The organism is Ruminococcus sp. OM06-36AC (assembly GCF_003438725.1).
GTDB classification, from domain to species: Bacteria; Bacillota; Clostridia; order Oscillospirales; family Ruminococcaceae; genus Ruminococcus_C; species Ruminococcus_C callidus.
Genome location: NZ_QSTT01000009.1, coordinates 1 through 88,160, shown reverse-complemented (window position 1 = coordinate 88,160; position 88,160 = coordinate 1). Strand labels below are relative to the sequence as shown.

Sequence of the window (88,160 nt, the reverse complement as noted above, 5' to 3'; positions counted from 1 at the left end):
CAGTTCTCGTTGCACTTTATTCTCTTGACTTTCGCTCTCGTGCGACAGCTTTACTATTATATCACACTTCTTCTGCTGTGTCAAGTAGAGAATTGCAAAGAATACAAGCCTGATTTTATTTATTTTGCACATATGTATTCCGTATACAGCAAAACAGGCTCTAGCGACACACCGCCAAAGCCTGTTTTCCCGTTGTTTGCATTCTATCGGTTCAATTCTTTTGTTTCCGTTCCAGCAATAAAAGATCATAGTCTTTTCGAATAGAAAGCCCCATAAAAAGAAGCATGACAGAATTTATGCCAGTGAGAAATAGTGCGAGGATACAAGATACAATCAGAAGTGCTGTATATACTTTTTTATCTACAGTAAAAAGTATTGCCGCAGATAACACAATCGATGGAACTGCCGTTGCAAAAATAAACGCTGTATAGGCAGCACGCAAGCAATCCGCAATAATTTCTTGCATTAGAACTTCTTCCTGATAGTCTTTATCTGCTTCGGATTGAATTGCATTATAAATCTGTCCCCATACATCATCACTTGATGAAGTTTGGGTATCTAACGTATCAAAAAATTGATTCACATAATCTTGATTTGTCAAATAGAATGTTCCAATGTATATCACAGCACCCACTAACAGAAATAAGGCACACCATCTCAATTTTTTTCGCTGCAACAAAAAATAAGCCGGTGCGTACATCACTATTCCATACAATAAATACCAGATACTTCCGCCCTTTGCTTCAAGCCCTATTGTTTCTGCACTTAGACCGTTTCCCCAGTTCGAGATTAAAAGCAAAATCGTTATCAGTCCAACCACTATGATGTACACAATCGGAAGAGTATTCTTCCTTTTCGGAATTTGTCTTGTCTGTACAGCACTATATCGCCAACCACAATTTGTACAAATCCCGTACTCATTCATTTCTTTCCCGCAATTCTTACAATACATAACACATTCCTCCTTTTTTCCAGTGCGATCTGCACTGTTGTCCAATATCAGTATACCACAGTATTTCAATATTGTCAAGCAGCTTTTATATAATAGTATTTAGAAATTTTACTAGGAGGTATTGTCATGTTTGACGAACGCATCAGAGAGCTCCGTCATTCGCTGGGCATCAACCAAGTGGAATTCGGCAAACGCCTGAATGTCACGAAGCAATGCATCAGCAACTGGGAAAACAACAACATCATGCCGTCGATCGACATGCTGATTCGGATTTCCAAGACGTTTTCGGTCAGTGCCGATTATCTGCTCGGGCTGGAAAGCCGACAGACGCTGGACGTAAGCGGTCTGTCTGCCGAACAGATCCTGCACCTGCAAGCCCTCATCAACGATTTGAAACGCAACTAAAAACGCCCGCGAAACGCAATGGTTCCGCAGGCGTTTTGCCTTATTTGGTTTCCGGCTGTTCTTCCGCCGTTTGCTCCGGCAGAATCTCCGCCTTGATTCGCGAGATCCAGTTTTCTTCCATGTTCAGCACCGTAAACCGGATATTTTCCCACTGCACCGATGGGTTTTCCCGTGCCTCCGGAATATATCCCAGCAGATCCACCACAAAACCGCTCATGGTGTCGAATTCCATATCCTCCGGCAGCTCGTGCCCCAACAGCGGCAGCGTTTCCTCCGGATCAGCATGTCCGTTGATGAGGTACAGTGAATCCGTCACCCGATGCACCTCGGCTTCCTCCTCGTCGTATTCGTCCTGAATATTGCCGACGATTTCTTCCAGAATATCCTCCATGCAGACCACACCCGCGGTGCCGCCGTACTCGTCCACAACGATCGCCATTTGTGCCTTTTGGCGGGACATTTCCGAAAGCACGTCATCGCACTTCGCCGTTTCCGGCACGAAAAGAGCCTCCCGCATGAAATATCTCACGCCGTATCCGGAAATATCCTGCCGCCCGATCAGCCCCAGCAGGTCTTTCGCGTTCAGCACTCCAATGATATTGTCGATGTTGTCCTGATACACCGGCATGCGGGAATATTTCTCGTCCTGTGCCAGCTTCACCACGTCGGCAATCGCCATTTCCACATCAATGGCAACCAGTTCCTTCCGGTGCGTCATGACATCAGAAATGGGAATATCGTCAAATTCAAAGATGTTGTTGATCATTTCCCGCTGCTGCTCCTCGATCACGCCGTTTTCGTTGCCGGCATTGACCAGATGCAGAATATCTTCTTCTGTCACGCGTTCCTTTGCCGGACGTTTTCCGCCGGCAAGGCAGTCCATACCCTCATAGATACCGTAGACCGGCAGCGACAGCACTGCCACCAGCTTCACCAATCCCAGTGACTTTCCCGCCACCAGTTCCGCCTGCTTTCGCCCCAGTCCTCTCGCACAGCCGTCCAGCAGCAGTGCCGCCGTCAGCGAAACCCCAGCCGGCAGCAGCAGCGTCAGCCAGATGTTCCAGTGATGTGCCCAGCCCTTTGCAAAAATCAGCAGGTACGCCGCCAGTGTCAGCAGTGCCGTGAACGAGATCACCTCCGCCACTGCCGTGATCCGCAGCCGGTTCTTTTGTTTCAGATAGTACTGCATGGGCGGGTGTTCTTCCGCCAGCGTGCTCATCTGTCCGCCCAGCTTCTGCACCGATGCCATTGCCGCCGAAAACCACAGGTGCAGTCCGCACAGCAACGCCGCCGCCAGAATCAGCACAGAGTCCAACGCTGTGCCGAACGTATCATAGTCCATAATCCACTCCTAAAATTATCCTGAATTTATCATCAGGCAGCACTGCACAAAGCTTGTGTCATGCCGCCTTAAGGCAATACCGCACAAAGATTGTGCGACAGATGCGTCGTCAAATTTTTCGTCAGATGAAACAAAAAGCGGAGTGAATACTTGATGTATTCACGAGCATTTTTGTGAAATATGAGAGTCTGTTTCGTATCTGACGTATGCAGATTGCGTCGTCAGATTTTTTGAGAGATGAAGGGAAAACGGAGAAAATCCTTTGTGGATTTTCGAGTATTTTCCCGAAATATCTCGGAAAATATGCACGCAAGATGCGTGCGGGAAGATACGAAACAGGCTCTGAAGGGAAATTTGCAAGCAGATGGCGTGCAAAGTCGCCAGACGCTCTTTGTGCGGTATTGCCTTAACAACTATAAAAAAACGCCGCCAGATCTGTTGCACTGGCAGCGTTCTGTTCGTATCACGAATTTACCGTTCTTCGCAAATCAGCTTGATTGCAGTGCGGTCTTCGCCATCAATCTGAATATTGGCAAACGCCGGAATGCAGATCAGATCCACACCGATCGGAGCAAGATAGCCGCGGGCAATGGCAATTGCTTTTACTGCCTGATTTGCCGCACCAGCACCGACTGCCTGTACCTCTACCATCTTTTTTTCACGAATCACGCCGGCAATTGCACCGGCAACCGAATTCGGAGATGAGTGCGATGATACTTTCAATACTTCCATGATAAAAGCCTCCCTTAGTACAACCAATGATTCCATGTTGTATTCGATATTCCGCCTGTAAAAAAACGACGGCAAATCTGTGTAAAACCGATCAGTTCTGCTCCGGCTTCCGGCACTCGGTTTAGGCAGCACCGCACAAAATTTATACCGTGCTGCCCTTACACACCCTCATTATACAACAAAGCCTTTGAAATTGCAAGTACTTCCCGAAAAATTTGTGCATTATCGAACAATCAGCCGTTCGATTTTCGTGCATTTGCCACACTTTTCATCAAATGTGACGATTACGCCGTTCAAAAAGCAGGGATCGCTGCCTTCTGTAAAGCGTGTAGGATAGTGGAAACGGAACCGATCCATTGCCGGCTGTACCGCAACGCCCAGAATCGATTCCTCCGGTCCGGTCATGCCCACGTCGGTGATATAGCCGGTATGTTCGGACAAAATGGTTTCGTCGGCAGTCTGCACATGAGTATGCGTCCCTACCACTGCCGTTACACGGCCTGCCAGAAAATAGCCCATTGCCTTTTTCTCTGCCGTCGCCTCGGCATGGAAATCCACCAGAATATTCGGAGTGTCGATCTCCTCCAGAAGCTGTTCCGCAATGGTAAACGGATTATCCAGCGGATCCAGATACGCCGTACCGGACAGGTTCAGCACCGCCACCTGACAGGGACCGAAATCAATGGTGCATACCCCGTGACCCGGGCAGCCCTCCGGATAGTTCGCCGGACGAAGCACCACCGGATTTTCGTAGATCGCCATTGCCTCCCGCCGCTTGAAGCAGTGATTGCCTGTGGTGATGACATCTGCCCCCGCAGAAAAGATCTGTTCCATGGAGTGCTTGGTGATGCCGTTCCCCTGTGCGGAATTTTCGCCGTTGACAACAATCATATCGATTTTGTGTGTGCGTTTGATTGCCGGAAGATGTTCCTGCAAAAAGCGGCTGCCCGCTGCACCGACAACATCTCCGATGTGTAATAGTTTCATGTATGGGTTCCCTTTCTAAGAGCGTGCTGGCATGAAGGAAACACTGCATAAAGCTTGTGCAGATGCGTCGTCAGATTTTTTCGGCAGATTGCGTGCAAAGCCGTCAGGCGGGCTTTATGCAGTGTTTCCTGAATTATAGCATGTATTCCGCGGCTGTGTCAAGCAGTTTTTGTCGAACGCCCTGACCAGACACAAAAAATAAAGCACACAAGAGCGTTCCTTGTGTGCTTTACAATGGAAGAGATAATACAATGCAAATGGAGCGGATTACGAGGCTCGAACTCGCTACCTCCACCTTGGCAAGGTGGCGCTCTACCAGATGAGCTAAATCCGCATCCGAAACGTGTTAGTCAACACGTTCCATGGTGCCTCCGATCGGAATCGAACCAATGACACGGGGATTTTCAGTCCCCTGCTCTACCGACTGAGCTACAGAGGCATCACAGCAAGGCTGCATTGCTGGCGATCTGGATGGGATTCGAACCCACGACCTCTGCCGTGACAGGGCAGCGTTCTAACCAACTGAACTACCAGACCATGTGGTGGAAACTATAGGGCTCGAACCTATGACCCTCTGCTTGTAAGGCAGATGCTCTCCCAGCTGAGCTAAGCTTCCACTTGCTTGTCTTTCCGGTGTTTTTTGTGTTTTCCTCACCGGCGACTATTACAGTATATCACATTGCAAGGGGTTTGTCAAGCGTTTTTTTCAAAAAAATCGAAAAAACGCACACTTTGTTATGTCTGTACAGTTTCAACATTGTTCTATTGTGTGATATGCACATGAAAACCGTCTAATTTCTGCCATTTTCGCCGCTGCGACGGAACAGCCGCAGTACTTCCAGCCGCAACGCCCCATGTTCGGGAGCCGACAGATCCGCATCTTTTTCCAGAATTTTTTTTGCCGTTTCCTGCACTTCATGGAGCAGCTGGGTGTCATGGGACAGGTCGGCGATCTGTAACGGCGGCAGACCGTGCTGCCGCTGCCCGAAAAAGTCCCCCGGCCCCCGCAGCTGTAAATCCGCCTCCGCGATCTGAAAGCCGTCGTTGGTACGGCTCATGATCTGCATGCGGGTGCGGCAGTCCTCCGTCACGTGGTCGGTCATGAGGATACAGTAACTCTGTGCACTGCCCCGTCCCACGCGGCCCCGCAGCTGGTGCAGCTGGGACAAGCCGAACCGTTCAGCGTTTTCGATCAGCAAAATGGTAGCGTTTGGCACATCAACGCCGACTTCAATCACGGTAGTGCTGACCAGCAGATCCAGTTCATGGTTCCGGAACGCCGTCATCACGCTGTCCTTCTCTGCCGGCTTCATTCTGCCGTGAAGCAGTCCCACCCGATAGGCAGAGAATGCTCCCGCCTGTATGGACTCTGCATAGCTGGAAACTGCTTGTAATTCGCTCTCGTCCCGATCGTCGATCATGGGGCAAACAATATAGCCCTGATGCCCCTGTTCCAGCTGCTGCCGGATAAAGCTGTACGCCCGCTGCCGCAGCTTTCCGGTGACTGCAAAAGTCTGCACCGGCAGCCGTCCGCGGGGCAGTTCTTTCAGGACAGAAATGTCCAGATCGCCGTAGATCATCAGAGCCAGTGTGCGGGGAATCGGCGTCGCCGACATGACCAGCTTGTGAGGAAAGCCGCCCTTGTCCGCCAGCAGCGTCCGCTGTGCCACGCCGAAGCGGTGCTGCTCGTCCGTAATTACCAGCCCCAGCCGTGCAAAGGAAACCTCTTTCTGAAAAATCGCATGGGTGCCCACCACCAGCGTCATGCTGCCGTCCGCCAGTGCTTCGTAAATCTCCCGCCGTTCCTTGGCACGGACAGAGCCGGTGAGCAGCCCCACAGACACGCCAAGCGGCTCCAGAAACTGCTGCATGGTGTGATAGTGCTGCACCGCCAGAATTTCCGTCGGAGCCATCAGAGCACACTGCATGCCGTTCCGGGCAGCAAAATAGCACGCCGCCGCCGCAACCGCAGTTTTCCCGCTGCCCACATCGCCCTGTAACAGGCGGTTCATGGGAGCATCGCCGCACAGGTCGGCTGTAATTTCCTCCACTGCATGCTTCTGTCCTGCCGTCATGGTAAACGGCAACGCCCCGTAAAACGGCTCCAGATCGGTATCCTGCCGCATGGGATAGGCAGACCGCCGCCGGTTGTCCGCACGGCGTATCAGCATGCCCAGCTGCAATTGCAGCAGTTCGTCAAAGGCAAGCCGCCGGCGAGCCGTTTCCATCAGTGCCGGATTGGCAGGAAAATGCACCTGTTCCAGTGCCGCCGTCAGGGGCAGCAGTCCGTGTTCCAGACGCATCTCCTCCGGCATCCAGTCGAAAGGCTGCTGCCGCATCAGTTCGATCGCCTGCTTGACTGCCCGCACCAGAATCGGCATGGTAATGCCGCTGGTCAGAGGATAGGACGGGTAGATCAGTTCCTTGCTGTCGTCCGCCAGTACGTGAGGTGCAGAAATTTCCCGCCGCAGCAGTCCGCCCTGCAATTTGCCGGACATGCGGTACCAGCTTCCCGTGTGCAGAGCCTGAAAGCCGTAGGGGTTGTTGTATAAGATCACTGTCACATCATTCAGCCCGTCCGTGGCAACCGCCTTGAAAATGGTCATGCCCTTGCGGATAAACTGCGGGGCAAGCTTGTGCACGATCTGCACCCGAATCACACAGGGTTCTCCTGTAGGTGCCGCCGCAACGGGGACAGGGTGGCTGTAGTCCAGATACCCCCGCGGCACATGGTACAGCAAATCATATGGAGTACGGATCCCCAGCTTTTCCAGAGCCTCCGCTCGCTTGGTGCCAATGCCTTTCAGGTTGGCAACCGGCTGAAACAATGCGTCCATGAAACAATTCCTCCTTTCTGAAAAAATGTTGTTCGAGGGAACACTGCCTCTTTCGCTCTATTATAGCACAGTTTCCTGCAAAAGGCAACAAAAAGCTTCTCCGCCAACGCGAAGAAGCTTTTTTCAAAAAATCTCAAAGAGGGATATTTGTCTTATTTGTTGTTGTAGCCGTCAATGACTTCATCGATCACAGAGGACCACTCGTCACGCAGTACAGCCCAGGAGTCCTTGTCGCCGTTCAGCAGTGCAGAGGTCAGGTTGTTCATGACACCTCTGGTTTCGTAGGTGTATTCGCCGTCGCCGTACATTCTGCTGCCCATGCCGTAGCCGAAGTCGAATACCGGTGTGATGTTCTTCGGATCCTTGTAATCCTGCAACGCATCATACTGTTCCTCAGTCACATAGGACTTCAGCTTGCCCTGTGCGTTGACTTCCGGAATGATCGCCTTTTCCTTGGCAGCGTCCTTGTATTCGTCGATCATAGCCGCCAGACGCTCACACTTGATATACGCAGCAACTGCATCGCCCTTGTCAGAATTCTTGACCAGCATCTTTGCACCGAAGTTGCAGTTCAGATAGTATTCATCGCTGCCCGGCTGCTTCGGGAACGGTACGATCATCAGATCGTTTTCTTCCACAAAGCCGTCATCTTCATAGTCCGGATTCGGATCCGCCTTGACATTCGATGCACCCAGTGCCCAGTCTGCCATGCCGAAGAACAGCGTGGAGCCGTCGTCCGGCAGATAGCCGTACCATGTGGGATCATACAGACCAAGGCTCATGATTTCTTCCATTACACCCTCGGCTTCTTCAATTGCCGGATTGCTGATGTTGTTGGAGAACTTAGAGCCGTCATACTTGACAAATGTTTCACCGGTAGACTGCACCATTGCCTGACCAAACCAGCCGTTGATGCCGTAGCGGGTTTCGCCGTCCTTGGCATTGGAAACGAACGTTTTCATCATGTCCATGAAAGCGTCCCAGTCCCACTTGTCCTTCTTGTACAGCTCGTATGGATCGTCCAGACCGTTCTCCTCACACAGGGAACGGTTATAGGTGATCAGCAGCGGATCAGACAGGCAGTACGGTACTACATAATGCTTGTCCTTATACTTGAACATTTCAATAACGTCTGACATATCCGACCAGATATCGTCGCTCAGATCCAGATAGTCGTCCAGCGGCTGATACTGTTCCTTGGTCACGCCGTTGGGCACAGCGTCCCATTCATAGGGGAACATGTCCACCGGATCACCGCCCAGAATACGGCTTGCCAGTGTGTCAAACTTGGTGTCAGAGGTACAGGAAACATACTCCACCTTTGCACCATATTTGTCCTCGAACAGCGACAGGGCAACGCTTCTGTCCTGATTGTTCTTCGGGTTGATGTCATAGTCTGCCAGCCAGTAAATGGTCTGTCCCTTGATGTCCGGATCATTCTTGACCATATCGTCTACCAGAGAAGCATCAATGGAAACATCGTCCTTTTCCTTATAGGCAGATTCCGCCTCGGAGGAAGAAGCACTCTTGGAATCGTCCGAACCGCCGCCGCAGGCACCCAGTGCTCCCACCATTGTCAAAGCCATCAGTGCCGCCAGCATACGTTTTAAAGTTCTCATTCTTGTAAAAAACTCCCTTCCAAATTATATCGCACCAAAAACGATTCGTGTCACGAATCTAGCACTTGTATTATAGCATAAAATTCGAGAAAGGTCAAGCATTTCAGACGGTCAACTTGCACAAATTGTGGGAAATATTTTTGGAAATCTCACAGAACATGCCCGCACAAACTGCCGGTTGCAGAATCTTCAAATATATAGTATAATAGAACCTATGCAGAAAATACAAGGAGGCAACATATGAAAACAGTACAGATCTTCACAGACGGAGCATGCAGCGGCAACCCCGGACCGGGCGGCTGGGGAGCGATCCTGCGGTACGGCACCGCGGAAAAGGAACTCTCCGGCGGCGAACACGAAACCACCAACAATCGCATGGAACTGACCGGTGTCATTGAAGCCCTGTCCGCCCTGAAAGAGCCGTGCAACGTTCTGCTGACTACGGACAGCAAATACGTGGTGGACAGCATCACCAAGGGCTGGGTCTACGGCTGGCAGAAACGGGGCTGGGTCAAGTCGGACAAGAAGCCTGCACTGAATGTGGACTTGTGGAAACAGCTGCTCCCGCTGCTGGAAAAGCATCAGGTCACATTCCACTGGGTCAAGGGACACGCCGGTCACCCCGAAAACGAACGCTGCGACCAGCTGGCAGTGATACAGCGTGACCGGAATGCGTGAAGTGGAATAAGCCTCCCTTGAAAAGGGAGACGGACCAGCAAAGCTGGTGGAGGGATTCTGATGAAATTTTCCTAAGGCAATACCGCACAAACGGAAAAGTCCCCACTCTTTCGAGTGAGGACTTTTCCTGTATTATAGGGGTAAAAATTTATAGGGGTAAAAATGAAAAAATGAGATTGTCAAAAATAAGATTTGCCAGAAGCAGAATTACTTCTTCTTTCTGGTGATTGTGTATGCACCAACGCCCAAAGCTGCGGTTGCTACTGCACCCAGTGCAACTGCGGCAATGCCAAAGTCACCAGTCTGAGAAGTCTTTGCATTGTTGGTACCGCTCTTGGAGCTGTTGGAACTGGAAGAACCACCGGAACTGCTGTTATTGCCGCTGTTGGAAGAACCACCATTGCTGCCGTTGGAAGAACCGCCGTTGCTGCCTGCTGCGGTAGTTGTTGCCGGAGTACCATCAGCGTTTGTTGCTGCTGTGGTAGTACCGTCTGTGCCGTTACCGCCGTTTGCAGCGGTAGTGGTAGTAGTAGTGTTATTGCCGCTGTTGTCAGACGGAGCAGTTGTGCCCTCGCCGTTACCGCCGTTGGAGATACCGCTGACTTTGAAGTTTACAACGATCTTATCACCGGCAGCCAAACCGCCGTCCGGAGAAACATGCTCACCGGTACCAATGTCATTTACCTGCGGCTTTGTCCATACATTCATAATATTTACACGAATGCTGGTGCCGTCATCTGCGGTACGCAGTGCACCCTCAGACGGACCCGCATATGCCAACGGTGTAGAACCGCCGCCAACATGCTGAATTTCAATAGAATCGATTTCCACCTTTGCGGTGCAGCCCTCCGGCAGACCGCCGGTCGGGGTAGACGCTCCCTCCGGAGCAAAAGAAAATGCATTAATATTGGTAGAAAGAATCATAGCTTCAATGGTTTCCGAACCGTTCACCATGGTAACATCTACAGAATAGCTGCCGTCGCCGGTAATTGTTGCTTCCGTTGCTTCGGTAATAGAATTCTTCTTTGCAACTACAGCCGGATCATCTGTGGAAGAAACCCACTTGGAATCCCCGCCTGCCTGAATTGCCAGAAAAGCATTATACGGTGCTTCATCCTTTGCCTTCAGATCAGCAGATGCTGTCAGAGATGCAAAAGACAATACCGCAACCGCAGATGCTGCAACAGCTGCCATGATCTTCTTCATAAACTTCATTGTAAGCTCCTCCTTATTCACGCACTGCCACGCAATGCGTCTCACATTCTTTCAGTATTATAGCACATTTCAAAAAAACTGTCTATGCACATTTTGACTAAATTTCAAGAGGAAATCCGTCAACTTCGACAAAAACCGCACAAAATTGCACTGCGGCAGTATTATTTCGCACCGCTTTTCCCAGCTTTTTCTAAAACGTCCAAGACTTCGCGGAACAATTCCAGCGGCGGTTCTCCCGCCAGTTCCACGCCGAGATAGGGCTTCCCCACGCTGCCGAACTGCACCCGTCCCCGATACTTCCGGGACAGTGCCCCGATCATTTCCGCCGTGGGGTGCTCCATGTAGAACAGCATGCTGCCGCCACGCTGGTTGATCTCTGTGATTCCCAGCTGTGCCGCCGTATTCCGCAGACGGGACACAGTAATCAGCCCCTGCACCGATTTCGGCGGTTCGCCGTACCGGTCGATCAGTTCGTCCAGCAGGTCCATTTCGTCCTCCTGATTCCGCACGCCGGCGATCTTCCGGTACATATCCAGCCGCTGGCTCAGGCTCTCCATGTAGCTTTCCGGAATATGGGCATCGATCTGAATATCCACGGTGCACTCTGCCGTTTCCTGTATCGGCTCGCCCCTGGCTTCCGCCACAGCTTCGCCCAGCAGCCGCAGGTACATGTCATAGCCCACGGATTCCATGTGTCCGTGCTGTCTGCCGCCCAGCAGACTGCCTGCTCCGCGAATTTCCAAGTCCCGCAGGGCAATGTGAAAACCGCTGCCGAACTGGGTAAATTCCCGCATTGCCGCCAGCCGCCGCGTGGATTCCTCCCGCAGCACCTTGTCCCGCTGAAACGTGAAATAGGCATAGGCACGGCGGTTGGAACGTCCGACACGTCCCCGCAGCTGATACAGCTGGGACAGTCCGAAGCAGTCGGCATTTTCAATAATGAGAGTGTTCACATTCGGCACGTCCACGCCGGTTTCGATAATGGTCGTGCAGACCAGAATATCCGCCTCATGTTCCACCAGCTTCCGCCAGATCTCCGACATTTCCGCCTCGCCCATTCGCCCGTGTGCCACCAGAATCCGTGCGTCCGGCAGATACCGCTGCAGCTTCGCCGCGGTGAACTCAATGGTGTCAATGCGGTTGTGGATATAGTACACCTGTCCGCCCCGTTTCAGTTCCCGCTGAATCGCCTGTACCAGCACCGGCTCGCTGTACTCCATGACATAGGTCTGCACCGGATAGCGATCCTGCGGCGGCTGGGAGATGACGGACATATCCCGTATGCCGCTCATTGCCATATTTAATGTGCGGGGAATGGGCGTTGCCGACAAGGTCAGCATATCCACGCCGGCAAACATGTGCTTGAACTTTTCCTTGTGTGCCACGCCGAACCGCTGTTCCTCGTCCACGATCGCCAGCCCCAGCGAACGGAATTCCACGTCTTTCTGCACAATGCGGTGGGTGCCGATGATGACATCCGCCTTGCCGCTTCTGATCTCTTTCAGAATTTCCTTCTGCCGCTTCTGAGGAACGAAGCGGGACAGCATCACCACGTTCACCGGAAAATGTTCAAACCGGCGGACTGCCGTCTGATAATGCTGCATGGCGAGCACAGTAGTCGGCACCAGAATGGCACACTGTTTCCCGCTCATGACGCATTTCATTGCCGCACGGAGAGCCACCTCTGTTTTTCCGAAGCCCACGTCGCCGCAGAGCAGCCGTTCCATGGGGCGTTCCTGCTCCATGTCGTGCTTGATCTCGTCGATGCATGCCAGCTGATCTTCCGTTTCCACATAGGGGAACCGAGCCTCAAAGTCATGCTGTTCCGGACTGTCCGGCTCAAAGGCAAAGCCCCTGGTCTTTTCCCGCTTGGCATACAGTGCCAGCAGTTCGTCCGCCATATCTTTCACCGCACGGCGGACGTTGCTGCGTGTCTTTTGCCACTCCGGCGAGGACAGCCGGCTGAGTTTTACGTTGGAATCTTCCCGCGGACCGATGTATTTCGTCACCATGTCCAGCTGTGTGACCGGCACATACAAGTTTTCCTTGCCGGCATACTGAATGGTGATGTAGTCCTTGGTCACGCCCTCCAATTCCAGTTTGCGGATTCCCAGAAACCGGCCGATACCGTGCAGGGCATGCACCACCAGATCGCCGGGGACAATGTCCGCCAGTGTCCGGATCTCCTCACCGCGGCGGTGCTGTTTCCGCCGCCGTGTGCCGGCGTGGAGTGCTCTGCCCTGTGTGATGAGAGCCGTTTTGGTTTCCGGATAGGCGAAGCCGCCGGACAGGCTGCCGGTGCGGAGATAGACCACGCCCGCACGCCACACGCTGTCCGGTTCCGCCAGTTCGCAGCGGATCCCGCTTTCCTGCAAGTCCTGCTGCAAGATCGGCAGCGTTTTTTCACTGCCGGCACAGAGCATGGTGCAGTAGCCCTGACTGCTGTACTCCTGCAAGTCCTCAGTCAGCTGCCGCAGTTCCCCGCCCCACGGGGCGTTCTGGACTGCCTGCACACTGAGCAGCTTCTGAAATTCCACATGTTCGCCGCCCTGTAAGAAATTACTGCAATACACCTGAAAGCGTTTGTCCAGCTTCGCCGCCGTTTCCGCAGGGTCCTGATAATAGCCCTCCAGACCGCGGCAAAGGCTACCCTCCTCCAGCAGCAGCTTGCAGTCCTCCTGATACTGTGCCATCAGCCCACGCTGGCTCTCCACAATGGCACCGTATTCGCTCCAGCAGACGATCTCCATGCCGTAATCATACAGCATCGGCGGCTGCTCCCACAGCAGCGGGGCGTACTTATCCAGATGCACCGGAATCATGCCGGCTTCCAGATGATCGGCATCGGCATAAAGCTTTTCCCGCACCAGATCGGCACGGCGAATGCGGAGCGACTTTCCCAGCATACGAATTTTCTTCGCCAGTTCCGCAGGGTCGCAGAGGGTTTCCCGTGCCGGCGGCACCAGTACCTCGTCCAGCGGGTCTGTCCGCCGCTGGGTTTCCGGATCGAAATAGTGCATGGTGTCAATGGTATCGTCCCAGAATTCCAGCCGCACCGGAGCCGAAAGCTGCACCGGAAAGATGTCCACAATATCGCCGCGGACGGAGAACTGTCCCTGACCGGAAACGCTGTCCCCGCGGACATAGCCGCAGTCCGTCAGCTTTCTGGTCAGTTCCGACAGGTCTGCCGTGCCGTCCCGCTGTAACAATATGGTGTGTTCCCGCAGCTGTTCCGGCGAAAGGGTGGGCTGGAGCAGAGCCTCGATGCTGGCGGCAACCACCTTGCACTGCCCGTTCTGCAACGCAGCCAGTGCTCCGATCCTGGCGTGTTCATAGGCAGTGGTGATGCCCTCTACCGGTGTCAGAATCACTTCTTTCGCCGGAAATACCCATGCCGCAGTTTCTTCCAGCATGGTGTTGACATCATCACAGAGCCGGCGTGCCTCTGCTTCGTCGGCAGTGATGACCAGAACCGGTGCCGAGGTCTGGCTCAATGCCGCCAGCAGGTGTGCCTTGTGAATCTGGGAAACGCCGGTAAAGGACACCGGTGTCACACCCTCCTGCCTTGCCCGCATCAGTTCCTGATATGCCGACAGCTGTTCCATTGTTGCGGTAAAAAACTGCATGGCTGATTCCCCTGCCTTTCGTTTCTAAGAAAACACGGATTAGTGACTGTACAGAGATTAGTGACTGTACAGATTCATTGCGGTGTTCATGTCGCCGCCCACGATCTTCACGGCAGCATCTGCGGCGTGTTCCAGTGCCGGCTGCAGGGCAGTCATATCCTCCTCGCTGAACTTGGACAGCACCCAGTCCGCCAGATCATACTGGGGATTCGGCTTCGCCCCCACGCCTACGCGGATACGGGGAAATTCCTCCGTGCCCAGCTGTGCGATAATGCTCTTGATGCCGTTGTGTCCGCCGGCACTGCCCTTTCGCCGCAACCGCAGCTTTCCCGGCGGCAGGGAGATGTCATCATAAATGACCAGCACCTGCTCCGGCGGGATCTTGTAGAAGTTCGCCGCCGCCGCAATGGCATCGCCGCTGAGGTTCATGTATGTCGTCGGCTGCATCAGCAGGCAGCGTACTTCCCCCAGCATCGCCTCGCAGCAGTTGGACTGAAACTTCATCTGGTTCAGTTTTACGCCGCCGCACTGTTTCGCCAGTTCTTCCACCGCCAGAAAGCCGGCATTGTGGCGGGTGTGTTCGTATTCCAGCCCGGGGTTTCCCAGACCGGCAACGATCCAAGTCAGCTTGCCGTGCACTCTGCCGGCGGAACCTGACTCAATCTGCTGAAATAAATCAAAAATGCCCATTTTTCCTATAACCTGCTTCATGCGGCACCAGAGCCTTCCGATGCCGCATGAATCCTTTCGCTAATACTGCTTTCCGTTTTTTGTCAGCAGGCACAGCATGCTGTGCCCTGTCCTCTAGGCAATACCACACAAAAATTTGCAAGCAGATGGCGTGCAAAGTCGCCAGACGCTCTTTGTGCGGTATTGCCTCTATTATAACGGATCAAAGCGTTCTTTTTCAAGGGGGATTTTATGAAAATTACTTCTTGCCGCCGTCCTCGGGGAACAGCTTGCTTTTCAGCTTCTTCAGGCTGTAGCCTTCCTTGACTTTGAGATCTGCACGTTCTACCGCCAATGCGTAATCCGGCACGTCCTTTGTGACCGTAGAACCTGCGGCAGTATAAGCACCCTTACCCAGTTCTACCGGTGCGATCAGGTTGGTGTTGCAGCCGATAAAGCAGTTGTCGCCGATCACACAACGCTGCTTCTTCAAGCCGTCATAGTTGACGGTGACAGTACCGCAGCCGAAGTTGACTTTCTTGCCCACGTCGCTGTCGCCTACGTATGTCAGGTGAGCAATGGCAGTCTGCTCGCCCACGGTGGAGTTCTTGACTTCCACGAAATCGCCGATCTTGACACCGTTTTTCAGGTGTGAATTCGGACGGATATGGACAAACGGACCTGCCTTTACAGCATCTTCGATCTCGGACTCGAATGCCTGCACATAGTTCAGTGTCACGTGGTCACCGATGTTGCAGTTTTCGATGAGGCAGTTCGGACCAATGGTACACTTAGCACCGATCTTGGTCTTGCCTCTTAAAATGGTACCCGGCAGAATGGTGGTTTCTGCACCGATCTCCACATCGTTGCCGATGATGATGCCGTCGGTGTTGACAAAGTTGACACCGTTTTCCATGTGCTTCTCCAGAACCCGTTCCTGTGCCACTTTGTTCAGATGCAGCAGGTCTTTTCTGGTGTTGGCACCCAGGATCACGTCCGGATTCTCGCTGCGGTATGCACTGGCTTTCCAGCCCCGTTCCAGTGCCAGTCCCACGGTATCGGTGAGGTAATACTCGCCCTGTGCGTTGGACTGAGACAGATTCCCCAGCAGTTCCAGCAGAGCCTTGGTCTTGAACCAGTACGCACCGGAGTTCACCTCGTGGATCTCCCGCTGTGCATCTGTGGCATCTTTTTCCTCTACGATCGCCGCAATGCCGGTTTCGCTGCGGAGAATTCTGCCGTAGCCGGTGGGCTGTTCCAAAGTGGCAGTGATGACTGTCACAGCATTTTCCTGTGCCTCGTGCAGCTTCAGGGCGTTGGCAATGGTTTCGCTGTCCATAAACGGGGCATCACCGCAGAGCACCAGTGTGTTGCCGTCGGTGAATTCCTGCATGAATTTTTCTGCCTGCATCACTGCATGACCGGTGCCCAGCTGTTCCGCCTGCAAAGCCGTCCGATAGCGGTTGCCCAGATACAGTTCCACGTACTGTGCCTTATAGCCGGTTACCACGCAGATGCGGCTCAAGCCTGCACCCTCGCATGCACGGATCACCCAGCCCAGCATCGGCACGTCCAGTACCTGCAGCATCGGCTTCGGGATCGCAGCTTTCATACGTTTGCCGTGTCCGCCGGCAAGAATAACAACCTGATTCATGTTTTATGTCCTCCTGTAATACCCCGCTCCGGAAATTTCCGGAGCAGAGCGATTTTGCATCATTGCATGGATTGGGTGCTCCTCCGGACAGCCGTCCGAAAAAACCCCTTTTTACATTATGACAAAATCTTGAAAGGATTGCAAGTCTTTTTTCAAAAAAAATTCGTGTATTGTGATTTTTGTATAACTTGCCACAAAAATGGGCGTAATTTTTTCTTGAAAAGTGTATAGTATTTTCATGAGAAGTATGCTATAATAATAATGAGCCGGTTGAGAAAGGGAAATTTGCCAGATTTCCCCGAATGCAATCACGTAGCCGGACATTCAATCGAAATCAAAAATTGGAGGTATTTACCAATGGCAAACAAATGGGTTTATATGTTTAGCGAAGGCGACATGACCATGCGGAATCTCCTCGGCGGTAAGGGTGCAAACCTGGCTGAGATGACCAGCATCGGTCTGCCGGTACCGCAGGGTTTCACCATCACAACTGAGGCCTGCACACAGTACTATGAGGACGGCCGCAAGATCAACGACGAGATCATGGCTCAGGTCATGGACGGCGTTAAGAAGATGGAAGAGATCAACGGCAAGAAGTTCGGCGATCTGAACAATCCGCTGCTGGTTTCCGTTCGTTCCGGTGCACGTGCTTCTATGCCGGGTATGATGGACACCATCCTGAACCTCGGTCTGAACGACGACGTTGTTGCTGCAATGATCAAGGGCAATCCGGATCCGGCTTTCGAACGTTTCGTATATGACTCCTACAGACGTTTCATTCAGATGTTCTCTGACGTTGTTATGGAAGTCGGCAAGAAGTACTTCGAACAGCTCATCGACAAGATGAAGGAAGAAAAGGGTGTAAAGTTCGACGTAGAGCTGACCGCTGCTGATCTGAAGACTCTGGCTGAACAGTTCAAGGCTGAGTACAAGAACCAGCTGGGCACAGACTTCCCGTCTGATCCGGTAGAACAGCTGAAGCTGGCTATCGAAGCTGTATTCCGCAGCTGGGACAACCCGCGTGCAAACGTATATCGCCGTGACAACGATATTCCGTACAGCTGGGGTACCGCAGTTAACGTAATGCCGATGGTATTCGGTAACCTGAACAACGAGTCTGGTACTGGTGTAGCATTCACCCGTGACCCGGCTACCGGTGAAAAGAAGCTGATGGGCGAATTCCTGATCAACGCACAGGGCGAAGACGTTGTTGCCGGCGTTCGTACTCCGATGCCGATCGCTCAGATGGCACAGGAATTCCCGGAAGCTTACGATGAATTCATCAAGGTTTGTGATACCCTGGAAAACCACTATCACGACATGCAGGATATGGAATTCACTGTCGAGAACAAGAAGCTGTACATGCTGCAGTGCCGTAACGGTAAGAGAACCGCACAGGCTGCTCTGCAGATCGCTTGCGACCTCGTAGATGAAGGACATAAGACAGAAGAAGAAGCAGTTCTGATGATCGATCCGAGAAACCTGGACACCCTGCTGCACCCGCAGTTCGATGCCAAGGCTCTGAAGGCTGCTACTCCGATGGGCAAGGGTCTGGGTGCTTCCCCGGGTGCTGCCTGCGGTAAGGTCGTATTCACTGCTGACGATGCAGAAACCTGGAACGCAAAGGGCGAAAAGGTTATTCTGGTTCGTCTGGAAACCTCTCCGGAAGACATCACCGGCATGAAGGCATCTCAGGGTATCCTGACTGTCCGCGGCGGTATGACTTCTCACGCTGCCGTTGTTGCTCGTGGTATGGGTACCTGCTGTGTATCCGGCTGCGGCGACATCAAGATGAACGAAGAAGACAAGCAGTTCGAACTGGCTGGAAAGACCTTCCACGAGGGCGACTACATTTCTATCGACGGTTCTACCGGTAACATCTATGACGGCATTATCCCGACTGTTGACGCTTCCATCGCCGGCACATTCGGCCGCGTTATGGGCTGGGCAGACAAGTACAGAACTCTGAAGGTTCGTACCAACGCTGATACTCCGGCTGACGCAAAGAAGGCTCGCGAACTGGGTGCAGAAGGTATCGGTCTGTGCCGTACCGAGCACATGTTCTTCGAAGCTGACAGAATCGCAGCATTCCGTGAAATGATCTGCTCTGACACTGTTGAAGAAAGAAAGGCTGCTCTGGCAAAGATCGAACCGATGCAGCAGGGCGACTTCGAGGCTCTGTACGAAGCTCTGGAAGGCAATCCGGTTACCATCCGTTTCCTGGATCCGCCGCTCCACGAATTCGTTCCGACCGAAGAAGAAGACATCAAGAAGCTGGCTGATGCTCAGGGCAAGACTGTAGATCAGATCAAGGCTATCATTGCTTCTCTGCACGAATTCAACCCGATGATGGGTCACCGTGGCTGCCGTCTGGCTGTTACTTATCCGGAAATCGCTGAAATGCAGACCAAGGCAATCATCAAGGCTGCTATCAACGTAAAGAAGAATCATCCGGATTGGACCGTTAAGCCGGAGATCATGATCCCGCTGGTCGGCGATGTGAAGGAACTGAAGTTCGTAAAGAAGGTCGTTGTAGAAACTGCTGACGCTGAAATCGCTGCTGCTGGTTCTGACCTGTCTTATGAAGTTGGTACCATGATCGAGATCCCGAGAGCTGCTCTGACTGCTGACGACATCGCAAAGGAAGCTGACTTCTTCTGCTTCGGTACAAACGACCTGACTCAGATGACTTACGGCTTCTCTCGTGACGATGCTGGTAAGTTCCTCGGTGCATACTATGATGCAAAGATCTTCGAGAGCGATCCGTTCGCTAAGCTGGACCAGACTGGTGTTGGTAAGCTGATGAAGATGGCTATCGATCTGGGTAAGCCGGTCAACAGCAAGCTGCACTGCGGTATCTGCGGTGAGCACGGCGGCGACCCGACATCTGTTGAGTTCTGCCACGAAATCGGTCTGGACTATGTTTCCTGCTCTCCGTTCCGTGTGCCGATCGCAAGACTGGCTGCTGCACAGGCTGCAATCAAGAACAAGTAAGTTTGATTCGTTCGTTTATCCACGCAGTCGCCTGACTGCCTGACTCCGGACATGTGCAGGACCTGACGGACAAGTTATGGACAAGTCACTGTCGAAAATGATTCCCGAACAATTTTGATATATCGAAAAGAATCCCTGTACATCGGACGTGATGTACAGGGATTTTTGGCAATACCGCACAAAGATTGTGCGACAGATGCGTCGTCAAATTTTTCGTCAGATGAAACAAAAAGCGGAATGAATACTGGATGTATTCACGAGCATTTTTGCGAAATATGACGGTAAATTTGCAAGCAGATGGCGTGCAAAGTCGCCAGACGCTCTTTGTGCGGTATTGCCTTTTGTATCTGAGAGCCGCACAGTGCCTACAGACAAAAAAACGCCCGACTCCAACCGGAATCGGGCTAAACAAAATCAAGAACAAAAGAAAGGAGACAACAAAACGAGTGATAAAATCAATGGAGAACTGATAAAAACAAAATAGGAGGGTTTTCACCAATCATAAGACCTCCATCTTTGCGGTTTTATCACCGTATCTATTATACACAATTCGCGGTCACCCGTCAAGGGAAAATACACAAAAAGTGCCTGTTCTCTGTGGATTTTGTAGAATTGCACAAAAAGTATGGTACGCCATTTGTGGTTGTTATCAAAATACATGCCGTCAGAAAACAGGTGTTTTCCACAGAATATTCCACACGGTTTGCGGGCATACTATAAGAGCAAAACTGTGAGAAGCGGATATGTATTCTCACAGAAATTGCAGAAAAGAGGTGTAGCTGCATGTGGGATAAACTTGCACTGATCCTGCTGATTATCGGCGGTGTCAACTGGGGACTGGTCGGCGTGTTTGAATTTGATCTGGTGGCATGGATCTTCGGCGGTTCGGCATCGTTCATCAGCCGTGCCGTTTATATTCTGGTGGCGATCGCAGCCCTTTGGTGTATGACATTCCTGTTCCGACGGGAAGCACTGACCGAGCCCGCGACGGTTTCCCAGCGGAGATAGGGAAACACTGCATCAAGCCTGCACGCAGATTGCGTGCAAAGCCGTCAGGCGGGCTTTATGCAGGGTTTCCATGTGCTTTCCACATTCCACTGTGGAAAACAGAAAAGTCTGTCCGGACAAGGGCAGACTTTTTTGTGCGGTGTTGTCCATGCACATATTTCCCCAGACAATCGCATAGATTGTGGAAACGCGGAACGTGTTCACATCAACGCTTTGACAGGAGGCTAACTGCTATGGAAAAAACACCGGAAGAATATCAGGCAGAGCTGCTGCGGCTCTATCACACGGCACAGGCATCGGCACCGGCACCCGTTCCGGAACCGAAAGAAGCTCCGCCGCAGGAGCCACAGCCGGAACCCACGCCCCCAGAACCGGAGCCTGCTCCCCCGATGCCGGAACCGCTTCCTACCGAAACCGTTCCTCCGCCAAAGCTGGAAGTGGAGGAAACTCCACAGGAACAGCCGGCGATCGGCTGGATTCAGGTCATCACCCGCAGTGCCGGCAATGCCCGTGCCCTTGCCGGTGTGTCCGTACTGGTGACCAACGGCACGGAGGAACAGGTACATCTGAAACACACTGCCGTCACCAACGAAAGCGGCGAAACCGGAAAAATTCCGCTGCCGGTGCCGGCGGCTTCTCTCTCACTGAACTGCGACGAAACCCGAAAGCCATATAGCACCTATGATGTCAGCGTCTATGCGGACGGTTTTTACCGGCAGGTCAGCGAAGCTGTACCAGTATTCGCCGGCACGACCTCCCGACAGATCTTCCACATGATTCCCCTGCCCAGCTACTTGCAGGAGCCGCCGAAAACCATTGTCTACCAAAACACCGAACCCAATCTGTAAGGAGGGCTGCCAGATATGCCAGTCGGAGAACCCTTTATCCCCAGAGATATTACCGTGCATCTGGGGCGGCCGGAGGAAACGGCGAACAATGTCACCATTTCCTTTCCTGATTACATCAAAAACGTGGTATCCAGCGAAATTTACCCCACGTGGCCGGAAAATGCCATTCGTGCCAACATCTACGTCATTGTCAGCTTTGCCCTCAACCGTGTCTATACCGAGTGGTATCGCTCCCGCGGGTATCCCTTTGACATCACCAACTCCACCCAGTTTGACCAGAAGTACATCTACGGCAGAGAAATTTTCGAAAACGTGGGGCAGCTGGTTGACGAACTGTTCAACTCTTACGTCCGGCGGCAGGGCAATGTGGAGCCGTTGTTCACAGCGTTCTGCAACGGCACAACAGTAACCTGTGACGGGCTTTCCCAGTGGGGCACCGTGCCGCTGGCACAACAGGGCATGACTCCTTATGAGATCCTTACCACATTTTACGGCAGCGACATCGACATTGTCACCAACGTTCCCGTAATGACCAACACGCCCTCCTATCCGGGATTTGATTTGCGGCTGGGACTTTCCGATGATCCGGTCCGCACCATTCAGGTACAGCTGAACCGCATTTCCAGAAACTACCCTGCCATTCCCAAAATCGGCGAAGCTGCCGGCGATTTTGATTATATCACACAAGATGCCGTCATTGCCTTTCAGGAAATCTTCGGGCTGCCGGCAACCGGCATTGTCAACGAAGCCACATGGTACCGGATCTCCTATATTTTTACCAGCGTGAAAAACCTGGCAGAACTGAACTCCGAGGGGCTGACCCAGCAGGACATCGAGCTTACGCACACCGAGGATCTGCACTTCGGCATGCAGGGAAAAAACATCCGTGCCCTCCAGTATCATCTTGCAGTGGTGGGAGCCTACTATGCCGCCATACAGCCGGTGGAAATTACCGGCTACTTCGGAGAACAGACAGAAACTTCCGTCAAATCCCTCCAGCAGGCGTTCGGGCTTCCGGTGACGGGCGTGGTGGATTTTTCCACATGGAACGCCCTCTATGATGCCTACACCGGCATTGTGGAATCGATACCGCTGGACACCTCGGTCAATGACGTGGTGCTCTACCCCGGCGTGGTTCTGCGGGAGGGCACTACCAGCGAGTACGTCCGTCTGATGCAGCAGTATCTCACCTATATCCACGGCACCTATCCGGAAATTCCCACCGTCAACGCCACCGGCTATTTCGGCCCCATGACCAAGGCTTCTGTCATGGCGTTTCAGGAACTGTTCGGCTACCCGAAAACCGGCGTAGTGGGTACCGCGGTATGGAACGCGATCACCAGCCTGTACTCCGATTTGAAATACGGCTACGACAAACAACCCTATCAGGCTCCGGGATATACGATCACCTGAGGAAACACTGCATAAAGCCCGCCTGACGGCTTTGCACGCAATCTGCTTGCAGATTTTCCGTCATATTGCCCAGAAATCCCTTGCCATACATGAAGTATGCCTGCGGAATTTCTATGCAATCTGCCGAAAAATCTGACTACGCATCTTACGCACAAACTTTATTCAGTGTTTCCTTAAGGAGGGTGACACATGGCGTACACAGAGTTACAGAAGCAACAACACATTCGGGAATTACAGGGGTATCTCCACGGCATTTCCCACATACAGCAGCTGCCACATATAATACCGGACGGCATCTATGGAGAGAAAACCATTGAGGCAATACGGCAGTTCCAGCAGCAGAACCACATGCCGGCAACCGGTGAAACTGACACTGCCACATGGAACGCTGTTGCACAGGCATATTTGCAGGAGGTTCGTCCACCGGTACTGCATCTGGCACTGTTTCCCACCGGCATCACCGCCTACACGCTGGGCGATACGGGCGGTGCTGTTTTCGTGATACAAGGCATTTTGCAGGCAATTCAGAACAATTTTCCGAAGATCCCGCCGATCAGCAACAGCGGTGTATTTGACACTGCCACCCAGAATGCCGTGAAGCAGTTCCAAAGCTACACGCCGCTGCCGGCAGACGGTGTGGTAGATGCTGCCACATGGAATCATCTGCTGGCGGCACTGGACGCGGAGATCCGGAATTCTGCCGGCGTAGTATAAGACAGAAAAAAGGAGTTACCTTGCTTGAGAGCAAAGTAACTCCTTTTGTTTTACACGTTCAGAAAACGATATTCTTTGGAATAGGGCTTCACATGTGCAGGGTGCTCTGCGGCATATGCCAGCAGCAGCTTGCCCAAGCCTTCTTCCGCCAGAAATGTTTCCAGCTGCTCATCGGTATAGCGTTCCATGCCGGGACAATATCCCGCCACAGCGACACGCACATTGCCAGCCAAATCCCGCATCATGCGGAACGGCCAGACCTTGCAGTCAAAGGGCTTTTCCGACCCCATGGTGCAGCCGGTTTCGCAGAGCATGGGGCAGAAGAACAATTCCTCGCCCCGCAGCGGCGGTGCCGCAAATGTCTGCTCCTTTCCTGCCGGAACCAGCTCCGGCGAAACACCCATACGGTGCATGGCTTCCACCGTTTCCTGCGGCAGTACTGGAAATTCCCACGTGTCTGTACAGTCGAATCCGCAGCAGAGCCGACAGGCTGCACAGGTTTCGGGAGAAAGAATCTTTCGCAGCATGCTTAGTCGATCGGTACGATCCAGCCGAATTCGTCCGGAATCTTGCCCCACTGAATGCCAGTCAGGGTATCATAGATCATCTGGGAAACCGGTCCGATCTTGTTGTTGTTGATCGTCATGACCTTGTCGCCCCACTTCAGGTGACCTACCGGAGAGATGACCGCAGCAGTACCGGTACCGAATACTTCGGACAGCTTGCCTGCGTCATATGCATCGGCAATTTCCTGAATGGTGATGCGGCGTTCCGAAACCGGAATGCCCTTGGAGCGACACAGTTCCAGAGCAGACTTTCTGGTGATGCCGGACAGAATGGAGCCGGTTTCCAAAGACGGTGTTACCACTTCGCCGTCAATGACGAAAGCGATGTTCATGGCACCAACTTCTTCGATGTACTTCTGCTCTACGCCGTCCAGCCACAGAACCTGCGAATAGCCCTGCTCATAGGCATCAGCCTGACTGTGCAGAGAAGCCGCATAGTTACCGCCGGTCTTGGCATAACCCATACCGCCGCGGACAGTACGAACATACTTGTTTTCTACGTAGATATTGACCGGATCCAGACCGGAAGCATAGTACGGACCGGACGGAGAAAGAATGATCATGAACAGGTAGTGTTCACCCGGATGTACGCCGAGGAACGGATCTACTGCAAAAATAAACGGACGAATGTACAGGGAAGCACCTTCTGTGTGCGGAACCCAGTCCTTTTCCACAGAGATGAGTTCTTTCAGACACTGCAGTCCCAGTTCCTCCGGCAGTTCCGGAATGACCAGACGCTCGTTGGAACGGTTCAGACGCTTGAAGTTTTCGTCCGGACGGAACAGCTGTACGCCGCCGTCGGCACGGCGATATGCCTTCAGACCTTCGAACACGGTCTGACCATAGTGCAGGCACATTGCAGACGGGCTGAGGGTAATATCACCATAGGGCATGATCACCGGATCGTGCCAGCCCTGCCCCTCATCATAGGGCATTACCAGCATGTGGTCGGTAAAGATATGACCGAATCCAAGCTTGCTCTCGTCCTTGGGTTTTTCTTTCGGACAAGTCGTCAGTTGTTTTTTGATTTCCATGTCAAAAACCTCTTTTTTGATAGTTTTGCCGCAAATCGCTGTGCGGTTGGACGGCTCTGATACTATTATAGCACACTTTTCTGTATTTTGGAATAGTTTTTTGAAATTTTTTTTGGATTTTCGGATTCTTTTTTATGGTGCGGGGCAAAAGTCATTCTGCAAGTGGCGTTTTCTCCCTGCTCTTGTCCCTGAAATACGGTTCCAGTTCCACTTCCGAGTCAATATAAACGGAACGAATGTCATTGCTGTTATAAACCCGAATCATTTTTCCGTCCAGCCAATACCGCTGCATCAGCGAGCCGTCTACATCTTCCAGCAGTTCGTCCTTGACCAGATGCGGGAGATGCGTTTCCAGTGCCCTGCACTGTTTCTGAAAGATCACTTCGTCTGCAATCGTGCAGATACTATAATGGTACATTGCATCTGACCTCCATGCTATTATAATGTATCACGGCACTTCAGGAGCATTCCGCCGTATAATACCCGATTCCGAACAAGCCGGCATGAGTTTTCAAAATCACGGTATCCCCTGTTTCCACTGCGGCATAGATTGTACTGTCTGACAGGGTTTCCTTTGTGCCGTCCTCCCGCCGCACGGTCAGTTCCGTCCAACCGGAACTGCGGACACCGCCGAAATGGTATTCCGTTCCTACCACAACCGCCCGTTCCTCCAAGGGCAGCCGGAAATCATAGACACGGTTTCCCACACCAACAAACAGGCAGGAAAACAACAGCGAGAACCCGATCATGCACCCGATCTCCCTGCCGGTTCGTCTGCGGCAGGAAAGGAAAAACAGTAAGAACAGCACCACACTACACAGCCCGAAAATCAGAAAGAATTGTCTTGTTCCCGCCGCAGTCAGATTGCTATGGTGCAGTCCATGAAAAAACAACGGCACCAGCGGGGCAAACAGTCCATACTGCACACGGGGCGAATCTGCAAACAGCCCCAGCCATTCCCCGTCGCCCGCTTTTTTCCACGAAAACAGCCTGCCATGTGTCCAGCAGAGCAGAAACGTCAAGCCGGAACAGAGCAGCCAGAACGTCACCGGAAAAATTTGATACGCCGCAGGCAGACGCAAAAAGGCAGTGCTCCATGCCGCCGAAAGCCACAGGCATACTTGCAGCAGCAAGTTCCAGAGCCGCGGTCTGCCCAGCGTTTTCAAAATACTCCAAGGCGTATCACAGCAGGGTGCTGTTTCTGCGGTAAAAGGAACCGGAGAAACCATTTCCTCCAGATCTTCCGCAGAAACATTCGACAGCACATAATTGCACGAACTCTTGTGAGCAGCATCTTCTTTCAATTGCAGATGCAAAACGCCAAACGCCGCGTACTTCGTATTTGCCACAGACTTTTTCGTATAGGAAACCGACTGTATCTGACAAACCGGCAGCCAGAAATCTTTTTTGCCCAATTTCTTCCCCGTGTCCAAATCGGCACCGTTTTGTATCAAATGCTGCTGTATCTCCGAATCTTCCTGATTGCCGGAACAGAGATACCGGAAATACAGCCGCTGTTTCCAGCGAATCACCTGAAACAGGGTGCTGTCATCACGCTGTACCAATACCGACCGTTCCGGAACTGCCAGCGATGCCAAAGACGGCACTGCTTTTCGGCAGAACAGACGGCGATACCCGTTGTGCTCCGCCGCCGAATTTCCCCGAATCCGGTCTGCATAAGGATAATACTCCTGTAGAAAGCCCCAGAAAATCACCTGCACCGCCCATATCAAAAACAGCAGAACTCCCCAGACGGCGGGCAGAAACAGCAGTCCCAGCAGAGCCGCAAGCCCCGCCAGAATTTGCAAAAAGAACATGTATTTTCTCCTCCATATCAAAAAATCTCCGCACCTCAAGGGCACGGAGATCTCTCACATATCTGTTATTAACCTTCCCAAGGTCCTGCATATTCCGACTGCACGCCCAGATATTCCTCCAGCGTCAAACCCTGCGACATGATCTCCTTTGCGGTATCCACGCCCACATAGCGGATATGCCACGGTTCGTACTGATAGCCGGTGATGTTTTCCTTGCCGTCCGGAAAACGGATAATGAAGCCGTAGTCTGCACAATGCTCTGCCAGCCATACCGCTTCTGCGGTTTCGCCAAAGGCATCATCAATGGTGTTGCAGTCAATGGTCAGTCCGGTCTGGTGCTCGGAATATCCCGGGCGTGCCGAAAAGGTATCTGCCATTTCCCAGCCGTACAGATCGTTATAGTTGTTGTAGATCTTCACCTGATATGCATAATCGCGGAAGTCCGAACCGATGTACAGGTTCAGGTCCTCCTTGGCAGCGTCGGCTTTCATCTGTTCAAAGGCAGCCTTTGTGGTGGAATCCAGCCCCGGATCATAGCTTTCCGGCAAGCCGTAGCTCTTGTTTACGATCAGGATCCCGTCTACGTAAGTGCAGCCGTCTTTCTGTTCCAGATGCCGGACTGTCACCGGAACGGTCTGGGCAATGGCATCGTTTCCTTTCACAGAAACGGTGATGTCACACTTGCCCGCCTTGACACCGGTCACAGTGCCTGCATTGTCTACGGTTGCAACCGTTTCATCGCTGCTGCTCCAAAGGAGATCGCCGGCACTTGCCGCACCGGTGGTGGACATGTTCACCGCAATGCCGGCGGTACCACCCTCCAGCACTGCCAGATAAGTCTTGTCCACAGACAGATCCAGAATGTTCTCATTGGTGGTGGCAGTTTCCGATGCGGCAGTGCTCTGTGCAGAGGTGCCCTCCGCAGAAGCCACAACACCATTGCCCTCCGGAATGATGCTGGTGCCCCGTTCATCGGAGAAGAACAGCAGCCGGACTGCAAATCCCAGAATGATAAACATCACGTATAATAACACTAAAATGACACCGATTCTGGAAAACTTGTCCCAGACGTTGTCTTTGGTTCGCCTTGCCATAACGACTTCCCTTTCTCTTTCTCATTTCTTTTCTCCGGTTTTCCTGCTTTTTCTCCAAATTGTAATAATTGCAACAAAAGCCGGTTCAAATCTTACAAAGTGGTTACATCTCTTGTATTATACCACACTTTCCCGCTTCTGTCATTTGACAAATTCCACAAATATCATATTTCTAAATTGCGTATTTTCAGCAATTTGTGCATTTTGTCAGAAAATTGCTCTTGTAAACTGCCAACCTGCACAAATTTTACGGTACATGTGATTTCATTCTTGAAAACCTGCACAAAGCATGCTATAATAAATAGGAACGTGGACAGAAGGCGTGCCAGACTGTCTGCAACAAAGGAACCGTGCGAGCCGAACTGCACGAACGGTTCGGGAATTTTTGAAAGGGGAAACTCCATGACCAAACAGAAAAAAATCATTTCCGTGCTCACCGCAGCCGCATTGCTGTGCACGGGAATCGGCACTGCCGGCATCAGCCAGCCGCTGACGGCATCTGCTGCGGACTCGATCGAATCCTCTATGGATTGGGATACGCTGAACATTGCCGGCGGCGGCTTTGTTTCCGGTATCATCACCGGTGACGATCAGATGTATGCCCGTACCGACGTAGGCGGTGCATACCGCTATGACTACGAACAGAAAAAATGGGTTCAGCTGCTGGACTTCTTGAACGAAGCTGACCGTGGCTTCCTGAGCGTTGATGCCATGTGCGTTGACCCCAACGATGACGACACCCTGTATCTGCTGTGCGGCTGTGCATATTTCAGTGATGCACGGACAGCCATTTTCCGTTCCCGCGATGCCGGTGAAACCTTTGAAGAAATCGACGTTACCGATCTGATTCAGGTACACGGCAACGGCTACGGCAGACAGTGCGGTGAAGCCATCGCAGTGGATCCGGACAATCCGGACATCATCTACTGCGGCGGCGATGCCACTGCCGGCACCTCCGGTCTGATCATGAGTGAAGACGGCGGTGACACATGGAAAGCAGTTGACGGCTACGGCAAGCTGGACTTGTTCGAATATGAGATCAACTGGCCGACATGGACAGAACACAAGGTCAAGACGACCGCAGAAAAGTATGACGGCGGAGCAAACGGCGTTTCCACGATCACGATCACAGACGGCAAGGTCTTTGTGGGTACTTCTATCAAGGGGAAGGCAAATCTCCACGTGGCAGAAGTCGGCAGCGACGATTTCAAGCCCCTGAGCGAGGAACTGCCTACCGAGCAGATGCCTTCCCGTATCAATCTGGATCCGGACGGCAACCTGCTGATCACCTACATCAATGGCCTGATGTTCGACAGCGGCACTGGTTATGCTTATAAGTATAACCCCAAGACCGACGAACTGAAAGATATTACACCGACTACAACTTCCAACGGTACTGCCAAAAAGCTGAATGTTGGCTACGGCGGTGTCTTTAGCGACCGGCACGACTCCAACAAGCTGGTGGCAACTACCTGTGCACAGTGGTACTCCCAGTCCTGGACTGCTGATGCCTGGGACAGAGATGCCATTGCATGGGGCGACCGCTTCTTCAAGTCGGAAGACGGCGGCGAAACATGGACAGAAATGACTCCCGGCAACTCCACCTCCTGGGGCGGTCCGCTGGAAGCAAACTATCTGGAGGACGGCGGTCACAGCTGGATCCGGGACAAGGCGATCCACTGGTCCGGTTCTATTGCCATCGACCCCCGCAACAGCGACCAGTTCTGGGTGGTTTCCGGTAACGGCGTTTTCACCTGTGAGGATACCTGGGCAGAATGCCCCACCATTCGCTTTGCCGCAGACGGCATTGAAGAAGTGGTATCTCTGGACTTCATCAGCCGTCCGGGCAAGGATCCGGTTTCAGTTATCGGTGACTATGACGGCTTCTATCACAATGCAGACGGCACAGCGACCCAGCTGTCCCCCAGCATGAACAAGCTGACTACCACCACCGCTTCTACCGGCGGCATCGCATACTGCCCGGCAAATCCGGACGTGATGGTTCGTCTGTCAGAAGGTTCTGCAATGGGCTATTACACCACAGACGGCACTACATGGCAGGAACTGCCGAACGTACCGCTTTCCGGTGCAAAGGCTGCCATCAACCAGCTGGAGGACGGCACCTACCGCATTCTGGTCAGCAGCAGCGGCAAGATCTCCTATACCGATGACTACGGCAAGACCTGGAGCACCGCTTCCACCAGCGACAGCCTGTCCAGCACCATCTGGATGTGCGTGGACGAAAAGAACCCGCAGTACGTCTATGCATACGGCTACTACTACAACCAGTACTATTTCTACAGCAAGCCGAAGGCCGATATCACCGATGCCCGCTACATCCTGATGGTCAGCGATGACTACGGCAAGACCTTTAAGAACAACCAGACCGTTTGCCAGTACGACCAGTGCGACGGAGCATACCGCATTGCTTATCTGGACGAGGGCACATTCGCCATTGCAGCCGGCTACTACGGCGCATATCTGGTAACCGACTACGGCAAGACCATTACCAAGATGGACAACGTCAGCTACTGCAAGACCATGGGCTATGGTGCAGCAGCAAAGGACGGCGATCCCTACACCCTTTATATGTACGGCAAGCCGGCAGATTCTGATCCGGAAGGCATCTATCGTTCTACCGACTGCGGCAAGAGCTGGGTACTCATCAACCAGAACCACCTGTACGGCGGTACCGGCAACGGTAACTATCTGGTCGGCGACATGAACACCTTTGGCACCGTTTATATGTCCACTGTCGGCTGCGGCATCGTAGTCGGCAAAGTCAACGGTTCTGAAGACCCGAAGCCGGTCACCACAGATACCACACAGACAACCAAAACAACCACAACAACAACCGTTTCCACAGCGGCTTCTACTAAGGATTCTGCTGCATCTACTACAATTGCTACCACGATCGTAACCACACTCCCCCAGACCACTGACTCCACCGGCGTTTCTACAACGGCTTCCGGCAAGAACACCGCCACAGTGCCGGCAGGAGCAACACTCTATGGCGACACCAATCTGGACGGCAGAGTGGACATCACCGATGCAGTACTTCTGAACAAGGCAGCTGCCGGAGCAGTATCTCTGGCCGCACAGGCTGCAAAGAATGCAGACTGCAATGCAAACGGTGAAGTCGGTTCTGACGATGCGGTTTCCCTGCTGAAGTTCTTGGTACAGATCATCAAGAACCTGCCGGAAGTTGCAGAGTAATCCGAACAAATTTGCAATCGCGATCATAAAAAGCACTGCCCCTGTAAGCGTAATGGCTTACAGGGGCAGTTTGTTTTGGGGCATCATGTGTTGAAAAAAACGTTTGACAGCCACCTAATGTTTATTCAGAAACAACCGTTCTGGTTTGCAGCTTCGGGCAGTTATTTCCCGTTTGCATTAACTGTCCAATTGGTTTCTCAACGAAATTCATACCATAATCAAAAGAGCAGATACCGCAAAGTATCTGCTCTTTTTTATCTTAGGGAAACACTGCATAAAGCCCGCCTGACGGCTTTGCACGCAATCTGCTTGCAGATTTTCCGTCATATTGCCTAGAAATCCCTTGCCATACATACAGTATGCCTGCGGAATTTCTAGGCAATCTGCCGAAAAATCTGACTACGCATCTTACGCACAAGCTTTATGCAGTGTTTCCCTTATACAGTTTTTCGCGTGTCGTTCAGACATCACCGGAATCATTCTGCACTGGGCAGAGAATTGATGATGTGTACCAAGAACCGCAGCAGTACAACTGCATCATTGGAATCGATCTCGCTGCTGCCGTCACAGTCTGCATTCTGCTTGGCATCGCCCTCCAGAACTACAGCTCCGGCAACCGACTTATTCAGAAGCACGGCATCGGTGATGTCCACTCTGCCGTCCAGACTGGTGTCACCATAGAGGACTGCTCCTGACGGTGTAGGCTGTCCGGAAGCGGTTGTTGTGGTGGTAGTTGTGGTAACAGGTGAAGTTTCTGTTGTACTCTCATGATCTTCAACAGTAACCTTGAAAGAAACCTCGGCAAAGGACAACCGGTAGTTCAAGATCAAATCCGAGCTTGCTTTCACACGAATGGTATATGTGCCCGACTTGGAACTGTCAAATTCCGAAGTGTCTATGGTGAATTTATCCGGATAATCGGCAGGCGATACCTTGTCATAGATCACATCACAGCTGTCTTTTCCGTAATAGTACTTCAGGGAAATTTGCAGTCCGGTGAGATCCAGATCTTCCCCAACACGATAAATCAGCTTCTCCGGCTCGTTGTCCAGCAGAAGTGCACCCGCGGATTCATAGATAATCTCGTTCGAAGTGGTCGCCATTGTAGCTCTTGTTGTCGTTGTGGTGGTCTGTTCCGTAGTCGTCGTTGTTGTTGTTGTTGTTGTAACTGCCGGATCCGGCTTGGTGCCGTCCGGCTCTACGCCCCAGATCAGAGTGTCGCCGTCATACATGGTGATGTGGTCGGTTGCCACCATAGCATCTTCGCCGCCCTGTTCCAGACCGGCATAGGAATAGTCGTTTGTCGGATCCCAGACACCCTGAATGTTGTCCGGAATCGAAATACGGAACTGGCACTCGCTGCGGTGTTCCGACTGACCGGTAGGCATTACCACGCTGCCGTCTGCAAAGGACAGCTTGACATAATAGATATTGCCGCTGTACTGGATCGGATCAGAAATGGAGATCTTGCCCTTGTCGCTGCTGTGCTGGTCGTAGCCGATCTTGACAGAAACGTCGTTGATCGAATAGCCTGCATCGACCAGTTCGCTGATGTCGAAGTAATAGTTATAGGACAGGTTCTTGATGGTTCTTGCCGGCCATGCACTGTGGTTCATGGCAAAGACTTTCAGTTCAGTATAGCTGGAAGCCGACTGGTTCACAGAAGCCTTCATAAAGAATTCGTCCCACTTCGGAGTTTCTGTCGGCGGGAAGTCGGGGTCAGATGTGCCGCCGTACTTTTCTACCATTGCACAAAGTGCTGCGGTATAGCCGGCGTTATAATCGATGGCAACTTCAGTATACTGATAGTCGCCGATCTTGTCGGAATAGCCGTCCTTCTGATCCGGACCGCCGACCAGTGCACCGTACAGAATGTGTGCGTGGGGCTTGGCATCTTCGCCCTCGGTCTGTCCGATGTTGCTCCACTTGTCATTCCATGCACCGCTGGAAGTTCTGTGGTGCCATGCCTGCGGGTAATCATCGCCCATGCCGACCACATAGCTGTAGTTCTTGGAGTTGTCGCCGAAGCAGTAGTTCATGACATTGTCGGCAAACTTGGTATACTTTTCAGCCTTGGCGGTATCGTCCTGATACAGCTGATCGACTGCCACATATGCCAGAAATGCAGTCGTGGTAGCGTGGCGGAGAGAACCCCACTGGAACAGCCACGGCAGACCGTCCGGTGTATAGGTGATCTGCTTGCCGCCGTAACCAGTCGTCCAGTATTCCAGATGCTTGGTGAACTGGTCTTTCCACTGGGATTCGCCGGTGTTGATCGCATACAGCAGCACGCCGCCCTGCATCACATCGTCCCAGCACATGCCCCATGTGTACTTCATTTCGCTGGACTGTTCTTCCTTGCCCAGATTCGGGATATAGTCAGTCTTGCACAGATCCAGATACTTCTGCTCGCCGGTTGCCATGTACAGCCAGTTTGCAGCATAGAACAGATCATCATAGAATGTGGTGATCTTGTAGTACGGCTGTTCTGCGGCATCATCGCCGATCGCACGCAACTTGTCGGCACGGTCGAACAGGTCAATGGCGTGTTCCAGATATTCCTTTGCCTTTTCCGGCTTGGAGTCCTTGAAGTTCAGATAGCCGGTGCAGAGTGCCGCCGCCATGTCGGCCTGAATGCAGCTGTCCTCACAGGTATAGTACGGACGCTCAGTTTCGCCTTTCATCAGTTCGTACTTGTCCATATACACTTCGGCAGAGCCCCACCATACGTGGTCGAACGAGCCGTCGCCGATCATATAGACAATGTTGTCACCCTGATCGCAGCCCACCAGATAATCCAGTGCAAACTGGAGGTTGTTCTCATACATAGTACGCTGACCAGCCTTTTCCACACCGTCGCCGTAGTTCAGCAGACCCCAGCCCAGCAGTGCTGCGGAGTACGCATTGGTCAGTGTGAATTTCAGGTGATCTCCGGCATCAAACCAGCCGCCTGTCACATAGTCGTTGGTCATGCAGTCCGAACGCCAGCTGACTTCGTTCCAGTCCGGCTTTTTGCCGCTCTGCTGTACCTCGTAGAAAAACATCGACTTCTGGAGAGCCTCTCCATAGTTGTACTTGCTGTCAGCAGCGGTCACCGTTGCCGCGGGAATTGCCGAAGCCATTCCAGTCACTGCCAGCACTGCGGCAGAAATCGCCGCGATCCACTTCTTCATAGACAATCAATCCTTCCTTTCCAAAAAACGCTCCTGCTCTTACAGGCAAAAAATTGTCCAATTATTTTTATTGTATCATATCTTGCGTGAGATGTCAAGATTTTTTGTGCAGCCTGTCAAAATCAACGTCGAAAAAGCTACCGCAAAATCGGATTGCACATCTTATGCAATGTCGTATCACCCTGTGCAGCTAAAAATTTCTGAGGATAGAATACTATGAAAATGAGCATCACTGCCATTTTTGATCTGCTTATAATCTTCATCATCATAGACATACATACGCAATGTTATTTCGCCGTCAATTTGCTCCAAATGATCTTTCAAGCCGTCAAATTCTCTGGATAGATCCTCATGCTGCATATACTCTGATTCTGAAATCATCAACTGAAAACAGGCGGCTAAGCTTCTGTCTTTTGAAGTGAATGAAACAAATGTATCCGCCGTGAGATCGGCAGAATATTCTGACGGAAAGCATAGCTCTGTACAACTGTACTCTATGATATGATCCTGAAAACCGGCTTGCAGGATATATGGTTCTATCCACTGTATCATTTTATCTTTCATGAATTTCCCATAATAGGATTCGTTTTTTACGTATAATTCTATTTCCTTGTCCGCCCGTTTTCCGTACACTTCGGCATTGCACACCGTATAATCCTCGTCATCTGTAATGCTGACAGTGCAATTATAATAGGGTTCTGCCGACGGATCCGGTCCTAAAAAAACGCCCCCGGCAATAGACCGGTCTGTAACAGCAGCTTGTACATCATACTTTTCTTTAAAATATGCTTCGACAACAGCATCTGCATCGTCCGCAAGCTGCTCCAATTCCGTTTCAGAAACATGCGATGCATCTTTTTTGTTTTCATAGAAACAGCCTGTAAAACCAGTGATGCTAATTGCGATAAGTCCAGAAAGCAGCAATACATGGAATAAAAAATTTCGTTTCATATTACACCCTCTATTTTACACCATACGATATTTTAAGGCAATACCGCACAAAGATTGTGCGGCAGATGCGTCGTCAAATTTTTCGTCAGATGAAACAAAAAGCGGAGTGAATACTGGATGTATTCACGAGCATTTTTGTGAAATATGACGGAAAATTTGCAAGCAGATGGCGTGCAAAGTCGCCAGACGCTCTTTGTGCGGTATTGCCTTAAGGAAACACCGTGCAAAGCCTGCCGGCTTCGTACAGCGTTGCCTGTATTGTATCATGCCTTGTATCAGATGTCAAGGACAACACCGAAAAAAGCTGCCGCAAAAACGCGGCAGCTTTTTTGTGTCTGCGTCAGCCCTGCATCGACTGGAACTTCTTCTTGACCGCCTGTACCTTTGTCATCTCGGCACGGTCGGTGGGATACCAGCCCTTTGCCGCCATTTTGTCGTACAGGGTATCCTGCATGGCGAGGGAATCGCTCAGTGCATGACTGAACGTCTGGTGCACGTTGCTGGTGCTGGACTCGATCACGCCGTGTACATACAGGTCGCAAACGCCCTTTTCCAGCAGCAGGATATTTTCCATTACATTTTTATCGTCCATGGAAGTAACCTCCTTTTCCATTGCGAATTAAGGAAACACTGCATAAAGCCCGCCTGACGGCTTTGCACGCAATCTGCTTGCAGATTTTCCGTCATATTGCCCAGAAATCCCTTGCCATACGACAGTATGCCTGCGGAATTTCTATGCAATCTGCCGAAAAATCTGACTACGCATCTTACGCACAAGCTTTATTCAGTGTTTCCTTAAAGCAGTCCGTAAAAATTTCGGAACAGCTGGCGGTGCTTCTCCGCCATTTGCGTCACACACTGTTTCAGGTCTTCGTCCTGCATCTGTGCGGCAGCCTCCATGCACTTGGTCTGAAAATACTTCTCATGTCCCAGTGCGTCCTCTACATACAGCAATTCTTTACTGGTCATCTGATCTTCACCTCCGCATTTTTCACCGCAGGATCGCTTCGTGCGGTGTTGTCTTTACGATTCCACATCTGCGGCAGATTATACACCGGATTTTCCACAGCATACGCGGAATTCTGCCGAAAAGATCTGCGTTTCCTTGGAATCGCCACACCCTCTACAGCAATTCCACAATCTCGTGAAAAACCGCCCATAGAATTCGATTGCATTCCCAAAAAAAGTATGCTATAATGAAAACAGTCATTACAGGACAGCTTTCCACAAAAATCAAACAGCCTGTGGAAAAGCTGATTGAAAAAGAAAGGAATCCTATCATGCACATTTTACATACGACACCCCGCACAGACGGGTTCTGCATGCCGGCGGAGTTCGACCGGCACGCCGGCTGTCTGCTGATCTGGCCTACACGGGGAGATTCCTGGCGAAGCGGCGGCTGGCCGGCACGAAAAGCCTTTGCGGCAGTTGCCGCAGCCATTGCCCGTTCCGAAGAAGTCACCATGCTGGTGGCTCCGGAACAGTACGAAACCGCACGGGCAATGCTGCCGCCGGAAGTCCGCCTTGTGGAAATGGAAACCGACGACTCCTGGGCAAGAGATGTCTGCCCCACTTTCGTCCGCAATGCCGAGGGCACTGTCCGCGGCATCGACTGGGGCTTCAACGCGTGGGGCGGTCTGGTGGACGGGCTGTATTTTCCGTGGGACAAGGACAACCATGCGGCAAGAAAAGTCTGCGACCTGTACCGTGCCGACTGCTATGACAGCCGTGATTTCATTCTGGAAGGCGGCAGCATTCACAGCGACGGCGAGGGAACGATTCTCACCACAGAAAGCTGCCTGTGCAGTGCCGGCAGAAATCCGGACATGACCAAGGCGGAGATCGAGGAAAAGCTCTGCTCCATGCTGGGTGCCCAAAAAGTCCTGTGGCTGCCCCGCGGCATTTACGGCGACGAAACCAACGAGCATGTGGACAACGTCTGTGCGTTCACTGCCGCCGGAAAAGTAGTGCTTGCGTGGACGGACAACCAGAACGACCCTCAGTATGCCCTTTCAAAAGCCTGTGCCGACTATCTGGCACAGCAGACCGATGCCAAGGGCAGAAAGCTGGAAGTGACACTGCTGCCCATTCCGCAGGAGCCGGTCTGCATTACACAGGAGGAATGCAGCGAGTTAGACCTCTGGGACGGCGAACCCACCAGAACCGCAGGCGAACGGCTGGCTGCCTCCTATGTCAACTTTTACATTGCCAACGACAGCGTTCTGGTTCCGCAGTTCGGCGACCCCATGGACAAGACCGCCTGTGAAATTTTGTCTGCCCAGTTCCCGAACCGGACGATCGTTCCCATTGCCGCCAGAGAAATTTTGCTGGGCGGCGGCAATATCCACTGTATCACACAGCAGATTCCCTTAGGAAGGAGTTCTATTTATGCGTAAAGTCACTGTTGCAGCCATTCAAATGGCATGCTCTCCCGATGCCGCCGAAAACCGCCGCACTGCCGAAGCGATGGTACGGCAGGCAGCCGGAAACGGGGCACAGATCATTCTGCTGCCGGAACTGTTCGAAACCCCTTACTTCTGTCAGGAACGGCGGTACGCCTCCTATGAACTGGCAACCACGCCGGCGGAAAATCCTGCCATTGCACAGCTGCGAAAAGTCGCTGCGGAATTGCAGGTAGTTCTCCCCGTCAGCTTCTACGAAAAAGCCGGCACTGCCCTGTACAATTCCATTGCGATCATTGACGCTGACGGCTCGGTGCTGGGCATCTACCGGAAGACACACATTCCGGACGACCATTTCTATCAGGAAAAGTTCTACTTCACCCCCGGCGACACCGGCTTCAAAGTCTGGAACACCCGCTATGCCAGAATCGGCGTGGGCATCTGCTGGGATCAGTGGTTTCCGGAGGCTGCCCGCTGCATGGCTCTCGCCGGTGCAGAACTGCTGTTCTACCCCACGGCAATCGGCTCGGAGCCGATTCTGGAGGTGGACAGTGCTCCCCACTGGCAGCGTTGCATGCAGGGACATGCCGCCGCAAACCTGATGCCGGTGATCGCTGCCAACCGCATCGGCACGGAGCACATCACCCCCGATGAGGAGAACCAGCAGCAGACCTCCTCTCTGTCGTTCTACGGCACCTCGTTCCTGACCGACGGCACCGGTGCAGTTTTACAGCAGCTGGGACGGGACGAAGCCGGCATTGCTATGCAGACATACGACTTGGACGAGCTGGAAGAAATGCGTATGAGCTGGGGCGTATTCCGCGACAGAAGGCCGGAATATTACCGTGCGATCAGCACGCCGCCCACCGTCGTTCTCCCCCGCTGAACGCCGCCGGCAGGCTCCTGATTCCGTTTTGTTACCAACATTTCATTTTGTAATTGCCAATATCAGGAATAAAATCATCGAAAAAATTGTGCAGAATGGGCGAGTGCAGCAGAAACTTTTTGTACAGTGTGCCGAAAATTCGACAGTTTTTTCGAACAAGACGGCAAATCGATTGACAGCACCCCAAAACATCGGTATAATAAATAGTGGATTCATGACAAATCGATTACAATCGGCAGAAAAATTTTGTCGATTGCATACGAACGCAGACGACAGCGATTGCAAAATGGAAACAGCGATCGCCCAAAAGGAAACACCGCCTTACAGGCGGCAGTTCCCTGACACGAAAGGACGTGAAACCAATGGCGCAACCGATGCGCAAACTTCTCTTTGCTGCAGCCGGCGGACTGCTCGCTTCTCTGATGATCGGCACAATTTCCGCAGCAGCAGAAGAGTATGATATACAGGACAGCATCCGGCATCTGAACAGCTTTATTGTAACAGACAGCGGCAACCGTGTCCTGACAGGAAGCTGTGAAGCAGATCAGATCACTGAAAGCGGCTGGTATGTATCTGACGATGACAGCCTTTATTATTACTACAGCGACGGCAGCTGTGCACAGGACGAAACCACACTGAACGACGGCTATACTTATTTATTTGCTTCTGACGGTGCACTCCGAACTGGCTGGCAGACCGTAGACGGCAAGCGGTATTATTATAGTGCAGAGGTCGGACAGCCGGTATTCGGCTGGATGGATTATCAGAATGCGATGTACTATATCGATAAAACTGCCGGCAAGCTGACTGGTGTCCAGACCATTGACGGTATCCCGTACACCTTTGACGAATACGGCTGTGCAGTCACCGGCTGGGTTTCTTATGCAGACGGTTCGCTGTACTTCTACAACACAGATGCTTCAACGGCAACCGGCTGGGCAGTCACCGAAAACGGTACCTACTACCTGACAGCAGACAAGGGAGCCGTAACCGGAAGATATACGATCGACGGCAAGGAGTATTACTTCGGTGACGACAAGAAGCTGAAGACCGGCTGGATCGATACGGATTCCGGCAAGATGTGGGCAGATGCCGACGGCGTACTCGCCAAGGGAATGGTCAGCATCGACGGCAAGAATCATTGCTTCGATGCACAAGGCTACGCTTTGACTGGTGTTTGTGCCATAGACGGCATCACCTACTATACCGATGCCAATGGTGCTGTACAGACCGGCATTCAGCAGATCAACGATAAGTATTACTACTTCAACGAACAGACCGGTGCTTTGCAGACCGGCTGGATCACCGTCAACGGTGTACAGTATTACTTCGATCCGGATGAAGCGTATCTCCGCACAGGCTGGCTGGAAACAGAAAACGGTACCATGTACCTCACCACCTCCGGTGCAGCAACCGGAATCCAGACCATTGACGGCGGGATCTACGGATTCAATGCAAAGGGCATTCTGCTGACAGACTGGCAGACTGTAAATGGCAAGCTGTATTGCTTCAATCCGACAAACGGCAAGGCACTGACTGGCTGGACTACCAAGGACAGTTCCAAGATTTATCTGAACGCTGACGGTACAGCGGCTTCCGGTGTGACCGTTATCGGCGACAAAACCTATTATTTTGATCCGTCCACCTTTGCAATGCGAACCGGCTGGATCACCATTGGAGATTCCTCCAGCTATTTTGATCCGACGACCGGTGTTCTCACCGAAACCGGACATGCACCGGTACAGCTGAATGTGGTAGACTACAAGCAGTTCGACTCCAAATGGAGCAACAAGGTCATCAATTATTCCACGATTGGCAAGGTCGGCTGTGTGACAACAGCTCTGGCAATGAAGTATTCTTACCAGACCAACACCAACACCACACCGGACAAAATGGTATCCAAGTTGACTTACAGCAGTGACAACCTGATCTGGTCATCCTGCACAAAGCTGGGCTACACCGTAGACAATGCCAGCGGCACCATTTCACAGAGCGTAATGCAGAAGATCTATGACAAGCTGTTGAGCAACAAACCGGTTGTCATCGGTGCAAAAAAATCCGACGGCAGCCAGCACTACGTATTGGTTACCGGCTATACCGGTTCCAAGGGCACCACATTCTCCGCAGAAAACTTTATCATCAACGATCCGGGTTCCAGCAAGCGTACCAAGCTGAGCGAATACCTTGCACTTTTCCCCAACCTGTATAAACTGATTTACTAGAACTTATTTTTTCGATTTCACAATACATCTTCTTGAGATCAGCCGTCACCACAGGGGTGACGTGCTCCTGTTTCAGGAGTAGCTACAAATCTTCGTATGTATAACAATGAAATAATCGCATTGTTCCTCGCAGTCCATTGTCTGCGGGGATTTTTGTTTGTCTGAAAACGGCTGTTCCCCGTAAGCAGTCAGACTTCCACCAACACACCGACCGTTCAGAAGCCGCAGAAAGCCTGTCAGAACCGATTTTACGGAACACCAGTACCCTTTCCCTGCGAGATAGAGAAACGCCCGATACAAGCCACAACGTGCCTGTATCGGGCGTTTGTTATATACGATATGAGATGTGAAACTTACTTGAATACAGCAAGCAGGAAACCGGCTGCAATTGCAGAGCCGATAACGCCGGCTACGTTCGGACCCATGGCGTGCATCAGCAGGAAGTTGGACGGGTTTGCCTTCTGACCAACCTTCTGGGAAACACGGGCAGCCATCGGCACTGCGGATACACCGGCAGAACCGATCAGCGGATTGACCTTACCGCCGCTGACGATATACATCACCTTGCCGCCCAGCAGACCGCCGACTGTAGAGAAGCAGAATGCCAGCAGACCCAGAACCACGATCTTCAGGGTATCCAGGGTCAGGAAGGAAGAAGCAACCGTAGTTGCACCAACGGAGATACCGAGGAATACGGTAACGATGTTCATCAGGGCGTTCTGTACGGTATCAGACAGACGCTCTGTCACGCCGCATTCCCGCCACAGGTTCCCCAGCATCAGGCAGCCGATCAGCGGAGCGGTGGACGGCAGCAGCAGGATAACCACCAGAGCAACGACGATCGGGAAAATGATCTTCTCGGTCTTGGAAACCTGACGAGTCATTTCCATCTTGACTTTCCGTTCCTTTTCAGTGGTCAGCAGCTTCATCAGAGGCGGCTGGATCATCGGGATCAGTGCCATATAAGAGTATGCAGCGATAGCGATCGGTCCCAGGAGTTCCGGAGCCAGCTTACTGGTCAGGAAGATTGCTGTCGGGCCGTCTGCACCGCCGATGATACCGATGGATGCTGCCTGATTGCCGTCAAAGCCCAGGCAAACTGCACCAAAGAACGCCAGGAAAACACCCATCTGTGCAGCTGCACCCAGCAGCAGGTTCTTCGGGCTGGACAGCAGCGGGCCAAAGTCAGTCATAGCACCGATGCCCAGGAAGATCAGGGACGGATACAGACCGGACTTGACGCCGATATACAAAATATCCAGCAGTCCGCCGTTCGCCATGATGTGCCCATAGCTGTGGTAGTATTCTCCGCCTTCTTCCAGAAACGCACTCCACAATTCGGGGTGGTACAGGGCGTTGGACGAGCTTGCACCGTCTATGAAGAAGTTGGATACATTGACCAGCAGGCAGCCGAATGCGATACCTACCAGCAGAAGCGGTTCGAACTGCTTTTTGATGCCCAGATACAGCAGCAGGCAGGATACCGCGATCATCACAAGGTTTTTCCAGCCGCCGTCAGCAAAGAAGCTGACGAAACCGGAATCGTTCAGAAGATTCTGAAGGGTTTCAAGCATGTTCATGAATACCCCTCCTTTACGCCAGCACGATCAGCGGAGAATCGGTTTCTACCGTAGAGCCCTTAGAAACAATGACCTGTGCAACCGTACCATCGTGAGGTGCCAGAATCTCGTTTTCCATTTTCATGGCTTCCAGAACGACCAGCAGCTGTCCAGCCTTGATCTGATCGCCCTCCTTGACCTCGACACGGATAATGTTGCCGGGCATCGGAGATTTTACCGGTTCGCCAGCCTTCAGGTCTACCTTTGCCGCCGGAGCCGGTGCAGGAGCAGCAGCGGCAGCCGGAGCAGCTTCTGCGGCAGGAGCAGCAGCCGGAGCCGGTGCACAAGCCTCATATTCGTCCAGCAGCACAGCCTTTCCTGCTTCTACTTCTACTTCATAAACTTTCTGGTTCAGTGTAACTTTATACTTCATCCTCTTTGACCTCCTTAATGGAAACGAAGTGCAGTTCATTCAAGGGCTTTTTCAGCTGATCGGCAACAATTGCCATGATCATAGCGGCTTCCTTATCCGGAACGTCAAACCGCTTGACGTGACCGGCAGAACCGGGAGCAAGGGGCTTTTCCGGCTCAGCTGCCGGTGCTTCTGCCGGAGCAGCAGCCTGTTCCGCAGCCTTCAGTGCTTCCGCTTTCTTTGCCTTCGACTTGAACACAGCACCCATGATATACAGTACGACCATCAACAGGAGCAGTCCGACGAATACCACAACATAACCGAAAATCGCGGTCAGACCTGCTTCGCCAATGCCCATATCTGATGCACTCATCACATTTAATGGCATAGCTGTTCCTCCTTACATCGCCTCAATGGTATAAACGGCTTCGTTTTCCTCCTGTGCCTTGCGGGCTTCCAGGAATTTCATGGTCTGATCCGGATAGCAGATATAGCTCATAATATCTTCTTCCGAACGTGCCAGATCGCCCAGTGCCTTCTTGGCATCTTCGAATTCCTGTCCGGTACGCTTCTGGTCCTCGATACGGCAGTCAACCGGCTTGCCGCCCTCGCCCAGTACCTTTTTCTGGAGTTCTTCGCTGATCGGAGCCGGAGCGATACCATATTCGCCCTTGATATAGTTCTGGATCTCCTTGGAGATCTGGCGATAGCGTTCGCCTACCAGAACGTTGGTCACTGCCTGATTGCCCACCATCTGGGACAGCGGTGTTACCAGCGGCGGATAACCCATATCAGCACGAACCTGCGGGATCTCTGCCAGTGCAGCATCAAACTTGTCCATTGCCTTCATATCGGTGAGGTTTGCGATCATGTTGGACAGCATGCCGCCTGGTACCTTGTATACCAGAGCCTGTGCATCGGTGCCGAGGCTCTTGGGGTTGATCTGACCGTTGTCGATATACTTCTGCTTGATCGGCTTGAAGTAGTCGTTGACTTCGTTCAGGATCTTTTCGTCCAGACCGGTTTCAATGCCGTACTGCTGGCAGGCATAGAACATGGTTTCTGTAGACGGCTGCGAAGTACCGCCGGAGAAGCAGGAAGTCGCGGTGTCGATCACATCGATGCCGGACTCGATTGCCTTGGTCAAAGTCATATATGCCATACCGGTGGTGCTGTGGGTGTGGAGGATCAGCGGCATGTCGCCGACTGCGTCCTTGATACCCTTGATGAGGTGTTCTGCTTCATACGGAGTCATGGTGCCAGCCATATCCTTCAGGCAGATGGTCTGGAATCCCATACGCTTGAGCTCCTTGCACATTTCCACATACTTTTCGACGGTGTGCACCGGACTCTGGGTATAGCAGATACAGCCAGAGGCAATGGTGTTCTTGGTGGCATACTTCATGGTCGCATTCAACGCGGTTTCGCAGTTGCGGAAGTCATTGAGTGCATCGAAGATCCGGATAATGTCGATACCGTTCTTGATGGACAGTTCGATGAACTTTTCCACAACGTCATCATGATAGTGCTTATATCCCAACAGGTTCTGTCCACGCAGCAGCATCTGCAGCTTGTTGTTGGGCAGGTTCTTCCGGAGATTCCGCAGCCGTTCCCACGGGTCTTCGTTCAGATACCGCAAACAAGAGTCAAAGGTCGCACCGCCCCAGCACTCAATGGAATAATACCCTGCCTTGTCCATTGCAGGCAGAATGTCTGCATAGTCTGCATAAGGCAGACGGGTTGCCATGAGAGATTGGTTTGCATCACGCAAAACGGTTTCCGTAAACTGTACTTTTCTCATATAGAGCCTCCTCGTCTTTCGACAGTTTTGTGCTTGTAAATAAGCCCGAACGTTTTTAGTATACCACAAAGTGATTTCTTTTTCTATAATTTTTCCAAAACTCTTTTTATTCTTTTGTGTAAACGCTTTTTGGCTTATGCTTTTTATGGGAATATGCTCTGGTACGCTGTGCCCTCTCCGGTTTTCCGGAATAATCATTATCGGAATCCGCTCTCCGTCCCTGCGATCAGCAGAGAACGTATCCGACACATTATCGATAGTATATGTCAATTTCAGAGAAACATCAGCGATTTCCCATTGCGGCGGCTGTGACGTTTGACTTTTCCGATAAAATATGGTATATTGAAAGTAATACAGCCGTATCAAGAAAGGGCGAAACTGCATGGCAAATCTGGAAGATGTACAAGATTTGATTCAGGAAATTTTAGACAATCCCAAGCTGAAGTATGTTGCAGACCGGCTCCGGCAGGAGTATCACGACGAGCCGATCCTACAGACGGCATCACAAATGCAGCGGCTTCTGCCCAGACCGCTGGTGGAAGCCAAGCGACTGATGCGGAATCCGGCAGAATACCATTATAGTTACAGACAGCTGTTCTATCAGCAGGCAAAGCTGCTGGAGGATTTCACCGACGATTTTTCTGAACAGGCTTCTTTTTCCTCCTGCTATCCCTGTTATCGGGACATGAACGACCGACAGCTTCGCACCTATTTCACATGGCGAACCAAAGTGCGGCAGGGCATTGTGGAAAGCACTTCTCCCAGCTACGCGGAACTCTACTGCTATGAGCTGCTGCACCAGATCGGCGTACCAGATCCGGAAACCGGATTCCGCATGTTACAGCAGTTCCGGCAGGACTATACCGCAGTTTCGCCGGAATGCCGCTTCCCCTATTTCTCGATATGGCTCCATGACTACATCATTTACTACGGACTGAATCAGGCTCTTTTGCCGGAACTCTCTGAGGACTACGCCGCGGAAGCACGGTTCGACAAAAGCTTTCAGACGGTGCAGGAGGCAGAAACACACACAGATGCAGAACTGTTTCAGGCGATTTCCGACTTGTCCGGCTACGGGCTCCAGCGTTCCAAGTTTTACAGAGAGCAGACGGAACTGATCGAACAGGCAGTGCCCTACTGTTTCCGCCAGATGTGCGACTACTTCCGGAACCGGAAAAAGAGCGACTATCTGGAATACCTGTTCGGAAAAAAGGGGCTGCTCCCCTACCACATGTTCAACTATGCCACGTTTTTTGAAACCGATCCGGAGAGAAACTGCGACTATGTTTTATCGCCGTATCATATTTACCGCTGCCGCAGCGGCAAGTGGACATGCGAAGCCTATTTCGATGCGGAAAAGGGAAAGAAACGGCTGGGCTGTTTTGTCAAGACCATTGACCAGAAACTGCGGCAGCTGGTGCAGTATCCCCACCCCATAAAAGAAACGGAACTGCCGAAATATCTCCAGCAGGTGCTGGACAAAACTCTGGCGGCATTTCTGGACGAACGGAAAAAGAACGCCGTTCCGAAAGTGGAATTCGACCTGTCCCGTCTGGCAGGGATCCGGCAGGCGGCAGAGGTCACACGGAACAAGCTGCTGGTGGACACCGAGGAAGAACCGGAACTGCAAGCTGCTCCAAAGCCTGCTCCGGAACTGCCGGTTCCGGAAACAACACCGGCAGAACCGGCTGCACCAGAAACACCTGCCGCAGATACACGGCTCAGCGAAACCGAACGGGCGTTCCTGCACTGTCTGCTGGAACACCAGCCCTATGCAGACCTGCTCCGGCAAGGCGGCGTGATGCTCTCGGTGCTGGTAGACCACATCAACGAAACGTTATTCGATGACTTCGGCGACACGGTCATTTTATTCGACGACGACCAGCCGGAACTGATCGAGGATTATGTGGAGGAGCTGCGGGCGTTGCTGGGGTGAGAGAGGTTCTTTCCGTAGAACTAAGGAAACCCCTCCACCAGCTTCGCTGGTCCCCCTCGTACTGAGCGGTCCCCTCTGCCCTGCGGGCATCTCCCCACCCCGTGGGGAGTCACCCCTTTCAGGGGAGGCTCATGGGGAGGCTTGTTTCATTGTCAATATGCCCATACAGTCCGTTTCAGAAAGGATCGTTATCATGAAAATACCCAAGCGAATCGCTTCGGCGATCATCAATTCCCTGAAAGGCGGCGTTGTGCCGCGAATCGGTCTGCCCTACATCACCGTAGGCAGAGAACAGGAGATCAACGCCCTGCTCCACGATGTGGACATTATCGCAGACGGCGGAGCATCGTTCCGGTTTATCGTAGGCAAGTACGGCAGCGGCAAAAGCTTTCTGCTCCAGACCATTCGCAGCTATGTCATGGACAGGAATTTCGTTGTCGTAGATGCCGACCTCTCCCCCGAGCGACGGTTACAGGGCACCAAGGGGCAGGGGCTGGCAACCTATAAAGAGTTGATTCGGAACATGTCCACCAAGACACGTCCTGACGGCGGTGCACTGACGCTGATTCTGGATCGCTGGATCAGCAACGTCCAGAGCGAAACTGCCGCGGAATCCGGTCTGGACACCAACGCCCCCCAGTTTCGGAAAGCCGTGGAACGAAAAATTTACGAAGTCATCGGAGCACTGCATGAAATGGTGCACGGGTTCGACTTTGCCAGACTGCTGACGCTGTACTACAACGCCTACCGGGAGGGCGACGATGAATGCAAGGCAAAGGTGGTCAAGTGGTTCCGCGGGGAATACAATACCAAGACCGAAGCCAGGGCAGAACTGGGCGTGAACATCATTATCACCGACGACGACTGGTACGAGTATATCAAGCTGTTCGCCATGTTCCTGAAAAAAGCCGGCTACAGCGGCATGCTGGTGCTGATCGACGAACTGGTGAACATCTACAAAGTTCCCCACAGCATTACCCGCCAGTACAACTATGAAAAGATCCTCACCATGTACAATGATACCATGCAGGGCAAGGCACAGTATCTGGGCATCATCATGGGCGGTACACCCCAGTGCATCGAGGACACACGCCGCGGCGTGTACAGCTATGAGGCTCTCCGTTCCCGTCTGGCAGAGGGACGTTTTGCACAGGAAGGCATGCGGGATATGCTGGCTCCGGTGATCCATCTGAACGCCCTGACCAATGAGGAATTGCTAGTGCTGACAGAAAAGCTGACGGAAATTCATGCCCAGCTGTTCGGGTATACGCCTACGCTGACACAGGAAGATCGTATCCTGTTTTTGCAGATCGAATTCGGCAGGATCGGGGCAGATTCCCACATCACGCCCCGCGAGGTGATTCGGGACTTTATCGAACTGCTGGACATCATTTTCCAGAACCCGCAGATGCATGTGGCAGAACTCTTACAGTCCGACCAGTTCTCCTACGCCGCGGCACAGCCGGAGGGCGATCAGAGCGTTGCACCGGAATTTGCAGAGTTTGACATTTAAGGCAATACCGCACAAGCTTTATTCCGTGGTTCCCCAAGAGGTTTTTCCATGTCTATTTTTGAACGCTATGCTCCGTTTATTCAGGATTTCATCTACCAGAACGACTGGGAATCGCTCCGTGCCATTCAGGTGGCTGCGGGCGATGCCATTTTCCACACAGACGAAAATGTCCTGCTGTCCGCCTCCACTGCCTCCGGCAAGACTGAGGCGGCATTTTTTCCCATTCTCACCCTGTTTTCCGAGAACCCGCCCACTTCGGTAGGGGCAATTTACATTGGCCCGCTAAAAGCCCTCATCAACGACCAGTTTCTCCGGCTGAACGACCTCTGTGCCGAAGCAGACATTCCCGTCTGGCACTGGCACGGTGACGTTTCCCAGTCCCACAAAGCCAAGATGATGAAGCACCCCTCCGGCATCTTACAAATTACGCCGGAGTCGCTGGAGGCAATGCTGCTGCACAAGCACGCTGCCATTACCAAGCTGTTCCACGATCTGCGGTTTATCGTCATTGATGAGGTGCACTCCCTGATGCGTGGCGACCGCGGCGGGCAGACCATCTGCCTGATTGAACGGCTCTGCCGCATGGCTGGTGTCAATCCCCGCCGCATCGGGCTTTCTGCCACCATTGGCGATCTGGAAGCTACCGGCAAATTCCTCGCCGCCGGCACCGGCAGAGGAACGGTGATTCCCCGTATCCAGTCCAAGGGCGTTCGCTGGCGGCTGTCTATGGAACATTTCTATGTGCAGGATCGACAGGCTGCCGAGGACAATCCGCCGGCACAGGCATTGCCGGAACTCGCCCCGAAAACCGACACGGCTCCGGACTATGCAGACCCCGGCATGGGGTATATTTTCGAGCACACCCGCGGAAAGAAGTGTCTGATCTTCGTCAACTCCCGCGAGGAGTGCGAAGCCGTCACCACTACGCTCCGGCAATACTGCGAGGTCAAACACGAGCCGGATCGCTTTCTCATTCACCACGGGAATCTGTCCTCTGCCTATCGGGAAACAGCAGAGGAGGCAATGAAAGACGAGGATTCCTTCCTGACGACCGTCACCACTGCCACGCTGGAACTGGGCATTGACATCGGCAGGCTGGAACGGGCGTTCCAGATCGATGCTCCTTTTACGGTGTCCTCTTTTTTGCAGCGTATGGGACGTACCGGACGGCGTGACCTGCCGCCGGAGATGTGGTTCGTCATGCGGGAGGAACCGCCGGAGCCACGTGCCCTGCTGCCCACCACGATCCCATGGAAGCTGTTACAGGGCATCGCTTTGGTACAGGTCTATCTGGAGGAACGCTGGGTAGAGCCGCCCCGACTGGATCGGCTGCCCTACAGCCTGCTGTATCACCAGACCATGTGCACGCTCGCCTCCTGCGGTGAGCTGACACCGGCGGCTCTGGCTTCCCGCGTGCTGACACTCAGCTATTTCCACCGCGTTTCACAGGAGGACTTCAAGCTGCTGCTGCGGCACCTGCTGGAAATCGACCACATAGAACGCACGGAAACCGGCGGCCTGATCGTGGGCATTGCCGGCGAACGGCTCACCAGTTCCTACAAGTTCTACGCCGTCTTTCAGGAAAACGAGGAATACACTGTCCGCTGGAACTCGCAGGAACTGGGCACCATTGTACAGCCCCCGCCGGCTGGGGAAAAGATCGCCATTGCCGGTCACGTCTGGGTGGTGGAAGAAGTGGATCACCAGCGGCACACGGTGTACTGCGAACAGGTCAAGGGAAAAGTTCCCGCCTACTTCGGCGAATGCCCCGGCGATATTCACACGAAGATACTGGAACGCATGCGGCTGGTATTGCAGGAACAGAAATCCTATCCCTATCTGATGAAAAATGCCGTATCCCGCCTACAGCTGGCACGGCATGTGGCTCGGAACTCCGGTGTCACAGAGGAGCCGCTGATCTGTCTGGGCGGTGACATGTGGTGCCTGTTTCCGTGGCTGGGATCGTATGCCTTTCTGGCAATGGAACGGTTTCTCAAGTGCCGCTGTGCCGGTGCTCTGAAGCTGACCGGACTGGCACCCTCCCGTCCCTATTTTATCCAGTTCAAAATGCAGGCGGACAAGCGGACTTTTTTCCGCGTGCTGCTGGAACAGGAACGCAAGCCGCTGGATCCGATGGAACTGGTCTACCCCAACGAAGTACCTGTCTTTGAAAAGTACGACGAGTACCTGCCGGAAGAACTGGTGAAAAAGGGGTTCGCCTGCGGGGTGCTGGGCATTGACGAGATGCGGGAACGGATTCGCGGCTGGGAGATGTTTGCATGATGTTAAGGCAATACCGCACAAAGATTGTGCGGTATTACCCTAAAATTTTCAGAAAATACACATTCGAGGCAGTTTTGTATGCTATAATTTTTTCATAGAAACAAAACAATTCCATAGTGCTGCTTATGCGGTGCTGCCGAACAGGAGGAATGGACATGGCAAAAGAAAGATCCAACACGACTGCCGAAGCCGAGGCAGTTCCCAAAAAGGAAAAGAAACAGAAGCAGCCCACACGGGCCGGAGCCGTTTTCGGTTCGATCCTGCTGTTTCTGCTGACGCTGCTCTTCGGCATCTGCTTTTTGTGCAGTTCGATCTTAAACAGCGTACTGCCCCAGAAAACACTGTCCGCGGCAATAGCGAAAATGGACTTGTCCCAGATACAGCTTTCCGACCACGGAAAGGAGCAGCCCATTGGCAAGTGCCTGTATGACTGGTACTTCTGGGACACTCCCAATCTGACAGAGGAATATGCCGAAAAGCTGGTGACCATGCCGGAGTGCAATCAGTTCCTCTGTGACTATCTGGACGACCTGAGTACATACATGACCGGCGACAACTCCGAACTGCCGCAGTTACAGCCGGACGATGTGGCGGACTTGTTGCAGGAGGAACTGGGCAGCAAGCTGACAAAGGAAACCCATGTGGTCTTTGCGGAAGCTGACCGGAAATCCCTGAACTGGACCATGGGCGACGACCTCAACGGCTGGAACAGCATGCTGCAGCACACGATCGGTTCCGGCTTCGGCAAATTCCTGACACGGCAGCTGTGCAATCTGTCCGGCATGATCGCCTTTGGTGTGCTGACAGTGGCATGCTTCGTGCTGTGGCTGGTGCTGGCAGTGAAAAAGCACTGGCACAAGGGCAGAATGTTCACCGCCTACGGTCTGGCAGTGGCAATTCCCGGTCTGCTGGTACTGGCGGCAAGTGGTGTCACCCTGCTGCTGGTGGAGGCGTTCCACATACCAGATGCACTGATCTTCTCCAAGGCAGGGCTGCCGATACTGCTGAAACCGGTCGCTCTGGCAACGCTGATTCCGGCGGCATATGGCGTACTCTTTACGGTGATCGGCATCTGCACCAACGCGGCAGTCAAGTCCAAAAAGAAAAAGGCTGCTGCCGTCAGTGCACCTGTCCCCGATGCTCCCGCACCGGAAGCACCTGCTCCGCAGGCTCCGGACAATGCACCGGCTGAACCGGAACTCCGCTACACCGAAATGTCCGGCGAAAGCCATGCTCCCAAGACCGATGATTCTTCTACCGTGAAGTTCTGCCCGCACTGCGGTGCCATGAACCCGCTGGACAGCCAGTTCTGCGGCTCCTGCGGCAAGAAAATGGATTGAGTTTACTTTAGCCTAAGGCAACACCGCACAAAGCCCGCCTGACGGCTTTGCACGCAATCTGCGTGCAGATTTTTGTGCGGTATTGCCCTAAAACAAAAACGCTATGGTACTTTGCGTACCATAGCGTTTTTTGTTTTTTGATGTGATTTTACTCTGACAGTTTTTCCGTCTGCGGCTGCACCTGACAAGAGCTGTCCAAATACGCCAGCAGACCGAATGCTGTCATTGTCAGCACTGCCCCGTGGATATACAGCATGCCTGCCATCAGTGCATTGGGCATCACGCACAGAATCTGTGTCAGCAGAACAAACAGTGCCGTCATGTAGAAGACACCGGCATAAATGGCACAGAGCATGCCCGCCGCCCGCTGAAAGCATTCCATATCATACAGCCGCGTGCCGTCCGGAAGCCGCGGGTTTCCCGCCAGCAGGAACTTCCACGGCGACAGATTCAGCTTCACTGCAAAAACGGTATCCAGAATGCCCAGCAGGAGAAAAATGAAAAATGAGATCACGCCGCCCATTTACAGCACCTCCCAGAATGCCGTACCGATCAGTCTACTGTGACTGCCTGAATGTTCCAGATGTTTTCTGCATAGTCTGCAATGGTGCGGTCGGAACTGAACTTGCCGGCGTTGCAGATATTCAGCCACTGCTTCTTGGCAAATGCCATACGATCTGTATAGTCGCCGTTGCAGCGAAGCTTTGCAGCCACATAGGATTCCAGATCGCCCAGCAGATAGTAGTTATCCGGTGCATGCCAGCTGGCACCGTCCAGCAGAGAATAGTACAGTTCGCGGAAATCGCCGCTGCCGCCGTCGCAGCAGGTGCCGTCGATCAGGGTTTCTACCACGCGGCGAATCTTTTCGTTCTCGGAGAACAGCTTCCGGCTGTCGTAGGTCGGCATGATCTGTTCCAGTTCCTCTACCTTTGCACCAAAGATGTAGTTGTTTTCCTCGCCGGCTTCTTCCACGATCTCGATGTTGGCACCGTCATAGGTACCCAGTGTCACTGCACCGTTGAGCATCAGCTTCATGTTGCCGGTGCCGGAAGCCTCTGTGCCGGCGGTGGAGATCTGCTCAGAAACGTCTGCCGCAGCTACCAGCTTTTCCGCATAGGAAACGTTGTAGTTGGAAACGAATACCACCTTGATCTTCTGCGAAACCAGCGGATCTGCTTCCACCAGCTTTGCCACTTCGTGGATAAACTTGATGATCGCCTTGGCACGGCGATAGCCCGGAGCAGACTTCGCACCGAACAGGAATGTCACCGGTGTAATGTCCGCAATGCTGCCGTCTTTCAGTCCGAAGTACAGATACAGAATGGAGAACGCATTCAGCAGCTGACGCTTATATTCATGCAGCCGCTTGATCTGAATGTCGAAAATCGACTGCGGGTTGATCTGTACGCCCTCTTTTTCTGCGATATATGCAGCAAGCTGTTCCTTCTTGGTCTGCTTGATTGCCAGAAAACGCTCCAGTACAGCGGTATCGTCGGCGTAGCGTTCCAGCTGCTTCAGGTCGTCCAGATGAATCTTCCAGTTATCAGAACCCAGCAGTTCGGTCAGCAGACCGGACAGTTCCGGATTGCACAGAGCCAGCCAGCGACGCTGGGTGATGCCGTTGGTCTTGTTCTGGAACCGTTCCGGATAAACCTGATACCAGTCTTTCAGCACGGAATCCTTCAGAATTTCGGTATGGATTGCCGCAACGCCGTTGGTGTGTGCCGAAGCGTACACTGCTATCCGTGCCATGTGCACCATGCCGTCCTGCACCAGCTTCATGCGGTTTGCCTGTGCCTTGTCCACACCCTTCTGGTACATCTCGGTCATGAACTGTTCCTCGATTCGCAGAATGATGTCATAGACTGCCGGCAGCAGCTGCTGCACCAGATTGCAGTCCCATTTTTCCAGTGCTTCCGGCATAACGGTATGATTGGTGTAGTGGAAGATCTGCCGTGCCATGCCGAACGCCTGCTCGAATGTATAGCCGTTTTCCGGCAGCATCAGCTGACGCACCAGTTCCGGTACAGAGATGACCGGATGGGTATCGTTCAGCTGGATCGCCAGCTTGTCTGCCAGATTGTCCAGCGTGCCATAGGCAGCCTTATGCTTTTTCAGAATGTCCTGCAAAGATGCGGCACAGAAGAAATACTGCTGTTTCAGACGCAGCTTCTTACCCTCCCATGTGTCATCGTTGGGGTACAGCACCCGTGAAATGTCCTCTGCATACACGGTTTCTGCCGCAGCTTCCAGATACTTCTGCTGGTTGAACAGGTCGAAGTCAAAGGTGTGCACCGGCTCTGCCTGCCACAGCCGCAGATTGCCGATGTGCTTGGTCTTGCAGCCGATGACCGGCATGTCATAGGGCACGGCACGAACGGTCTGTCCTGCAAATTCTACCAGCACGGCATCTTCTTCCCGACGGACAGACCACGCATCACCGTAACGCATCCAATCATCCGGCACTTCCTTCTGGCAGCCGTCCTCGAAGTACTGCTTGAACAGACCGTACTTATAGCGAATGCCATAGCCATCCAGCGGCAGATCCAGTGTTGCCGCACTGTCCAAAAAGCATGCAGCCAGTCTGCCCAGACCGCCGTTGCCCAGTGCTGCATCTTCGATCACTTCCAGATCAGACAGGGAAACGCCCAGTTCTGCAAAGGCTTCCTCTGCCTCCTGCATCACGTCCAGCACCAGCAGGTTGTTGTACACGGCACGTCCCACCAGAAATTCCATAGAGAAATAGCAGGCACGGCGGCTGTGTTCGTGAGCGTCCATGCTCTTTTTCCAATCCGGTGCAATGGCTTCCATGACAGTTTCGCCCAGTGCCTGATGCAGCTGCTGCGGGGTGGCGGTTTTCGGGTCTACGCCGTGGAGGGCGTTCAGGATACCGGTTTTCAACGCTTCTTTCTTCATCATGACTTCTTCTCCTTTTTCTCCATAGGTTTCGTTCCGGCAGCCGCCTTAGCTGCTGCTTTTGCCGCTGCTTTCTGCCGCTTTTTGGACACCGGCTTTTGCAGGGATTCTTCCGGCAGACGGTTGAACAGTTCATTCAGCTGGTAGATCCGCTTTGCCAGTCTGGGGTTGAAATCGCTGGTCAGTGTCCGATACTGCCAGTTGCCGCCGGTCGTGGACGGCGTATTCATGCGGCCCTCCGGACCTGCGTCCAGAAAGTCCTGCATCTGTGCCACGGCGAGGTTTGCCGTGCTGCTCCATGTCAGCCGCAGAATGGCAGCCGGCAGGTCGTTGGAACTCCGGCAGTGGAGATACCGCTTCGCAAAGGCAATGGTCTTTGCCGGCGAGCCGTGGATCCAGCCGCGGAGCGTCATATTATCATGCGTGCCCGTATAGGCAACGCAGTTGGTCGTGGTGTAGTTCTGGGGCAGATAGGTGCTCTTGGGATCATCGTCAAAGGCAAACTGTAATACTTTCATGCCCGGATAGCCGGAATCCTCCAGCAGCTTCCGCACTTCCGGTGTCACAAAGCCCAGATCTTCCGCAATGATCGACAGGTCGCCCAGTGCTTCCCTGACAGCTTGGAACAGAGCCATACCCGGGCCCTTACGCCACTCGCCCACCTCGGCAGTTTTTTTGCCGTAGGGGATCGCATAAAAGCTTTCGAAGCCGCGGAAGTGGTCGATACGCACGGTGTTGTACAGTGTGGATGCACTTTTCAGCCGCTGGATCCACCATGCAAAACCGGTTTTCTGATGATACTTCCAGTCATACAGCGGGTTGCCCCACAGCTGACCGGTAGGCGAGAACACGTCCGGCGGACAGCCTGCCACATCGATGGGCGTTCTGGTCTTGTCCAGCAGGAACAGTTCCGGATTCACCCACACATCAACGCTGTCATATGCCACGTAAATGGGAATATCGCCGACAATGGAAATGCCATTCTGGTTGCAGTACGCTTTCAGCTGACCCCACTGCTGATAGAACCAGAATTGCAGCACAGTGTAGAAGCTGATCTGTTCCGCATAGGTTTCCTTTGCCTTTTCCAGTGCCTTCGGTTCCCGCATTGCCAGCGGCTTTTCCCACTGATACCACGGCTTGCCGTCATGGGCATCTTTCAACGCCATAAACAGGGCATAGTCCGGCAGCCAGTACTTCTGGGCTTCGCAGAATTCCAGATAGGCTTTATCCTCTTTCCGGAAGCGGGAAAACGCCGTCCGCAGCACGTGGAAACAATAATTATACACGCGGGCATAGTCTACCCGACGCGGGTCTTCGCCCCAGACAATGTCCTCGTAATCCGGCGGTGCCAGATAGCCCTGCTTTTCCAGCCGCTGGAAATCAATGAAATAAGGATTTCCGGCGTGGACGGAAAAAGACTGGTACGGGGAATCGCCGTAGCTGGTCGGCGACAGCGGCAGGATCTGCCACACCTGCACCCCGCAGTCCCGCAGGAAATTGGCAAACATATAGGCGGAATCGCCCAGCTTTCCGATGCCGAATTCTGACGGCAAACTGGAAATGTGCATCAAAATACCACTTTTTCGCATATTGATACCTCCAAAAAATAAAACTTGAATGGATCGCTTTGAACTGGAAACTCCAGCCGCATATTTTCTCCCATTCTGCACAGACTACGTTTATGCATACACACGAAACAGGAAGTGATTTTTTGAAGCTGCATATCCGATTCTACGAACTCTGCTGGTTCTTCCTGCTGGGGGCGTTTGTCTACAGTCTGCTGGAGATCGTCTGCCGCGGGTACACCCACTGGACCATGACGCTCACCGGCGGTACGGCTGCGGTGGGGCTGTATCTGCTTCACGCGGCAGCACCGCCGAAAACGCTGCTGCTGCAATGCCTTTGCGGAGCACTGCTGATCACGGCACTGGAATTCACCGTTGGGGTGGCGGACAATCTGGTCATGGGCTGGAACGTCTGGGACTACAGCAGCATGCCGCTGAACCTCTACGGACAGATCTGCCTGCCCTTTTCGGGACTGTGGTTTTTGCTGTGCATTCCCGCATTCGGCATTTGCAGCATCGCCGCAAAACGGTTCCGCCTGCCGGCATAAGTCTGCCGCCATCGATTTTCCAAAGCTTAGGGCAATACCGCACAAAGATTGTGCGGTATTGCCTTAGGGAAACGCTGCATAAAGTTTGCATGGAATTGCTGACGGCGTTCCCTTTTCTTCCCCTTTAGTATAGCACAAACCGATTTTCTTGGCAAGGGGATTTATAAAAGATTAACCGGATTCGTGAAAAACTTGTATAGATTCATCTTTTTTCATCTATATTTTTGTGCAAAAAAAGCACGGTTTCCGCGGTGGGAAATCGTGCTTTTTGGAAATGACAGGAAAAATGTTGTTCCGATCAGTGTTCCATCAACAGCCGTTCATTGCAGAACTCACACTCCAACAGAGAATTTCCGAGGGAAATAAAGCTCTTAGGCAGATAGGTTTCAGTGTGGGTAATACAGTTGGGATTCTTGCAGACTGCACCGGGGAACGTCTTGCCGCGGAGCAGTGTGGTGTGGGTGTCCAGATTCAGCATGGTGATGATTAGTGCCATGCGGACGTACATGCCATACTTTGCCTGCTTGAAGTACATCGCACGGGGGTCTTCGTCCAGAGCCACTTCGATTTCGTCCACGCGGGGCAGCGGGTGCAGCACGATCAGGTCTTTCTTGGCTGCCTGCATCTTCTTGGTGGTAAGGATATAGGTATCCTTCTGTGCCAGATATTCCTCGCGGCTGGCAAAACGCTCCTGCTGGATCCGTGTCATGTACAGAACGTCCAGCTTCGGAAGAACTTCTTCCAGAGAAGAAACTTCCTCAAAGTCACAGTTGCTGGCGTTCAGAATATCCTTGACATAGGACGGCAGTCCCAGTTCCGGTGTGGAGATCAGAATGAAGTGGTTGCCCTCGAAGCAGGACATTGCTTTCAACAGAGAGTGCACAGTTCTGCCGTTGATCAGGTCGCCGCACAGACCAATGGTCAGGTGATCCAGTCTGCCCTTTTCACACTGGAGGGTCAGCAGGTCGGTCAAGGTCTGGGTGGGGTGCAGGTGTCCGCTGTCGCCGGCATTGATGACCGGACAGTCTGCGGACAGGGCAGCTGCCTTTGCCGCACCGGCTACCGGGTGACGCATCACCAGAATATCTGCGTAGCCGCTGACGATCTTTGTGGTATCTTTCAGAGTTTCGCCCTTGGACACCGAGGAGTTTGCCGGATTGTCGAACCCGATCAGTCTGCCGCCCAGACGCAGCATTGCGGTCTGGAAAGACATCTGGGTACGGGTGGACGGCTCATAGAACAAGGTCGCCATGATCTTGTTGCTGCATGCACCGGCGTAAATTTCGGGGTGATTTTTGATCTGTTCCCCCAGATCCACCACCTGTTTCCACCACGAAACAGGATAGTCGTTCAAATCAATCAGATGCGGATACGGTGAAATCATGATATTGTACCTCCGTTGTTTTCTCCGAAGTCGTGCATCGGCTTCGGGAATCTATGGCAATGCCGCTGGGAGCCAGCGGAGTTGTCTTTACAAAATACTGCTGCCGTTGATGTACATCTTGAACTTTTTATCAAAGGACAGGGCAGCACGCTTGGAAAGCAGCATGCGTTCCATGAAAATTTCGAAATATTCCAGCACAGAGGAGATCTCCGTGTCAATGGTCAGATCCAGAACGAGTGACTTTTTGTCCTCGCTGAAATGCAGGTTGGAATATTCTACCGCATAGTTCACGCGGTCGTGAATATCGAAAGTCATAAAGTCGGTGTTCCGCACGCGGCTGCGGCGAACGTCCGTCTTGTCTGCAATGATCAGGGCAGCGGAAATGGCATCTACCGGCTGGGCAGTGCCCTCGTCGTGGTTGCCGATCGCCGAGATGATAGAACAGATCTCGTCTACCGGCATTTCCAGCCGGTCCAGCAGACGAAATGCCATGACTGCACCGCTTTGGGCGTGGTCGTTCCGGTTGATGACGTTTCCGATGTCGTGGAGAAAGCCGGCGATTTTCGCCAGTTCCACCTGCCGCGGCGGATAGTTCAGGGTTTCCAGAATCATTGCCGCATTGTGTGCCGCCTTTTCCACATGAGCAAAGGAATGCTCGGTATAGCCGATCGCCGCAAGGGACATATCGGCACGGCGGATATATTCCCGAATATCGGGATTCTGCCGGATATAGGCATAGGTTACATGACTTGCCATTTTTGTTCTGCCGCTCCTTTACGCTCCGCATGCCTCCGGAAAATAGATCTGGTACCATACCAGGAACATATACAGTGTCCAGATCTTCCGGCTGTTGTCTGCCTTGCCTGCACGGTGATCGTCCAGCAGATGCACCAGCTTTTCGGTGTGGAAAAACCGGTTTGCCTCGTCGCTCTCAAAGCGTTCCCGCACAATGCTGTAGTATTTGTCTTCTTTCAGCCAAACCCGAATCGGTACCGGAAAGCCCAGCTTCTTCTTGGCTGCGGTCTTTGCAGTCTGGGGCGGAGTGTCCTTTTTGGCAGCCAGACGCATGGCGTACTTGGTGATATACGGCGTCTTTTCGTCGGTAACGGCTTCGCGGGTGACGCGGTACCGTGTGGGGATCTGCTCTGCCAGTTCCATGACCTTTTTATCCAAAAACGGCACACGCAGTTCCAGCGAATTCGCCATGCTCATCTTGTCGGCTTTCAGCAGAATATCCCCTGCCATCCACATGTGCAGATCCAGATACTGCATCTTTGTCACATCGTCCTGATCCTGCACCTTGTCATAGAACGGCTTGGTGATCGCCATGGGATCGGGAGCGTTGGTGCGGATCTTCAGCAGTGCCTTACGTTCCTCCGGTGTGAACATATAGGCGTTGCCGATAAAGCGTTCTTCCAGATCCTTGCCCTTGCGGACGAGGAAGTTTCTGCCGCGGTGTGCCGGCATTTTCTCTGCGATGTGTCCGATGCCGCGACGCAGTCCGCGGGGCAGCTTATCATAGGCAGACCCGCCCGGTTCGCTGTAGACGTTGTAGCCGCCGAAGATCTCGTCGGCACCCTCGCCGGAGAGCACGACTTTCAGGGACTGGGAAGCCAGATTGCACACGAAGTACAGGGCGATCGCTGCCGGATCCGCCAGCGGTTCGTCCATGTGGTACTGGATCATGGGCAGCTTTTCCCAGTATTCTTCCGGTGTGATGACCTTGTTGTAGTTCTTCTTGCCGATTGCCTCGGAGAAGCCCTTTGCCCAGCCGATCTCGTTATAGCGTTCTTCTGTACCGAAGCCGACCGTGAATGTCTTATCCACATTGGCAATAGCTGCCACATAGCTGGAATCCACGCCGCTGGACAGGAACGAGCCAACTTCTACATCGGCGATCTTGTGAGCCTCTACGCTGTCGTGGAACGTATCCGAAATGCGGTTCACCCATGTGTCCAGATCCGGCTTCTGGTCTGCCTTGAAGTGAACGTCCCAGTACCGCTTCATGGTAAATTTGCCGTCCTGATAGGTGAAATAGTGTGCCGGCGGCAGCTTATACACCCCTTGGAAAAAGGTTTCGTCACAGGGCGAGTACTGGAACGTCAGATAGTTTTCCAGTGCGGCGGTGTTCAGTACCTTTTTAAAATGCGGGTGGCACAGAAAGCTCTTGATCTCCGAGCCGAACAGGAACGTTTCTCCCATCTGGGCATAGTACATAGGCTTGATGCCGAAAAAGTCCCGTGCTCCAAAGAGTTTTTTCTCCCGCTTATCCCAGATGACAAAAGAGAACATGCCCCGCAGCTGTTGCAGCAGGTCTGCACCGTATTCCTGATAGCCATAGATCAGTACCTCGGAGTCTGTCTGTGTGGCGAAGTGATAGCCGGCTTCGATCAGACGGGCACGAATCTCCTGATAGTTATAGATCTCGCCGTTGAACAGCAGTGCCAGATTGCCGTCCTCGCTGTACAGCGGCTGTGTGCCTGCCTCGGAAACATCGATGATGCTCAGGCGGCGGTGTCCCAGTGCAATGTCTTCGTCAATATAAGTACCCTCTGCGTCCGGTCCGCGGTGCTTGATCTTATCCAGCATCTCTCCGAGAACCACGTTCGAGTTGTCAATATGATTGGTGAATCCTACAAAACCACACATAGAAGTAACTCCTTCCCATCTCTACTTTTTAGATGTGTCTACGGTTATATTTTGAATATATCGGCACTTCGGATAATTTTCACAACCATAAAACGAATTGCCGATATACATACCTTTCTTTGCTTTACGAACCACTAGCTTTCCACCACAACGTGGACAAATTTTTATATCTTGTTCAGTACTCTGTGTTTCTTCTTTATCATTTTCGCTTTCTGGAACACTTTTCTCAAAAGCAGTTTGCCACGCATCTGCTTTTTCCACATTCCATTCCATAAAGTTTTCCGCAATTTTTAAGCAATCCTTCTGATTGCTAGAATCAATCTTTGCATTACGATTCATTTTCTTAATTGTAGAAATTAACTGGTCTGCACGAATAACTTGCTGCGAAATCTGCTTATCCTTGCTGTAATTTCGAATACAGTTTTTAGGGTTTGCTAAAACAACAAGAGATTGATAATAATCCGAAAACCAATGGTCAAATGCAAGCCGCATAATAGCATTTTTCTTATGATTCATGACAACATCGTGAATCAACTGCAAGTGTCGCTGATTTTGTGTGACTGGGGAATAAAAGCCTTCTCTTACTTTCTTTCCATAGTATTCATAACTTCTAATGAAGCCATTATTCTCGTCAATTTCAATATCTCCAATCAAATGTTTACTTTCAATGACAAAAATCAATTTTCTCGTCACTACAAGAAAGTCAATTTGAGCAGATCGGTCGCCATCTTCTAAACGAATGTCATGCAGAATATACATATCAATTCCGCTGTTTTTCAACTCAAACAGAATATTTTTCTCGCCAGTTTCCCCTTCCTGCAACAATTTTAACTGGCTTTTCAATTTTATTTTTTCTGGTTCAGATGCCATATCGATTTGCTGTTTTACTGCATCAATTTGCTTTGAAAGTTCTCCGTCTTCTTTTAAAACAATTGGACCGAAATTTTTTTGAAATAGCATTTCTTAATTCCCTTCACTAAATTATCCCTATATACTGATTAGCACTTGCAAAATTTCACTTTATCATTTATAATAGTAGCATAAGTTTCAAACCTACTGGTTGAAAGGAGTCCTGTATCATGCGTAAAAGACAAAAGCAGCTGCACCGTGTTGATGATATTCACAAGCCGAAACCGTTTCTGCGTTTCCGACTGCGTGTTGTTGTCGCTTTTTTCATTATATGTATGCTTGCGTGTCTGGTGTACTATATGATCCTTGCCAACGCAGACCCAAGTCATATTATTACCGGAGCACTGCCGGCAATTCTGTAAATCGCTTTATTCTTAAGGAAACACCGTGCAAAGCCGGCAGGCGAGCCTTGTGCGGTGTTGCCTTAAAATTCGGTGGGAATGTCCGCGGGATACGCCGTGGGGACAAACCCGCCGTTTTTTTCGTCATAGGCATATGCCGCCCTGCACGGGGCAGAAGATACCCCCAGAAGCGGTGTCAGCTTCGGTTCCAGTTCCAGTGCTCTGGCGACGGATACCAGCAGCCCGTTTTCCGGATTGGACAGTTCCAGTCCGGTTTCGCTGCCCTGTAACAGCTGCCAGCCGGTATCCCGTTCTGCACAGACAGCATCTGTCCGCAGCAGCAGGCGGATCTCACCGCTTTCATAGGCACGGCGTGTCAGGTAAACGATCCCCTCGCCGCCGGTCGTCTTGGATTGTGCCATTTTCTGATACCTCCGTTCCGGCAGAGATCTGCCGAGCATGTCCCCAGTTTGGCGGGGCATGTTCTGATATACTATTATATCGCAGTTCCTGAAAAATTGCAAGCCGGCAGTCCGGTTTCGGCGGCAAAATGGCAATATGCACAAAATCCACAGCGGATTTCCTCTGAAAATCGAAAAAAAACTGCGGATTTCCGCTTGACATTTCCGCTGAATCTATGGTATAATAGTTTTTGTACTGTCAGAGAGACCGGTTATAATCTTGCGAAATGCCGGCAGTGCAGTCTAACCCAACTGCCCTCTGCCTGATCCTGCTTTTTGGCTGGATCGAGATTATTTTTGATAGAAGTTTCAATGGAGGAATTGACTATGGCAACAACTATGCCGAAGGCTGGCGAAGTAGATCGCAAGTGGTATGTGCTGGACGCTGCCGGCAAGCCGCTGGGCCGTGTCGCTGCAAAGGCTGCACACCTGCTGCGTGGTAAGCACAAGCCCACATTCGCACCGCACGTTGACTGCGGTGATAACGTAATCATCATCAACTGTGACAAGGCAGTTCTGACCGGCAACAAGCTGGAAAAGAAGTTCTATTACTGGCACACCGGTTGGATCGGTGGTCTGAAGAAGACACAGTATAAGGTTATGATGGAAGAAAAAGCAGATGAAGCAATGACGATCGCTGTTAAGGGCATGCTCCCGCACAACACTCAGGGTGCAAACCAGCTGAAGCGTCTGCACGCTTACAAGGGTGCAGAGCACAAGCAGGCGGCTCAGAAGCCGGAAGTTTGCGAGTTCTAAGAGAAGGGAGCAGAAAAGATGTACGAATCTAAGGTAAAATACTATTATGGTACCGGCAGACGTAAGCACTCTGTTGCAAGAGTTCGTCTGTATCCGGGCAACGGCAGCATCACGATCAACGGCAGAAGCATTGACGAATACTTCGGTCTGGATACTCTGAAGCTGATCGTTCGTCAGCCGCTGAATCTGACTGACAACATGGACAAGCTGGACGTTATCTGCACAGTTACCGGCGGCGGTGTCACCGGTCAGGCTGGTGCGATCCGTCACGGCATCTCCCGTGCTCTGCTGGTATTCAGTCCGGAACTGCGTCCGGTTCTGAAGAAGGCTGGCTTCCTCACTCGTGACCCGAGAATGAAGGAACGTAAGAAGTACGGTCTGAAGGCTGCACGTCGTGCACCGCAGTTCTCAAAGAGATAAGGAAACATCGATTTTTTGTCGATATTGCGTTATTTCTTTTGTTTCAGAAATCCATTTGGACAACTTCTGGACAACTAAAAAGTATTTTAAAATCGCTCTGTGTTTTACAGAGCGATTTTTTTATGTTGCTGTAATTTCTGTTCTTTATTCAGTCAGCTTTTTCTCAATAGAATCCGCCAACACTTTTCGTGTACTGCTAAGCACATCTGCATAAATATCAGCTGTGACATTGATGTCACAATGTCCTAAATGGTCACTGATGATTTTGAGATCTACGCCCATATTCAAAAGCATAGTAGCATTGCAATGTCTTAACTTGTGTAACGTCATATGCTCGAATTCTGTGCCTTTGGTAAAGCGTTTCAGCGAAGTCAAAACAGAACTTCTGTCACGATAATTGCCGTTTGCTGATGGAAATACCATTTCTGGATGTGCATAACTATCACCAAGAGCAATTTTCAAATCATCGGTGTACTTTTTCTGTTCTTGAAATATATCAGCAACAGTTTTACTCATACCGATTGTTCGGATACTCTTTTTCGTTTTTGGCGGTGTCAATTCATGCTTTCCGCCTATGTCATTCAGTGTATGCTTGATTGAAATTGACATATTCTCAAAGTCAACATCTTCCCAGCGTAGTGCAAAGCACTCTCCCGAACGCATTCCCGTATAAAGCAGCACTCTGATGATACGCTTAACATCTTCATCACATGACTTTTCATTAAGCATTTTCACAAAGCGTTTTAATTCATCTTCTGTAAGAGCCATAACTTTGTGCTGTTCCTTATTCTTTGGAAGAATAACATTATGGCAAGGGTTATCACGCAGAAATCCTTGTTCCATACCACGTTTGAAAATAGACTGAATAATGACATACAATTTTCTGACAGTCGCAGGATTTAAATTGTATGACTGCATTACCTGTGTCAGTTTTGGCGTTGTAATATTTTTTAATTTCATGTTGCCAAGAACAGGTTTGATATGCTTCTTATACTGTCCGGTATAGGTGTAAACGGTCGATGCTTTTAATTCTACCGGTGCAAAGTTAGTGAAATACCAATCTGCAAGCTCTGAAAATCTCATATTTTCATTGAAACTGATATATCCTTTGCATTGACGTTCAAATTCAAAGGCGAACTCCTGAGCAAGTTTCTCAGCCCTTTTCGGTGTTGTGTCTGTCGGCGGAGTGAATGTTGTGGACTTCATAATCTTCTTGCCATTCGCATCAGTACCAACGAAAACTCTGATTCTGAATGTGTTTCCACGTTTATCGATTGCAGCCATAGTGCTGTCTATTACCTCCTAAAATGTTATAGTTTTGTCCTTGGACTTTGTGGGTTTCCTGTACTTTCTTGTGATTATCACCAATTAACAGGAATACTGTCTGGTGATTTTGTCCTTGAAACCTTAATATATGTCTCTAGACTTTCTGTACTTTGTGGCTTTTCTTTCTCTTTATGTTCATCAAGAAATCTTCTCATCTTATCAACTATCCACTTCCATTCAATCTTTTCTTCATTTGAAAACTGCTGAATCCAGTCAAGTGAAAATTCTTCCGCATGATAATATTCCACATTTGCAATATGGAAACGTTCATCAATATCGGTATCTTCAGGCAAAGGTTTGTACCGTTCCAGCCAATCACGCATAAACCACAGATAATCACGTATAGTCTGCCATGCCTCTTTTTCCCATTTTTCAAAGCGTTCACGCTTTTTCCTGCGTATTTCAAGAAGTTCGGCACTTTCGTTGTAAGCCAGTTTATAGGGAGTTTTCTGTCTGCCGAACGCAATACCCAGCTGAAAATCATCGTTCAGCTTTCTTGCAGCATCAAGAGCTGACAGATTAAAAAGTGCCATAGCAAAACCCAAAACATCATAATGCACATTGCAGGTAAAGCAATGAAATGCGTTGGGATAGATGCGTACTGACGGGTGATGATCGTCATGGAACGGACAGAGGCAGGTGTTGTTTCGCTTGATCTCAATGCCATAATACTCCACCACTGTCCGTATATCCAGACGATTTCTGATTTCCTCAAAGCAGTTCATCATGCAAAGAGATGAACCAAATCTTCTTTATTTACGAGAATTTTTCCATGTTTGCCCTGTCCTGTGCGGATATACTTCACTTTTCCCTGTGCCACAAGTTGACGGACTGTGTGTTCGCTAAGCCCCTTGATGAGCTCTGTACACTCTTTGATCGTGAGCATTTCAACGGGTTTTGCCTTGGTTTCTGTCACCGCTTCTTCATCGGTAAGCTGAATGAGAAGTGCCATAATGTCATCAACGATTGCATTTTTTCTTTCCTGTGTCATGGTAATAATCTCCTTTACTCTAATTCGTGATTTTTTGTATTTGATCTGTATCTGCGGAACGCTTCTGTAAGCCCATTGTCTGCAATGAATGATCTTGCTTTCTGTAAATCAGATGCTAATCGTTCCTTTTCAGAGGTTTCCTTTGCACCTTTTTTCAGTGTTTTGACGGATAGTGTTGCAGGCTTCTTGTATTCGGCAAGTTCAGCAGCCTGTTGATCTACAGTACTTTTCAGTGCTGCATTTTCTTCGCTGAGCCTTTTGTTTTCAGCGGACAGTTTTCTGGTCTGCTTTACGCTGACTACCTCTTTTTCAGCAAGAGTGTGAAGTTTGTCGTAATCGTCTTTATCAACTGTGACTTTATTTCCGAAAATGGTAGGTTTCACTTCGATCTTTCCGATGTCAACGAGCTGTATCTTTTTCTTGCTTGCCTTTTCCAGCATTGCTTTTGTTTCGGCAAGTTCATGAGTAATATTTTCATTTTCGTTTTTTAGTTGGACATTTTCAACTTTAAGTCTATCTGCTTCTCGCCTTGCTTCTTTGTACTCTTTCACCGACATAGAACCCCTTGACTTTTCAGGCTCTAACGGTTTTATGCCGTATGCAATGCATATCTGATTCAACACTTCAATTTCCGATGCTCTCCACCTTGCAATTGCACCCTTGCCCTCACCGAATCCCATTTCTTTGAGAGCCTGGGCAATGCCATTCTGCGTATCTTGTCCACGTCTGTAATGTCCGACAGGAATATAGTCAATATGCAGATGCGGTGTGGCTTCGTCCATGTGCAGGACAGCGTTGAATACCACAAAGTTTGGATTACGTTTCTGATACCCTGCCATGTACTCTTTCAGGCAATCTGCCACAAGCTGTGCGTCTTCTGTATCCACTCCGGAATCTTCTTTTCTGCCGATCTGCACGACATCTTCATAGAAGCTTTTGCGTTTGTCGGCAGCTGTTACAACGGAATTAGTGGGTTTCCGATGGAACAGAGATTCATAGTAACTGCAATGGATTTTTCTGTCGTTTCGTTTTTGTCGGGCGTTGTATCGTCTGGTTGACTCCGCAAACAGATGTTCATACACATAGCCGATGTCTTCCCTGATAAATGTAATATTATCTTTTATGTGGCTGCGGTCTACATTATCTGCAATAAATAAGCGGTTATTATGCGTTAGCGATCCTTTGCCCTGACAAAATGAAATGCGTTTTTCTTTCATCTATATCTGGTGGGAAACTCTTTTGAAAAAGCGTTATCCCTCCATGCCTCCTTTCTCAAAACCGACGTTGCCGAACAATCTGAGGATTGCGGCAACCGGTTTCAGACTATCGCTGAAACCACGGTGCGAAGCACCGATTTACAACAGGCTATGCCTATTGTAACGCCATAGTATATATGACAGCCCTTGAACAGTCTATCACATATACAGACGCTCTGCCGAGGGCTTTCGCTGACAAGGTCAGCGATCATCAGACGGTTTTTCAAATACTTTCGGATTGACATAAACATAAACCGCTGATTTGTGGTTACCGGTTTCTCTCTCATCAAGAGCAACGTAACCGTATTCTTCAAGCAGTTTCAGTGCCTTATAGAAATCATCAGATTCTGCAAAAATTTTATTTCGGCACTTCTTCAACAATGCTGATTGAAAACCTTCCCTAATCTGTTTTGCCCTGATGATTTCCAGAGCCTTTTCTGCTTTCAGAATTTCCTGATCTACTCCACCGATGCTGAATGCGTAGATTGCCTGTTCTTTGTAGTAATCCGCAATATCGATTGCATTGCAAAGCGTATCTGCACTGACAAGGACATTTTCAGGACTTTCATTTTTCAATACACACTTTACACAATGGATAACACAGCACAGGCGAAGTATCTGCCCGTGGTATTTACCACCCCAGTCCTTGCAGTTTGCAAACTCTGTCAGTTGAATTTTCTCGATATATTGGTTGTAGTAATCAATGAAATTTTGCTGTGCAGTTTCACCAAATTTCAGAAATTTTTCTTCTGTATCTCCTGCATTGAATTTTCTTGTGAGAAGAACATTGATCAGCTTGTTGTAACTGTCAACTACGGCAGCGGCAATTGCTTTGGAATCATATCGTCTTGTACCGACTTTGCTTTTGGGAAAACAGTAGAAAAATCTTGCAAGAAGTCCACTGTTTCGGAATACAGGATTGGAAACCATGTTGTCCCACAAATATGGCTGTCCAGCCAGACTGATCGACAGACATGGAGTAGGTATCTGTATGGTTTCTTTTGTTGCTCTGTCACAGAAAAAACTTTCACCGCTCCACGCTTTCAGAATCATATCCATATTCGGCATACTATTGTTGGAGTATCGCCCTGCGAAGTTCCCAAGCATCCCAGCCTCATCTGAGATCATCAGCAACGAGCGGTTTCTTCCCATAAGCTGAATCAACGATTCAGGAGTAATATCATCTACAGCAATTCGTCTTCTGCCCACAGTTTCCATTTGCTCTGCCTGTGTTCTAAGCTTTGCAATCTGGTCAACGTCCTTGCTACCCTCTTTTTCAAGCTTATCAGCTTCAAGAAGCAGTTTCTTTTTCACAGCTTCCGCTTTGTGGAATGCTTCAGCGTGTTCCAGATTATATTGCATCTCAAAATCAACAAACGGCTTTTTGATGAACTTTACCACAGGTGATTTACGCTCTGAAGGTTCAGCAATAATGAAACTATAAATCATGGGTGGTTCTGAATGGTCGGCTTTACCCTGCATTCTATACTTGCCTGTAAAGCAATAGCTAATTGCTGATAAGATCGAAGTTGCTGCCATTGCTGGATCTGTGCCTGTAGTTTCAGCAATGCCTATTACCATTTCATGAATAATTGGAGGTAATGCCTTAATTGGAAATTCTCTTTGTGGTGACTCGTCACGAAGTGGAATTATGGGGTTAAATTCAGGCGGAAGATTTGGAACATCACCTTTTTCTTTCATTTTTGACTCCTTTCCATATGTGAATTTTAGAGAAAAGTATTGCATTTTAAACTTGAATGTGATATAATATTGTTAAAGATAATTAGAATACAATTAGAAATTGCATTTATCTTTCTCTATTTATGATTATATTGCATTTAAACGCAATTGTCAAGAAGCTATTTTAAATTAGTTGCATTAAAATGCGATTTTTGTCGTATCTTACAAAAATCAAGGAGAATATTTGTCTATGTTTTGGGAGAAGTTTCAATATCTATCAGAAATAAAAGGAATGAAACCTCATGCTGTTCTTAAAGAACTTGAAATATCATCTGGTTCAGCGAACAACTGGAAGAAAGGTACAATTCCGAATGGTGAAATATTAAAAAAAATCGCAGATTATTTTGAGGTATCAATAGATTCACTTCTTGATTTTGATGAAAATGTGTCTGTAAGACTTAGCAGTAAAAAATCTGTTCTAAAAAAACTTAATGCTATTCCTCAAAGATTCAACAGTCTTAAAGCAGTTGTGGAAACTTCTGATGAACAAAAGCTTGCCATTGCAAAATATGTAGGTTGTCCTATCTGGTGGCTTGTGAATGAGCAGAACATAAAATTTGAGCCAAAAGATATTTCTTCTGAAACAGATAGTAGCATTTTATTTATGATTCTGGATATTATGGACGGTTGTGCTGATAATGATATTGACAAGGCGATGCAGATTCAGCTTTCAAGAGTTGTGTTGTATCATCTAAATGAAAAAGGATTCGGAGCTGAAAAACTGTCTGAGTTCACAGGCATTGATCAGAAGAAATTACATTTCATTACTACTGGAGAAGAAAATAAGGATTCTTCTCTTAATTATGGTTTCAACTTTTCAGACCTCGTTTATCTGAAAAGTGTTACGGGGAGCGATTATTCGTGTTTATTTGTTGGTGAATAAGAAAATACACAAAACCCACGAAGTACAGGGACTAGAATTATTCTTTCTGATGCAAATGTTACAAATATGATTCAACTTATTTGTTCGTATTTACAAAAAAATGAAAAATAGAAAATCTAGGGTAAACAATTACTAATCAAATCTAATGTACATATTTTGAAAGGTTATTAAATGGATAAGGTAGAGCTTTTAAAACAGCTCGTCAATCGATTTGACAGCAATATTAAAGAATATAAATCTAATACTTATAACGAGCATTCCTGTCGAGATGAGTTCATAAACCCTTTTCTCGAAATTCTCGGTTGGGACGTTGCCAACAAAAAAGGTTTAGCTCCGCAGTATAGAGAAGTAATAGCAGAGTACCACGCAAGTTCAAGCGACCGTCCTGACTACTCTCTTACACTGAGAGGCGTATCCAAGTTCTTTGTTGAAGCCAAGAAACCTCATGTTGACATCAGCAAAGACCCGTCTCCTGCTGTTCAGGCAAGAAAATACGGTTGGAACGCAAAGCACAAGATAGCTGTTCTCACGAACTTTGAGTATTTCATTATCTACGATACTACTACTGTACCGCATGATAATGATAAATGCTCTGTTTCACGCTACCGCATCTATAAGTACACCGAATATGTTGAGAAACTCGATGAGATAACCAAACTTGTATCGAGAGATTCTGTTTACAGTGGTGAGTTTGACAAGTATTTTAGTGAGACATTTGCAGGTGCAGGCAGTCAGAAGCAGCAGGTCGATGTTCTTTTCTTAAAGCAGATCAATGATTGGCGAATCGCATTAAGTAATGAACTGTATGCTAAAGGCGGACGATATACCTCTCTTGATGTGTTGAATGATGTCGTTCAGGAATTTATCAACCAGATCGTTTTTATCAGAATATGTGAGGACAAGAACCTTCCTCTCTATCACAAACTCAAAGATACAATTACTGATTCTGCAACGCTTCAAAAAGAACTGGAAGCCCTCTTCCGTGATGCTGACAAGAGATATAACTCCGGTATGTTCTCAGGAGATTATATCATTTTCGACCTCAACAACAGCGTTATCGCAGATATGATAAAAGGCTTGTACTACCCACAAAGCCCGTATCTGTTCAGCATCATAGAGCCGAATATGCTCGGCAAAATCTATGAGATGTTCCTTACAGAGCAGCTCACCATACTCGATAATGGTAAAATAGGACTGGCGCAGAAAAAAGATTGCCTTAACCGTTCTGTTGTTACCACTCCTACGGAGATCGTGAAGTATATGGTAGAGAAAACGCTCTCTCGCCTTTGTGACGGAAAAACACCTGATGAAATATGTGAGCTTAATGTTGCTGACATTGCTTGCGGTTCAGGAGTATTTCTTGAAGAAGTATTTCAGTATTTGCAGTCTTATTGTGTAGAGTGGTACCTTGAAAATGATAAGTCTCACCTGATAGAGATAGACAACGGAGGATACAAGCTTCCTCTTGAAGAAAAGAAAAAGCTCCTCTGCTCCTGCATCTACGGTGTTGATATTGATATTCACGCTGTTGAAGTTGCTAAGTTCTCTCTGCTTATAAAGCTGATAGAGAATGAAACCGCTCCTTCCGTTAAGGCAGTAACTCCTATATTGCCTGACCTCAGCACTAATATCCTTCATGGTAATTCATTGGTCAGTGATGCTGAACTGAAAGGAATAAAATGCACAGATGAACAGCTTGTTGAAATCGTACCGCTTAATTGGGACGAACTTGCTGTAAATAGTTTTGATGCAATTGTGGGTAATCCACCTTATGTCACCACAGAAGATATTCATTCTCTCATTCCCGCACCTGAATTTGATATTTACAAAAAGAAGTACAAGACAGCACATAAGCAGTTTGATAAATACTTTATATTCCTTGAAAGAGCTTTACAGAAAGTCAAAGAAAACGGCTTTGTTTGCTACATAGTGCCAAACAAGTTCTTCAAGATAGGCGCAGGTGCAAAACTCCGTGATTATATTGCTAAGGCAAAATATCTTGTCAGCTTGGACGATTTTGGTGCAGCACAGTTGTTTGAGGATAAGACAATATACAGTTCTATTATACTGATGCAGAAAAAGGCTCAGGATAGCTTCAAGTATACAAATGTTGATTCTGCCAATAATCTGTGGCTCGGCAAACCTACTGACAGCATAGAACTGAACAGCTCTCTACTTGATGAACTACCGTGGAAGCTCACATCTGACTTTGAGTTTCTGGAGATACTTAAAAAGATTGAGCCTGTATCCGCTCCGCTTGACCGCTTTGCAGAAATTTTCAATGGTATCCAAACAAGTGCCGAAAGGCCCCAGCCCATCTATTGGTTTGCAGGCGAAGATATAATCAGTGAAGATGATGATACGATTACTGTCAAGAAAGACGGAAAGGTTTATTCTATTGAAAAGAAGATACTAAAGCCGTATTTTAAACCTACCAAGAAAGCGGAAAAAGGGCTAACAACTTATAATAGCTTAACAACGGATAAGAAGATCATCTTCCCTTATGACAGCGAAGGTCACCTGATTCCTATTGAAACGATGAAGGCTGATTATCCTGGAACATACACTTATCTCTTAAATTATTATGATAGGTTAGTGCCTAAGTGCGTATCAAAAGAAGGAATAAGAGATGTTCCCAATGCCACAGCCGATACTTGGTATCAGTACGGCAGAACACAGGCATTAACAGCGTTTATTGATACTCCCAAGCTCATCGTTAAGGTCATGGCAAAAGATAATCCTATGTATGCTATAGATAAAGCGGATATGCTTATTGCTTCCGGCGGAACGGCAGGATACTGTGCTGTTGCCAAGAAAGCTGATAGCTGTTATGATCTTGAATATATACAGGCTTGGCTTGCCAATTCCTACACCGAAAAGATTTTTAATATCGTCGGCAGTGACTTTGAAGGCGGCTTCATTTCGAGAGGTACATTTGTACTGTCATCACTACCGTTCGTAATGCTAAACTTTGATGATCCGAAACAAAAGTCCCTATACGACCGAGTAGTTGAAGCTACTCGTAAAGTGTATACTATCAACGATAAGCTCGCAGAAAAGCCAGCAAAGCAAGTTGAAACCACTCTTATACGCAAGAAAACTGCTCTGATCAAGGAGATAGATGAATTTATTTCCCGTGTTTACAGATTAGAGTTTTAAAGAAGGTAATGATTATGAGACTCAAAAAGGATAGTTCCGAACAGAAATTAAGAGGAGCATACTATACACCATTGCAGCTTGCCAATGCAATGGTGAGCCTTGTTGCGTCCCAAGACATCACCAGTGTATTAGAGCCGAGCTGTGGAGACGGTGTATTCCTCGATAGCCTTGCGTCATTGAACCTCATCAACGATATTCCAAACATTACTGCCGTTGAGATAGAACCCGACGAAGCAGAGAAAGTCAGTAATAACTATAAGGACAACACTAATGTCCACGTTCTAAATGAGGATTTCTTGGACTTTTATCAGCGAGTATACGGAAAAGAGACATATGACCTAATTTTGGGCAATCCCCCATATATTCGTTACCAGTATCTCACCGAGGAACAACGTGAAATACAGTCGAGCATACTCACTTCTCACGGAATGAAGTCCAATAAACTGATAAATGCGTGGGTAGCTTTCCTTGTTGCTTGTGTTCAGTTGCTTTCTGAGAACGGAAAAATCGCATTTGTTATTCCTGCGGAGATACTGCAAGTAGTTTATGCCGAAGATTTGCGGCTTTTCCTCTCCAATCAGCTCTCAAAAATAACATTGCTGACATTTGAACAGCTCGTATTCCCTGATATAGAACAGGAGATACTTGTTTTCATCGGAGAGAAGGGCAAAGAGGAAAAAGGTATCAGGATCATAGAACTGAGCAACCTCGAAGATTTTAAGAAACTCGACCTTAATTCAAATGGCTTCCAGAAGCTAAAGCATGTTAAGGAAAAGTGGACAAAGTATTTTGTATCAGCAGAAGAAATAAAAGTGATCCAGTCCATTCGTGATGATAAGCGATTCACGAAATTCGCTGATTTAGCGCTTATTAACGTGGGTATTACCACAGGAAACAATACTTATTTTTCTGTTGACAAAACAACAAATGAACGATATGACCTCACTTCTGTAACGCTTCCGCTTATTGGCAGAAGCTCTCACGCACATGGTATATATTTTACTGATAAAGATTGGCAGGAGAATATAAAAGCAGATAAAAGAGCTATGCTCATAAGTTTCCCTGATACACCGTATGAAGAATATCCTGCAAAACACAAAGAATACATTGAACTTGGCGAGAGGAACGAAGAAAACAAAGGATATAAGTGTTCTATCCGTGACAGGTGGTATATCGTCCCGTCGGTATGGATACCTGATGCTTTCTTTCTCAGAAGAAATAATCTCTACCCTAAGTTTGTACTGAACCGATGCAATGCAGTATCAACGGATACAATGCACCGTATCAAGTTCAATGAGGGAGTAAACGCTGAAAATGCTCTGCTTTCGTATTATAACAGCATTTCCTTTGCATTCACAGAAATATGTGGAAGAAGCTATGGTGGCGGTGTGCTTGAAATTCTCCCTGGAGAAGTCGGCAATATAATGTTGCCAGTGGTTAAGGATATTGATGAAGCCTTAAAAAACGAGCTTTTAGAGGTGATAGATTCTATCGTTCGTAACGATGAAGATATTGAAAAGGCTCTTGACCTTGTGGATCAGAAGCTGCTTGTTGAAGTATTAGGTATTGATAAAAATACCTGCATTTCCTGCCGACAAATCTGGAAGAGAATGCAGAAGCGGAGATTGGGAAGAGGGTAGTAAAAATTCACATGCAAAAGATATGTGAGGCAAAGACAATTTACTACTTTATAAATTAAGAAAATCGGGTAAAATCAATTAAGATATTATTGTAAATAAAAATGAAATACATAACAGGAGGATATTGCTTTATGGAATCAAAAGGATTACATTCAATTGCAGATGATATAAACCGAAAATATCGAGGTTCACTAAACTATGATTGTATGTCAAACCGCCAATATGAAGAAAAATTAAGAAATAGAGTTGAAGGCCCTTTTCAAAGGGATTATTCACGGATAATGTATTCTTCATCATTTAGAAGATTACAAGGAAAAATGCAGTTGCTTGGTATACAAAATGATCAGTTTTTTAGAAATAGACTTACCCATAGTTTAGAAGTTGCTCAGATTGCACGTTCAATTGCTGCGGAATTAAAGTATACCTCGAGTGAAATATTCGTTGTTGAAGCCGGTGCATTAGCTCATGATATAGGCAATCCTCCTTTTGGACATGCAGGAGAAAGAGAGCTAAACAAGATATATAAAGATATAGGCGGATTTGAAGGAAATGCTCAAACATTAAGAATATTAACAAGCATCGAAAAAAAGAAACCTGATTTTGTTGGATTAAATCTTACATATAGAACGATGCTAAGCGTTGTCAAATATTTTAATAGATATGATAACGGAAATAATAATAAATTTATTTATGATGATGATTATGATATGTTAGATTTATTTATAAAAGAAAATGACATAAAAATTAGAACCACTGATGTTCAGATTGTTGACTTAGCAGATGAAATTGCGTATGCTGCACATGATTTGGAAGATGGATTGCGTGTTAAGGCGTATGTCATTGATGAGATTTTGCATGAATATCATTCATTGTATGGCGATTCGGAATCGTATAAGAAACTATGTGAATTGGTAAATAACGCAAAGGACAAATCCGGATTTGGCAATAGGAAAATTGACTCTACAGAGTATTGCAAATTATTTAGACAGGAATTATCATCTAGCATTATTTATACTCTAATATCTGATATTGGACTTATCAAAATTGATGAAAATTTCAAGAAGAAAACGGGCTCAATAAATGATGAGGAATTAGGTTTCAGTTCATATGGGGAATTAGCAGATGGATTAAAAGAAATAACATTTAAGTGTATAAATCACAATAATGATGTGTATTACTATGAACAAAGAGGACTGTCTATTTTAAAATATTTGTGTAATTTTTACAGAGATCATACACGATTTTTACCGCCCGAATATAGAGCAAACGAAATGATGTCAAAATATGGCTTTTCCAATAAGGATGAAAAGACATATCAAGAGAGATTGATTTGTGATTATATTTCTGGAATGATGGATTCATACGCAATAAGTATATATGAAGACATAACTGGAAAATCATTTAAAAATATTCTAGGAGAATAATGTTATGAATAAACTAATGGGATTTTATGAGCTTCGAGAATTGTCAATACCCACAATACCTTGGAAAGAATATTTTCCAGGTGTAGAGCTATCTGATGAGTTTCTCTGGACTATTCGATCTGCTGTAAATCATGGAGATGATCTGAATCTCCCAAGACTGGTTGGAAAAACAGCTGGCGAAGCAACAACGTTTGCAGATAATTTATATAAACAATTATATAAAAAAGGAATGGTCGTTTATTACCCATACTTTGTTGCTCAGAAAAGTGGAACACTTAATATACATCTTGATAAAATTATTATAGAAGCTGTAAAAGATGATTTATGGAATCTTGTTACAGATCAAAAGCTTGATGTTTCACTGACCATAACAAAAGACAATGATATTACTTCGAGTTATGGGGAAAAAAATTTTTTTAATACAGAGGAAATAAGTCAATTGATACAATACGCTCAAAAAATTTCCAGAATATATAGAGATGAAATAATTGATGGAAATTCAATCTTGCTTGAATGGAGCTTTGCTTTATCATGTAATAAAAATAAACAGCCTACTGGAAAACCTTATTTGGTGTTTTATGAAGTTAGAACTATTAAATAAATTACTGTGATTTTTTGATATTTATACCATTCAGACATAATCGCTTTGCCTTAAACATAAACCATACACTTGAGCACATCATATAATAAAATCAATTCTCAAGCCTTTTTATTAGCATCGCCAAGCAAAACAACACTCTGATACTCCATATCAAGTTTTTTCAAAACTGAACCTGACAATTTAAAGTATTGTTTACACTTGTTTCAAATTCATCATACTACCGTCATTCAAGAGCCTACATACCCTGTCAGAACAATAGCCTTTTGAATAATGAACATGGTATTTGACAAAGTCAGTGCATTAGGATTAAAGCACGTCACAATCATTTTATCGGCATCAAGTTTCTATATTGTGTTTGACTTTCTCTTGAAAATATTGTATAATATCAAATGGATGAATGTCATATTAGAATAATTCTCATAGGTTCTCTCTACAGTTATCATATCGCTCAGGTACGCAAAACCATGCCATTTTAGTTGTACAACTCTGGACAACTTTTGGACAACTAAGTTATGGCAACATATAATAAAACGAAGAAAGTTGCAAAAGCTACTTTCTAGTATCTTAGCGAAAATACTTTGCTTTTAGTGTGTTTTTGATTTGCAACAAGAAAGCCAAACTGGAATGTTTAAACTCCAAGAGATAATTTTATCCCGTTTGGGAGTACTGAAAACCACCTGTTTTGCGTTGTTTTTGTCGTTTCGATTTTGCCTAAAATAGGGTGTTATTTAGGCGGTAACTAACACGTAACTAACAGGTAACTAACAAAAAAAGAAAGGCATTCACCCTCTGTGGTGAGTGCTTTTTTGGTTTATACGAGTATTTACAGCATATCTGCTCATAATATTATATAGCGGTATTTTTTGATGCAGCATGATATGTTGTATGATTCGCTTTTTAGTAAGAAGAGGAGGAGTGATTGTATGGATTTCAAGTTGAAGGATCTCGGTAAAATCAAAAAAGCGGATATAAAACTTGATGGGATCACTGTCATTTGCGGTGACAATAACACTGGTAAGAGTACGATTGGCAAGTCGCTTTTTTCCTTTTATAATGCTCTATATGATTATAAGACAAAAATCAGTATGCAGAAAGATTCAAGGTTTAAGAATTTTATCTTGTCAAATATAAACTCCATGGATGTGCCGGTTAGACTCCTTGACAATGATAGCACAATGTCCTTTATCACTTCTCAGGCTGAAGATTTTTCTGTTGAAGATGTAAAAAAATATCTTGAGGAAAATTACCCCATAAAAGTTACAAAGAACAAGGTAGCTTCTCTGGTTGAATACTTAAACCTACCGGAAAAAGATATTTTGAACGAATATGTATTCCGCTACTTTAATCTTGTTATGAATGGGCAGATCAAGAATTTGAATTCAACAGGCAAAAGTTCTGTTACTGCAGAAATAAAGGGAAAAAGCGATACAATTCTATTAAATAAAAAATCCTGCTCCTGTGAGTTAGATGAACCCATTGAGCATTCTGCATACTATATCAATAACCCATTTGTACTGGATTGGCTTAACCTAACGAATGTATCATGGTTCTTATCTGCCCTAAATCCTATGGACAGAAACGTGATTAGTGCAATAATAAAAGCACAGGCAGACATAAATGAAGACTCAATGTCCAACATTCTTGAAACCGTTATAAACAAAAAAGAACTCGATGAGATCAGAAAGGTTTTGAAAAGAGCCTATGCCGGTGATACTGTAATCAGTCATGGTAAGTATTATTACAGTGAAAATGGTGTGGATTTCGACTTCAGAAACATTTCAGCTGGTCTTAAATCTTTTGCTCTCATCGAAAGAATGCTTGAAACAGGTGTACTGAAGAAAAAAGATATTCTTATTCTTGACGAGCCTGAAATCCATCTCCATTCTGAATGGCAAATTATCTACGCCGAACTTATTGTTGCTCTTCAAAAATATTTTGATTTGACCATTCTCATTGTCACACACAGTTTCCAGTTCCTCGAATCCTTGAATTTCTTCATGAAAAAGTACGTGATTTCTGAAAAAGGAAATTATTATATCCCAAAGCAAACCGAAAAAGGAGTCATTATTGAAGACAATGACAGTAATCTGAGTGATATGAGAAAAAGTCTAAAAAGTGGAATGTTTACTTTAGCTGATATGCAGCTCGACGAACTTAGCAGTGGTGATTCTGATGAAGAAGATGACGAATGACTATTTTCTAAAGTTTTGTGACATCGTGGAACGCTCCATGCCCGATCCTTCCCAATTTGACAATTGTCGTAAGGATATGATAGACGCTTCTTTTGATGATCGCAACGAGGTGTTTGTATATACTGATACTTCTCATAATATGGAAGTCTTAAAACTTGATGAATATACGAAAGAGTTTGAAAAAAGACGGCGCAATGAAATCCCAAATCTAAAAGAACATCAACCAAGTGCTGTTGATGCCGTTTGCGTCAGCAAAGACAATGAGTGGTTCTTAATAGAATTCAAAAATGAACCTATAAAGAATATTTTGAAGTCTACTCCCAAGAAGATGTTAAGCTCTGTTTGGCTAATCGCTTATTTGTATTCCACCTTATCTGAGCAGATATCAGATGAAAAAGACATCTTGAAATTTGCAAGAGAAAACATAACGTTTATCACCGTTGTAAGCTCTGAAAAGAATGAAAACCTTGAAGAGACTATCGGTGCAACATGGGAAAAAGACGGTCCATTTTATACTCCACTGAAATTTATGAAGTATAAAGGGTATTATTTTAAGGATGTGTACGTGTTAACCGAAAAAGGACTGAGATTTTTTATAGAGAGCTTTGAATAACAACTACATTACAAAAAAAGCTGAGACCGAAGTCCCAGCTTTTTCTTATATCTTATTGATCGCCTCCAAAAGCTCTTCCACATTTACGTGTGTATAGACCTTTTCAGTAACCGACATTGCGCCTGAATGTCCTACAATCTTCTTTATCAGTGTAGGATTGACATTCTTTGCTGCCATCATAGAAATACAAGTATGACGTGTATCGTGGGGCTTGTGCGTGCATCCGATGCGTTTCATGATAGGAGTCCAATAGGAATCATAGTAGTTACGATATGTAAAGTGACCTCCATCGGGTGTGTGCAGCAAATACTCACAGCCCTCTTCATACCACTTTTGGAATATGGGATAGGTCTTGTCATGTATCGGAACCATTCTGATGCCACTACTGGTCTTGCTACGCACAACGTTGAAACAATGCTCGTCTATATGAACATCCTCACGTTTCAAGTCGAGCAGTTCTGACACACGCACACCGCTGTAGATCAGCATCAGTACGATCTGCGCATAGATATCGTCCTTCTGCATCCAAAGAGCCTGGATCTCGCCTTCTGTGAACGGCGTGCGATCCATTTTGTTTGGATTCTTGTTCTTGAATTTCTGGATATTCACGTACTGTGAATAGTCCTTGCTGCAAAGCTCGTACTTCATGGCATAGTCGTACATCTGGTTCAGCAGCACCTTCAATTTACGAAGTGTGGGATAATTCTTTCCGCAGGTGTCTACAACGCTCTGCAGATCCATCAGTTTCAGATCCTTGAACACTCGGTTATGCAGCGGCTGACAAGCCTTATAGGATGCCTGATAGCCCTTTACATTCGATTCCGAGATCGTCGGAAATTTCTCAGATGCCCATTTGTCGAACACCTCAGAAAAAGTGATCTTTGATACCGCAATGTCATATGGATTTTTGTTGTACTCCATAAGCATCTCAAGACCTTTTGCTCTTGTCGGAGCATAACCGATGGTAACGCAGACTTGTTTGCACTTGCCGGTTTCCACATCGATCTCCCAACCGACTGTTTTGCGTACGATGTACGGATTACGTCTTTTGCCGGACAGCTTATAAACTGTACCAACGCCGTTTCCCAGTTTCATTGGCATCATCTCCCTTCTTTGCCTTAAACAACTTTATACTACGTCGTTATTGCTCATATCCTTAAAATAGCCGGTCTCCTCCCATACCTTTTTGTCTGGGCAGAAGTAATTGTATTCGCTGGATCCTTCTTGTTTGAGGGCATATCCAAATTGAAGGATACGTTTCTGAATGCCAATGCGTATAAACTGCTGGCTCTTGCCGGTTGCTTTTGCGATTTCGGTAATAGGGACGTTTCGTCCAGTAAATTTAGGTGTTTCCATGTTAAAGTCCTCCTTTTAGACACAGCCAGATTGTTCTATCATGGCTATAGTATACAACTGAAATAATAGCGCCTGTCAATAGAAAAATCATTCTCCCCTATTGACAAGTGCTTATAGGTAATGGTATAATTAGACAGAGGCTATGTTGAAAACTTCAACTTTTGCCTTTATTTCGTACGCAATTCCTGCTGCCTTCAGTATGTCATTAACCGTACTGATTTGAATGTTGCTGGTGAGCTGTTTGCCATCATTGTAAACCTTGGTGCTGTTGCAGGCAACCTTCAGCTTTGCTTTGAGGCTGTCAAGGCACTCGGCGTTCTTCTCAGAGTTCTTGTATGTATCAAAAGCCTCCGCAGCCTTTGTCTTGAAGTCAAGGATTCTGTCATAGTACAGGAACATATCGTCTGAGATGACTGGCTTTTTACCATAGAGTTCAAGGACAGCCTGGGCAAAGGCATGAGGCTTTTCGGGGTCTTTTCGCAAGCCTCTGAGAAAGTCGATCTGATACGCAAGTGCCTTTTCTGCCATTGTATTTACAACAGGGTGCTTTACTTTGCTGTCGTAATATACGAGTGCAGGATAATTCGCTGCATACTCCAATGCCAGATCTGGATCTGCTTTGACCTCTTTGACCATTCTCATTTGCTGCTCTGCACTTGCGATCGCATTGCCGATGTCGGTCATAGAGTAGTCAGGAATAAGAACCGTGATCTCTCTGGGATTCTTGCGGTTGACTCTCGCTCTGCCAATCACCTGCTTTAGTGTGATTGGATCCAGTGTTTCGACAACAATCAGATTCAATTCATCGTCGTGCAAGGACACTCCGTTCTCAGCCACCTTGGTGGTGATCAGGTTTCGATCTGAAAATCTCTCATTTTGAGCGATCTCTGCAATTTCTGCACGTTTGTCTTCATCTGAGTAGATGTGCTGGGTATTGCCTAACACTTCTTGAAGCACTTTTCCCTTGCTGATATCATTTACATAGATCAGGCTTTTGGTGCCCTGCTCATTTTCTCGTTTGATATAATCAGCAAGTTCCTTTGTGTCGTCTGGGATGTATAGCTTGAAGTTGATATAGTTCCAATTGCTTTCCATCGAGTAAACCATCTTCAATCTTGTTTTGTACGAAGCATACGCATGGAAAACAGATTTTACATTGGTATCCCAGTCCATTGCAAAAAGCGCTTGCTCTTGTCCTGATTCACATTCTATTTCCGCTATCACAGGAGTAACTGCATCTGGTGTTGCCGTGAGGTAAATTCTTGCGGTATTGTCACGATTTGCTTTCAGATACCGAATAATTTTCTCTGCGTACACCGAGAAATTTGCATCTTCCAGCAGACAATGGACTTCGTCAAGTATGAGAAGGTATTTTTTGCTTTTATACTTATACGTTGTCTCAGCAAGTTCTTGATAGGTAATGGCGATGATGTTCTCTCCCAAGGAAATGCTGTCAAGCAACTCTGCAGGAACATCGAGTCCTTTCGATGCCTTGATATAGTCCTTTTTGAACTGACAAAGCGTCATCTTTCTGTTGGTCACATAGATGACCGGCATTGAAGTGTGCTTGATCATCTTGATTACTGCGCTTGTCTTGCCAGAACCAGTTGGAGAGGCGATAAGCATTGACTCTCCCAAGCTTGGAATATCGTTCGAGTCAATGATCTGACTGATATACTGCTTTGAGGTGCCAACTTTATAATCGCCAATCAAACATAAGAACCGAAGAGCAACGCTCGGTTGCTCCTCTACTACTTTCAGCATTCTTTCTTCAAGTTCATCTTTTTCATACTTAGGATTGAACGGCATGATATACACACCGTCGGACTCCGTTGAAGATGCTTTTGATTTCAAGTCTTTAATCGTTATCATAACATTTTACTCCTTTCGGTTTAGGGATTAGAAATGGCTATGCCCTCATATCCGTTTCCCTGATGCTTTTTGACTTTTTTTACAACGTATCCATTCGAGAGAAGGTAATTGTTTAATGCCTGTGAAAAGCCCGTCACATCTTTGAATACATCACAGTTAAAGTCGAGACAATTCTGGAAAACATCGTACAAGTCTTTTGTCAGCACGAAATTACCGGGCATAGATCTCACATGACACTGCACAAAACGTTCTATGTTGTGATATTGCGCATTGATCGGCGTAAATTGCAGTGCGTAGTCATCCAGCCCGGCATCGTCACCGGCAAAGTGATAGCCATTTGCTTTCAGTCTGAAAAACGCATTCAAAGCCTCTGTTGTGACTGCATTCAATTCAGACCCCAGTATCTCTGAAACAATGTTCGGATTTTGCTGACTTTTCGGGATTTTCACATCAAATGGCAGTGTGCAGATTCTGCGAACAATGGCGCTGTCACTGCTGCTGTACGCCATACCAATATTGTGATTACTTGCGATAATGACCTTACAAGTAGACGTAAAGCTGACCTGATTCGAATTTTTCTTGTCAACCGTAAGCCGGTCATGTCCAGAGATGCTCTTTAGCTTAGCCAGCTGATCTGTATTGAGTTCCAAGGCGCCTTCATCAGAGCTAACGTTGATCCGTGCCTCCTGAATCTCTGACATTGCAAAATTGCCGCCAAGCAGATTTTTCATGGATAAGCCTTTGACTGCAGAAGGACTTAGCAAGCTGCGTATCAGGTGGATAAAGGTAGATTTACCGTTATCTCCAGAAGCACCAGGGAAAACAAAAAAGCGTTTCGCATGAGCGTCACTGCTGATGCAGTAGCCAATGATCTGGTATGCTCTCTCTTCAAGCATCTTATCTCCAGCAAACAGAATTGACATGAAACGGTCCATGTTAGGATGATACTGCGGGCCAGATCCCAGATACGCCCCGGTAAGCTGAATGGTCGGAAAGTAATCAGAAACAATATCAAACAATCCTGTACGGTTATTCAGAAAGCCGTTCGAACAATAGGTATAGCGTTCGTCATTTGGCTCTCCTTGATACAGATCAGCTCGCATTTCCAACTCATTTGTAATACTGCAAATGGCAGGCTGTGTGAACTCATAGCCAAGCGCTGTAACATCAGAATACACTCTGCATATGAATTCCTTCTTATTGTAAGGAACATATACATTGTTCTCCTTCATGTAAAAGTGGTTTTGGTACCGCCATAAAGGCTTTTGCTGATTGAGTATGTTTACCACCAGATAAAATATCTCACTAGCATTTGCACAATTCAGTCTCTGGACTTTCGGCTCAGTCACAGCGTTTTGCTGTTCTTGAGGAACGACAGGTGGAGTTCCTGCCACTTCTGAATACGCTGCACCTGCTCTTCCAAAAATTTCAGAACTTTTTGCCATCTCTTCAAGTGTGATTGGCACAAACAATCCGTTTCCACCCTGCACAGGGGGTAAATGAGAATTTGTTTCATTCATCTTGATTTCCTCCTTTATTCAATTTTAAAGATGCCAGCTGCTTGAGCTGTAAGTGTATTATAACAGAACTCAATTATTCTTGCAACACTTTTACACAAACAATGATAAATCTCTGGTTTTTTATTGTGCATTTTGTACAATGAGAATCACTTTTTTATCTAAACCATAAAAATATACGGTTAGAAAGGATTAAACATGAGACAATTTGATGTAGTTAATACAATCGTTGATATTGTATTTTCAGGTAAAACGACAGGTAACTATGTAGAATCTCAAACAGAAACGACACTTGACTGCAAACCGAAAATTTATATTGTTCATGGAGGTACACTACGTGATCACCTAAAAAATAAAAAGGAGACAGCAAGATTAACCGCAAGAGTAATAAATGCAATACTGTGCCGTGTAAAATTTTACCTCTACCCTGACTTACAAACTATTGACCCAGGTGAAACTAAAAAAACCACCTGAAAAGTTACCCATTGAACCACATGACTTTGCAAATAGATGCGTAGCCGCTTTGATGACTTTATTTGATTATAATCTGTCAATGCTGAAAGTAAAAAAAGATGACAAAAACGCTGGTGAAAAGATAGATAAAATATATGATATAATCGAAAAATTGCTGCACATATTCGAAGGTGAAAGTGAAATAGGAGATGCAATTGTAAATAAAGTCTTTATGAAAATAATCATATCTTCTGTTGATAATATAACAAATGACACATTACTAATTTACTATTTTGATTTTATCTGGGAATTCAACAGATATACAGCCAAATTATTTCAATATTATAATGAACTAAAATGTCAAAATTCTTACTTTTCAAAAGAAGATGTAGAAATTAGTGAAACAACAGAGAAATACGCAGAAGAAAGTTGCGAAAACTTGCGTAAAATTGTAGAATTATTAGATCATGCAGAACAAGTAGACCTCGTACATGAAAGAGAAGACTTAATAAATAAAAATTACATATCATCTGATGATATTGTTACAGATATATATGACGCTATAAACATTCGTATTAAAAAAGGCTCCCAAACTTTCTCTGATAATCTTAAAATGACTATGGCAGATCTAATTGCCGCAAATATAATCTATAAGTGGAGATATAGGAAGACAGTAAAATGTAACAATGACAATAAGACAAAATATGAGCTTCTCGTCAAGACCCTTGAAATGGTCTCTAAGACAATTGAAAAAACGCATGAGTTCCAAGAGTATTCTGCTATTCACCTCGACTTATTCACTGATTTTTTTGAAAATTTAAAATCATGTATAGATTACCTAGAATTTTATTCAGCCGTCTTGCATCAGTTTGGTTTGTGTGTTTTAAATGAAAATACACGTCTCGATATAAATAAACAGTATGTAACCATGCTTACTAAAGATGAAATTGATAAAAAAAGGCAAAAAATTTATTTGCTTTGTAAAAAAATAGGAGTAGAGATTTCCCCTTTCCACACGGAATCAGAGAAAGATCTCTGATTCCACCAAGCAAGCCTGCGGTTCTTTGAACCTTGCTTGCTTTCAACACGGAAATTGTCTCCGATCTCATTGAAATTATTTTTTGTAAAAGTACTTTTTCATTCGGCTTATATATAGAGAAAGCAGAAAATATAGTATTTGAAAATAAAATTTAGGGTATGATGGTATAACTGTTCCAGGTTCCAAGTCTTAATCAAGTTTGATCGTAGAATTGGGACAGGACACAGCAATAAGACAGTCTGCAAGAGGAAAACCTGTTTTGTCTTCAAATGCAAAAAACACCTGGAACGTGGAACGAAAATATAATGTATCCCACTCAATTGTATTATGGCAGGTTTATCATCGCAGCCAATTCTTTCTGTAGAGGAATTGACAAGGCTTGCAAAGCCGCAGTCAAGGGCGTGGTGAGGTTTAAGGGGAGGGCAGACGCCAAGCCCTCCCCTTATCATCAAATAATCTTTTGAAAAAATAATTGTCAGAGGTACACAAGGAGCCTCTGACAATAAATGTTACACCAGATCATTTTATTGATGTTGCTTTAGCCGATAGTAGGATGAACGGGAGATGTGCAGTTGACCAATGGCTTGGGACACGGTGATTTGCTTTGCCTCAACAGCCTGCATCACGATTTCCCAGTTTTCGGGCAGTTCCAGCGTTGGCCGCCCAAACTTGATGTCTTTCTTTTTCGCCGCATCAATCCCCTCACGCTGTCTGCGTCTGATTTTTAGGCGTTCATTCTCTGCAATACTTCCAAGCACCTCAATCAGAATTGCATTGATCATATCCATGACCCACATCTGCTCCGGTGGAAAATCGGTCAATGTAGTTGGAATATCCAGAATGCGTATATGCACACCATGATTTTTGAAATACTCCAACTCTTGCTTGATGTCAGATTTACTTCTGCTGAGTCTGTCCAGTTCCTTAATCACCAACGTATCGCCGCTCCTGAGAATCTGCTTTTTCAGATATTGGTAACCCTCACGTTCGGTATCTTTGCCGGAACATTTGTCCACAATGATATTATCTCTGCTGACACCATAATTTGTGAGAGCCTCGATCTGCCTGTCCTCATGCTGTTCCCTGCTGGAAACACGGGCATAGCCGAATGTTCTGTTGTCCATAAAAACACCTCCAATTGTCTCAAAAAGTCCTGCCACTTTTGGAACGTCCCAAAAGTCAAAAACGGACCTTTTGGCACAGGTTTTTGAGAAAAAAGGAACCGTCCCAGAAAGTACACTTTTTGGAACGGTTCTTCTTGTAATTACTGCTGTGCAAAAATCTCTTCACTTTGAATGGCGTTGATCGTCTCCAAAAGCAAGTTGCTGTCACACAGCATCTCTTCGATCTCATCAGTGGAATAGCCATAGTCCAACAGCAGGAGAATATCCTCCTCTGTCACACCATAGCAACTACACATCTCCAACAGCAATTCCTCCTGCTGCGAGTAATACTCTTCCTCCAACTCGTCGTACCAGTTGTACCATTTGCCGAACCGGAAACTTTCCTTCACCTCAAAGGTAGAGCCGCTTAAAAACCCATAGCGGTCAATCTTCAAGATCGTCCCCTCTTCCATATGCAACACTTCAAACGGATACTTGTGGAAACCGGCTTTCTGCAATGCCTTTTTCAGAATGCTTTCGGTTGAGGCATAGATGTAAAGCCCCAGCTGTGCAAAGTGGAGCAGGCACATGGGATTGCTGCCCTTGACGATGTAGAGCGTGTTGTTTTCGTCCAAGGCGGTAAAGCAAAAACTACCCTGCACAGATTCTGCCATGCTCTTGAGCGAGCCGAAATCCAACTTGCCCTGCTGCTCCAACAGCTGCACTGCAACATAACTATCAGTTTCGATCTGCGTTTGCGGCAGATGCTTTTCTGTTCTGAGTTCCTTGTCGTTGTACAGCACACCGTTATGGGCAAAGGCAAAGTTGACATCGGCATGACCATAAAAGGGGTGATTGTTGTAGTTGAACTTCTCGTTGCCCTGGGTAGTCATGCGAGTGTGTCCCATAATAGCTCTTGTGCCGTTAGGTGCATTGAATCGCAGTTTGTGGGCAGGCTTTGGTCTCTTGTAGATGGTGATCTTACCGCTTTTCACATAGGCAATACCAGATGCATCTGTCCCTCGTTCTTCTGCCGCATTTGCCAGAACCTGTGTCAGCTTTTTCAGCAACTTGTCTGACACGATGCCTTTGTAATCCAGCCAACCAAATAATGCACACATTTTACATCTCCTCCTCTGCACAAACTT

General features: G+C 48.6%; 70 protein-coding genes and 4 tRNA genes. 28 read left to right on the top strand and 46 right to left on the bottom strand.

The features are described 5' to 3' along the window. Positions 1-211 precede the first annotated feature (211 nt). The gene (locus DXB92_RS08070) at positions 212-952 is read right to left on the bottom strand and encodes a hypothetical protein (RefSeq protein ID WP_117733469.1); all 741 of its coding nucleotides are present in this window, start codon (positions 950-952) and stop codon (positions 212-214) included. A gap of 126 nt (positions 953-1,078) precedes the next feature. Here DXB92_RS08070 and DXB92_RS08065 point away from each other — a divergent pair, with 126 nt between their 5' ends. Continuing rightward, on the top strand, positions 1,079-1,357 hold the full coding sequence (locus tag DXB92_RS08065; protein ID WP_117733468.1) for a helix-turn-helix transcriptional regulator: 279 nt from the start codon (positions 1,079-1,081) through the stop codon (positions 1,355-1,357). A gap of 40 nt (positions 1,358-1,397) precedes the next feature. On the opposite strand, the gene DXB92_RS08060 is transcribed toward DXB92_RS08065, so the two are convergent. The 9 genes from DXB92_RS08060 to DXB92_RS08020 all read right to left on the bottom strand — a co-directional run bounded on the left by DXB92_RS08060 (position 1,398) and on the right by DXB92_RS08020 (position 8,874). Next, positions 1,398-2,699 carry a CBS domain-containing protein gene (locus DXB92_RS08060; protein WP_117733467.1) on the bottom strand — a complete coding sequence of 434 codons (1,302 nt, stop codon included), beginning with the start codon at positions 2,697-2,699 and terminating at the stop codon, positions 1,398-1,400. A 471-nt stretch (positions 2,700-3,170) separates the two neighbouring features. Further along, positions 3,171-3,431: a stage V sporulation protein S gene (locus DXB92_RS08055; RefSeq protein WP_040647925.1), complete on the bottom strand. Its 261-nt coding sequence runs from the start codon at positions 3,429-3,431 to the stop codon at positions 3,171-3,173. A 222-nt stretch (positions 3,432-3,653) separates the two neighbouring features. Then, on the bottom strand, positions 3,654-4,418 hold the full coding sequence (locus tag DXB92_RS08050) for a TIGR00282 family metallophosphoesterase (RefSeq protein ID WP_021682799.1): 765 nt from the start codon (positions 4,416-4,418) through the stop codon (positions 3,654-3,656). Between the two features lie 258 nt (positions 4,419-4,676). Then, positions 4,677-4,752, bottom strand: a tRNA-Gly gene (locus tag DXB92_RS08045). A gap of 29 nt (positions 4,753-4,781) precedes the next feature. Beyond that, positions 4,782-4,857: transfer RNA gene (locus tag DXB92_RS08040), tRNA-Phe, on the bottom strand. 21 nt (positions 4,858-4,878) lie between these two features. Next, positions 4,879-4,955, bottom strand: a tRNA-Asp gene (locus DXB92_RS08035). Positions 4,956-4,958: 3 nt separating this feature from the next. After that, positions 4,959-5,034, bottom strand: a tRNA-Val gene (locus DXB92_RS08030). Between the two features lie 175 nt (positions 5,035-5,209). Beyond that, complete coding sequence (gene recG, locus DXB92_RS08025; RefSeq protein WP_117733466.1) at positions 5,210-7,255, bottom strand: ATP-dependent DNA helicase RecG; 2,046 nt, start codon at positions 7,253-7,255, stop codon at positions 5,210-5,212. 152 nt (positions 7,256-7,407) lie between these two features. Continuing rightward, positions 7,408-8,874 (bottom strand): ABC transporter substrate-binding protein, encoded by a 1,467-nt coding sequence (locus tag DXB92_RS08020; RefSeq protein ID WP_117733465.1) that lies wholly within the window; start codon positions 8,872-8,874, stop codon positions 7,408-7,410. Positions 8,875-9,114: 240 nt separating this feature from the next. On the opposite strand from DXB92_RS08020, the gene rnhA reads away from it, so the two are divergent. Continuing rightward, a complete protein-coding gene (rnhA, locus tag DXB92_RS08015) occupies positions 9,115-9,552 on the top strand; it encodes a ribonuclease HI (RefSeq protein WP_021682810.1) in 438 nt (145 codons plus the stop codon). Positions 9,553-9,759: 207 nt separating this feature from the next. Here the strand turns inward: rnhA and DXB92_RS08010 are convergent, their stop codons facing one another. The 4 genes from DXB92_RS08010 to glmU form a co-directional block, all read right to left on the bottom strand. Continuing rightward, complete coding sequence (locus DXB92_RS08010; protein WP_117733464.1) at positions 9,760-10,767, bottom strand: hypothetical protein; 1,008 nt, start codon at positions 10,765-10,767, stop codon at positions 9,760-9,762. Positions 10,768-10,928: 161 nt separating this feature from the next. Further along, entirely contained in the window at positions 10,929-14,393 is a 3,465-nt protein-coding gene (gene mfd / locus DXB92_RS08005) for a transcription-repair coupling factor (protein ID WP_117733463.1), read from the bottom strand. Positions 14,394-14,450: 57 nt separating this feature from the next. Beyond that, complete coding sequence (pth, locus tag DXB92_RS08000) at positions 14,451-15,104, bottom strand: aminoacyl-tRNA hydrolase (RefSeq protein ID WP_242986626.1); 654 nt, start codon at positions 15,102-15,104, stop codon at positions 14,451-14,453. 217 nt (positions 15,105-15,321) lie between these two features. Further along, complete coding sequence (gene glmU / locus DXB92_RS07995) at positions 15,322-16,716, bottom strand: bifunctional UDP-N-acetylglucosamine diphosphorylase/glucosamine-1-phosphate N-acetyltransferase GlmU (protein WP_117733462.1); 1,395 nt, start codon at positions 16,714-16,716, stop codon at positions 15,322-15,324. A gap of 357 nt (positions 16,717-17,073) precedes the next feature. On the opposite strand from glmU, the gene ppdK reads away from it, so the two are divergent. The 5 genes from ppdK to DXB92_RS07965 all read left to right on the top strand — a co-directional run bounded on the left by ppdK (position 17,074) and on the right by DXB92_RS07965 (position 23,693). Then, complete coding sequence (gene ppdK / locus DXB92_RS07990) at positions 17,074-19,710, top strand: pyruvate, phosphate dikinase (protein WP_021682802.1); 2,637 nt, start codon at positions 17,074-17,076, stop codon at positions 19,708-19,710. Positions 19,711-20,493: 783 nt separating this feature from the next. Further along, entirely contained in the window at positions 20,494-20,718 is a 225-nt protein-coding gene (locus DXB92_RS07980) for a DUF378 domain-containing protein (protein ID WP_117733460.1), read from the top strand. Between the two features lie 233 nt (positions 20,719-20,951). After that, positions 20,952-21,566 (top strand): carboxypeptidase-like regulatory domain-containing protein, encoded by a 615-nt coding sequence (locus tag DXB92_RS13660; protein ID WP_181976976.1) that lies wholly within the window; start codon positions 20,952-20,954, stop codon positions 21,564-21,566. Positions 21,567-21,581: 15 nt separating this feature from the next. Then, positions 21,582-22,979: a peptidoglycan-binding protein gene (locus DXB92_RS07970; protein WP_117733459.1), complete on the top strand. Its 1,398-nt coding sequence runs from the start codon at positions 21,582-21,584 to the stop codon at positions 22,977-22,979. Positions 22,980-23,168: 189 nt separating this feature from the next. Next, a complete protein-coding gene (locus tag DXB92_RS07965; RefSeq protein ID WP_021683020.1) occupies positions 23,169-23,693 on the top strand; it encodes a peptidoglycan-binding protein in 525 nt (174 codons plus the stop codon). Positions 23,694-23,743: 50 nt separating this feature from the next. Here the strand turns inward: DXB92_RS07965 and DXB92_RS07960 are convergent, their stop codons facing one another. The 5 genes from DXB92_RS07960 to DXB92_RS07940 all read right to left on the bottom strand — a co-directional run bounded on the left by DXB92_RS07960 (position 23,744) and on the right by DXB92_RS07940 (position 28,204). Next, on the bottom strand, positions 23,744-24,220 hold the full coding sequence (locus DXB92_RS07960) for a hypothetical protein (protein ID WP_117733458.1): 477 nt from the start codon (positions 24,218-24,220) through the stop codon (positions 23,744-23,746). Between the two features lie 2 nt (positions 24,221-24,222). Beyond that, on the bottom strand, positions 24,223-25,293 hold the full coding sequence (locus DXB92_RS07955; protein ID WP_021683018.1) for a branched-chain amino acid aminotransferase: 1,071 nt from the start codon (positions 25,291-25,293) through the stop codon (positions 24,223-24,225). A gap of 151 nt (positions 25,294-25,444) precedes the next feature. After that, positions 25,445-25,711: a hypothetical protein gene (locus tag DXB92_RS07950; RefSeq protein ID WP_117733457.1), complete on the bottom strand. Its 267-nt coding sequence runs from the start codon at positions 25,709-25,711 to the stop codon at positions 25,445-25,447. A gap of 40 nt (positions 25,712-25,751) precedes the next feature. Then, positions 25,752-27,110 carry a hypothetical protein gene (locus DXB92_RS07945; RefSeq protein ID WP_117733456.1) on the bottom strand — a complete coding sequence of 453 codons (1,359 nt, stop codon included), beginning with the start codon at positions 27,108-27,110 and terminating at the stop codon, positions 25,752-25,754. A gap of 68 nt (positions 27,111-27,178) precedes the next feature. Then, on the bottom strand, positions 27,179-28,204 hold the full coding sequence (locus DXB92_RS07940) for a D-alanyl-D-alanine carboxypeptidase family protein (protein ID WP_117733455.1): 1,026 nt from the start codon (positions 28,202-28,204) through the stop codon (positions 27,179-27,181). Between the two features lie 402 nt (positions 28,205-28,606). On the opposite strand from DXB92_RS07940, the gene DXB92_RS07930 reads away from it, so the two are divergent. Beyond that, positions 28,607-31,420 carry a dockerin type I domain-containing protein gene (locus tag DXB92_RS07930; RefSeq protein ID WP_117733453.1) on the top strand — a complete coding sequence of 938 codons (2,814 nt, stop codon included), beginning with the start codon at positions 28,607-28,609 and terminating at the stop codon, positions 31,418-31,420. Positions 31,421-31,896: 476 nt separating this feature from the next. Here the strand turns inward: DXB92_RS07930 and DXB92_RS07925 are convergent, their stop codons facing one another. The 4 genes from DXB92_RS07925 to DXB92_RS13655 all read right to left on the bottom strand — a co-directional run bounded on the left by DXB92_RS07925 (position 31,897) and on the right by DXB92_RS13655 (position 36,513). Beyond that, positions 31,897-34,593: a glycoside hydrolase family 9 protein gene (locus DXB92_RS07925; protein WP_117733452.1), complete on the bottom strand. Its 2,697-nt coding sequence runs from the start codon at positions 34,591-34,593 to the stop codon at positions 31,897-31,899. 177 nt (positions 34,594-34,770) lie between these two features. Beyond that, positions 34,771-35,544 (bottom strand): hypothetical protein, encoded by a 774-nt coding sequence (locus DXB92_RS07920; protein WP_117733451.1) that lies wholly within the window; start codon positions 35,542-35,544, stop codon positions 34,771-34,773. A 340-nt stretch (positions 35,545-35,884) separates the two neighbouring features. Further along, positions 35,885-36,136, bottom strand: coding sequence for a spore coat protein (locus DXB92_RS07915; protein WP_117733450.1), 252 nt, complete (start codon positions 36,134-36,136; stop codon positions 35,885-35,887). Between the two features lie 203 nt (positions 36,137-36,339). Continuing rightward, positions 36,340-36,513: a hypothetical protein gene (locus tag DXB92_RS13655; RefSeq protein WP_021683007.1), complete on the bottom strand. Its 174-nt coding sequence runs from the start codon at positions 36,511-36,513 to the stop codon at positions 36,340-36,342. Positions 36,514-36,824: 311 nt separating this feature from the next. On the opposite strand from DXB92_RS13655, the gene aguA reads away from it, so the two are divergent. The 3 genes from aguA (at position 36,825) to DXB92_RS07895 (ending at position 41,054) form a co-directional block, all read left to right on the top strand. Further along, positions 36,825-37,940 (top strand): agmatine deiminase, encoded by a 1,116-nt coding sequence (aguA, locus tag DXB92_RS07905; protein WP_117733474.1) that lies wholly within the window; start codon positions 36,825-36,827, stop codon positions 37,938-37,940. Then, on the top strand, positions 37,933-38,832 hold the full coding sequence (gene aguB, locus DXB92_RS07900; RefSeq protein ID WP_021683004.1) for an N-carbamoylputrescine amidase: 900 nt from the start codon (positions 37,933-37,935) through the stop codon (positions 38,830-38,832). Before aguA ends, aguB begins: the two co-directional genes overlap by 8 nt. A gap of 362 nt (positions 38,833-39,194) precedes the next feature. Further along, a complete protein-coding gene (locus DXB92_RS07895) occupies positions 39,195-41,054 on the top strand; it encodes a C39 family peptidase (protein ID WP_117733448.1) in 1,860 nt (619 codons plus the stop codon). A gap of 353 nt (positions 41,055-41,407) precedes the next feature. On the opposite strand, the gene DXB92_RS07890 is transcribed toward DXB92_RS07895, so the two are convergent. From DXB92_RS07890 to DXB92_RS07875, 4 genes are read right to left on the bottom strand one after another with little or no spacing between them, the layout of a single operon-like run. After that, entirely contained in the window at positions 41,408-42,634 is a 1,227-nt protein-coding gene (locus DXB92_RS07890) for a sodium ion-translocating decarboxylase subunit beta (RefSeq protein ID WP_117733447.1), read from the bottom strand. A gap of 13 nt (positions 42,635-42,647) precedes the next feature. Continuing rightward, complete coding sequence (locus tag DXB92_RS07885) at positions 42,648-43,046, bottom strand: biotin/lipoyl-containing protein (protein ID WP_021682999.1); 399 nt, start codon at positions 43,044-43,046, stop codon at positions 42,648-42,650. Then, positions 43,036-43,413 carry an OadG family transporter subunit gene (locus DXB92_RS07880; protein ID WP_021682998.1) on the bottom strand — a complete coding sequence of 126 codons (378 nt, stop codon included), beginning with the start codon at positions 43,411-43,413 and terminating at the stop codon, positions 43,036-43,038. The genes DXB92_RS07885 and DXB92_RS07880 overlap by 11 nt, the downstream gene beginning before the upstream one ends. Positions 43,414-43,425: 12 nt before the next feature. Continuing rightward, entirely contained in the window at positions 43,426-44,826 is a 1,401-nt protein-coding gene (locus tag DXB92_RS07875) for a pyruvate carboxylase subunit B (protein WP_021682997.1), read from the bottom strand. Positions 44,827-45,208: 382 nt separating this feature from the next. Between DXB92_RS07875 and DXB92_RS07870 the strand changes: the two genes are divergently transcribed. The 4 genes from DXB92_RS07870 to DXB92_RS07855 all read left to right on the top strand — a co-directional run bounded on the left by DXB92_RS07870 (position 45,209) and on the right by DXB92_RS07855 (position 51,898). After that, the gene (locus tag DXB92_RS07870; protein ID WP_117733446.1) at positions 45,209-46,762 is read left to right on the top strand and encodes a TerB N-terminal domain-containing protein; all 1,554 of its coding nucleotides are present in this window, start codon (positions 45,209-45,211) and stop codon (positions 46,760-46,762) included. A 193-nt stretch (positions 46,763-46,955) separates the two neighbouring features. Further along, entirely contained in the window at positions 46,956-48,275 is a 1,320-nt protein-coding gene (locus DXB92_RS07865) for an ATP-binding protein (RefSeq protein WP_117733445.1), read from the top strand. 48 nt (positions 48,276-48,323) lie between these two features. After that, positions 48,324-50,558, top strand: coding sequence for a DEAD/DEAH box helicase (locus DXB92_RS07860; RefSeq protein WP_117733444.1), 2,235 nt, complete (start codon positions 48,324-48,326; stop codon positions 50,556-50,558). Positions 50,559-50,713: 155 nt separating this feature from the next. Further along, a complete protein-coding gene (locus DXB92_RS07855) occupies positions 50,714-51,898 on the top strand; it encodes a zinc ribbon domain-containing protein (protein ID WP_181976975.1) in 1,185 nt (394 codons plus the stop codon). Between the two features lie 148 nt (positions 51,899-52,046). On the opposite strand, the gene DXB92_RS07850 is transcribed toward DXB92_RS07855, so the two are convergent. From DXB92_RS07850 to malQ, 3 genes are read right to left on the bottom strand one after another with little or no spacing between them, the layout of a single operon-like run. Then, positions 52,047-52,421: a hypothetical protein gene (locus DXB92_RS07850; RefSeq protein ID WP_117733442.1), complete on the bottom strand. Its 375-nt coding sequence runs from the start codon at positions 52,419-52,421 to the stop codon at positions 52,047-52,049. A 29-nt stretch (positions 52,422-52,450) separates the two neighbouring features. Beyond that, positions 52,451-54,814: a glycogen/starch/alpha-glucan phosphorylase gene (locus tag DXB92_RS07845; RefSeq protein WP_117733473.1), complete on the bottom strand. Its 2,364-nt coding sequence runs from the start codon at positions 54,812-54,814 to the stop codon at positions 52,451-52,453. Then, a complete protein-coding gene (gene malQ / locus DXB92_RS07840) occupies positions 54,814-56,403 on the bottom strand; it encodes a 4-alpha-glucanotransferase (protein WP_117733441.1) in 1,590 nt (529 codons plus the stop codon). The genes DXB92_RS07845 and malQ overlap by 1 nt, the downstream gene beginning before the upstream one ends. Positions 56,404-56,525: 122 nt before the next feature. Between malQ and DXB92_RS07835 the strand changes: the two genes are divergently transcribed. Next, positions 56,526-56,927: a putative ABC transporter permease gene (locus DXB92_RS07835; protein WP_242986625.1), complete on the top strand. Its 402-nt coding sequence runs from the start codon at positions 56,526-56,528 to the stop codon at positions 56,925-56,927. A 298-nt stretch (positions 56,928-57,225) separates the two neighbouring features. On the opposite strand, the gene pyrB is transcribed toward DXB92_RS07835, so the two are convergent. The 4 genes from pyrB to DXB92_RS14130 form a co-directional block, all read right to left on the bottom strand. Then, the gene (gene pyrB, locus DXB92_RS07830; RefSeq protein WP_181976974.1) at positions 57,226-58,311 is read right to left on the bottom strand and encodes an aspartate carbamoyltransferase; all 1,086 of its coding nucleotides are present in this window, start codon (positions 58,309-58,311) and stop codon (positions 57,226-57,228) included. 87 nt (positions 58,312-58,398) lie between these two features. Beyond that, a complete protein-coding gene (locus DXB92_RS07825) occupies positions 58,399-59,067 on the bottom strand; it encodes an HD domain-containing protein (protein ID WP_117733440.1) in 669 nt (222 codons plus the stop codon). An 18-nt stretch (positions 59,068-59,085) separates the two neighbouring features. Next, positions 59,086-60,960 carry an asparagine synthase (glutamine-hydrolyzing) gene (gene asnB / locus DXB92_RS07820; protein ID WP_021682985.1) on the bottom strand — a complete coding sequence of 625 codons (1,875 nt, stop codon included), beginning with the start codon at positions 60,958-60,960 and terminating at the stop codon, positions 59,086-59,088. Positions 60,961-60,981: 21 nt separating this feature from the next. Continuing rightward, positions 60,982-61,920 (bottom strand): NERD domain-containing protein, encoded by a 939-nt coding sequence (locus tag DXB92_RS14130; protein WP_117733439.1) that lies wholly within the window; start codon positions 61,918-61,920, stop codon positions 60,982-60,984. 119 nt (positions 61,921-62,039) lie between these two features. Between DXB92_RS14130 and DXB92_RS07810 the strand changes: the two genes are divergently transcribed. Continuing rightward, a complete protein-coding gene (locus tag DXB92_RS07810; RefSeq protein ID WP_040648058.1) occupies positions 62,040-62,231 on the top strand; it encodes a hypothetical protein in 192 nt (63 codons plus the stop codon). Positions 62,232-62,293: 62 nt separating this feature from the next. Here DXB92_RS07810 and DXB92_RS07805 read toward each other — a convergent pair whose 3' ends face one another. Next, positions 62,294-62,632 carry a DUF2185 domain-containing protein gene (locus tag DXB92_RS07805; protein WP_040648057.1) on the bottom strand — a complete coding sequence of 113 codons (339 nt, stop codon included), beginning with the start codon at positions 62,630-62,632 and terminating at the stop codon, positions 62,294-62,296. Positions 62,633-62,998: 366 nt separating this feature from the next. Between DXB92_RS07805 and rplM the strand changes: the two genes are divergently transcribed. Both rplM and rpsI read left to right on the top strand, forming a co-directional pair. Beyond that, complete coding sequence (rplM, locus tag DXB92_RS07800) at positions 62,999-63,427, top strand: 50S ribosomal protein L13 (protein WP_040648056.1); 429 nt, start codon at positions 62,999-63,001, stop codon at positions 63,425-63,427. A gap of 18 nt (positions 63,428-63,445) precedes the next feature. Then, positions 63,446-63,847, top strand: coding sequence for a 30S ribosomal protein S9 (gene rpsI, locus DXB92_RS07795; RefSeq protein WP_021682980.1), 402 nt, complete (start codon positions 63,446-63,448; stop codon positions 63,845-63,847). 144 nt (positions 63,848-63,991) lie between these two features. Here rpsI and DXB92_RS07790 read toward each other — a convergent pair whose 3' ends face one another. From DXB92_RS07790 to DXB92_RS07770, 5 genes are all read right to left on the bottom strand, one after another. Next, positions 63,992-65,131 carry a site-specific integrase gene (locus DXB92_RS07790; protein WP_117733438.1) on the bottom strand — a complete coding sequence of 380 codons (1,140 nt, stop codon included), beginning with the start codon at positions 65,129-65,131 and terminating at the stop codon, positions 63,992-63,994. A 77-nt stretch (positions 65,132-65,208) separates the two neighbouring features. Next, a complete protein-coding gene (locus DXB92_RS07785; RefSeq protein WP_278277770.1) occupies positions 65,209-65,898 on the bottom strand; it encodes a CHC2 zinc finger domain-containing protein in 690 nt (229 codons plus the stop codon). Continuing rightward, a complete protein-coding gene (locus tag DXB92_RS07780) occupies positions 65,898-66,164 on the bottom strand; it encodes a helix-turn-helix domain-containing protein (protein ID WP_117733436.1) in 267 nt (88 codons plus the stop codon). Before DXB92_RS07780 ends, DXB92_RS07785 begins: the two co-directional genes overlap by 1 nt. A 14-nt stretch (positions 66,165-66,178) precedes the next feature. Then, positions 66,179-67,381, bottom strand: a complete 1,203-nt coding sequence (locus DXB92_RS07775) for a plasmid recombination protein (RefSeq protein WP_117733435.1) — start codon at positions 67,379-67,381, stop codon at positions 66,179-66,181. 240 nt (positions 67,382-67,621) lie between these two features. Further along, positions 67,622-69,121, bottom strand: coding sequence for a YfjI family protein (locus DXB92_RS07770; protein WP_181976973.1), 1,500 nt, complete (start codon positions 69,119-69,121; stop codon positions 67,622-67,624). A gap of 229 nt (positions 69,122-69,350) precedes the next feature. Between DXB92_RS07770 and DXB92_RS07765 the strand changes: the two genes are divergently transcribed. The 7 genes from DXB92_RS07765 (at position 69,351) to DXB92_RS07735 (ending at position 79,672) form a co-directional block, all read left to right on the top strand. Further along, on the top strand, positions 69,351-70,043 hold the full coding sequence (locus DXB92_RS07765) for a helix-turn-helix transcriptional regulator (RefSeq protein ID WP_117733433.1): 693 nt from the start codon (positions 69,351-69,353) through the stop codon (positions 70,041-70,043). A gap of 171 nt (positions 70,044-70,214) precedes the next feature. Continuing rightward, positions 70,215-73,202 carry an N-6 DNA methylase gene (locus DXB92_RS07760; RefSeq protein WP_117733432.1) on the top strand — a complete coding sequence of 996 codons (2,988 nt, stop codon included), beginning with the start codon at positions 70,215-70,217 and terminating at the stop codon, positions 73,200-73,202. Positions 73,203-73,216: 14 nt separating this feature from the next. Then, the gene (locus tag DXB92_RS07755) at positions 73,217-74,842 is read left to right on the top strand and encodes a class I SAM-dependent methyltransferase (protein ID WP_117733431.1); all 1,626 of its coding nucleotides are present in this window, start codon (positions 73,217-73,219) and stop codon (positions 74,840-74,842) included. Between the two features lie 131 nt (positions 74,843-74,973). Then, complete coding sequence (gene dgt / locus DXB92_RS07750; protein WP_117733430.1) at positions 74,974-76,266, top strand: dGTP triphosphohydrolase; 1,293 nt, start codon at positions 74,974-74,976, stop codon at positions 76,264-76,266. A 4-nt stretch (positions 76,267-76,270) separates the two neighbouring features. Next, positions 76,271-76,867, top strand: coding sequence for a hypothetical protein (locus tag DXB92_RS07745; RefSeq protein ID WP_242986624.1), 597 nt, complete (start codon positions 76,271-76,273; stop codon positions 76,865-76,867). Positions 76,868-77,790: 923 nt separating this feature from the next. Next, positions 77,791-79,059: an AAA family ATPase gene (locus DXB92_RS07740; RefSeq protein WP_040648055.1), complete on the top strand. Its 1,269-nt coding sequence runs from the start codon at positions 77,791-77,793 to the stop codon at positions 79,057-79,059. After that, entirely contained in the window at positions 79,040-79,672 is a 633-nt protein-coding gene (locus tag DXB92_RS07735) for a hypothetical protein (protein ID WP_021682978.1), read from the top strand. The genes DXB92_RS07740 and DXB92_RS07735 overlap by 20 nt, the downstream gene beginning before the upstream one ends. Before the next feature lie 45 nt (positions 79,673-79,717). Here the strand turns inward: DXB92_RS07735 and DXB92_RS07730 are convergent, their stop codons facing one another. The 4 genes from DXB92_RS07730 to DXB92_RS07715 all read right to left on the bottom strand — a co-directional run bounded on the left by DXB92_RS07730 (position 79,718) and on the right by DXB92_RS07715 (position 84,420). Further along, complete coding sequence (locus DXB92_RS07730) at positions 79,718-80,767, bottom strand: tyrosine-type recombinase/integrase (protein WP_040648054.1); 1,050 nt, start codon at positions 80,765-80,767, stop codon at positions 79,718-79,720. 33 nt (positions 80,768-80,800) lie between these two features. Beyond that, positions 80,801-81,028 carry a hypothetical protein gene (locus DXB92_RS07725; protein WP_021682976.1) on the bottom strand — a complete coding sequence of 76 codons (228 nt, stop codon included), beginning with the start codon at positions 81,026-81,028 and terminating at the stop codon, positions 80,801-80,803. Between the two features lie 129 nt (positions 81,029-81,157). Beyond that, entirely contained in the window at positions 81,158-82,900 is a 1,743-nt protein-coding gene (locus DXB92_RS07720; RefSeq protein ID WP_117733429.1) for a DEAD/DEAH box helicase family protein, read from the bottom strand. 20 nt (positions 82,901-82,920) lie between these two features. Beyond that, positions 82,921-84,420, bottom strand: a complete 1,500-nt coding sequence (locus DXB92_RS07715) for a DUF5906 domain-containing protein (protein WP_117733428.1) — start codon at positions 84,418-84,420, stop codon at positions 82,921-82,923. A 195-nt stretch (positions 84,421-84,615) separates the two neighbouring features. On the opposite strand from DXB92_RS07715, the gene DXB92_RS07710 reads away from it, so the two are divergent. Continuing rightward, entirely contained in the window at positions 84,616-84,891 is a 276-nt protein-coding gene (locus tag DXB92_RS07710; RefSeq protein WP_117733427.1) for a hypothetical protein, read from the top strand. Beyond that, entirely contained in the window at positions 84,869-85,909 is a 1,041-nt protein-coding gene (locus tag DXB92_RS07705; RefSeq protein ID WP_147330035.1) for a hypothetical protein, read from the top strand. Before DXB92_RS07710 ends, DXB92_RS07705 begins: the two co-directional genes overlap by 23 nt. Positions 85,910-86,433: 524 nt before the next feature. Here DXB92_RS07705 and DXB92_RS07695 read toward each other — a convergent pair. After that, on the bottom strand, positions 86,434-87,033 hold the full coding sequence (locus DXB92_RS07695; RefSeq protein ID WP_040648053.1) for a recombinase family protein: 600 nt from the start codon (positions 87,031-87,033) through the stop codon (positions 86,434-86,436). A gap of 140 nt (positions 87,034-87,173) precedes the next feature. Next, positions 87,174-88,133: a glucosamine 6-phosphate synthetase gene (locus tag DXB92_RS07690; protein ID WP_117733424.1), complete on the bottom strand. Its 960-nt coding sequence runs from the start codon at positions 88,131-88,133 to the stop codon at positions 87,174-87,176. Between the last annotated feature and the right edge of the window lie 27 nt (positions 88,134-88,160).

Excerpts from the sequence above, each read along its gene's own strand:
- DXB92_RS07950 (WP_117733457.1), bottom strand. The coding sequence starts at position 25,711 with ATGTACCATTATAGTATCTGCACGATTGCAGACGAAGTGATCTTTCAG.
- DXB92_RS07845 (WP_117733473.1), bottom strand. The coding sequence starts at position 54,814 with ATGAAGAAAGAAGCGTTGAAAACCGGTATCCTGAACGCCCTCCACGGC.
- aguA (WP_117733474.1), top strand. The coding sequence starts at position 36,825 with ATGCACATTTTACATACGACACCCCGCACAGACGGGTTCTGCATGCCG.
- dgt (WP_117733430.1), top strand. The coding sequence starts at position 74,974 with ATGGAATCAAAAGGATTACATTCAATTGCAGATGATATAAACCGAAAA.
- DXB92_RS08010 (WP_117733464.1), bottom strand. The coding sequence starts at position 10,767 with ATGAAGTTTATGAAGAAGATCATGGCAGCTGTTGCAGCATCTGCGGTT.
- DXB92_RS07890 (WP_117733447.1), bottom strand. The coding sequence starts at position 42,634 with ATGAACATGCTTGAAACCCTTCAGAATCTTCTGAACGATTCCGGTTTC.
- DXB92_RS07870 (WP_117733446.1), top strand. The coding sequence starts at position 45,209 with ATGGCAAATCTGGAAGATGTACAAGATTTGATTCAGGAAATTTTAGAC.
- DXB92_RS07810 (WP_040648058.1), top strand. The coding sequence starts at position 62,040 with ATGCGTAAAAGACAAAAGCAGCTGCACCGTGTTGATGATATTCACAAG.
- DXB92_RS07855 (WP_181976975.1), top strand. The coding sequence starts at position 50,714 with ATGGCAAAAGAAAGATCCAACACGACTGCCGAAGCCGAGGCAGTTCCC.
- DXB92_RS07885 (WP_021682999.1), bottom strand. The coding sequence starts at position 43,046 with ATGAAGTATAAAGTTACACTGAACCAGAAAGTTTATGAAGTAGAAGTA.
- DXB92_RS07785 (WP_278277770.1), bottom strand. The coding sequence starts at position 65,898 with ATGAACTGCTTTGAGGAAATCAGAAATCGTCTGGATATACGGACAGTG.
- DXB92_RS08065 (WP_117733468.1), top strand. The coding sequence starts at position 1,079 with ATGTTTGACGAACGCATCAGAGAGCTCCGTCATTCGCTGGGCATCAAC.
- DXB92_RS08070 (WP_117733469.1), bottom strand. The coding sequence starts at position 952 with ATGTATTGTAAGAATTGCGGGAAAGAAATGAATGAGTACGGGATTTGT.
- DXB92_RS07965 (WP_021683020.1), top strand. The coding sequence starts at position 23,169 with ATGGCGTACACAGAGTTACAGAAGCAACAACACATTCGGGAATTACAG.
- DXB92_RS07790 (WP_117733438.1), bottom strand. The coding sequence starts at position 65,131 with ATGGCTGCAATCGATAAACGTGGAAACACATTCAGAATCAGAGTTTTC.
- DXB92_RS07980 (WP_117733460.1), top strand. The coding sequence starts at position 20,494 with ATGTGGGATAAACTTGCACTGATCCTGCTGATTATCGGCGGTGTCAAC.
- aguB (WP_021683004.1), top strand. The coding sequence starts at position 37,933 with ATGCGTAAAGTCACTGTTGCAGCCATTCAAATGGCATGCTCTCCCGAT.
- DXB92_RS07960 (WP_117733458.1), bottom strand. The coding sequence starts at position 24,220 with ATGCTGCGAAAGATTCTTTCTCCCGAAACCTGTGCAGCCTGTCGGCTC.
- mfd (WP_117733463.1), bottom strand. The coding sequence starts at position 14,393 with ATGCAGTTTTTTACCGCAACAATGGAACAGCTGTCGGCATATCAGGAA.
- DXB92_RS07765 (WP_117733433.1), top strand. The coding sequence starts at position 69,351 with ATGTTTTGGGAGAAGTTTCAATATCTATCAGAAATAAAAGGAATGAAA.
- DXB92_RS14130 (WP_117733439.1), bottom strand. The coding sequence starts at position 61,920 with ATGCTATTTCAAAAAAATTTCGGTCCAATTGTTTTAAAAGAAGACGGA.
- DXB92_RS07930 (WP_117733453.1), top strand. The coding sequence starts at position 28,607 with ATGACCAAACAGAAAAAAATCATTTCCGTGCTCACCGCAGCCGCATTG.
- DXB92_RS07720 (WP_117733429.1), bottom strand. The coding sequence starts at position 82,900 with ATGATAACGATTAAAGACTTGAAATCAAAAGCATCTTCAACGGAGTCC.
- DXB92_RS07755 (WP_117733431.1), top strand. The coding sequence starts at position 73,217 with ATGAGACTCAAAAAGGATAGTTCCGAACAGAAATTAAGAGGAGCATAC.
- DXB92_RS08060 (WP_117733467.1), bottom strand. The coding sequence starts at position 2,699 with ATGGACTATGATACGTTCGGCACAGCGTTGGACTCTGTGCTGATTCTG.
- DXB92_RS07760 (WP_117733432.1), top strand. The coding sequence starts at position 70,215 with ATGGATAAGGTAGAGCTTTTAAAACAGCTCGTCAATCGATTTGACAGC.
- DXB92_RS08055 (WP_040647925.1), bottom strand. The coding sequence starts at position 3,431 with ATGGAAGTATTGAAAGTATCATCGCACTCATCTCCGAATTCGGTTGCC.
- asnB (WP_021682985.1), bottom strand. The coding sequence starts at position 60,960 with ATGTGTGGTTTTGTAGGATTCACCAATCATATTGACAACTCGAACGTG.
- glmU (WP_117733462.1), bottom strand. The coding sequence starts at position 16,716 with ATGAATCAGGTTGTTATTCTTGCCGGCGGACACGGCAAACGTATGAAA.
- DXB92_RS07775 (WP_117733435.1), bottom strand. The coding sequence starts at position 67,381 with ATGAAAGAAAAACGCATTTCATTTTGTCAGGGCAAAGGATCGCTAACG.
- DXB92_RS07920 (WP_117733451.1), bottom strand. The coding sequence starts at position 35,544 with ATGAAACGAAATTTTTTATTCCATGTATTGCTGCTTTCTGGACTTATC.
- DXB92_RS07850 (WP_117733442.1), bottom strand. The coding sequence starts at position 52,421 with ATGGGCGGCGTGATCTCATTTTTCATTTTTCTCCTGCTGGGCATTCTG.
- pyrB (WP_181976974.1), bottom strand. The coding sequence starts at position 58,311 with ATGATTTCACCGTATCCGCATCTGATTGATTTGAACGACTATCCTGTT.
- DXB92_RS07860 (WP_117733444.1), top strand. The coding sequence starts at position 48,324 with ATGTCTATTTTTGAACGCTATGCTCCGTTTATTCAGGATTTCATCTAC.
- DXB92_RS07805 (WP_040648057.1), bottom strand. The coding sequence starts at position 62,632 with ATGGCACAATCCAAGACGACCGGCGGCGAGGGGATCGTTTACCTGACA.
- DXB92_RS13660 (WP_181976976.1), top strand. The coding sequence starts at position 20,952 with ATGGAAAAAACACCGGAAGAATATCAGGCAGAGCTGCTGCGGCTCTAT.
- DXB92_RS07770 (WP_181976973.1), bottom strand. The coding sequence starts at position 69,121 with ATGAAAGAAAAAGGTGATGTTCCAAATCTTCCGCCTGAATTTAACCCC.
- pth (WP_242986626.1), bottom strand. The coding sequence starts at position 15,104 with ATGAAGCAGGTTATAGGAAAAATGGGCATTTTTGATTTATTTCAGCAG.
- DXB92_RS08020 (WP_117733465.1), bottom strand. The coding sequence starts at position 8,874 with ATGAGAACTTTAAAACGTATGCTGGCGGCACTGATGGCTTTGACAATG.
- DXB92_RS07970 (WP_117733459.1), top strand. The coding sequence starts at position 21,582 with ATGCCAGTCGGAGAACCCTTTATCCCCAGAGATATTACCGTGCATCTG.
- rpsI (WP_021682980.1), top strand. The coding sequence starts at position 63,446 with ATGTACGAATCTAAGGTAAAATACTATTATGGTACCGGCAGACGTAAG.
- DXB92_RS07780 (WP_117733436.1), bottom strand. The coding sequence starts at position 66,164 with ATGACACAGGAAAGAAAAAATGCAATCGTTGATGACATTATGGCACTT.
- recG (WP_117733466.1), bottom strand. The coding sequence starts at position 7,255 with ATGGACGCATTGTTTCAGCCGGTTGCCAACCTGAAAGGCATTGGCACC.
- malQ (WP_117733441.1), bottom strand. The coding sequence starts at position 56,403 with ATGCGAAAAAGTGGTATTTTGATGCACATTTCCAGTTTGCCGTCAGAA.
- DXB92_RS08050 (WP_021682799.1), bottom strand. The coding sequence starts at position 4,418 with ATGAAACTATTACACATCGGAGATGTTGTCGGTGCAGCGGGCAGCCGC.
- DXB92_RS07915 (WP_117733450.1), bottom strand. The coding sequence starts at position 36,136 with ATGGACGATAAAAATGTAATGGAAAATATCCTGCTGCTGGAAAAGGGC.
- DXB92_RS07875 (WP_021682997.1), bottom strand. The coding sequence starts at position 44,826 with ATGAGAAAAGTACAGTTTACGGAAACCGTTTTGCGTGATGCAAACCAA.
- DXB92_RS07955 (WP_021683018.1), bottom strand. The coding sequence starts at position 25,293 with ATGGAAATCAAAAAACAACTGACGACTTGTCCGAAAGAAAAACCCAAG.
- DXB92_RS07880 (WP_021682998.1), bottom strand. The coding sequence starts at position 43,413 with ATGCCATTAAATGTGATGAGTGCATCAGATATGGGCATTGGCGAAGCA.
- DXB92_RS07940 (WP_117733455.1), bottom strand. The coding sequence starts at position 28,204 with ATGGCAAGGCGAACCAAAGACAACGTCTGGGACAAGTTTTCCAGAATC.
- DXB92_RS07725 (WP_021682976.1), bottom strand. The coding sequence starts at position 81,028 with ATGGAAACACCTAAATTTACTGGACGAAACGTCCCTATTACCGAAATC.
- DXB92_RS07695 (WP_040648053.1), bottom strand. The coding sequence starts at position 87,033 with ATGGACAACAGAACATTCGGCTATGCCCGTGTTTCCAGCAGGGAACAG.
- DXB92_RS07740 (WP_040648055.1), top strand. The coding sequence starts at position 77,791 with ATGGATTTCAAGTTGAAGGATCTCGGTAAAATCAAAAAAGCGGATATA.
- DXB92_RS07710 (WP_117733427.1), top strand. The coding sequence starts at position 84,616 with ATGAGACAATTTGATGTAGTTAATACAATCGTTGATATTGTATTTTCA.
- DXB92_RS07945 (WP_117733456.1), bottom strand. The coding sequence starts at position 27,110 with ATGTTCTTTTTGCAAATTCTGGCGGGGCTTGCGGCTCTGCTGGGACTG.
- rnhA (WP_021682810.1), top strand. The coding sequence starts at position 9,115 with ATGAAAACAGTACAGATCTTCACAGACGGAGCATGCAGCGGCAACCCC.
- DXB92_RS07895 (WP_117733448.1), top strand. The coding sequence starts at position 39,195 with ATGGCGCAACCGATGCGCAAACTTCTCTTTGCTGCAGCCGGCGGACTG.
- DXB92_RS13655 (WP_021683007.1), bottom strand. The coding sequence starts at position 36,513 with ATGACCAGTAAAGAATTGCTGTATGTAGAGGACGCACTGGGACATGAG.
- DXB92_RS07925 (WP_117733452.1), bottom strand. The coding sequence starts at position 34,593 with ATGAAGAAGTGGATCGCGGCGATTTCTGCCGCAGTGCTGGCAGTGACT.
- DXB92_RS07715 (WP_117733428.1), bottom strand. The coding sequence starts at position 84,420 with ATGAATGAAACAAATTCTCATTTACCCCCTGTGCAGGGTGGAAACGGA.
- DXB92_RS07745 (WP_242986624.1), top strand. The coding sequence starts at position 76,271 with ATGAATAAACTAATGGGATTTTATGAGCTTCGAGAATTGTCAATACCC.
- DXB92_RS07825 (WP_117733440.1), bottom strand. The coding sequence starts at position 59,067 with ATGGCAAGTCATGTAACCTATGCCTATATCCGGCAGAATCCCGATATT.
- rplM (WP_040648056.1), top strand. The coding sequence starts at position 62,999 with ATGGCAACAACTATGCCGAAGGCTGGCGAAGTAGATCGCAAGTGGTAT.
- DXB92_RS07735 (WP_021682978.1), top strand. The coding sequence starts at position 79,040 with ATGAAGAAGATGACGAATGACTATTTTCTAAAGTTTTGTGACATCGTG.
- DXB92_RS07865 (WP_117733445.1), top strand. The coding sequence starts at position 46,956 with ATGAAAATACCCAAGCGAATCGCTTCGGCGATCATCAATTCCCTGAAA.
- ppdK (WP_021682802.1), top strand. The coding sequence starts at position 17,074 with ATGGCAAACAAATGGGTTTATATGTTTAGCGAAGGCGACATGACCATG.
- DXB92_RS07690 (WP_117733424.1), bottom strand. The coding sequence starts at position 88,133 with ATGTGTGCATTATTTGGTTGGCTGGATTACAAAGGCATCGTGTCAGAC.
- DXB92_RS07730 (WP_040648054.1), bottom strand. The coding sequence starts at position 80,767 with ATGAAACTGGGAAACGGCGTTGGTACAGTTTATAAGCTGTCCGGCAAA.